Source organism: Arthrobacter sp. 05T410 (genome assembly GCF_056396505.1).
Genome location: NZ_JBFTLP010000007.1, coordinates 1 through 112,846, shown reverse-complemented (window position 1 = coordinate 112,846; position 112,846 = coordinate 1). Strand labels below are relative to the sequence as shown.

101 protein-coding genes and 2 pseudogenes (1 of these 103 cut by a window edge) are annotated in these 112,846 nt (G+C 67.0%); 51 read left to right on the top strand and 52 right to left on the bottom strand.

The genetic code is table 11. The annotated features are described in order from the left end of the window. The 3 genes from pdxR to AC1DFR_RS12170 all read right to left on the bottom strand — a co-directional run. On the bottom strand, positions 1-1,007 hold the 5' portion of the coding sequence (gene pdxR, locus AC1DFR_RS12180) for a MocR-like pyridoxine biosynthesis transcription factor PdxR (protein WP_476857603.1). The gene continues 484 nt to the left of window position 1, outside the view; only the first 1,007 of its 1,491 coding nucleotides appear in the window; it begins with the start codon at positions 1,005-1,007; its stop codon lies off the left edge, out of view. A 151-nt stretch (positions 1,008-1,158) separates the two neighbouring features. Beyond that, complete coding sequence (locus AC1DFR_RS12175) at positions 1,159-1,860, bottom strand: SCO1664 family protein (RefSeq protein WP_476873439.1); 702 nt, start codon at positions 1,858-1,860, stop codon at positions 1,159-1,161. Between the two features lie 43 nt (positions 1,861-1,903). Continuing rightward, positions 1,904-2,578, bottom strand: coding sequence for an MSMEG_4193 family putative phosphomutase (locus tag AC1DFR_RS12170; protein WP_476873438.1), 675 nt, complete (start codon positions 2,576-2,578; stop codon positions 1,904-1,906). 148 nt (positions 2,579-2,726) lie between these two features. Here AC1DFR_RS12170 and AC1DFR_RS12165 point away from each other — a divergent pair, with 148 nt between their 5' ends. Further along, a complete protein-coding gene (locus AC1DFR_RS12165) occupies positions 2,727-4,115 on the top strand; it encodes a sigma 54-interacting transcriptional regulator (RefSeq protein ID WP_476857600.1) in 1,389 nt (462 codons plus the stop codon). Between the two features lie 25 nt (positions 4,116-4,140). Beyond that, positions 4,141-6,144, top strand: a complete 2,004-nt coding sequence (locus tag AC1DFR_RS12160; protein WP_476873437.1) for a vWA domain-containing protein — start codon at positions 4,141-4,143, stop codon at positions 6,142-6,144. A gap of 69 nt (positions 6,145-6,213) precedes the next feature. On the opposite strand, the gene AC1DFR_RS12155 is transcribed toward AC1DFR_RS12160, so the two are convergent. The 4 genes and pseudogenes from AC1DFR_RS12155 to AC1DFR_RS12140 form a co-directional block, all read right to left on the bottom strand. Then, entirely contained in the window at positions 6,214-8,124 is a 1,911-nt protein-coding gene (locus tag AC1DFR_RS12155) for an ATP-binding cassette domain-containing protein (protein WP_476873471.1), read from the bottom strand. Positions 8,125-8,271: 147 nt separating this feature from the next. Beyond that, a pseudogene (locus tag AC1DFR_RS12150) lies at positions 8,272-8,478 on the bottom strand (FHA domain-containing protein); the annotation flags it as partial. An 11-nt stretch (positions 8,479-8,489) separates the two neighbouring features. Then, positions 8,490-10,139 (bottom strand): serine/threonine-protein kinase, encoded by a 1,650-nt coding sequence (locus tag AC1DFR_RS12145; protein ID WP_476873436.1) that lies wholly within the window; start codon positions 10,137-10,139, stop codon positions 8,490-8,492. A gap of 3 nt (positions 10,140-10,142) precedes the next feature. Then, positions 10,143-11,903, bottom strand: a complete 1,761-nt coding sequence (locus tag AC1DFR_RS12140) for a zinc ribbon domain-containing protein (RefSeq protein WP_476873435.1) — start codon at positions 11,901-11,903, stop codon at positions 10,143-10,145. A gap of 293 nt (positions 11,904-12,196) precedes the next feature. Here AC1DFR_RS12140 and AC1DFR_RS12135 point away from each other — a divergent pair, with 293 nt between their 5' ends. Continuing rightward, entirely contained in the window at positions 12,197-13,654 is a 1,458-nt protein-coding gene (locus AC1DFR_RS12135; protein ID WP_476849693.1) for an MFS transporter, read from the top strand. A 40-nt stretch (positions 13,655-13,694) separates the two neighbouring features. On the opposite strand, the gene AC1DFR_RS12130 is transcribed toward AC1DFR_RS12135, so the two are convergent. From AC1DFR_RS12130 to AC1DFR_RS12085, 10 genes are all read right to left on the bottom strand, one after another. Then, on the bottom strand, positions 13,695-14,300 hold the full coding sequence (locus AC1DFR_RS12130; RefSeq protein ID WP_476873434.1) for a hypothetical protein: 606 nt from the start codon (positions 14,298-14,300) through the stop codon (positions 13,695-13,697). Continuing rightward, positions 14,297-14,692, bottom strand: coding sequence for a PEP-utilizing enzyme (locus AC1DFR_RS12125; protein ID WP_476873433.1), 396 nt, complete (start codon positions 14,690-14,692; stop codon positions 14,297-14,299). The genes AC1DFR_RS12130 and AC1DFR_RS12125 overlap by 4 nt, the downstream gene beginning before the upstream one ends. Before the next feature lies 1 nt (position 14,693). Then, positions 14,694-15,107 (bottom strand): hypothetical protein, encoded by a 414-nt coding sequence (locus tag AC1DFR_RS12120; protein WP_476849690.1) that lies wholly within the window; start codon positions 15,105-15,107, stop codon positions 14,694-14,696. A 187-nt stretch (positions 15,108-15,294) separates the two neighbouring features. Further along, entirely contained in the window at positions 15,295-17,004 is a 1,710-nt protein-coding gene (locus AC1DFR_RS12115) for a phospholipase C (RefSeq protein WP_476873432.1), read from the bottom strand. A gap of 81 nt (positions 17,005-17,085) precedes the next feature. After that, complete coding sequence (locus AC1DFR_RS12110) at positions 17,086-18,093, bottom strand: DUF6454 family protein (RefSeq protein ID WP_476873431.1); 1,008 nt, start codon at positions 18,091-18,093, stop codon at positions 17,086-17,088. 174 nt (positions 18,094-18,267) lie between these two features. Next, complete coding sequence (locus tag AC1DFR_RS12105) at positions 18,268-19,815, bottom strand: glycoside hydrolase family 32 protein (protein WP_476873430.1); 1,548 nt, start codon at positions 19,813-19,815, stop codon at positions 18,268-18,270. 36 nt (positions 19,816-19,851) lie between these two features. Then, positions 19,852-20,739, bottom strand: a complete 888-nt coding sequence (locus AC1DFR_RS12100; RefSeq protein WP_439954127.1) for a carbohydrate ABC transporter permease — start codon at positions 20,737-20,739, stop codon at positions 19,852-19,854. 1 nt (position 20,740) lies between these two features. Continuing rightward, a complete protein-coding gene (locus tag AC1DFR_RS12095) occupies positions 20,741-21,700 on the bottom strand; it encodes a carbohydrate ABC transporter permease (protein ID WP_476849686.1) in 960 nt (319 codons plus the stop codon). 84 nt (positions 21,701-21,784) lie between these two features. Continuing rightward, positions 21,785-23,080, bottom strand: coding sequence for a sugar ABC transporter substrate-binding protein (locus AC1DFR_RS12090; protein ID WP_476873429.1), 1,296 nt, complete (start codon positions 23,078-23,080; stop codon positions 21,785-21,787). Positions 23,081-23,233: 153 nt separating this feature from the next. After that, a complete protein-coding gene (locus AC1DFR_RS12085) occupies positions 23,234-24,256 on the bottom strand; it encodes a LacI family DNA-binding transcriptional regulator (RefSeq protein WP_476873428.1) in 1,023 nt (340 codons plus the stop codon). 226 nt (positions 24,257-24,482) lie between these two features. Here AC1DFR_RS12085 and AC1DFR_RS12080 point away from each other — a divergent pair, with 226 nt between their 5' ends. From AC1DFR_RS12080 to AC1DFR_RS12070, 3 genes are read left to right on the top strand one after another with little or no spacing between them, the layout of a single operon-like run. Further along, on the top strand, positions 24,483-25,259 hold the full coding sequence (locus AC1DFR_RS12080; RefSeq protein WP_476857587.1) for an electron transfer flavoprotein subunit beta/FixA family protein: 777 nt from the start codon (positions 24,483-24,485) through the stop codon (positions 25,257-25,259). Positions 25,260-25,270: 11 nt separating this feature from the next. Next, positions 25,271-26,254 (top strand): electron transfer flavoprotein subunit alpha/FixB family protein, encoded by a 984-nt coding sequence (locus tag AC1DFR_RS12075; RefSeq protein WP_476873427.1) that lies wholly within the window; start codon positions 25,271-25,273, stop codon positions 26,252-26,254. A 2-nt stretch (positions 26,255-26,256) separates the two neighbouring features. After that, entirely contained in the window at positions 26,257-27,993 is a 1,737-nt protein-coding gene (locus AC1DFR_RS12070; RefSeq protein ID WP_476873426.1) for a cytochrome b/b6 domain-containing protein, read from the top strand. Between the two features lie 16 nt (positions 27,994-28,009). Here the strand turns inward: AC1DFR_RS12070 and AC1DFR_RS12065 are convergent, their stop codons facing one another. Then, positions 28,010-28,678 (bottom strand): alpha/beta fold hydrolase, encoded by a 669-nt coding sequence (locus AC1DFR_RS12065; RefSeq protein ID WP_476873425.1) that lies wholly within the window; start codon positions 28,676-28,678, stop codon positions 28,010-28,012. Between the two features lie 102 nt (positions 28,679-28,780). After that, the gene (locus AC1DFR_RS12060; RefSeq protein ID WP_476873424.1) at positions 28,781-29,395 is read right to left on the bottom strand and encodes a TetR family transcriptional regulator; all 615 of its coding nucleotides are present in this window, start codon (positions 29,393-29,395) and stop codon (positions 28,781-28,783) included. 83 nt (positions 29,396-29,478) lie between these two features. Between AC1DFR_RS12060 and AC1DFR_RS12055 the strand changes: the two genes are divergently transcribed. Both AC1DFR_RS12055 and AC1DFR_RS12050 read left to right on the top strand, forming a co-directional pair. Then, the gene (locus AC1DFR_RS12055) at positions 29,479-30,258 is read left to right on the top strand and encodes an SDR family NAD(P)-dependent oxidoreductase (protein ID WP_476873423.1); all 780 of its coding nucleotides are present in this window, start codon (positions 29,479-29,481) and stop codon (positions 30,256-30,258) included. A gap of 178 nt (positions 30,259-30,436) precedes the next feature. Next, positions 30,437-30,919 (top strand): hypothetical protein, encoded by a 483-nt coding sequence (locus AC1DFR_RS12050; RefSeq protein WP_476871405.1) that lies wholly within the window; start codon positions 30,437-30,439, stop codon positions 30,917-30,919. Between the two features lie 329 nt (positions 30,920-31,248). Here AC1DFR_RS12050 and AC1DFR_RS12045 read toward each other — a convergent pair whose 3' ends face one another. Further along, positions 31,249-32,592 carry an MFS transporter gene (locus AC1DFR_RS12045; protein WP_476871404.1) on the bottom strand — a complete coding sequence of 448 codons (1,344 nt, stop codon included), beginning with the start codon at positions 32,590-32,592 and terminating at the stop codon, positions 31,249-31,251. A gap of 267 nt (positions 32,593-32,859) precedes the next feature. Between AC1DFR_RS12045 and AC1DFR_RS12040 the strand changes: the two genes are divergently transcribed. The 3 genes from AC1DFR_RS12040 to AC1DFR_RS12030 all read left to right on the top strand — a co-directional run bounded on the left by AC1DFR_RS12040 (position 32,860) and on the right by AC1DFR_RS12030 (position 35,750). Further along, a complete protein-coding gene (locus AC1DFR_RS12040; RefSeq protein ID WP_476849676.1) occupies positions 32,860-33,441 on the top strand; it encodes a PadR family transcriptional regulator in 582 nt (193 codons plus the stop codon). A 171-nt stretch (positions 33,442-33,612) separates the two neighbouring features. After that, positions 33,613-34,710 carry an aromatic ring-hydroxylating oxygenase subunit alpha gene (locus AC1DFR_RS12035; RefSeq protein WP_028277775.1) on the top strand — a complete coding sequence of 366 codons (1,098 nt, stop codon included), beginning with the start codon at positions 33,613-33,615 and terminating at the stop codon, positions 34,708-34,710. 35 nt (positions 34,711-34,745) lie between these two features. Beyond that, complete coding sequence (locus tag AC1DFR_RS12030) at positions 34,746-35,750, top strand: PDR/VanB family oxidoreductase (protein ID WP_476871403.1); 1,005 nt, start codon at positions 34,746-34,748, stop codon at positions 35,748-35,750. Between the two features lie 68 nt (positions 35,751-35,818). Here the strand turns inward: AC1DFR_RS12030 and AC1DFR_RS12025 are convergent, their stop codons facing one another. Next, positions 35,819-36,295, bottom strand: a complete 477-nt coding sequence (locus tag AC1DFR_RS12025) for a hypothetical protein (protein ID WP_476873422.1) — start codon at positions 36,293-36,295, stop codon at positions 35,819-35,821. A gap of 128 nt (positions 36,296-36,423) precedes the next feature. Continuing rightward, positions 36,424-38,634 carry a hypothetical protein gene (locus tag AC1DFR_RS12020; protein ID WP_476871401.1) on the bottom strand — a complete coding sequence of 737 codons (2,211 nt, stop codon included), beginning with the start codon at positions 38,632-38,634 and terminating at the stop codon, positions 36,424-36,426. A 1,055-nt stretch (positions 38,635-39,689) separates the two neighbouring features. Here AC1DFR_RS12020 and AC1DFR_RS12015 point away from each other — a divergent pair. Beyond that, positions 39,690-40,865, top strand: coding sequence for a zinc-dependent alcohol dehydrogenase (locus tag AC1DFR_RS12015; RefSeq protein WP_476873421.1), 1,176 nt, complete (start codon positions 39,690-39,692; stop codon positions 40,863-40,865). Positions 40,866-41,018: 153 nt separating this feature from the next. On the opposite strand, the gene AC1DFR_RS12010 is transcribed toward AC1DFR_RS12015, so the two are convergent. Continuing rightward, positions 41,019-41,411, bottom strand: a complete 393-nt coding sequence (locus AC1DFR_RS12010; protein ID WP_476873420.1) for a VOC family protein — start codon at positions 41,409-41,411, stop codon at positions 41,019-41,021. A 103-nt stretch (positions 41,412-41,514) separates the two neighbouring features. After that, the gene (locus AC1DFR_RS12005; protein WP_476873419.1) at positions 41,515-42,774 is read right to left on the bottom strand and encodes an NYN domain-containing protein; all 1,260 of its coding nucleotides are present in this window, start codon (positions 42,772-42,774) and stop codon (positions 41,515-41,517) included. Positions 42,775-43,173: 399 nt separating this feature from the next. Between AC1DFR_RS12005 and AC1DFR_RS12000 the strand changes: the two genes are divergently transcribed. After that, positions 43,174-43,989: an alpha/beta fold hydrolase gene (locus AC1DFR_RS12000; protein WP_476873418.1), complete on the top strand. Its 816-nt coding sequence runs from the start codon at positions 43,174-43,176 to the stop codon at positions 43,987-43,989. Beyond that, on the top strand, positions 43,986-44,957 hold the full coding sequence (locus AC1DFR_RS11995; protein WP_476873417.1) for a PAS domain-containing protein: 972 nt from the start codon (positions 43,986-43,988) through the stop codon (positions 44,955-44,957). Before AC1DFR_RS12000 ends, AC1DFR_RS11995 begins: the two co-directional genes overlap by 4 nt. Before the next feature lie 83 nt (positions 44,958-45,040). On the opposite strand, the gene AC1DFR_RS11990 is transcribed toward AC1DFR_RS11995, so the two are convergent. The 3 genes from AC1DFR_RS11990 to AC1DFR_RS11980 all read right to left on the bottom strand — a co-directional run bounded on the left by AC1DFR_RS11990 (position 45,041) and on the right by AC1DFR_RS11980 (position 48,172). Beyond that, positions 45,041-45,220 (bottom strand): hypothetical protein, encoded by a 180-nt coding sequence (locus AC1DFR_RS11990; protein ID WP_018775517.1) that lies wholly within the window; start codon positions 45,218-45,220, stop codon positions 45,041-45,043. Between the two features lie 366 nt (positions 45,221-45,586). Continuing rightward, entirely contained in the window at positions 45,587-46,882 is a 1,296-nt protein-coding gene (locus AC1DFR_RS11985; RefSeq protein ID WP_476873416.1) for a cation:proton antiporter, read from the bottom strand. Between the two features lie 207 nt (positions 46,883-47,089). Next, on the bottom strand, positions 47,090-48,172 hold the full coding sequence (locus AC1DFR_RS11980) for a LacI family DNA-binding transcriptional regulator (RefSeq protein ID WP_476859935.1): 1,083 nt from the start codon (positions 48,170-48,172) through the stop codon (positions 47,090-47,092). Between the two features lie 205 nt (positions 48,173-48,377). Between AC1DFR_RS11980 and AC1DFR_RS11975 the strand changes: the two genes are divergently transcribed. The 5 genes from AC1DFR_RS11975 to AC1DFR_RS11955 all read left to right on the top strand — a co-directional run bounded on the left by AC1DFR_RS11975 (position 48,378) and on the right by AC1DFR_RS11955 (position 53,202). Beyond that, on the top strand, positions 48,378-49,223 hold the full coding sequence (locus AC1DFR_RS11975; RefSeq protein ID WP_476873470.1) for an ABC transporter substrate-binding protein: 846 nt from the start codon (positions 48,378-48,380) through the stop codon (positions 49,221-49,223). Between the two features lie 142 nt (positions 49,224-49,365). Beyond that, complete coding sequence (locus AC1DFR_RS11970; RefSeq protein ID WP_018775513.1) at positions 49,366-50,154, top strand: amino acid ABC transporter permease; 789 nt, start codon at positions 49,366-49,368, stop codon at positions 50,152-50,154. Continuing rightward, on the top strand, positions 50,151-50,957 hold the full coding sequence (locus AC1DFR_RS11965) for an amino acid ABC transporter ATP-binding protein (protein ID WP_290370353.1): 807 nt from the start codon (positions 50,151-50,153) through the stop codon (positions 50,955-50,957). The genes AC1DFR_RS11970 and AC1DFR_RS11965 overlap by 4 nt, the downstream gene beginning before the upstream one ends. Continuing rightward, positions 50,957-52,012, top strand: coding sequence for a Gfo/Idh/MocA family protein (locus AC1DFR_RS11960; RefSeq protein ID WP_476873415.1), 1,056 nt, complete (start codon positions 50,957-50,959; stop codon positions 52,010-52,012). The genes AC1DFR_RS11965 and AC1DFR_RS11960 overlap by 1 nt, the downstream gene beginning before the upstream one ends. 68 nt (positions 52,013-52,080) lie before the next feature. Continuing rightward, a complete protein-coding gene (locus AC1DFR_RS11955; RefSeq protein WP_476873414.1) occupies positions 52,081-53,202 on the top strand; it encodes an NAD(P)/FAD-dependent oxidoreductase in 1,122 nt (373 codons plus the stop codon). Between the two features lie 138 nt (positions 53,203-53,340). On the opposite strand, the gene AC1DFR_RS11950 is transcribed toward AC1DFR_RS11955, so the two are convergent. After that, positions 53,341-53,922 carry a hypothetical protein gene (locus AC1DFR_RS11950; RefSeq protein ID WP_476873413.1) on the bottom strand — a complete coding sequence of 194 codons (582 nt, stop codon included), beginning with the start codon at positions 53,920-53,922 and terminating at the stop codon, positions 53,341-53,343. Positions 53,923-54,184: 262 nt separating this feature from the next. Here AC1DFR_RS11950 and AC1DFR_RS11945 point away from each other — a divergent pair, with 262 nt between their 5' ends. From AC1DFR_RS11945 to AC1DFR_RS11925, 5 genes are all read left to right on the top strand, one after another. Beyond that, on the top strand, positions 54,185-54,595 hold the full coding sequence (locus tag AC1DFR_RS11945; RefSeq protein WP_476873412.1) for a TOBE domain-containing protein: 411 nt from the start codon (positions 54,185-54,187) through the stop codon (positions 54,593-54,595). After that, positions 54,592-55,410, top strand: coding sequence for a molybdate ABC transporter substrate-binding protein (gene modA, locus AC1DFR_RS11940; RefSeq protein ID WP_476873411.1), 819 nt, complete (start codon positions 54,592-54,594; stop codon positions 55,408-55,410). Before AC1DFR_RS11945 ends, modA begins: the two co-directional genes overlap by 4 nt. 5 nt (positions 55,411-55,415) lie before the next feature. Continuing rightward, positions 55,416-56,237 carry an ABC transporter permease gene (locus tag AC1DFR_RS11935; protein WP_476858115.1) on the top strand — a complete coding sequence of 274 codons (822 nt, stop codon included), beginning with the start codon at positions 55,416-55,418 and terminating at the stop codon, positions 56,235-56,237. Next, the gene (locus AC1DFR_RS11930; RefSeq protein WP_476873410.1) at positions 56,234-57,283 is read left to right on the top strand and encodes a sulfate/molybdate ABC transporter ATP-binding protein; all 1,050 of its coding nucleotides are present in this window, start codon (positions 56,234-56,236) and stop codon (positions 57,281-57,283) included. Before AC1DFR_RS11935 ends, AC1DFR_RS11930 begins: the two co-directional genes overlap by 4 nt. 84 nt (positions 57,284-57,367) lie before the next feature. Next, positions 57,368-57,829: an SRPBCC domain-containing protein gene (locus AC1DFR_RS11925; RefSeq protein WP_476873409.1), complete on the top strand. Its 462-nt coding sequence runs from the start codon at positions 57,368-57,370 to the stop codon at positions 57,827-57,829. Between the two features lie 34 nt (positions 57,830-57,863). On the opposite strand, the gene AC1DFR_RS11920 is transcribed toward AC1DFR_RS11925, so the two are convergent. The 6 genes from AC1DFR_RS11920 to AC1DFR_RS11895 all read right to left on the bottom strand — a co-directional run bounded on the left by AC1DFR_RS11920 (position 57,864) and on the right by AC1DFR_RS11895 (position 64,687). After that, positions 57,864-59,024, bottom strand: a complete 1,161-nt coding sequence (locus tag AC1DFR_RS11920) for a glycerate kinase (RefSeq protein ID WP_476873408.1) — start codon at positions 59,022-59,024, stop codon at positions 57,864-57,866. A 1-nt stretch (position 59,025) separates the two neighbouring features. After that, positions 59,026-60,489 carry a C4-dicarboxylate transporter DctA gene (gene dctA / locus AC1DFR_RS11915; protein ID WP_476871389.1) on the bottom strand — a complete coding sequence of 488 codons (1,464 nt, stop codon included), beginning with the start codon at positions 60,487-60,489 and terminating at the stop codon, positions 59,026-59,028. Positions 60,490-60,673: 184 nt separating this feature from the next. Beyond that, the gene (locus AC1DFR_RS11910) at positions 60,674-61,771 is read right to left on the bottom strand and encodes a tartrate dehydrogenase (protein ID WP_230009632.1); all 1,098 of its coding nucleotides are present in this window, start codon (positions 61,769-61,771) and stop codon (positions 60,674-60,676) included. A gap of 116 nt (positions 61,772-61,887) precedes the next feature. Further along, positions 61,888-62,820, bottom strand: a complete 933-nt coding sequence (locus AC1DFR_RS11905) for a LysR family transcriptional regulator (RefSeq protein ID WP_476871388.1) — start codon at positions 62,818-62,820, stop codon at positions 61,888-61,890. Between the two features lie 160 nt (positions 62,821-62,980). Beyond that, positions 62,981-63,553, bottom strand: a complete 573-nt coding sequence (locus tag AC1DFR_RS11900; RefSeq protein WP_476873407.1) for an MOSC domain-containing protein — start codon at positions 63,551-63,553, stop codon at positions 62,981-62,983. Positions 63,554-63,673: 120 nt separating this feature from the next. After that, complete coding sequence (locus tag AC1DFR_RS11895; RefSeq protein ID WP_476873406.1) at positions 63,674-64,687, bottom strand: medium chain dehydrogenase/reductase family protein; 1,014 nt, start codon at positions 64,685-64,687, stop codon at positions 63,674-63,676. 123 nt (positions 64,688-64,810) lie between these two features. Here AC1DFR_RS11895 and AC1DFR_RS11890 point away from each other — a divergent pair, with 123 nt between their 5' ends. From AC1DFR_RS11890 to AC1DFR_RS11880, 3 genes are all read left to right on the top strand, one after another. Beyond that, entirely contained in the window at positions 64,811-65,230 is a 420-nt protein-coding gene (locus AC1DFR_RS11890) for an ArsR/SmtB family transcription factor (protein WP_476873405.1), read from the top strand. A gap of 18 nt (positions 65,231-65,248) precedes the next feature. Continuing rightward, positions 65,249-65,746 carry an SRPBCC family protein gene (locus AC1DFR_RS11885; RefSeq protein WP_230009669.1) on the top strand — a complete coding sequence of 166 codons (498 nt, stop codon included), beginning with the start codon at positions 65,249-65,251 and terminating at the stop codon, positions 65,744-65,746. 89 nt (positions 65,747-65,835) lie between these two features. Beyond that, the gene (locus AC1DFR_RS11880) at positions 65,836-66,624 is read left to right on the top strand and encodes an alpha/beta fold hydrolase (protein ID WP_230009667.1); all 789 of its coding nucleotides are present in this window, start codon (positions 65,836-65,838) and stop codon (positions 66,622-66,624) included. A 7-nt stretch (positions 66,625-66,631) separates the two neighbouring features. Here AC1DFR_RS11880 and AC1DFR_RS11875 read toward each other — a convergent pair whose 3' ends face one another. Then, on the bottom strand, positions 66,632-67,384 hold the full coding sequence (locus AC1DFR_RS11875; RefSeq protein WP_476873404.1) for a TetR/AcrR family transcriptional regulator: 753 nt from the start codon (positions 67,382-67,384) through the stop codon (positions 66,632-66,634). 134 nt (positions 67,385-67,518) lie between these two features. On the opposite strand from AC1DFR_RS11875, the gene AC1DFR_RS11870 reads away from it, so the two are divergent. Both AC1DFR_RS11870 and AC1DFR_RS11865 read left to right on the top strand, forming a co-directional pair. Further along, positions 67,519-68,337 carry a DUF2306 domain-containing protein gene (locus AC1DFR_RS11870; protein WP_476873403.1) on the top strand — a complete coding sequence of 273 codons (819 nt, stop codon included), beginning with the start codon at positions 67,519-67,521 and terminating at the stop codon, positions 68,335-68,337. Continuing rightward, the gene (locus AC1DFR_RS11865) at positions 68,334-68,873 is read left to right on the top strand and encodes a DinB family protein (RefSeq protein WP_476859918.1); all 540 of its coding nucleotides are present in this window, start codon (positions 68,334-68,336) and stop codon (positions 68,871-68,873) included. Before AC1DFR_RS11870 ends, AC1DFR_RS11865 begins: the two co-directional genes overlap by 4 nt. Positions 68,874-68,998: 125 nt before the next feature. Here the strand turns inward: AC1DFR_RS11865 and AC1DFR_RS11860 are convergent, their stop codons facing one another. From AC1DFR_RS11860 to AC1DFR_RS11845, 4 genes are all read right to left on the bottom strand, one after another. Continuing rightward, positions 68,999-70,726, bottom strand: a complete 1,728-nt coding sequence (locus AC1DFR_RS11860; protein ID WP_476859917.1) for a thiamine pyrophosphate-dependent enzyme — start codon at positions 70,724-70,726, stop codon at positions 68,999-69,001. A gap of 293 nt (positions 70,727-71,019) precedes the next feature. Continuing rightward, positions 71,020-72,534, bottom strand: a complete 1,515-nt coding sequence (locus tag AC1DFR_RS11855) for an amino acid permease (protein ID WP_043435285.1) — start codon at positions 72,532-72,534, stop codon at positions 71,020-71,022. A gap of 74 nt (positions 72,535-72,608) precedes the next feature. After that, the gene (locus AC1DFR_RS11850; RefSeq protein ID WP_476873402.1) at positions 72,609-73,553 is read right to left on the bottom strand and encodes a glutaminase; all 945 of its coding nucleotides are present in this window, start codon (positions 73,551-73,553) and stop codon (positions 72,609-72,611) included. Continuing rightward, entirely contained in the window at positions 73,550-75,148 is a 1,599-nt protein-coding gene (locus AC1DFR_RS11845; protein ID WP_476873401.1) for a PucR family transcriptional regulator, read from the bottom strand. Before AC1DFR_RS11845 ends, AC1DFR_RS11850 begins: the two co-directional genes overlap by 4 nt. 328 nt (positions 75,149-75,476) lie before the next feature. Between AC1DFR_RS11845 and AC1DFR_RS11840 the strand changes: the two genes are divergently transcribed. Then, positions 75,477-76,397 carry an MBL fold metallo-hydrolase gene (locus AC1DFR_RS11840; protein ID WP_476873400.1) on the top strand — a complete coding sequence of 307 codons (921 nt, stop codon included), beginning with the start codon at positions 75,477-75,479 and terminating at the stop codon, positions 76,395-76,397. Positions 76,398-76,424: 27 nt separating this feature from the next. On the opposite strand, the gene AC1DFR_RS11835 is transcribed toward AC1DFR_RS11840, so the two are convergent. After that, positions 76,425-78,464, bottom strand: a complete 2,040-nt coding sequence (locus AC1DFR_RS11835; RefSeq protein ID WP_476871377.1) for a glycosyltransferase family 2 protein — start codon at positions 78,462-78,464, stop codon at positions 76,425-76,427. Between the two features lie 610 nt (positions 78,465-79,074). Here AC1DFR_RS11835 and AC1DFR_RS11830 point away from each other — a divergent pair. The 3 genes from AC1DFR_RS11830 (at position 79,075) to AC1DFR_RS11820 (ending at position 81,627) form a co-directional block, all read left to right on the top strand. Beyond that, complete coding sequence (locus AC1DFR_RS11830) at positions 79,075-79,695, top strand: DnaJ family domain-containing protein (protein ID WP_476873399.1); 621 nt, start codon at positions 79,075-79,077, stop codon at positions 79,693-79,695. A gap of 97 nt (positions 79,696-79,792) precedes the next feature. Next, positions 79,793-80,704 carry an SDR family oxidoreductase gene (locus AC1DFR_RS11825; RefSeq protein WP_476873398.1) on the top strand — a complete coding sequence of 304 codons (912 nt, stop codon included), beginning with the start codon at positions 79,793-79,795 and terminating at the stop codon, positions 80,702-80,704. Positions 80,705-80,865: 161 nt separating this feature from the next. Continuing rightward, positions 80,866-81,627, top strand: coding sequence for a DUF4386 family protein (locus AC1DFR_RS11820; RefSeq protein ID WP_476873397.1), 762 nt, complete (start codon positions 80,866-80,868; stop codon positions 81,625-81,627). Positions 81,628-81,918: 291 nt separating this feature from the next. Here the strand turns inward: AC1DFR_RS11820 and AC1DFR_RS11815 are convergent, their stop codons facing one another. The 3 genes from AC1DFR_RS11815 to AC1DFR_RS11805 all read right to left on the bottom strand — a co-directional run bounded on the left by AC1DFR_RS11815 (position 81,919) and on the right by AC1DFR_RS11805 (position 84,357). Then, a complete protein-coding gene (locus AC1DFR_RS11815) occupies positions 81,919-82,560 on the bottom strand; it encodes an NADPH-dependent F420 reductase (RefSeq protein WP_476873396.1) in 642 nt (213 codons plus the stop codon). 188 nt (positions 82,561-82,748) lie between these two features. Next, positions 82,749-82,898 (bottom strand): hypothetical protein, encoded by a 150-nt coding sequence (locus tag AC1DFR_RS11810; protein ID WP_164468554.1) that lies wholly within the window; start codon positions 82,896-82,898, stop codon positions 82,749-82,751. 97 nt (positions 82,899-82,995) lie between these two features. Continuing rightward, entirely contained in the window at positions 82,996-84,357 is a 1,362-nt protein-coding gene (locus AC1DFR_RS11805) for an LssY C-terminal domain-containing protein (protein ID WP_476873395.1), read from the bottom strand. A gap of 122 nt (positions 84,358-84,479) precedes the next feature. Here AC1DFR_RS11805 and AC1DFR_RS11800 point away from each other — a divergent pair, with 122 nt between their 5' ends. Further along, positions 84,480-85,820, top strand: coding sequence for a sensor histidine kinase (locus AC1DFR_RS11800; RefSeq protein WP_476873394.1), 1,341 nt, complete (start codon positions 84,480-84,482; stop codon positions 85,818-85,820). Next, positions 85,813-86,493 (top strand): response regulator, encoded by a 681-nt coding sequence (locus tag AC1DFR_RS11795; RefSeq protein WP_476873393.1) that lies wholly within the window; start codon positions 85,813-85,815, stop codon positions 86,491-86,493. Before AC1DFR_RS11800 ends, AC1DFR_RS11795 begins: the two co-directional genes overlap by 8 nt. 101 nt (positions 86,494-86,594) lie before the next feature. Here AC1DFR_RS11795 and AC1DFR_RS11790 read toward each other — a convergent pair whose 3' ends face one another. Together AC1DFR_RS11790 and AC1DFR_RS11785 are read right to left on the bottom strand one after the other, a co-directional pair. Next, positions 86,595-88,040 carry a S8 family peptidase gene (locus AC1DFR_RS11790; protein WP_476873392.1) on the bottom strand — a complete coding sequence of 482 codons (1,446 nt, stop codon included), beginning with the start codon at positions 88,038-88,040 and terminating at the stop codon, positions 86,595-86,597. Between the two features lie 119 nt (positions 88,041-88,159). After that, positions 88,160-89,500: an ammonium transporter gene (locus AC1DFR_RS11785; protein WP_476873469.1), complete on the bottom strand. Its 1,341-nt coding sequence runs from the start codon at positions 89,498-89,500 to the stop codon at positions 88,160-88,162. 281 nt (positions 89,501-89,781) lie between these two features. Here AC1DFR_RS11785 and AC1DFR_RS11780 point away from each other — a divergent pair, with 281 nt between their 5' ends. Continuing rightward, positions 89,782-90,858 carry an LLM class flavin-dependent oxidoreductase gene (locus AC1DFR_RS11780; RefSeq protein ID WP_476873391.1) on the top strand — a complete coding sequence of 359 codons (1,077 nt, stop codon included), beginning with the start codon at positions 89,782-89,784 and terminating at the stop codon, positions 90,856-90,858. A 33-nt stretch (positions 90,859-90,891) separates the two neighbouring features. Here the strand turns inward: AC1DFR_RS11780 and AC1DFR_RS11775 are convergent, their stop codons facing one another. From AC1DFR_RS11775 to AC1DFR_RS11765, 3 genes are all read right to left on the bottom strand, one after another. Then, positions 90,892-91,896, bottom strand: coding sequence for a CapA family protein (locus AC1DFR_RS11775; protein ID WP_476873390.1), 1,005 nt, complete (start codon positions 91,894-91,896; stop codon positions 90,892-90,894). A gap of 49 nt (positions 91,897-91,945) precedes the next feature. Then, entirely contained in the window at positions 91,946-92,191 is a 246-nt protein-coding gene (locus AC1DFR_RS11770; RefSeq protein ID WP_223913561.1) for a DUF2630 family protein, read from the bottom strand. A gap of 149 nt (positions 92,192-92,340) precedes the next feature. Beyond that, positions 92,341-94,212 (bottom strand): Na+/H+ antiporter, encoded by a 1,872-nt coding sequence (locus tag AC1DFR_RS11765; RefSeq protein WP_476851742.1) that lies wholly within the window; start codon positions 94,210-94,212, stop codon positions 92,341-92,343. A gap of 175 nt (positions 94,213-94,387) precedes the next feature. Here AC1DFR_RS11765 and AC1DFR_RS11760 point away from each other — a divergent pair, with 175 nt between their 5' ends. From AC1DFR_RS11760 to AC1DFR_RS11745, 4 genes are all read left to right on the top strand, one after another. Then, positions 94,388-94,954 carry a type 1 glutamine amidotransferase domain-containing protein gene (locus AC1DFR_RS11760; protein ID WP_476857985.1) on the top strand — a complete coding sequence of 189 codons (567 nt, stop codon included), beginning with the start codon at positions 94,388-94,390 and terminating at the stop codon, positions 94,952-94,954. A gap of 205 nt (positions 94,955-95,159) precedes the next feature. Next, the gene (locus tag AC1DFR_RS11755; RefSeq protein ID WP_476871365.1) at positions 95,160-95,573 is read left to right on the top strand and encodes a VOC family protein; all 414 of its coding nucleotides are present in this window, start codon (positions 95,160-95,162) and stop codon (positions 95,571-95,573) included. A 95-nt stretch (positions 95,574-95,668) separates the two neighbouring features. Beyond that, entirely contained in the window at positions 95,669-95,878 is a 210-nt protein-coding gene (locus AC1DFR_RS11750; RefSeq protein ID WP_028276113.1) for a hypothetical protein, read from the top strand. Between the two features lie 170 nt (positions 95,879-96,048). Further along, positions 96,049-96,843 carry an alpha/beta fold hydrolase gene (locus tag AC1DFR_RS11745; RefSeq protein ID WP_476873389.1) on the top strand — a complete coding sequence of 265 codons (795 nt, stop codon included), beginning with the start codon at positions 96,049-96,051 and terminating at the stop codon, positions 96,841-96,843. 25 nt (positions 96,844-96,868) lie between these two features. Here AC1DFR_RS11745 and AC1DFR_RS11740 read toward each other — a convergent pair whose 3' ends face one another. Next, positions 96,869-97,603, bottom strand: coding sequence for a GAF and ANTAR domain-containing protein (locus AC1DFR_RS11740; protein ID WP_476873388.1), 735 nt, complete (start codon positions 97,601-97,603; stop codon positions 96,869-96,871). 244 nt (positions 97,604-97,847) lie between these two features. Here AC1DFR_RS11740 and mgtA point away from each other — a divergent pair, with 244 nt between their 5' ends. Both mgtA and AC1DFR_RS11730 read left to right on the top strand, forming a co-directional pair. Then, complete coding sequence (gene mgtA / locus AC1DFR_RS11735; protein WP_476873387.1) at positions 97,848-100,583, top strand: magnesium-translocating P-type ATPase; 2,736 nt, start codon at positions 97,848-97,850, stop codon at positions 100,581-100,583. Positions 100,584-100,701: 118 nt separating this feature from the next. Next, positions 100,702-102,066 (top strand): phosphoribosyltransferase family protein, encoded by a 1,365-nt coding sequence (locus AC1DFR_RS11730; protein WP_476873386.1) that lies wholly within the window; start codon positions 100,702-100,704, stop codon positions 102,064-102,066. 63 nt (positions 102,067-102,129) lie between these two features. Here the strand turns inward: AC1DFR_RS11730 and AC1DFR_RS11725 are convergent, their stop codons facing one another. Together AC1DFR_RS11725 and AC1DFR_RS11720 are read right to left on the bottom strand one after the other, a co-directional pair. After that, entirely contained in the window at positions 102,130-102,816 is a 687-nt protein-coding gene (locus tag AC1DFR_RS11725) for an SRPBCC family protein (RefSeq protein ID WP_476851736.1), read from the bottom strand. 10 nt (positions 102,817-102,826) lie between these two features. Next, on the bottom strand, positions 102,827-103,297 hold the full coding sequence (locus tag AC1DFR_RS11720) for a universal stress protein (protein WP_476873385.1): 471 nt from the start codon (positions 103,295-103,297) through the stop codon (positions 102,827-102,829). Positions 103,298-103,471: 174 nt separating this feature from the next. Between AC1DFR_RS11720 and AC1DFR_RS11715 the strand changes: the two genes are divergently transcribed. Continuing rightward, positions 103,472-104,344, top strand: a complete 873-nt coding sequence (locus tag AC1DFR_RS11715) for an NAD-dependent epimerase/dehydratase family protein (protein ID WP_476859892.1) — start codon at positions 103,472-103,474, stop codon at positions 104,342-104,344. A gap of 19 nt (positions 104,345-104,363) precedes the next feature. Further along, positions 104,364-105,395 carry an aldo/keto reductase gene (locus AC1DFR_RS11710; protein ID WP_223913571.1) on the top strand — a complete coding sequence of 344 codons (1,032 nt, stop codon included), beginning with the start codon at positions 104,364-104,366 and terminating at the stop codon, positions 105,393-105,395. A gap of 84 nt (positions 105,396-105,479) precedes the next feature. On the opposite strand, the gene AC1DFR_RS11705 is transcribed toward AC1DFR_RS11710, so the two are convergent. Next, positions 105,480-106,244 carry a FadR/GntR family transcriptional regulator gene (locus AC1DFR_RS11705; protein ID WP_476851733.1) on the bottom strand — a complete coding sequence of 255 codons (765 nt, stop codon included), beginning with the start codon at positions 106,242-106,244 and terminating at the stop codon, positions 105,480-105,482. A 140-nt stretch (positions 106,245-106,384) separates the two neighbouring features. Here AC1DFR_RS11705 and AC1DFR_RS11700 point away from each other — a divergent pair, with 140 nt between their 5' ends. From AC1DFR_RS11700 to AC1DFR_RS11670, 7 genes and pseudogenes are all read left to right on the top strand, one after another. Beyond that, entirely contained in the window at positions 106,385-107,680 is a 1,296-nt protein-coding gene (locus tag AC1DFR_RS11700) for an ABC transporter substrate-binding protein (RefSeq protein ID WP_223913573.1), read from the top strand. A 133-nt stretch (positions 107,681-107,813) separates the two neighbouring features. Further along, entirely contained in the window at positions 107,814-108,782 is a 969-nt protein-coding gene (locus tag AC1DFR_RS11695) for a carbohydrate ABC transporter permease (protein WP_476851732.1), read from the top strand. Next, entirely contained in the window at positions 108,779-109,681 is a 903-nt protein-coding gene (locus tag AC1DFR_RS11690; protein ID WP_476857978.1) for a carbohydrate ABC transporter permease, read from the top strand. Before AC1DFR_RS11695 ends, AC1DFR_RS11690 begins: the two co-directional genes overlap by 4 nt. A 7-nt stretch (positions 109,682-109,688) precedes the next feature. Beyond that, complete coding sequence (dgoD, locus tag AC1DFR_RS11685) at positions 109,689-110,837, top strand: galactonate dehydratase (protein WP_056430100.1); 1,149 nt, start codon at positions 109,689-109,691, stop codon at positions 110,835-110,837. Between the two features lie 77 nt (positions 110,838-110,914). Beyond that, positions 110,915-111,586, top strand: a complete 672-nt coding sequence (locus tag AC1DFR_RS11680) for a bifunctional 4-hydroxy-2-oxoglutarate aldolase/2-dehydro-3-deoxy-phosphogluconate aldolase (protein ID WP_476873384.1) — start codon at positions 110,915-110,917, stop codon at positions 111,584-111,586. Continuing rightward, positions 111,586-112,617, top strand: coding sequence for a sugar kinase (locus tag AC1DFR_RS11675; RefSeq protein ID WP_476873383.1), 1,032 nt, complete (start codon positions 111,586-111,588; stop codon positions 112,615-112,617). Before AC1DFR_RS11680 ends, AC1DFR_RS11675 begins: the two co-directional genes overlap by 1 nt. An 89-nt stretch (positions 112,618-112,706) precedes the next feature. Then, positions 112,707-112,846, top strand: a pseudogene (locus AC1DFR_RS11670) (bifunctional D-altronate/D-mannonate dehydratase); the annotation flags it as partial.

Here is a 112,846-nt window from a genome sequence, read left to right as displayed (position 1 = left end):
GCGAGCACCTTGCTGAAGGAGCCCACAGTGATCACCTGCCTGCTCAAATCGAGCCCGAACAGGGTGGGGAGGAATTTCCCGCGGTAGCGCAGCTCGCTGTCGCAGTCGTCCTCGACGATCCAGCTCCCGTTCCGTTGCGCCCACGCGATCCACTCCGCCCTTCGCCCCGGGCTCATCGCAATGCCGAGCGGATGCTGCCGCGCGGGGGTCAGACAGGCCAGGCGTGCCGGAGCCGCGTCGTCGTCCGGGAGGACTGCTCCCTCGTCGTCGACTGGGACGCCTCGGACAGGACAGCCCTGGGACTGGAAGGCGAGCCGTCCGGAGATGTGCCCCGGGTCCTCGACGACGACGGGGTCGCCGGCGTCGAGCAGGAGAACCGCCAGCACGTTGAAGGCCTGCTGCGCACCGGAGGTGACGACCACCTGGTCCGCCGTGCACCCCAGGGCTCTCACGTCGTTGACGTATTCCGCGATCGCTTCCCGCAGTGGGCGGTAGCCGTGGGGATCGCTGTACCCGATCGCAAGCGGATCGGTGCGCCCGGCATGGCGCCCCAACAGGCGTTTCCAGGTCGCCGCGGGGAAAGCCGAGGACGCAACCTGGCTGGCAACGAACGATTCGGTCTCGGCGGGCGCCCACGTGTGCGGCGCCTCGCTGAACAGGTCGGTGCCCCGCGAAGAGGTGGCGGCTCCGCGTTCGGACAGCGGCGGCCGGGACATCGGCCGCTGCGGGGCGGCATCGCTCCACAGGGTGTCGACGTATGTGCCGTCACCCGCACGTGAGCGCAGGAAGCCCTCAGCAGTGAGTTGCTCGAACGCAGACACGACAGTGATCCGCGATACTCCCAGCTCGGTGACGAGTGTGCGGGTCGAGGGCAAGCGGGTTCCGCTCGGCATTGAACCCGTCAGGATCTGGGTGCGCAACTGCGCATACAGCTGCTGGTGCAAAGGCTCAGCCGCTGCGCGGTCGAGCTCAAGTCCGGCCAGCAGTCGGCCACCAGCGCTCTTCATCCCGCGAACCGCGGAGCGGATTTCACCATGGCCCCATTTTACGGGCCCGATTCTAGCTGGCCGTCCGTCCGGACGTTGCGCCAGATGGCGGGATCGTTGGACAGGCCGCGGTCCCCGGCGGCATATCCGAGCCACCCGGACGGGCGGGTGCCTAAACGAGCGGCCAGGGGTAGCGCATGCCGGTGCGGTCAACCGGCAGGACCCGGGCGTGCAGCAGGCGCTGGACGCGGCGCTGCAGGGCGGTGAACTCGTCGTCGTCGAGGAGCCCGGCCACCTCGGGAGGAGCGGCCTCGGCGAGCGGGGCGATGTCCTCGAGCAGGGCATCGGGGATAGGTTCGCCGGCGAAGTCCCAGATCACGGTGCGGAGTTTGAAAGCGGCGGAGAAGCACAGTCCGTGGTCGATGCCCCAGACCCGTCCGTCGTCGCCGCGCAGTACGTGCCCGCTCTTGCGGTCGGTGTTGTTGGCGACGTAGTCGAACAGGGCAATCCGCGCCAGGTCGCGGTGCGTCTCTGGGGCGTCCTCGAACAGAGTGAAGTAGTGCTCGCGGAAGTCGCACTCGATGAACCACTGCAGAGACCCGACCCCCAGCGGAGCTTCCTCGCGGATCACGGTCGGCGGGACGAAACCCCAGCCCAGAGATTCGCTGAGCAGGTAGGCGGCGCGTTCCCGCCGGTAGAGGCCGGGCTCGAAATCGGACAGCGGTCGTTCGCCGGCCTCGGGCTTGTAGACCGCATAGGCGGCGTCGTCCCCGCAGGAGACCTGGGCGAGGAACGTCTCGTTGCTGCTGCGCGGGATACGTCCGAGCAGCTCGACGCGGCCCCCGGCGAGCAGGGTCAGCTCCCGGCCGGACACCGGCTGTCCCGTATCACTGGCGGTCCCACAGTCTGTCCCGAATTCACGGCGTCCTCAGCCCGCTGAGGGGTTCCGACGTCGAATTCACCATGAGCACGGCGGGTCCCTGGCCGTCCACATAGGAGATGGCGGACACCGAGCCCGGGCTTATGACGATCCGCTGGAAGAGGTCCAGGGGCGTGCCCAGGGCGTGGGCGACGGCGGCCTTGATGGGGTCGGCGTGGGAGAAGCACACGACGACGCCGCCGGGGTGGGCTGTGCGCAGCACCTCAAGCGCTCCGACAATCCGCGCCTGCATTTCCGTGAAGCTCTCGCCCTTCGGGAAACGGAAGGTGGATGGGCTGTGCTGGACGGTCTGCCACGCCCGCAAGCGCGCCAGCTCGGCCAGCGAGGCGCCCGTCCACTCGCCGAAGTCGCATTCGAGCAGGCCGTCGTCGTGCGTCACTTCCAGTCCGGCGCGGGACGCCGCCGGCTCCGCCGTCTCGCGGGTGCGCTCCAGCGGCGAGGAGTAGATGCCGTCGACCCGAAGTCCCGCGAGCCGTTCCGCGACCCGGTCAGCCTGGTCCCGGCCCCGGTCGGACAGATGCAGCCCCGGTGCCCGGCCCGGCAGCAACCTGCCCGTCGTCGGCGTCTCCCCGTGGCGCACCAGCAGCAGGAGCGTGCCCTGCTGCTCGGGTGAGGGCCCGGCAGATGGTTTCGGCGCGGTTGATGCAGTCATCAAGAATCAGCCTAACGCTCACCGCCTGCCCCGTCCCTCGCAGGCTCGGACCGGGGACCCCGGGCGGCTCTCTTGCACCCCGCCCCAATGCGCAGGAATCTGCAAGAATCCCTCGATTCCCCGCACGGTAGAGGTCTACGGTGGAGGAGTGAGTGATCGCCCCGATATCTTCACTGTTGGTGAACTGCGTGCCTCCGGCCACGTCCACAAGGACCTGCGCCGCGAAATCCGCGACAACCTGCTCGCCGCGCTCGCCGCCGGCCGGGATCCCTGGCCCGGGATGTTCGGGTTCAGCCGGACCGTCCTGCCCCAGCTCGAGCGGGCCCTGCTCGCCGGGCATGACGTCGTCCTGCTGGGCGAACGGGGCCAGGGCAAGACGCGGCTCCTGCGCACCCTGGCCGGGCTGCTGGACGAGTGGTCGCCGGTGATCGAGGACTCGGAACTGAACGAACACCCTTACGAACCCATCACGGAGCACTCCCGCGCCCTGGCCCTCACCGAGGGGGACCGGCTGCGGGTGGCGTGGCGGCACCGCTCGGAACGGTACGTCGAAAAGCTCGCGACGCCGGACACCTCCGTCGCGGACCTGATCGGCGACGTCGACCCGATGCGGGTGGCCGAGGGACGCCGTCTCGGGGACCCGGAAACCATCCACTACGGCCTGGTCCCGCGCTCCAACCGCGGAATCATCGCCATCAACGAGCTGCCCGACCTGGCCGAGCGGATCCAGGTCTCGATGCTCAACGTGATGGAGGAACGCGATATCCAGATCCGCGGCTACGTGCTGCGGCTGCCGCTGGACGTCCTGGTGGTCGCGTCCGCCAACCCGGAGGACTACACGAACCGCGGCCGGATCATCACGCCCCTGCGGGACCGCTTCGGCGCCGAGATCCGCACCCACTACCCGATCGAGCTCGACGACGAGGTCGCCGTCATCCGGCAGGAGGGGCAGCTGGTGGCCGGCGTCCCGCCCGTCATCCTCGAGATCCTGGCCCGCTACACCCGGGCGCTGCGGCAGTCGCCGGCGGTCAACCAGACCTCCGGGGTTTCCGCGCGGTTCGCCATCGCCGGCGCCGAAACCGTTGCCGCGGCGGCCCTGCGCCGGGCCAGCGTGCGCGGCGAAGACGAGGCCGTCGCCCGGATCATCGACCTGGACGCCGCCGTGGACGTCCTCGCCGGAAAGATCGAGTTCGAATCCGGCGAGGAAGGCCGGGAACAGGACGTCCTGGACCACCTCCTGCGCATGGCCACCGCGGAAGCCGTCCGGGCCCACTTCCACGGCCTGGACATGGGCCCGCTCGTGGCCGCGCTCGACGGCCACGCCACGGTCACCACCGGGGAACTGGTCACCGCGCGGGAGTTCCTCCACAACCTGCCGTCCCTCAACGGATCCAGCCTCTACGACGACATCAGTGAGCGCCTGGGCGCGGAAAACGACGGGCAGCGCGCCGCCGCCGTCGAGCTTGCGCTGGAAGGGCTCTACCTCGCCCGGCGGATCTCCAAGGAGTCCGACGACGAGGAGACAATCTACGGGTAGGCAGCTTTACGGCTAAGGAGGCCTCATGACCGCTCACAACCGGTCCAGGTACGGCCGGTACACGGGAGGACCGGATCCGCTCGCCCCGCCGGTGGACCTGGCGGAGGCGCTGGACGCCGTCGCCGAGGACGTCATGGCCGGCTACTCGCCCCGGCACGCCCTCCGGGAGTTCCTGCGCCGCGGCGGCCGGAACCGGGAAGGCCTCGACGAGCTCGCCGGCCGCGTCCAGCAGCGGCGCAGTGAACTGCTGGGCCGGCACAACCTGGACGGCACCCTCAGCGAAGTCCAGAAGCTGCTTGAGACTGCGGTGCTGGAGGAGCGCAAGCAGCTCGCCCGCGACGCGATGATGGACAACACCGACCGCGCCTTCCGGGAGATGCAACTGCAGAACCTGCCGCGCTCCACGGCGGCGGCGGTCAACGAGCTCGCCTCCTATGACTGGCAGTCGAGCACCGCGCGGGAGGCCTACGAGCGGATCAAGGACTTGCTCGGCCGCGAACTCCTGGACCAGCGGTTCGCCGGTATGAAGGAGGCGCTCGAGGGCGCCACCGAGGAGGACCGGGCGGCCGTGGCCGAGATGCTGCAGGACCTCAACGGGCTCCTCGGCAAACACCGCCGCGGTGAGGACACCGACGCGGACTTCCAGGAATTCATGGCCAAGCACGGCCAGTTCTTCCCGGAGAACCCGCAGTCGGTCGAGGAGCTGGTGGACGCGCTCGCCCAGCGCGCGGCCGCCGCCCAGCGGCTCCTGCAATCCATGTCCGCCGAGCAGCGCGAGGAGCTGATGCGGCTCTCCGCCCAGGCGTTCGGCTCGCCCGAGCTTATGGCACAGCTGGGCCAACTCGATTCCAACCTGCAGGCTTTGCGCCCCGGCGAGGACTGGTCCGGCTCCGAACGCTTCGAGGGCGAGGAAGGACTCGGACTCGGCGACGGCACCGGCGTGCTCCAGGACATCGCCGAACTGGACGAGCTGGCCGAACAGCTCTCCCAGGCCTACAGCGGGTCACGCCTCGATGACCTGGACCTGGACGCCCTCGCCCGCCAGCTCGGACAGAATGCCGCCGTGACGGCCCGCACCCTCGCGGAGATCGAACGGGCCATGCAGGACGGCGGCTTCCTCCAGCGCGGCGCCGACGGCGATCTCCGGCTGTCCCCGCAGGCCATGCGGCGGCTCGGCAGGTCCCTGTTGCGGGACACCGCCAAGCAACTCTCCGGCCGGCAGGGCCGCCGGGACACGCGGGTTGCCGGGGCGGCCGGGGAGCAGACCGGCTCCAGCCGCCAATGGGAGTTCGGCGACGCCGAACCGTGGGACGTCACCCGCACCATCACCAACGCGATCCGCCGCACGATCGCCGACGGCGGTGACCCTGGCCGCGGACTGCGCCTCGCCGTGGGCGACATCGAAGTCACGGAGACGGAGGCGCGCACGCAGGCCGCCGTCGTCCTGCTTGCGGACGTGTCCTTCTCGATGGCCGCCGAGGGACGCTGGGTGCCCATGAAACGTACCGCCCTCGCCCTGCACCACCTCGTCTCAACCCGGTTCCGCGGCGACCGGCTGCAGCTGATCACGTTCGGCCGCTACGCGCAGACCATGGACATTGGCGAGCTCACGGCCCTGCCGGCCCTGCGGGAGCAGGGAACCAACCTGCACCACGGCCTGCTGCTGGCCGGCCGGTTCTTCCGTCAGCACCCGTCGATGCAGCCCGTCCTCCTCGTGGTGACCGACGGCGAACCCACCGCGCACCTGCTGGCCGACGGCGAGTCCTGGTTCTGCTGGCCGCCGGATCCGGAGACCATCCGCGTGACGGTCGCCGAACTGGACCGCCTGGCCCGCGCCGGCACGCAGGCCACGTTCTTCCGGCTCGGCGACGACCCTTCCCTGGAACGTTTCGTCCAGCGAATGGCCCGCCGCATCGACGGCCGCGTGGTGGCGCCCGAGGCCGGAGACCTGGGCGCTGCCGTGGTGGGGGAGTACCTCCGCGCCCACTTCCGCGGACGCCCCTACGACGACGCCGACTGGGCCCAATAGATCCGCGGCGACTCTCCACCACTGGCGGGGTAATTGGCCACGCCGTCGGGGTTTGACCGCAGTTCGATCTCACCGCCAAGGGTTTCGGTTGACAGAATGGTGCAACGCCCAATAGGCCAGTGCGAGGAACGCGACGGCCTGAATTCCGAGGAACCCGGTGTCTGTGAGCCATTGTCCGGCTGTCGGGTCGTAGAGCGTGTCCACTTCGGGTGCTGGCGGTTTCTGGAGCCCGACAGTGGCCGCCGCAGCCGCGTAGCCAAAACGTGCAGGGAGCAGCCACGACACCTCCTCGAGTCCGGCGCGGCCTTGGATAGCGAACAGCCCACCGCAAAGGACCAATTGCGCCATCACCAAGGCGACGAGCGCAGGCATGGTTTGTTCAGTCGATGTCGCGGCAGCCGAGATCACCAGCGCGGCGGCGGTCATGGCGACGCCAACCGCTGCCACAGCCACGGCAATCTCCAGGTGCCCATTGCCGAGTACCAAGGCATCGTCCGGTCCCGGCAGACCGAGGAGAGCCATCACGGTGAACAGGATGCACTGGATTGCGACCAAGGCGCCAAGCACCACAAACTTGCCGAGCAGGTAAGCCGTAGGGGAGAGGCCAACGGCCTGTTCCCGCCGGTAGATGGGCCGTTCCGCGACCAGTTCGCGCACCGTGAGGGCTGTTCCCATGAGCGCTGCTCCGACCACGAGGACAATGAGCCGCTGTTGGACCTGATACAGATCGCCCCCGGCCTCCCGCATGGACAGCCCGGCCTCGCCGGGGAAGGCGTGCGCCATCAGGGCGAGCAGCATCGGCATGCCGACAAGGAGGACCACGAAGAGGCGGTCTGCGGCGACGACGGCGGCGTTGCGCCGCATCAGCGTCCACAACTGGCGCAGCGGGGCCGCGCGGGGCGGAGGGGGCGCGTCGCCCACAGGTACGGGCACGTTGGCTGAAGCGGTCCTTCCTATGTACGCGTCACGAGCAGGCGATTGGGCGTATTTGCCCACCCACGTCGGGTCCTCGAGTGCCGCAAACGCCGCAGGGTAGTTGTCCACACCGAAGAATGGGAGTACTTCGGCCGGTGGTCCAAAGAACGCCACGCGTCCGCCGCGGGCGAGGACCAGCACACGGTCGCATTCGTCCAGGGCGAGGACGCTGTGGGTGACTACCAGCACGACGCGGCCGGCGTCGGCGAGAGAGCGCAAGCTGCCCATGACCTGCTTGTCCAGGCCGGGGTCGAGCCCGGAGGTAGGCTCGTCCAAAAAGAGCAGCTGGGGCGCTGTGAGCAGCTCGAGGGCGATCGAGGTCCGCTTTCGTTGCCCCCCGGAGAGGGAATCGATGCGCTGGTCGATTTGGTTGGTCAGATCGACCTCGGCGACGACTTGATTGACCCGTTCGTCGCGCTCTGCGGAGCTAGTGTCTGGGGGCAGTCGCAATTGAGCTGCGAAATGGAGCGCGCGGCGGACGGTGAGTTGCCGGTGGAGGATGTCCTCCTGGGGAACCAGGCCCACCAGGAACCGGAGCTGGGCGTACTCGGCGTAGAGGTCCCGCCCGTTCCAGCTGACGTGCCCGCGAGTGGCCGGGCGCAGCCCGGTAAGGGCGCCCAGGAGGGTGGATTTGCCAGCGCCGGAAGGCCCTATGACCGCCACGAGCGTCCCGGCCGGGACGGTGATGGACACATCGTCCATCAGGTGGGCGCCAGTCTTGGTGGTGACCTCCAGGTGCCGGGCGCTGAACGCGGGACGTTGCGGTGGCGGCATGGCCGCGGTGGCGCCGTCCCAGAGTAAAGTGCTCGATCCGATACCGATGAGGTCACCGATTGAGAGCAGGGCGTCACCGTGGACGCGTTCCCCGTTGAGGAATGTTCCATTGAAGCTGCCGGCGTCGCGCAGGACGGCGGCTTCGCCGACCTCGACCACGGCGTGACTCCGGGACGCGAGGGGGTCATCCACCACAACGTCGCACGAGTGCGACCGCCCGAGAGTGAGCACGCGTGGCCTCACCGGCTGTCCGGGCGGGTGGGGCATGAGGAGCACCTCGGGTCCGTCCATAGCGCCAAGACGGAGCCGAAGCCCGCCGGTGAGTAGCGGCACCGGGCCGTCCAGCACCCGGTCCGACTCCATGTCCCAGGTGCCGTTGCGGCTTGCCTGATCTGCCGCCCACCATCTGCCCTCGCTGTGCCAAAGCCGGACGTGTTCGCGGCTGACACGATCGTCATCGATAGAAACATCGGCGCCAGCATCCCGACCAACCTGAACTGTCTGCTGCGGCGGAAAGCTCCACTCACGGCCATTTGCGCGCACGAAAAGCGCAGTTCCGTCCGGGGGTGGCACTTGGTCCGGCATGGCGACCTTCCTTACTTCGTCCGGCGTAGAGAACCGACGACGTGATCGAAAGTTTCCGTGCGCTGCTCGAACAGCGACGAGGGGGCGAAAAAGACCAGGAGTTGGACCGGATCGGTCTCAACGACGAAGACCCGGACCTGCAGCGTGACGGCGGATGAGAGGGGAATCGTCCCCTCCATGGCCTGCCCCTTAACCTCCCCGACGGTAGCCGGCCCGCGGTCCACCAGATGCGCGTCCCGGCCGGGCAGGAGCGCTTCCGCCGTGCGGACGCGGGCGGTCGGGGATTGATTGGTCAGCCCGGCGGGCCGGTGGTAGATGGCGAGTCCGGCGACTTTCTCCGGTTCACTGGCCGTTCGGGCCGCGGCAGCCGGAGCGTCCGGCTCGTCGGCGAAAAGCGCCGTCAGGTCTGCGTCCGAGAGCACACTGACGGTGCTGTCGCCAGCTTCGTGAGTTCGGGCAGTCCAGCTCTGCGGGACATCGAGGGTGTACGGGACGCCATCCGCGCGAAAGGTTACGTACTTTTCTCCAGACAGCATCGGCGGGAGCAGCGCGCCGGCGAGGATGGCGAGGATTAGGAGGAGGAGCGCCCCGCCTAGCACAGCCAGCCGTGCGGCCCGGCCCGGCCGCCGCTCAGCACGCCTACCCCGGGACCCGGTGGATCGTCCGCCCAAGTGGGCGTTCGCGCCCGCGCGGACGAGGGTCCCTGCTTCCACCGGGGCGGCGCCGCCGTTGCCCTTGCCGGGTCTAGTGGCGCGGGGCGGGACCGCGTGTTTCCCCGCGCCTCGGGGCTGCGCTGGAACAACCTTGCCAGGCGGGCCGCCGGACATCATGGTAACGAGCGCGCCGCATGTTGGGGGCCGGTCCTCGGGTTGTTTCGCCATGCCCTTGACGATGGCAGCCTCCATTGCAGGAGGGACCTCCGGCCGTTCCAAGGTGAGGCGCGGCGGCTCCTCGGTCATGTGCGCCCACAGCTGGGCCGAGTCGTCGTCATGGTCGAACGGCGGGTGGCCTGCGAGCAGCGTGTAGGCCACGCACGCCAGCGCGTACACATCGGCCCGACTATCGATGTCCCCGCCGCGGATCTGCTCGGGTGCGACGTAGTCCAAGGTGCCGAGGAAGTGACCGGCCGTCGTCACGCCCGTGGCGGAGGTGGTGCGCTTTGTGAGACCGAAGTCCGTGAGGTAGACGAGCCGGTGGCCGTTTGCCGGGTCGTCAGAGAGCAGTATGTTGCCGGGCTTGACGTCCCGGTGGACAAGGCCCGCGCCGTGCGCGGCGTCCAGGGCCGCGGCCGTGTGGGAAAGAATGCCCAGGGCCTCGGTCAGCGGGAGAGGGCCGCGAGCGTCAAGTTCTGCCTTGAGATCAGTGCCGTGCACAAAGCGCATGGCGATGTAGAGCAGTCCCGACCATTCCCCGGCAGCGTAGATCGGCAAGATGTTGGGGTGGTCCACCGAGGCGGCGAGCCGGGACTCACGGACAAACCGCTGGCGGAACTTCTCGTTGGCTGCAAGTTCCGGGGCCAGGAGCTTGAGTGCGACGGGTCGGCCGAGCTGCACGTCCAGCGCCCGGTACACGACTCCCATGCCGCCGCGGGCGACCAGGGACTGGATCTGATAACCCGCGAATTCTGCCCCGGGATAGAGGTAATCCTGAACGGGCTCCACGGTTCACCCGACCGGGTAACCGCAGCTGGAGCAGAACCGCGCTCCGGGGCGCACTGATCTGCCGCACTGGGAACAAAACGTCCTGCCCTGTCTCTCCGCGGCGCGGGGTGCCAGCGGTCCGGCCGTGCGGGTTTCGCCACCATCTGGGCCCGTATTTACGTCCCCGGTCGCCCCCGAAGCCGGCTGACCTCGCCCGCCAGATGCCGGAGATTGCGAGGGAGGAGAACTCTTGTGCCCGGCTGCTTCGGTCCGCACGGGGCCCGTCCCGCCGTGTCCGGCCTGCTGTCGCAGGACCTGATCTTCATCAGCCCGCGCAGCCCGGGTCATTGCGGTCTGGCTCTCGCCGGTTTGGGGTTTCAGAGGGGCAACAGGTCTCCCTTCGGCACCCTTTGAGCTTGGACGGCCAGCGGGGCGAGGCGGGGCCCCGCCGACGCCCCGAGCGGCTGACGCCCTGCCGCGACGCAGGACCAGGACGGCCAGGATTCCGGCCAGGAGCAGGAATCCGGCGAATCCGGGCAGGAGGGCAGCCTGCAGGGGGCCGTCCTTGCCAGCGTCTGCGGCGGCGGTCGCCTGGTCTCCCATCGGGTGCTCGCTACTCATCTTTCGGGCCTGCTCAAGATAACTTGTCGCCAAGGCGGAATCGAAGTAGGTCAAGGACTCTTCGAGTGCGCTCTCGGCCGATCCGCCCATGCCCGATGAGAGGTGATCGATGCCCCGCCGGAATACAGCATCGAACTTCGATGGGGAGGCCTCAACGCCCGCCGCGGCCATAGCTGCTTGAATGGACGCGGCCGGCACCAGAGTGCCCTGGCCGTCCGGCTGGCGGGGCCCCATCAGGCCGAGGACCTGGCCGGTTGCCCCGTCGAGCACGGGGCCGCCGGACACGCCGGCGTCGAGTGGCCCGGCAAGGTCCTGACTAGAGCGGATTCGGCCCGCGGCGGTGTCCACCGCCACCGGAAACTGCGCCGGTCCCGCCTTAGGGCTCGGATCCTCGGTGAAGCCGACCAGTACGGGATTCGCACCTGGTGCTGCGGCCGGCGCGGCCAGCGTGGCTGTCGGCGCGCCACCGCCGCCACTGATCCTGAGCAACGCGATGTCTTTGGGCCCGGTCGGGTGGTTGAGCAGCTCGGCCATGACGGTCGCAGGCTCCGCCGTGTAAGTGTGCACTCGGTACTGGGGGACGCGAAAGACGATACAGTGCTCCACCTGGTCGTAGCAGTGCTGCAGGTGCGCCGCCCAGTATCGATCAGGCGTCGAGCCTCGCCGCAGCGGATTCCCGCCGTTTCCAACGATCGGCACTCCGATCACTTTGGCGAAGAGCTCGTTCGCGCTGTATGCGGCCACAGCGCCCTCGTCGACGGCAAGATTCTCCCAAGTGGTCGCCACAATCCCGTCTGCTGAAACGACCACGCCGGTAGCGGAACCGAGCGGCACTGTGGACCGGCCACGGGAGATCACTACCTCGCCTGTGCTGTGGTCAATATGGGCGATCTCCGCGATGGCAAGGAGGTCGATTCGCACGAGAGCAGCCTTGGACCCCTCGGCATCGCTCTTCAATGTGGCAGATGGAGTAGGCATAGGACTGGCCGCCGATGTCAGCGTCAGTGCAGCGGCGACGCCGACGAGAAAGACCAGGAAGCCGGAAATGCGCCTGTGCATCATCCAAAGCTTTGCCATGAACAGATACATGACGACGGCCATGCCCGTGTCGCGAGACGTGAGGCGGGAACAGAAGACGGTGGCGGCAATTCGCTTTTGGTTCATGGCGGATCCTCTGGTCGAATATGAGACCGTCACGCGGATACGCCTGTGGGTTTGATCAGCCCGTCCCCCGCCATAATGCTAAGCCTTCTGATCATTTGTGTCATCGGAGTTCTTCGGAATAGTTCACAGATCAGGAAGCCGCGGTGGAACGCCATTTGAAGGGACAAGCCGGTCAATCTCCCGTCCGCCCGGGCTGCAAGATCCTGGACCGGGACTAATTTGTCGAACGGGGAAGTTATGTTGTCGGGGCCGTAACCGGTTCACGCACCGCGCTTCGGGCGCCGATGGGAGTGATGCACGTGACCACCATGCCTGCCGAGGGAGTCGGTTTCCGCTCCAAACGCGGACCCGTCCTCATCGCCCTGATGCTCTCCACCGGCCTGGTGGCGATCGACGCGACCGTGGTGGCGACAGCCGTGCCCGCGATCGTGCACGACATAGGCGGGTTCAGCTCGTTCCCGTGGCTGTTCTCCGCCTATCTGCTGGCGCAGGCCGTGTCCGTCCCGGTCTACGCGAAGCTCTCGGACACCATCGGCCGCAAGCCGATCATGCTGATCGGAATCGGCCTGTTCCTGCTCGGCTCGATCCTGTGCGGAGTCGCCTGGAGCATGCCGGTCCTCATCGCGTTCCGCGTAGTGCAGGGCCTGGGCGCCGGCGCGGTCCAGCCGATGGCCATCACCATCGCCGGCGATATCTACACCCTCGCCGAGCGGGCAAAGGTGCAGGGCTACCTGGCGAGCGTGTGGGCTGTCTCCTCGGTGGTAGGCCCGACGCTCGGGGGAGTGTTTGCCTCGCTCGGGATCTGGCGCGGCATTTTCCTTGTGAACATCCCGCTGTGCCTGGTGGCCGGATGGATGCTGGTCCGGTCCTTCCACGAGAACATCGAGCCCGTAAAGCACCGGGTCGACTATCTCGGCGCGGGGCTGCTCACCGTGTCGCTCACCCTGCTCATTCTCGGGGCCCTCGAGGGCGGCCAGGCCTGGGCCTGGGACTCCGCCATCAGCGACGCAGTGTTCGCCGGCGGTGCCCTCCTGTTCGTCGCGTTTATTCTCGTCGAACGGAGGGCGGCGGAGCCGGTGCTGCCGCCGTGGGTGGTTTCCCGGCGGCTGCTGGCGACGACGGCGATGGTCGCCTTCGGGGTCGGAGCGGTCATGCTGGGCATCACTTCGTACGTTCCCACGTTCCTCGTGGGAGCCCTCTCGACCTCCCCGATCGTGGCCGGACTCGCCCTGGCAGCGCTGACCATCGGCTGGCCGATCAGTGCCTCCCAATCGGGCCGCCTGTATCTGCGCATCGGGTTCCGGAACACTGCCCTTATCGGCATCACGGTCACCGTCATCGGCACAGCAGTCCTGGCCGTCACGGCCTCCGTCCCCAACGTTGCGCTGGTCGCCGTCAGCTGCTTCATCGTCGGGCTCGGACTCGGCCTGGTCGCGACCCCAACCCTGATCGCCGCCCAGACGAGCGTCGAATGGAACGAGCGCGGCGTGGTCACGGGCACCAACCTTTTCGCCCGATCCATCGGCAGCTCCATCGGCGTCGCCGTTTTCGGTGCGATAGCGAACGCTGTCTACGCCGGCACCCCGCACGGCGACACGGATCCCCACACCATCGTGGCGGCCTCGTCCGCCGTGTTCCTGGCCGTCATGATCGCCGCCGTCCTCACCGTCATCGCCGTGCTCGGCATGCCCGCCACCAAACCCGTCACACAGGTCCAAGCCGCCGCGCGCGGGTCATCCAGCACCGGTTGACCGCGGTTCCGCTGTCACTTTTGGGGTCGTGCTGGGGCGTTCATCGCCGGATGCCGAGGGTGGCGATGAGATCTTCGTGCAATTCGAACCAGATGCGGTGGAAGGAGTCGCGGTCTGTGGCGGTGAGCCACGCTGGCTCCGTGGCTGCGTTTTCCACTGCCAGCTCGAGGCGTTCCGCGTATCCGCTGAACCGCGGCAACACAGCGGTCAGGCGGACTTCCAGATCGCTCAAGGACGCCAATGCCTGGGTGAAGGTTTGCTGTGTTGGCTCGTCGATCCCATCGTTGGACTGACTTCCCTCGGCGAGCCAGCGGAGTTGGAGTTTGCTGCAGGCGGCCACGACTCCTGCGTTCAGCGGTGCAAACTTCGCGTGCACGGCGGTGACTGCTGCCTGGCCGCCCACGCTGTCCAGCTCCTCGGCCAGGAGCCGTTCGTTTTCAGTCCTGCCGGCCACGGTCAGGGACCAGCCCCGGTTTCCGCCGAATGAGGAGCGCGACGCCCACCCGTTCGCGCCGGCGTCAATGAGGAGCCGTTCGACGTCGTGCGGATCCTGGCCAAACCGGGCGGCAACTGACTCAGTGTCAGCGAAGCCGAGCAGCCTCAGGGCGTGGAGGGTGAGCAGCATGGATGGCTGCTGCGGGCTCATGGACCCGCTCCGGGACCTGCTGGTTTCGCGTGGACGGTTCCGTGGGTTCCGTCGACCACGAGCGTCGTTCCGTTCGTGATGCGGGTCAGCGCGCCGGTTACCCCCAGAACGGCGGGGATGCCCTGTTCGCGGGCCACGATGGCGGCGTGCGAGAGCATCCCGCCCGTTTCTGTGATGACGGCAGCGGCGATCCCGAACAGTGGCGTCCAGGCGGGGTCAGTGGTGCGGCAGACCAAAACGTCGCCGGGGGCCACCGCGGAGAATTCGTCGACGCTGTGAACTGTCCGGGCCGTCCCGCAGGCGGTGCCCGGGCTGGCGCCGATGCCGGTGAGAACCGCGCCGGCGGGATCGCGGCCTTCCCTTCCGGCACTGGCCTGAGGAGTGAATTCCACGTCAGCCCACCACACCCGTCTCGGGCCTGCCGGACAGCCGATCCAGTCTCTGCTGCGCGGCCTGCGCCGAGCGGAGCCCAAGGCTCTGGGCAATCTGGGGCCAGGTCAGCCCCTCGGCCCGCGCCAGGAACAGGAGTGCCGTTTCCAGGCCATCCATCTCTGCCCGCGCGGCTGACACAAGGGTGAGGGCGGCCCGCACATCCAGCCCATCCACGGCCTCCCCGCGGCCGGTCCCGTTGGACCTCCACAGGACGTGCTGGATCAGGTCACTCGCTGAAGGGGGTTGCCGCTCACCCAGCCAGGGCCGGGGCGGCAGTTCGGAAGCGCCCCGGTCCAGCAACATCCGTGTGGCCTGGCTTTGGCGCTGAGCCTCCGCAGCGTCGCCGCCTTGACGGGTCCCGTCGGTCTCGTTCATTCCAGACTCCATTTTCCCGTCGGCTCGGCGTCGCTCAACACCACCAGCTTCTGACATCAACATCCTGTTGTCAACAAACTGTTGATGCTTCGGGGGGAGGACGAGTCGTTGAGGCAGCGCGGACAGGAACGCCACCCGGCCAACTGCCGGGTGGCGTTTCCGTCCAGGACCGTGCTGTTGCAGGTGTTTACTTTCCGGAGTTGTTGTGGGAGTTGTTGTTGCCGTGTTCGGTGGAGGCGACGGCGCCGGTCTGTTCGTTGAGCAGGACCTGGTCGTTGCGCTGTCTGCCGAAGTTGAACATGGCGTTCACCGACCCGGCGGTGGCGTCGGCGGAGGCGTCGCCGATCCGGCCGGTGTGCCAGTTGTCCTCGATGAAGCGCAGGATCGAGGCCTGGTCGGTCTGGGTGTGGTCCACAAAGTTCTTCTTCGCGTAGGGGGAAATGACTACCAGCGGCTGGCGCGGGCCGGGGCCGCAGCGGTCAGCGTAGCCGCCGGCCATCGGGACGCCGCTGGCTGCGGCGTGCTGGCACCAGGCGTCGTCGTCGGCGGTGTTGGAGGAGTTCTTTGCCTTGGCGGCGACGTGGTCGTACCAGCCGTCCGAGTCGTCGTAGGCAAGCACCACGGCAGTGTTGTCCCAGTTCCGGGATTTCTGGATCTGGTTCACGGTGCTGGTGATGAAGTTCTGCTCGTCGATCGGGTCAGAGTAGGCGGCGTGGCCGTCCTGGAACATTCCCGCTTTCAGGAAGGACACGGCGGGCATGTTGTCGGTGTTGACCACCTTGTTGAACGCGGTGAGGTCGTACTGGTGGTTCGCCTGTCCGTTGTGGCCGATTTCCGCGTCGGACGCCGGTGCCAGGTGGTGCGGGTTGGCGGTGGAGGCGTAGTACTGGAACGGCTGGTGGTGAGGGGAGTAGTCAACCACGCTGGCGCCGGCGGCGTTCGTGTGGCTGGACAGGCACGACGCCGGGGAGTCCGCGGTCGCGGCGGTGGTCGGCGTGAAACCGCCCTGGAACCAGCCCCAGGACGTGCCCTTGGCGTTGAGCAGGTCGCCGATGTTCCTGCCGCTCATGCCGGCCAGGTTGCCGGTTTTGGCGTGGCTGCTGTTCGAGCAGTCGTCGTGGACCGGGTCCGGGTCGTTGATGACGGTGCCGACGCCGTTCGCATCCGGCAGGCTGACAGCACTGCTGCCGGCCGCCGGGGTGGCCACAGGTTGTCCTGCGGCGGTGTACGCGGTGGCCCCGTGGGTCTGGCCGGATACCAGATTCAGCGCCCCGGGTGTGGAGGGTCCGAAGACAGTGCTGAAGTGGTTGTCGCTCATGGAGTAGTTCTGGGCGTAGTTCCAGATGCCGGTGACGGTGTTGCCGTCGTAGTAGTCCATGGTGAGGCCGGGGCGGCCGTACTGGTTGGTGCCGCAGGCGTCGCGGCTGGTGAACTCGACGAACTTGTCCATCGCCCCGCCGTTGTATGCCTTCTGCTCGGCGGTGTATCCGTGGTCCTGGTCGCAGGTGACGGCCTGCGCCGGCGAGAGCCGGGCAGGCTGCGCAGAGTTGGGGTTGTTCGGTGCCAGGAGGCCGGCGGTGGCCAGAGTGTTGATGTCTTTGGGGGTGTTTTTGGCGGCGGTGAAGGAGGCCGTCGCGGTGCCGGTGCCCTGCTGGGTTTCACCCGGGAGATTGGCGGCCTTGGGGTAGGTGGCGAAGTAGTGGTCGAAGGAAACGTTCTCCTGGAAGATCACCACCACGTGCTTGATTGGCGTCGCGGTACCGTTGTGGCTTTCACCGGCGGAGGCCGGACCTGCGCCGATACCGAACATTCCGGCTGTCAGTGCCGAGGCGGCCAGGGCTGCCGCGCCCGTGGCGGCGACCCGCTTCCGGGTGAATCGTTGTGCTGGATGAGGCATGGGGGTAGCCAATCGTTGGTGTTCAGGGATGCCGGCGGCTGATGGCAGGCATTCGTATGCTGCTTGGGTGACCGGCCTGCGTTACTTGGCCGGCGTGACCGTGGCCTCGTAGGTGAGGATTTCGGTGCCGTTGCCTTCCTCGCCGTTGTCGGGGGCCACCTTCATGGTGAGGTGCCCGCCGTCGGCCGTCATTTTGAACGGGTTGCGCGTGGCCACATGGCCTGCGGTGGACCACTGCTGGAAGGGGACATCGCGGATTACGCTGCGGGATTTGAGGTCGATCATCGCCATGCCGCCGAGTTCGTAGGTGGCGCCGGTACCGCCGGCCGCCGGGGTCTGCGGGAGGTTGGTGATCCCGCTGCAGAGCATCCGGGAGTTGGCCACGTACTGGCAGTCCTGGTAGTCGATGAAGTTATTCGGGTTCTGCCAGGTCGAGAGCTGCCTGCCCTGCAGATCCCATTCGGCGAAGCGGCGCGAGCCCCAGGTGTTGCCGACCAGGTGGCCGGTCTGCTTGTCCATCACGATGCCGCCGAAGTGGTCCTTCACCTCGAACTGCTTGTGCACTTCCAGGGTGGTCGCGTCGACTCGGTAGATGATGGCGCTGCTGTCCGGCCGGTACTGGGCCACGGGGATCCAGACGCTGGTGCCGTCGAAGTCGATGCCGCCGGGGTGGTACATGTCGCCCTCTCCCAGGACGATGTCCTTTTGCAGGGCGCCGGACTTGTCCATGACGAACAGGTGGCCGACGCCCTTGCCGGGGGTGCGGTCGAAGCCGTTTTGCGGGGTCGGGAACTTCACGGTCGGTTCGATGATCTGAACGGCCGAGAGGAAGATGTGGTCCTGGCTGTAGGCGATTCCCTCCGTGTGGTACGTCGGGAAATTCAGCTTCAGCTTCGACGTCTGCTGCCAGTTCGTGTTCCGGTCAACGCCGTTGAAGGCGTCGGCCAGGGCCGTGTTCCTGTCACCGTGGTTGCCGGCGCCGGTGGGATTGTCTGCGGCCTGGGCGGCCGCGGTGATGCTGATTGCGGACGCGGCCAGGACGATTGCTGCGGCGGCCGTGAGGATGCCTCGGGTGTGAGTCGTGCTCATTCGGGAGCCTCTCAAAGGTTGGATCTCAACAAGAGATCGCAACGTTACTTCCCGGTAATTAATCCCCGATACGGGCAGGTGAACGGCAGATGGCCGGCAGCGGTCCGGCGGACCGGCTAAGTTTCAACACGGATCTGCCCCCCGCCGTCGCTGGCTTTGGGCCCTTTCAGCCGCTCAGGCGAGGACGGCGAGGCCCGCCAGGGTGCCGCCCTCGCCTTCGGCCAGCAGCCCGACGGCGGTGCCGGAGTTCGCGGGAAAGACCAGATCGGTGATGGTGGCCAGGCCGTCCTGCGCGAAGACCTCGACCGAGCAGCGGTCCAGGAAGACCCGGAGCCTTAGCCGGCCGTCCTCCAAGGACACGGCAACGCGCTCCACCGACGGGAACGACTCGTGGAAGCCCACGTTGCCGGATTCGGTCCGGTCCAGGCTGAGCTCCGCCGTGCGGCAGTCGTAGGCCAGGACAGTGCGCGCTCCGGCTCCGGCTCCGGGCCCGGACCTGGAGCCGGATTCCCCGTCCGTTGCGCTGCCGGCCCGGAGCACCAGACCCACCCTGCCGGCGGTGCCGGGCTCGAAGTCCGCATCGATGCGCAGCACATCACCGCAGGCCTCGGCCGGAAGCCAGGTCACCCCGTCCGCCAACGGCTGCCGGTCCAGGGCGAACACCTCGGTACCGTGGGTGTGGAACGGGTCCACCGCCTCCTGCACCAGCACCGGGCGGCCGCCGCGGGACACCAGCCTGACCTCGCGGACCAGGGACATCGCGCTGCGCCAGCCGTCCGAGGGCGTTGAGGCGGCGTACTGCCAGTTGTTCATCCAGCCGATCATGAGCCGCCGTCCGTCCGGGACGTTGCTGAAGGACACGGCCGCGTAGTAGTCCCTGCCCCAGTCGAGCCACCCGTAGTCGGCCATCCGGCTGTCGTCGGCCTGCACGCCGTCGGTGACGGTGGTTTCGGAACGGAACGTCACGCCGTCGAAGGTTCCGATGAAGTACTGGCCGCCCGAGCCGCCGGCGATGCCGCCGGGGCTCAGGTTGACCACCAGTACCCACCGGGTGTTGGAGGCGTCGCCGTCCACCGGCAGTTCGAACAGGTCCGGGCATTCCCACACCCCTTCCGTGGCGTTTGCCGGGCCGAAGGTGCTCAGGTACTCCCAGGTCAACAGGTCCGCCGACTTGTAAAGGACCACCTCGTGGTGGACCGCCTCGACGGCGACCATCACCCAGTAGCTGCCGGCGGCGCCGTCGTGCCAAAAGACCTTGGGGTCGCGGAAGTCCGCGGAGGCGCGGTCCAGTACCGGGTTCCCGGCGTACTTGGTCCAGGTGGCGCCGTCGTCCGTGCTGAAGGCGAGGGACTGAGCCTGCCGTCCGGCTAGCGGTGAGGCGGGCGAGTACGCGCTGGTGTAGATGGCCACGAGCGGGGGCACGCCTCCGACGCCGAAGCCGCTGGTGTTGTGGACATCGACCACCGCGGAGCCGGAAAAGATGGCCTCCTGCTCATCGCATGCGATGGCCACGGGTTGTTCGTCCCAGTGCTGCAGGTCTGTGGAGGTGGCGTGGCCCCAGGACATGTTGCCCCACTCCTCGCCGTGCGGGTTGTGCTGGTAGAAGAGGTGGTAGATGCCGTTGGCGTAGACCAGCCCGTTGGGGTCGTTGAGCCAGTTGCGCTCCGCTGAGTAGTGCCACTTTGGCCGGTACTGGCAGTCGAGTTCTGTGAGTGTTTTCATGAGGGTTCTTTGCAGGCTTTCGCGTGAGGAGGCTGGTCAGCCCTTGACGCCGCTGGAGGCGATGCTGTTGATGAATGATCGCTGGAACGCGATGAAAAGGACCACCACGGGAATGGTGATGAGGGACGCGTAAGCCATCACCTCGCCCCAGGAGACGTTGAGCTGGAAGAAGTACTGGATGCCGATCATCACCGGGCGGAGTTCCTCGGACTGGACCACCATGAGCGGCCACAGGTAGGAGTTCCAGGCGGGCAGGAAGGTCAGGATGGCCACGGTGGCGGTCGCCGGTCCCGCGAGCGGCATCACCACCTTGCGGTAGATGGTGAACCAGCCCGCGCCGTCGATCCGGGCAGCCTCGTCCAGTTCCTTCGGGATGGACTCGAAGTACTGGTGGAACAGGTAGATGGAGAACGCGTTGGCGATGAACGGGATGATCTGGACCTGGTAGGTGTCCAGCCAGCCCTTCGAGATCTCGAGGCTGAACCCGTTGAGCTCAAAGTACGGCAGCTGGTTGACCCACCACACCAGCGGCAGCGCCAGCGTCTGGAAGGGCACGATGAGGGTGGCGAGGATCGCGGTGAACACCACGCGCTTGCCGCGGACCTCCATCCGGGACAGGGCAAACGCGCAGAGGCTGTTGATGAAGATGCCTAGCACCACCGTGACCGCGGAAATGCCGATGGAGTTCATCAGGAAGCGGGCGGCCGGCACCCGGTCGAACACGGCCGCGTAGTTGTCCAGCGAAATGTTGCCGACCGGCAGGAACGCCGCCACCGAGGACATGTCGCCGAAGATCTGCTGGTCCGGCTTGAGCGAGGACACCATCATGAACACGATGGGGAAGGCGGCGACGGCGGCGAACAGGAGGCGGACCGCCGTGGTCGCGGCATTGCCGAGACCCTTGGAAATGAGTGTCTGTTTCACGTCAGTCCTTCTCTCGGGTCAGGTAGCGCTGCACTGCGGAGATCAGCAGGACGAGCACGAAGAACACGAGCGAGATGGCCGAGGCGTAGGAGGTCTCCTGCTGCTTGAAGCCGGAGCGCACCGCCTCGTAGATGATGGTGGTGGTGGAATCGAGGGGCCCGCCCTGGGTCATGACGCTGACCTGGTCGAAGAGCCCGAGCGCCTGGATGGTGATGGTCACCAGGACCAGGGTGCGGGTGTGGGTGAGGCCGGGCCAGGTCACGAAGCGGAACTGGTGCCAGCGGCTGGCCCCGTCGAGTTGGGCGGCCTCGTAGAGTTCCCCGGAAATGCTTTGCAGGCCTGCGAGCCAGATGATCATGTGGAAGCCTGCGGCCTGCCAGATGGACAGGGCAATGATGGCCGGCATGGCGGTGGCGGGATCGTTGAGCCAGTCCGGGCCGTTGATGAGGCCGAAACTGGCCGCCGACAGCAACTCATTGATCAGGCCGTCCTTGCGGTACATGAACATCCACAGCAGGGACACCACCACCATGGACGTCACCACGGGAAGGAAGTAGATGGTGCGGAAGAAGTTCACGCCGCGGAACTTCTTGTTGATCAGGAGGGCCATCGCCAGGGCGAGTCCGGACTGGACGGGCACCACCACGACGGCGAAGTAGCTGACGTTCAGCAGTGAGCGCCAGAACACGGGATCCGCGAAGAGCCGCGCGAAGTTGTCCGTGCCGACAAACTCGACGGGCCGCGGGGAAACAAGCCTGGCGTTCGTGAATGCCAGGCCGAAGCCCAGGATCGCCGGGAGAAAGACGAAGGCGAGCAGGAGGACCGCGGCCGGGGCGATCATGCCCCACCCGCTGATCTGTTCGCGAAGGTGGCGCGGCCGGCGACGCGGTTTGCTGGGCGGTGCGGCCGGGGCCGGGTCCGCCAGACGGCGGCCGGGGGAGGGGAGTTGGGTGGTTGTCATGGTTTTCTCCGTCGACAGTCAGGGCCTGAGGTACGACGACGGCGGCGGTTGCGCACCGCCGTCGTCGTGCCTTCCGGCGGCCGGCTAGTTCTTGTAGCCGCCGTTGGACTTGATGTTGGCGTCAATGGCCTTGACCGACTTGTCCAGCGCCGTCTTGGGGTCGGCGCCGGCGAGGATGTCCTGAACAGCCTTGCCGTATTCGGTGGCGATGAAGGGATAGGCCGGGGTTTCGGGGCGCATCACCGCGTAGTTGCGGGAAAGATCCATGAAGATCCGGTTTGTGCCGCCCTTGGCGAACGCGGGGATCAGTGCGGCGGCCTCGTCGGTGGCCGGGATGGTGCCCGTTGCCTTCGCCACCGCTGCCAGGTTTTCCGGCTTCAGTGAGTAGGAGAGGTAGTCCATGGCTGCCGCGGAGTTGTTGCAGCCGCTGGTCACGCCCCACTGCCAGGAGGCGCCGCCGATCTTGGGGCCGGTCCCCAGGTCCACGGACGGCATGACCACAAGGTCCTTACCTACCGCTGCGCGTGCCTTGTCCGCGGCCCAGGAGCCGGTGTAGAGAAGGCCGCTCTTGTTGTTGAGGAAGTCCTGGGTGGAGTCCTTGCCGCTCTTCTTAGCCATGAAGCCCTGGTCGGCAAGGCCGCGGAACCACTGGGCCCACTCGATGGCCTTGTCGCCATTGAGGACGCCGTCTGCCGACTGGAACCCGTCGCGGTTGATCAGGTCCCCACCGAAGGACTGCAGGAACGGGGAGTAGGCGTAGGGCAGCCATTCGCCGGTTCCGGCGGTACCCATGTCCAGCGGGTATTCCCACTTGCCCAGCGCCTTGAGCTTGGTCAGCGCGTCCTGGAACTCGTCCTTGGTCCACGGCTTTTCGACCGTGGCGACGCGGATACCGGCTGCCTTGAGGTCAGAGGCGCGTGCGAGCATCGCCAGTGCGACGTCATAGGTGCCAACGGCGTAGGTCTCGCCCTCCCATTTGGCCACCGTGCTCGGCAGGTTCTTGGAAACATCCGCGTCGAGTTTCAGGGGTGTCAGGTACTTCGCCCAGGCCCAGTTGGGAACATTGGGGCCATCGATGTCAACAATGCAGGGGAGCTTCCCGGCGGCCGCGGCCGAGACCACGGAGTCGTTGTAGGAGTCCTGCGGGAACGCCTGGACCTTGATCTTGGCCTTGGCGCCGGCGCTCTTGTTGTAGGAATCGACGATGTTTTCAACCGCCTTGAGTTCTTCGGCGTTGCCCGCGTTGTGGGTCCACATGGTGATCTCATTGGAGCCGGCGGACGGGGCAGAGGCGCTGCCCTTGCCGCAGGCGCCCAGGGAGCCGACAAGTGCCGCCGCAGCTACACTGGTGGCGAGGATCCGGGTGAATCGCTTGTTCATGATGGTCAATCTTTCTGCTGAATTTGGCGTGGGAGATTGCCCCGGGTCCTTCGGGACGCGGCCGGTGCAACGGCTGCGTCCCTTCTTATTGCGGTCCCCGGGCAGTGGAGCAGTGGAACGGTGTGGTGGTGCCGGCTTGATGCCGGCAATCGGCTAACTTGGCGGCGGCCCGAGCGACCCCCGCTCAATCAGGGGGCAGTCCAGTTGCGTCTGGACTGCGGGTGCGCCGGGATTTTCGATGTCGTCCAGGATTCGGTGGACCGCCCAACTGCCCATTTCGTAGTGGGGAAGGGCGACGGTGGTGAGCCCCGGCCAAAGGGCGTCCGCGATGATTTCGAGATTGTCGATTCCCACAATGGACACGTCCTCCGGAATGCGCAGGCCCAATGCGGTGGCCGCCTGGTAGGCGCCCATGGCAACCCTGTCACTGAAGCAGAACAGGGCTGTGGGGCGGTCGGGCTGACCGAGCAGGCCCAGGGCGGCCTCGCGGCCTCCCGTGGTTTCGGGCTGGCCGATCACGAGGTGGCGGGGGTCGTGCTGCAGGCCGTGCCGCCGGAGAGCGTTGAGGAAGCCCTCCCTGCGGCCGTGCGTGGCGGGGATGTCGTCGATGTTGTTGATCATCCCGATCCGGATGTGGCCCGCCTGGATGATTGCTTCAACGGCCGTCTCGGCGGCCCCCACCTCGTCGGGGATAACCGAGGAAATGGACTTGTCGTCAGTGACGGAATCCAGCAGCACGGTGGGAAGTCCCTCCAGTTCCGCGGGGACCTGCACGCTTTGGTGGTACATCCTGGCGTAGACCACTCCGTCCACCTGGTGCTGCCGCAGCATGTTGATTTCACGGTTTTCCAGCTCGCTGTCCAGGCCGGAGTTGACCACCATCACCACGTAGCCGCGGTCGTAGGCGGCGTCCTGCGCCCCGCGGATCATGGCCCCGGCAAAGGGGGTGGTGGTGATTTCGTCACTGACCAGGCCAAGGATCTGGGAGCGCTGGTTGCGCAGTCCGCTGGCCATCTTGTTCGGGGCGTACCCAAGATCCCTGGCCACGTCCCGGACGAGTTGCTGCGTCGCTGCCTTCACCCGGAAGCTCGTGGCGTCGTTCAGGGCATGCGACACCGTGGTGACGGAGACCCCGGCGGCCTTGGCCACGTCGCGTATTCCCACTCTTGTCGTCATTGACTTCCTTTTGCAAAACGTTTTGTATCTGGTGTGAGACACGTTACACAAAACGTTTTGCAGTTGTCAACGGGACGTCCGGCTTTACCTTGATCCCGGTCCCATGGCGAGGCACTTCACGTCACGACACGGGCTCTGTCAGTCGGAAAGGGCACTAGTTTCGTAGACTCGATGGGTTCGACAATGTCTCCTCTCCAGGGACAAGCCGCCACAGGAAGAGCCATCGATGAAGATTATCGTCCTAGTAAAGGAGGTCCCCGACACGTACGGGGACCGAAAACTGAACCTTGAAACCGGCCTCGCCGATCGAGGAGTCAGCGAGGCAGTCATTGATGAGATCGGTGAGCGGGCCCTGGAGCTGGCACTGACGCACGCCGACGCGAACGAGGGCACCGAGGTCGCGATCCTCTCCCTCGCCCCCGAAGGTGCGACGGCAACCATCCGCAAGGGGCTTGCGATGGGCGCGGGAAGCGCCACCCACGTCTCTGACGAGGCGCTCCGGGGTGCGGATCTTGGACTTACCGCTGAAACCCTCGCCGCAGCGATCCGCCGCATGGGGTTTGACCTGGTGATCACCGGCAACGTCTCCACTGACGGATCCGGCGGCATGATTCCCGCGATGCTTGCAGAATTGCTTGACGTGCCGCATGCCACCGGCCTCAGCTCCGTCGAGATCAGCGACGGTGCGGTGTCTGGCTCCAGGGCCGTTGACTCCGGCGTGCAGAAGGTCTCAGCCAACCTGCCCGCGGTGATATCCATTACCGAGGCACTTCCCGAGGCGCGCTTCCCGAACTTCAAGGGCATTATGGCCGCGAAGAAGAAGCCCCTTGAGGTCCTGACCCTCGCGGACCTCGGGGTCACGGCCGACAATCCGGAGGCGGCGCGTTCGATCATGCTGACCGTTGCGGAGAGGCCCCCGCGCGCGGCGGGCGTGAAGATCATCGACGAGGGTGATGCCGGCGAGAAGCTCGCTGAGTTCCTGATCGAAAACCGACTGGCCTAAGGATCAACGACATGACTGAATTCCCTCGTGACGCAATCCTCGTTGTCGTGGAAGCCCGGGCATCCGGTGAACTCGAGAAGGCTGCGGCCGGGCTCTTCGGTGCCGCCGCTGCCGTTGGCACCCCGGTTGCATTGGTACTTGCCTCACCCGGCGCCGGGAGCGCCGCCGCCGCGGAGGCCGCGGCCCTTGGTGCCGCGCGCGCACTCATCGCGGAGAGTCCGGATCCTTCCGTGCTTGGGGTGCCGGGCGTTGACGCGCTTGCCGCCGCCGTGGAGCAGGTGCAGCCGGACGCCATCCTGATTTCGCATTCCCTGAACGGGCGCGACCTCGCCGGACGTTACGCTGCCCGTTCGCGTGCGGCGATTTCCTCCGATGCGGTCGATGTGTCCCGAGATGACGAGGGCGTCGTGGCACACCACTCCGTCTACGGCGGCGCCTACAACGTGACGTCGACGTCCACGTTTGGGGCGCCGGTGATTACGGTCCGCCAGGGCTCCATCGAGGCGCGGGCGGCGGCTCAGCCGCAAGAGTCCGAGACTTTGGCCGTGACAAGCTCCGCGAAGCCAGCCGCGCGGATCGACTCCTTCGAGGAGGCGCCTGCTGCCACTTCGAGGCCGGAGCTGCGTGGTGCCGCGAAGGTTGTCGCCGGTGGCCGCGGCCTCGGCTCGGAAGAACAGTTCGCACTCGTTGGACAGCTCGCCGATACCCTCGGTGCCGCCGTTGGTGCGTCGCGCGCCGCGGTGGATGCCGGCTACGTCCCGACGTCGCATCAGGTCGGCCAGACCGGGGTTTCCGTGTCACCACAGCTGTATGTCGCGCTGGGCATTTCCGGCGCGATCCAGCACCGGGCCGGCATGCAGACCGCAAAGATGATCGTCGCCATCAACAAGGACGGGGACGCGCCGATCTTCGAGGTCGCGGACTACGGTGTGGTCGGCGACGTCTTCAAGGTTGTTCCCCAGCTCATTAGCGCACTTGAGGCCCGGAAGAAGTAGCGATGGCAACTCTGTCTCGGTCCATCCGGCGGGGCCTGCCGCGCGTCGAAGGTGGCGAACCCTGGCCTCCAGCGGGCCAGGCGCCCGCACACATTGCCACAGCAGAAGCGGCCGAAGCAGCAGAAGCGGCAGAAGGGGCAGAAGCGGCCGATCTGTCGACGTCAGTTTCCGGGGTGGAATCGGCCGCTGCCGCCGCGCCCTCCGCCCCCGCTGCCGCCGCGCCCTCCGCCCCGGCTGCTGTCCAGGAAACGGCGCCGGGTGCGGCGCTGTCCGCGCCGGTCCCGGCGGTGATTCCAGGCGCCGCGGTGGCGCGGCAGCTTCGCCGCGGCCTGCCGCGCGTGCCGGGCGGTGAACCTTGGCCGCCAGCGGGAGAAGCTCCGGTACCGGTGGCGGCTCTGTCCGGGGCTCCGGCCATCGGCGCCACGGCGGCATCTGCCGTAGATGTGGCCGCAGATGCTGCCGTGGCTGGTGCTGCTGAGAAAGCAGCAATGCCGGCGGCGGCGGCGCCTGCAGCTGCTCCGGCAGCCGCGCCTGCCACACGGACGACCGGAACCGCCTCGCTGCGTCGCGGGCTTCCCCGTGTTCCCGGTGGCGAGCCGTGGCCGCCGGCTGGGCTTGCTCCGGCGGTCGCTGCCGCCCCTGCGGTGCAGACACATCCCGAACGCGTTGCCGACGCTGTCCCTGCCCCGGCTGGCAGCGAGGTGAAGGCCGACGTCGAGACGGAGCCCTCGGCGTCGAGTGCACCCGCACCCGCACCCGCACCCGCACCCGCGGCCCCGGCGCCCGCGGCACGGCCCGCCGCCGTCGAAAAGCCCGTGAAGCCCAAGGCCGAGGCAAGGCTCTACGGCTCACGTACCCTGGGCCAGTGGATCAAGCTCGTCGTGCTCTTCGGCATCGGCGGAGTGGCCGCCGCAGCGATTCTTGTGCTCGCCGCACGCGGCGTGACGACGCTGCCGGGCGTGCCCGAGTTCCTTGAGAGATACCCCGGCGCTTATGACCTGCCCGATACGGTGGAGCCCGGCTTCCCGTGGTGGGCACAGTGGGCGCACTTCCTGAACATCTTCCTGATGGTGCTCATCATTCGCTCCGGCTATCAGGTACGCACGCAGCAGAAGCCGCCGGCGTACTGGACGCCGAAGCGCGGTGGCAAGAAGATCAGCATCAACCTGTGGCTGCACCAGTCGCTCGACATTTTGTGGCTGGCCAACGGGCTCATCTTTGTGGTGCTGCTGTTTGCCTCGGGCCGCTGGATGAGGATCGTGCCGAGCAGTTGGGAGGCCGTCCCGAACGCGCTCTCCGCGCTCCTGCAGTACATGACACTCGACTGGCCCGTTGAGACCGGCTGGGTGAACTACAACAGCCTGCAACAGATCATGTACTTCGTCGTGGTCTTCATCGCAGCCCCCGTCGCTGCGATCACGGGTGCGCGCATGAGCGAGTTCTGGCCGAAGAACGCGAAAACGCTGAACAAGGTCTACCCGTTAGAGGTTGCGCGCGCGGTGCACTTCCCGACCATGCTGTTTTTCGTGCTGTTCATTCTCGTCCACGTGTTCCTCGTGTTCGCGACCGGTGCGCTGCGCAACCTGAACCACATGTTCGGCGGCACCGACGTGGTGAACTGGGTCGGGTTCTGGCTCTTCGCGGCCGCCATCGCCATCACGGCGGCCGGATGGTACGCCGCCCGCCCGCTGGTGCTCGCGCCCATCGCGAAACTGTTCGGCCAGGTGAGCAGCCGCTAGGCCGGAATTCCCACGTTCAGCGGCGCAGCAGGTAATCGGCCACACCGTCGGGATTTGCCAGGGCGAGGAGATGGCCGCCGGGCAGGACGTCGGGCTCTATGCCGAGGCGTTCGCGGGCGAGCCGCTGTTGGAAGTCCAGCGGAAAGAAGCGGTCTCCCTCTCCGGTCAGGACGCGGGTCGGGATCCCGGGCCAGGCCGTGAACGTGCAGACCGATTCGAACACCGCCTCTGCTTCGGGGCGTTGATGCGGTTCGCCTTCCGCGGCCACTTTCGGCGGAACGTCGTGCAGGAAATAGGTGTCCCTGTCGAACTCGGCACTGTACCCGTGGGCCTGGGCCGCGCTTTGCTGCGCCGCAGCCCAGCCGGTGTTTCCCCACCATGCGCCGGGGGTCTCGCCCGGTAAGGGGATCATCGCATTCACGAGGACAAGCCCGGCGACGGGGGCTTTTTCGCACACGAGCGGGGCGGTGAAGCCACCCAGCGACTGCGCAACGAGCACCACGTCCTGGCGTCCACCGACGGCTTCGAGCACCAGGCGCGCGTACTCGGGCAGCCCGGCGCTATCATCGTCGCCGGGCAGATCGACAGCGACGGCTTCGTGGCCGGCCCCCTGCAGCAGCGGAACGATGCGGCTCCAGTACCAGGCCGCGCCGCCCGCTCCGGGGATCAGGACGAATCTGCTCACCGCAGCACCAGCCAAACCACGACGGCGGGACCCCGGGTCCGGACCGGCAGGCGGCGGCCGTTCGGCCGTCTTCGGTTCGATGCGGATCTCATCTCCCCATTGTCACCCCGCCCGCGTCGACTCCGGCACCCGCAATACCCCCACCGCTGCCACCAGATACGGCACCGGGTCCGGGTCCGTCCCGGCGGCCCACTGCATCCAGGCCTCGAACGTCGCGCCGATCAACGCGGCACACAGATACCCCGCGACGTCCCCAGAGACGCCCGCTGACACCAGGTAGGCCCTGGTCCGCTCGCGCTGCGGCGCCAGGGACTCGTAGCTCCGGCTGGCCAGCTCGGGGTGCTCGGCGATCAGCCGCAGCCGGCCGCGCGTGAGTGCCAGGTCGGGCAGGACAGCAACGCCGGCGACCGCCGCGTAGCGCAGCCCCGCCAGGATGTCGCCGTCGGGACCTTCAACGCGGGCCGAATCCAGTACCAGGCCCGAGGCCTCGACCACCGGTTCCATGCCGCCCCAGACGAGCTCGGCCTTGCTGGAGAAGTACCGGTACAGGCTCTTGCGCCCGATTCCCGCCGCGCGGGCGATGTCCTCCATGGAGGTCTGCTCGTAGCCGCGCTCGGCGAACAGGCGCAGCGCGATGGCGGCCACTGCGTCGGGATCAATCGTCACCGGCCGCCCGGCGGAGCGCGGGACAGCGGTGGTCACAGCATCCGAAGGCATCCCACCAGTATTCACCCTTACATAATGACACGGAGTGTCATAAGCTGGGCGGCATCACCGTCAGCAACGTCTGGAAGGACATCATGGGCACCGAAGCTTCATGGCAGGAAGCCACCACCACCGGCCGGTTCGCCGGCAAGACCGTCATCGTCACCGGTGCCGCCTCCGGCATCGGCCAGGCCACCGCCCTGCGGATCGCCAGGGAAGGCGGCCGCGTCATCGCCGCCGACATCAGCAAGGAACGCCTGGATGACCTCGTGGCCGAGAACGCCGGCCTGGACCTGGTCCCGGTGGCCGGCGACATCTCCACCGAGGAGACCGTGGCCGCCGTCGTCGCTGCCGCCGGCGGACGCATCGACGCGCTGGCGAACGTTGCCGGGATCATGGACAACTTCGCCCCGATCCACGAGGTGGACGACGAGCTCTGGGACCGCGTCTTCCGGATCAACGTCACCGCCCTCATGCGCCTCACCCGCGCGGTGGTGCCGCTGATGCTGGACGCAGGCACCGGCTCCGTGGTCAACGTCGCCTCCGAGGCCGGCCTGCGCGGGTCCGCCGCCGGCGCCGCCTACACCGCGTCCAAGCACGCCGTCGTCGGCCTGACCAAGAACTCGGCCGTGATGTACGGGCCGAAGGGCCTGCGCTTCAACGCCGTGGCCCCCGGCCCCACCATCACCAACATCGTGGCCACCTGGGGATCCCAGCTCGCGGCCGAACGCCTCGGCCCGCTGATGCAGGCCACCGTCCCGACGCCCGCCACCGCCGCGCAGCTCGCCGCGTCCATCACGTTCCTGCTAAGCGACGACGGCACCAACATCAACGGCGCCATCCTCGCCTCCGACGGCGGCTGGTCCGCGCTGTAGGGGAGCGGCATCAAACACATACGGACGACGGCGGGAAGTCCCGCCGTCGTCCGCGTTCCTGTAGGAGGGGAGCGCACCGAGGAACCCGGGCGTTCGTATTGGCTGCGGCCGGAAGGGCCTGTTTCTACGGTGCCGACCGCCGTAGGCTATGGGCATCCACAACATCGAGGAGGCACTCATGCGCACGGCAGCACCCAAGAACCAGGCCGACCAGATCCGCCATCTTTCAGAGAATCTCATCTCTCAGCTCACCGAGGGGAGGGAGTGGGCCACTCCCGGAGTCGAGGCGGCATTGAAAAGAGTGGTGGCCGGGCTCGATGCCGGGATTGAATCTGCGTCTCCGAGGATCCAGACCGGACTACGGCGGCTCGCTGACGACCTCGCCGGTGGAGTGGAAACTTTGGCTCCCCGTGTTCAAGAGGGCCTGAAACGGGTTGCACCGAGTGTTGTCACGGCACCCGCGCGGGCTAAGTCGCGGCGGACGGCGTCCGGGAAGGCCTGGGTGATTGCCGGAGTGGCGGCCGTCGCGGTGAGCGCGGGAGTCGCGGCCTGGCTCTATTTTCACCGTGCGGATAACGAGCCGGTGCCGTCGGTGGATGCGCAGCGAACCAGGGGCGTGGACCCCGACCTGCGCGCCGTCTCCACAGAGGACCAGACCTGAGGGACCCTACGACACCTGGGAGCCATCCGCGTCCGACGCGGACAGGCCCGTCAATCCTCATGCGCTGGCAAATACCTATGGCGCTCTCCCCCCACCGGGTTAGCTACAAGACCGTCGACGCGTTCAAGGGATGGCGGGCCGCAGAGTCATGTGCTGTGGGTTCAGCAGGGAGGAGCGGACGACGGCGGGAAGTCCCGCCGTCGTCCGCTCTGTGTGGGTCTGGTTTCGTCGGCGTTGAGGCGCATAGCGTTGTGCTGCCGTCTGATTCGGCGGGAGCATCCGGAACAACATCGCCTACGGCCGCCTGAGCCTCGCTCGTTGACCCTGGATTATGCAGGCAGAGCTAGTTCCTTCTCTCCGTCGATTAGGGCGCCGTCATCTTGCTGGGATGGCCGCATTGCCGCAACTGCGCCGCCTGCCACCAGGACTACGACGCCGACGCCCATGTACAGCATGGACGCTGTCCAGTGCGCGTCGAGCAGGGCTCCCGTGATGAGCGGAGCGACGATGGCACCAACGCGGCCTATCCCGATGGCCCAGCCCACGCCGGTGCTCCGGACGGAAGCGCCATAGAGCGCCGGGGTAATTGTGTACATGCCCGCGATGCAGCCGTTGATGAGCATGCCGACAACGCCGCCCGCGACGAAGGCGAGGACGAGGATACCCGCGGTGGAAATGAACATCACCATGGTGGCCGCCGACAGGACGGCGAAAATGACCATCACCTTCCGGCTGTTCCAGCGGATGGTCAGCAGTCCATAGAGCAACGACCCGAAGGTGCCGCCTAAGGTCAGCATCAGCCCGCCGACGACTCCCTGGCTTTCGGTCATGCCGGCCGTGACGAGGAGCCGCGGGGTCCAGCTGTTCACGAAGTAGAAACCGAACATGGTGGCAAAGAAGGCAAGCCAGACGAGCCAGGTGGAGCGGCGGTTGCCGGCTGTGAACAGTTCGGAGACCTTGTTCCTGCGATCATTCTTGGCCGCCACTGCGGGCAGTTCGGTGACGGCGGGCTGTCCGATCTTGCGCGCGATCCTGTTCAGGCGGTCCAAGACATTGCGGGGACGCCGGTTAGCGAGGAAGTCCACAGACTCGGGCAGAAGGACAGCGAGCAGTACGAAGACGGCGGCAGTGCAGATGCCGCCGAATAGAAACACAGAACGCCAGCCGAAGCTGGCCTGCAGAGTCACCGCCGCTGCGCCGCCGAGCGTTGCCCCGATGCCATATCCCGCGGTGTAGATGCTGATGGCCAGACCGCGCCAGCGCTTGGACGAGTACTCGCTGGCGATGACATTTGTGCAGGCGAGTATCCCGCCGATACCGAGGCCCGTGACCACGCGCCAAATCCCGAGTTCCACGGCAGAGTGCGCTACGGAGGCCAGCAGCATCCCGGCAGTTGCGAGACCGACCGAAATCAGGACCATGGGCCGGCGCCCGATGACATCGGCAAAGGGCGCGAGGCCCAGCGAGCCGATGGCCATCCCGACCAGTCCGGCGCTTAGCAGGATACCCAGTTCGGCGCCGCTAAGGCCGAAGTCCCGGGTCACGCTGTTGGCGGTGAAGGCCATGGCCAGCACATCGAAGCCATCGAGGGCGTTGAGGACGATGCACAGGCCCACGATCAGCCATTGATACAGAGACATACGGGACGCGTCGATGCGTTCTTGAAGTTGCATGGGACTACTTTCTAGAGGCCACGGACGGTCCGGGCAGATGCTGAAACTGAGGTGCAGAAGATCTGGTGGCTCTTCTGGAGGCGGAGGCCGGGCCTCGTCGTTGAAGGCTGGCAGCCGGGAAACTATCTATACTGATAGGTAAATGTGGCGCGGGACACAGCATAACTATGAACGTAGTTAGTTGACAAGGGGTTTAATGGAGGCGGCGCCCGGCCCTGCCGCAAGGCATCGGCAGCAGGGCGCCCTGACGGAGAGGATCGGTTACGGGTGAGTTTGCGTTATGCCCTGCTTGCGCTGCTGACGTCTCAGCCCCTCACGGGCTATGACGTTTTCAAGCACTTTGAACAATCCGTCGGCTACGTCTGGCACGCACCGGACTCGCAGATCTATCCCGAACTCCGGCGAATGGAAAAGGATGGCCTGCTGAGCGGAGTGGAAGAGCCCTGGGGCAAGAAAGGCAAAAAGAAGCGCTATCACATCACTCCGGAAGGAGTCGAGGCTTTCCGGGCATGGATGAATACCACCCTGGACTACGCCCGGGAGCGTGACCCGATCCATCTTAAGGCGGCCTACCTTGAGTGGGCCGACCCCGAAGCCGCGCGAGCGCAGATGCGCGCCCATATTGCCTATCACTCCTCCCGCGCGCAGCAATGGCAGGACATGGTTGCCGCCTTGGAAGACCGGAGCAACCCCACGCTTGCGCGCCGCCTCGAGGCCGCGCCTGAGGAGGACCGGGCCAAGATTGCCGGCTACAAAATCTTCACCTATGAAGGCATGATCGAACGCGCCAAAGCGGAGATCGAGTGGGCCAGGCGCGGCCTGGAACTGATAGACAAGCTCGAGTCTTGAGTGCCGAAAGGCCCGGACGCCCGCCCGGGTGTCCGGGCCTTTTGCCGTCCCCTTCTGCGGTTCGCTTATGGGGGCAGCTGGGGGGCCTTGCCACTACCTATCAACATAGTTATGCTGTGATCCAAGCCACTACCTATGAGCATAGGTATACCGTGAGGGGAAGGATCGATCATGACCGCGCTGATGCAGTCCATGAGCTCTACAACGAACAAAGTGCTTGGTTATCCGCTTAACGCCTGGTATGTCGCCGCGTGGGACCACGAGGTAACCCGCAAGCCGATGTCGCGCCGGATTGCGGACCGCCCGCTCGCCCTGTACCGCACCGAGGATGGCAAGGCAGTGGCGCTGGCGGACGCCTGCTGGCACCGCCTAGCCCCGCTGTCCATGGGCAAGACCCTCGGCAAGGACCAAATCCAGTGCCCGTACCACGGCATTATCTACAACTCCGCCGGCCGCTGTGTCTCCATGCCCGCCCAGGAAACCATTAATCCCAGCGCCACCGTACCGTCTTTCCCCGTGATCGAGCGCTACCGCTATGTGTGGGTGTGGCTGGGGGATGCCACCCTCGCGGATCCGGCCCTTATCCCGGACATGCACCAAATGAGCTCGGATGATTGGGCCGGTGATGGCGAGACCATTTTGGCGCCGTGCAACTACCAGCTCGTTCTGGACAACCTGATGGACCTCACCCATGAGGAATTCGTCCACTCTTCCTCGATCGGCCAGGACGAGCTGAGTGAGTCCGATTTCGTCGTGACCCATGACGACAACACCGTCACGGTATCGCGCTGGATGCTCGACATCGAGGCTCCGCCGTTCTGGCTCAAAAACATGCGGGACAAGTTCCCGGGTTTCGAAGGGCGGGTTGACCGCTGGCAGATCATCACCTTCCAGTCGCCCTCGACCATCAACATCGACGTCGGAGTAGCCAAGGCGGGCACTGGCGCCCCCGAAGGCGACCGCAGCCAGGGCGTCAACGGCTTCGTGATGAACACGATTTCGCCGGAAAGCGCCAAAACATGCCACTACTTCTGGGCCTTCATGCGCAACTACCGGCTGGAAAGCCAGCTGATCACCACCCAGCTGCGCAACGGCGTACACGGCGTGTTCGGCGAGGACGAAGAAATGCTGGCGGCCCAGCAGAATGCTATCGACGCCAACCCGGACTACGAGTTCTACAACCTCAACATCGACGCGGGCGGCATGTGGGTGCGACGGCTGATAGAGCGACAACTCGCCGCCGAAGGCCGACTGATCCCCACCGCCTGACCCGATCGCCCGATCCCAGGAAGTTAGAAGAAGACATGGCTGCAACGAACATCGAAGTCTGGCAGATCGGCACTGTGGTCGAGGCGGAGGACATTACCGCAAAGACCCGGCGCCTGGTCCTGGAACAGTCCAGGCCCATGAAAGCCGAGCCGGGCTCGCACATTGACGTGATGGTCTCGATCAACGGCGAGCAGCACAGGCGCTCCTACTCCATCGTCGATTCGAGCGGGGACGGCCGACGTGTGGCGATCAGCGTCTTCAGGGCCCCTCAATCCCGGGGCGGCTCCCACTTCATGCAGGCCCTAGAGCAAGGCGACCGGGTGGAGATCACGCAGCCGCTGCAGAATTTCCCTCTGCGGATCGGCGCTCCGCGCTACGTCCTGCTGGCCGGCGGGATCGGCATCACCGCCATGATCAACATGGCCCGGGTGCTCCGAAACATCAAGGCCGACTACACCTTCGTGTACGCCGGCCGCAGCCGCCCCGCCATGGCCTACCTGGCGCAATTGGAGCAGCTGCATGGCGACGCGCTGCGAGTCCACGTGGACGATGAAGGCACAGCACTCAACGTAGATGAGCTGCTGGCCACGATTGAGCCGGACACTGAGTTGTACATGTGCGGCCCCATCCGGCTCATGGACGCCGTCAAACGGGGCTGGGATGCCCGGGCGCTCAACGTGACAAACCTCCGCTACGAGACCTTTGGCAACAGCGGCTGGTTCGACCCCGAGGAGTTCGTGGTGCGCGTGCCTCGCCTGGGCGTCGAGGCAACCGTCCCCGCCGGAAAGTCCATGCTGGAAGCGCTCGAGGACGCCGGCGTCGACATGATGTTCGACTGCCGCAAGGGCGAATGCGGACTGTGTGAAGTGCGTTTGCTCGGCCTGCGGGGCTCCATCGACCACCGCGATGTCTTCTACAGCGAACGCCAGCAGCATTCCGCAGCCAAGATGTGCTGCTGCGTCTCCCGGGCCGTCAGCTTAAAATCCGGCGCCCGTGCAGACTCGGCAGCCTCCTGTGCCATCGTCACAATCGACGTTTGAGTGCCCACAACTCCGCCGCTCGGGGTGGACCTGGAGTCCGCTGGCGAACCTGGATCACTCCCCGCTTTCTACACTTCGACGGCCCCGCCCGTGGACACTCCGCTCAGGGTGTCAATGTAATCGAGCGTTTTGGGACTGACATGCCGCACGGCCCCAAGAGCCTCCCGGAGAACGGCTCTGCTGGCGTCGTCACCAAGTGCTCCTCGGAGTTCGACTACAGTCTCGATGCCCTGGCTCTCGAACACGCGCGTCATGTCCTCTACCTGGGCGAGACGGCCAGGGGAAGGCCAGCTGATAACTTCGGAAAGCGTCCCGGTATCGAGGCGCCGCCGGAATCCACTGGTCGTGGCGGCATCAGGCCATGCCCCGACCAAAGCGACAACGCGCGGCCTAACGGTCGCGTGGTAGTTCTGTCGCCGCTGCAGGGTCGCATCGACAATGATGGCCCCGATGTGGTCCCAGCCACGGCTGACTTCGATCGAGTCGTCTGTGCCGCGAGAGTCCAATTGCGCCGGGAGGTTGGCAGCATCATTATCGATAGTCATAGGTGAATACTCCCATGCGACAGCAGTGAGCGTGCGGCTGCGGCAGCCCAGATCGGAGCGAAACCATTCCGCTATCAGCAGTCCTGGCTGCCGTCCGACTGCCGGTTATGTGCGTCCGCCGGCGGGATTCATCCGGGTGACTGTCGTCTGATGGAAGCTGAAATTCGATCCTCCATGGCTCGAACGCCGCCGACCGCCGCGGGCCCCATCTGCTGCCTTGCGCGGTTCACCGCGTCGCGGACTTCGCGACGCACTACCCGTTCATTCTGGCTCGACGACTTTTCTCGCGTTTCCCTGGCTAAATCGAGCAGAGCCTGCGGAGCGTAGTGATTGACGCTCATGTCCGTGAGCAGGGGTAGCTGCACTCTCAGATCCTGTTCGATGGCGGTGCGGAGCGGGCCCAACCGAAGCAATTGAGTGAGGAAATCCGGGCTCAACACCGGCGACGCAGGCGCTTGCGGGCCAAGGCGCTCCCGGAGGTGGTCCTTCATCTTCATGGCTGTTCTGTCGAACGTCAGCCACCATGCAAGGTAGCCCATGGGTGATGGTCCAATCGTCCGCCGATACTCGATGACGCCGACTGAGTTTTCGACGTCGTGGGCAACCAAACGAGACCGCGTCCCTTGCTCGGCTCCGTAGTCACCTCGTTGACGCCTTCTCTCGTGAGTCTCATTCCATAGTTCCTGAACTGCACCCCTGAGTTCGGTCGATGCGGCATTCGAGTGCTCAAGAAGACTCTTGGTCTCGATAGAGAATTCGTCGGCAAGGTAGTCGCTGACGTCCTGCAACGGCTGTTCTCGTCCACAGATGTTCCGTTGCCAGTCCAGGAATTCGGTCTCCGGTCGGCCCGAGAGCACGAAGGCCGAATAAAGAAAGGGCACTCTTCCTGACCAAGTCGACGTTCTGTTGTGACCATAAGCAACCGCCAGGTTGAGGTGTCTTTCAACTTCTTCAACGACTCCGTCCGTTACATATAGGAGCAACCCTGCGTCGACCGCTGCGCGCATCAGAATCGTAAAGTGGCGCTCTTCCGGATCGTCTACCAGGCTCTCTCCGATAAGGGGCAGGATCGCGGTGGTGTCCATCCATATGTCGCCTTCACTGAAGACGTTGAGCACGACTTTCTGGACGTCCGGGGTTTGTTTCAGGAACGCGAAAAGCGTGTATGCGTCGGCTAGTCGCCGAAGATGCGACTGTGTTTGCGGCGAAGGCTGTTCCAGTAGGTGCATTATGGCCGCGGCCGCGGCATCAGAACTGAGCTCACGGATGCCACCATTTGCTGTGATTCGGTCCGCTATGGCTACAGGGCTGAGTTGGAACGGTGCTCCTGTTTCCACGGCTTCGGCAAAAGACTCACCTCGTTCCAGGAGTGTTTCTTCCAAGACTGTTCGCAGTTCCCGAGAAATCTCGGTCAACTGTGCTTCGCTCAGTGCCTTCGGTGCTTCGACGGCTCGAACCGCCGCAATGAGTTTCGCATCGAGGGCAGCTTCATCAAGAAGGAACTTGGCCGTCTGATCATTTATCCTCTTGGCCTCCTCAAAACTGAGATGGTACGTGTCCTCGGCCCCGGACGCTGATTTGTGTTGCTTGATGGGGCCCTTCCGAGACAGGCGGTTCAATGCGCTCAGGGTCAGAGCATCGACCTGCCCTCGCTTCCCCACGGGCATGCGGAGGGCGACGCCATCTTTGATTTCGCTAAGGCTGAGCCTGTTGTATGTGTTCGAATCGTGAAGCGCCGCCAAGACCAATGACTCGAAGCAGCTCTTGGTAAGACTCTGATCGGTTGCCTGATCTTCGCCGTCGAGAGCCAAGTGCAGCACCGCGACCTTGCTCTCATCGGCGGTCAAGGTCGATATTCTTTCGAGGACCCCTCGTTTGGACAGGAGCGGATCCACAAATCGCTGAGCCAGCTCTTCACTGGCCACTCGTCGTTGCGGATAGGACTTCTCGCGGTCCACAAACCACGACCGGTCCCGGATGTCTACGGTTATATTCCGATCACGTCGAGACTCTTCCCTGAGTTCATCGGCAGCCGGACCAATCACCTGGTTAGTCAGGTAGATCATGGTGCTGACCGAAGGAAAATTCTTCTTGAGGGTGTCCAGCGTGCTCGCAATTTTCGACTTCCAACCTGCCGTGACAGAGTACTGAAATGCAACTTTTGGCACCCCATCAATCGTGAATATTTCGGCGTCTCTACCCTTGTCTCCGTTCGGAGCTGCCATCGTCCGCAGGGTCGGATATTCGACGGCTAAGAACTCCGACGCGAACGATTCGAATATCTCCCAGTCTCCAGGGCCAATCCGTTCTAGGGCGAGAGACAATCGCGGGTTCGGCATGACCGAATCATAACCACCACAAACCTCCCTTGAACATCGCCCCAAAGATCGATAGCCGATTGATTTTCGGGGGAGCGGCGGCCCGGTTCCGGTGCTTTGCCTCGCGAGTTGCTTTGGTTAAAACTTCCGCGCGGAATCACGTGTAAACAGCCCGTTGACTTTCGCGTCTCCTGCGAGGACCATGACGAGTGAAAGTCAATGATGGGGGGATAACTCAAAGTTCTGACCTGCCGAAAATATGTATGTGTGCCGATTATTCCCGCGCCAAATTTTAGGCTGCTGCGGAATATCACTTACGCCGAAGCTCGTGTTTCCGCGTCTGTTAGACAGCTCCGAATCTGGGGATCAACGGAGAGAAAATGATTAGCAATTCCTTAAAGCCGGTTGCAGACGCGCCCGGTGTTTTTACATCTGAACCTCTAGCGTCCGGCCAGAGCGATCGAATTCGTGCAATGGTGCACGGTCGGGCAGCACTGTTAACAGCCGAATGCGATGCAGAACGCAAGACGCCAGATCTCGTGGTCTCAAGGACAGCGAGCCCTGGGTTTGACGCAGCTGCGTTCAGTCTGTCGGGTATATGGGACGCGGCTAAGGACCTCACCGGTCGCGCTTGGGACGCAATTAACGATGTTCTGACTAACGAGGGCGGCGGCGGCGGTGGCGGTGGCAGTGGCGGCGGTGCTCGCATAATAGCGAGCACGGACGCAGCCGAAATCGTCACAACCACTCGAGCGCCGGCATTGTAGGTAAACGAGACCAAACGCAACGGACGACGGCCGGGAGTCCCGCCGTCGTCCGCTTTGTGCGAAGGTGCCGCTGAGCCGCCGGGCGGCTATTTGGGGCGGGCGGCCAGGGCGGATGCCAGGCCGTGACCGCACCCTGCCCTCAGCCGCGGGCACCCGCCCTTCGAACGAGCTCATCGCCAGCCGGTCCGACCATCTAAGTCGCCGTCCTCGTAGGACTCAGCCCGACGCTCCTTCCCATCCGGGCGCGAACAAGGAATGATCTTATTGATCAGTAGACTTACTAAATTGGTTGCGACTGAAGGAGCGAATATGAGGGCACTTACCTGGCAGGGAAAGCGGTCGGTCAGCGTGGAGATGGTTCCGGATCCGGTCATTGAGAAGGGGACGGACGCCATCGTCAGGATCACCTCATCGGCCATATGCGGCTCGGACCTCCACCTGTACGAGGTCCTTGGCCCCTATATGAAGGCCGGCGACATCCTGGGGCACGAACCCATGGGCGTCGTTGACGAGGTCGGCTCCGAGGTCAGGAACCTCAAGCCGGGCGACAGGGTGGTCATCCCCTTCAACATCTCCTGCGGCCATTGCTGGATGTGCAAACAGGGGCTGCAGTCCCAGTGTGAAACCACCCAGGTCCATGCACACAACAGCGGGGCGAGCCTGTTCGGGTTCTCCGAGCTCTACGGTTCGGTCCCCGGTGGGCAGGCGGAATACCTGCGCGTGCCCCACGCCGACTACGGGCCGATAAAGGTCGGGCACGAACTGCCTGATGAGCGGTACCTCTACCTCTCCGATATTCTTCCCACCGCCTGGCAGGGAGTGAAATACGCCGACGTCCCCGCCGGCGGCACCCTGGCGGTCTTTGGTCTCGGCCCGGTGGGGCAGTTCGCCAGCCGCGTCGGTCGACACCTGGGTCAGCGCGTCATCGCCATCGAGCCGGTTCCGGAACGCCGCCGCATGGCCGAGCGGCACGGGGTGGAAACGATCGATTTCACAAAGGACGTCAGCGACCAGCTTCGCGATATGACGGATGGAAGGGGCCCCGACGCGGTCGTCGACGCCGTCGGCATGGAAGCGCACAATTCGCCCGTCGGCGCCTTTGCGCAGAATGCGGTGGGGCTCTTGCCGGATGCCTTGGCAAAGAAGGCCATGGAGACTGCGGGTGTAGACCGCATGACGGTTCTCCATGCAGCGATCGACTCCGTGCGCCGGGGAGGCACCGTTTCGCTAAGCGGGGTGTACGGGGGTACAGCGAGCCCCATGCCCCTGCTGAGCATGTTCGACAAGCAGATCCAACTCCGGATGGGCCAGTGCAACGTCCGCCGGTGGACGGACGAGCTGCTCCCGCTCGTGGAAGATTCCGCAGACCCGCTCGGCGTCATGGACCTGAAGACTCACGAGGTCGACCTCGACGGTGCCGCGGCCGCCTACGAGATCTTCCAGAAAAAGGAAGACGGCTGCATCAAGGTGGTCCTGAAGCCGTAGCGAAGATGTCCCCGCTCCGGGAGATCTCCTCAGATCTTCCGTCAGCCGGACCCAAGCGCAGCTGGGCTCCCCATTAGACAGGAACGGGAGCCCAGCTAGGCGACCTCGGTGAAAAGAAATCCCGCCGTCGTCCGCTTGCGTGTTAAACGGCCGCTATTCGCCGGCGGGCTGGAACAACTCGACAACGTTCCCGGACGGGTCCTCCAGCAGGATCTGCTGTCCGCCCGGGCCCTTGACAATGTCGTTCCGGAACGAGACGCCCGTGGCGCGCAACCGCTCCACTTCGGCCGCGATATCGCCCACGATGAGGTGAATGCGGTTCCAGCCTCCCGGGACGGGCACCGTGCCGTCCGGCATGGGACGGCCTGCCGAGCTGGCCGGCCCGCTCAGGAGGAGCCGCAACCGGCCGCGGGTGACGTCTGCGAACGCCGGCGCGGCGCTCATCCTGACGGTGAATCCGAGATGCGTTGTATAGAAGTCGACCGCGGCATCGACGTCGGCCACCATGTACCGGACGCTGACCAGCTCCGTAAGGTCGTTGGGCATTTCCAGCTCCTTTCCGAATTCGTTTGGTTAGTACCCGTTGTAGATAGATCACACTGTTGATCGGTTTGGCACCCAGCGCAAGCCCACGACGGCGGGAGGTTCGCTACGCCCGGGAGCCGCCGGCGCCGGACTCCAGCAGCCCGCCGCCGGCCCAGCGCCTGAGCGCGAGCTTTTCGGCGTCGTCGAACTCCATGAGGGCCAGCCGGCACAGCTCTTCCACGTTTCTGGTCCACGCGGCAGCGAGTTCCGGCGCTGACATCTCCGCTGCGAGGGAGCCGCCGGCGTACACCACGCCCTGGATCACGAAGTTGACGGCCGAGCGGGACACCGGCTGCCCGGCTGCCACGCAGTCGTCCCGGACGGACCGTGCCAATTCGCTGCGGTTGCCCGAGTGGTCGCGCAGCTTCGCCGCCAGGGACAGGAAGACCTGTCTGAACTGTTCTGCCGACAGCGCCGGAACGTCCGTGACCCGGGTGACCTGCTCCTCGATCGCGGGCCGGGCGTCGGAGGCCAGCGAGGAGGGCTCCGGGGAAAACCGCTTCGCGTCCCACACCCAGCCAGGCGACGGCGTGGACGAGTATTGGACGCCCTGGCCGATCTGGGCGATCCAGGCCCCGAACTTGCCGTGCCCGCCCCAATCGGTCTTCAGCGACGGGTCCGCGGTCAGGGCCCGGTGCGCCGCGACCGCTCCCGTGACCGGACCCGGCGCGGCCTGCACCAGGGCCCGGACCTCGTCGGCGGCCGACGTCGCGGACCCGGGAGTGCCCTGGGCGGTGCGGAGCGGTGTGCCAAGTCCGGCGGACGGGACCAGGCGGGGGATGCCGGCCGCGGTCCCGTTGAGGATTGCCACGAAGTCGTGGGACTCCACCACGCTGTCCGCCATCTCCCGGTATGCGAACGCCACGGCGCCGGCAGCGATGACGGTGGTCATGCGGTCGGCCGCCCGGAACCGCTGGACCAGCGAGGTGAAGTCGGCGTCGGCAGACGCGACGAAGAACTCCTCAATATGTGCCGCGCCGGCCAGGGCATCCATTGCGTCCAGCACCAGGTTGATGTCGGTGCTGGACTTGCCCCGTTGCGTCAGGGAGGGGCAGTCGATCACGCGGAAGCCCGCGCGGGTCCAGTACGGCCGGTACTTGGAGTAGATCACCGGATTGAGGTAGCAGTTGCGGATCAGGAAGCGCCGGGATTCTTCGCCCGCGCCGCCGGCGGCCAGCGCCTCCGTCCAGTGCTTGGGGTCCTCGGCGAATCTCTTCGCGGCCGCCGGGTCCAAGGCCATCAGGCCGGTATAGACGTTGTCGAAGTCCACGAACATCGCGGCACGGATGCCAGGCCGCCGGGACTGGGGGAGGGGATCACTCATCGGCTCAGTGTGCCAGCAGGAGGGCGGCGCGGGCCAGAGGTGCCCGCTTCGTTGCCCAGTTGCCGTCGTGTGCCGGACCGCCTGGCGGGAACAGGAGGTCCATACGTGTGTCCGGGATCGGCCGCGCGCGCAGTAACAGCTTGCTACGGCCAGTTTTCGACTGTAAGCATCCCCGCCAGAAACCCCGCGTGACCTGCGAAGACGCGGGTCCGGGCCCGCGGCCCACCGGACTAAGATGGATCCACGTCGTCGAAATACATCCTTGTAATATGGGAATTTTCGTGGGGCGGCGCCTGCAGGCGCCGGACGGATCTTTCTGGGCCCGAGGCCCGGACGAATTGTGCAGCCGTCGGTCTCGATAGGTGGGTCCATGTGTGAATTGGAAGAGCAGGTTGGCCGATGATGTCCGGTGCGGCAGCGCGCAACAACGTCCAGGTGCATGGGCCAGAAGACGGCCCGGCGCTGGTGTTCGCCCACGGGTTCGGCACCGACCAGAGCATGTGGGGCAAGATTCTGCCCCGGTTCACCGACCGCTACCGGGTGGTTCTGCTGGACCATGTGGGCTCCGGCGGCTCCGACCAGTCCGCCTACGATTCGGCCACCTACTCCACCCTTGACGCCTACGTCGATGACCTGGTGGAAGTCTGCGGCGAACTCGACCTGCAGGACGTGACCCTCATCGGCCACAGCGTCGGGTCCATGATGGCCGTCAGCGCGGCCGCCCGGGACGCAGGGCGCAGGTTCGGCCGGCTCGTGCTGGTCACGGCCTCGCCGAGCTATCTTGACCACCCCGAGGACGGCTACGTGGGAGGGTTCACCCGGCAGGACATCGACGACGTCTTCGAATCCCTGGATGCCAACTATGTGGTCTGGGCCGAGTCGATGGCCCCGGTCTACATGAATACGCCGCACGCTCCCGAACTCGAGCATGAGATCCAGGGCAGCTTCGGGCGGATCAGCCCCCGGGTTGCCCGTGACTTTGCCCGGGTGGCGTTCCTTTCCGATGTCCGGCACCTGCTCGGCGAGGTCACCATCCCGGTGCTGGTATTGCAAAGCACCGACGACGTCGTCACGCCGGACCACGTGGGAACGTACCTGCAACACGCGCTCCCGAACAGCACCCTGGTCCGGCTTGCGGCCACAGGCCACTTCCCGCAAAGCAGCGCGCCGGAGGAAACGTCTGCCGCCATCCTCGAATTCCTGAAGCCGGCATGACCCGGACCAGCACCACGGCCGTCGATTACGGGCAGCTCTTCCACCAGGCGCCCGCCGGCTACATCGTTGCCGGTACCGACGGGACCATCCTGGCCGCGAACGCCACCTTGTGCGCCTGGACCGGAATCCCCGAAGGCGGCCTCGACGGCACCCGCCTCCTGGACCTCATGCCGGCCGGGGACAGGCTGATGTACCGGACGCACGCCGGGCCGAAGCTGGAACGCGACGGGCACCTCGCCGAACTCTCGATCGAGCTGTTGGGACAGGACGGGCAGCGCAGGCCCGTCCTGCTGTCCGTCACCCGGACCGTGGACGGGGCAGAACCGAGGGATTTGATGATCTTTTTCGCTGCCCCCGAGCGGCGGCGGTATGAGCGCGAACTGGCCAGCGCTCACCGGCAACTCGAGGATGCCGAGGCGGACCGCGCCGCGCTCCTGCGGGAAGCCCACCATCGGGCGCTGCATGACCCGCTGACCGGCCTACCGAACCGGCGGCACCTCGAGGAAAACCTGCTGGGGGCCCTGGCCAGCGCCGGCGAACAGCGGAACCGCGTCGGCGTGCTCTTTTGCGACGTCAATAAGTTCAAGCAGGTCAACGACACCCTGGGCCACGCGGCCGGCGACCAGGTCCTGGAACACGTGGCGCTGATGCTCTCCCAGGCCGTGCGCGGCGCGGACACCGTCACACGCTACAGCGGGGACGAGTTCGTTGTCCTGATCCCTCGGCTGGAGCACGCGGCGGAGCTCGAGGCGGTTGCGGAGCGCGTCCGGAGCTGCCTGGCCGGCGCCATCACCATCGCGGGGAGCGAGCTCAGGCTGGGCATGTCCGTTGGCCAGGCGGAAACGGCTGTCCCGGCGGACGCTGATCCGGCCGCGCACAAAGAACTGGCCACGGCCCTGCTGCTGGCCGCAGATCAGGACATGTACCGGGTCAAGACGGAAATGCGCGGGGCCGTGGGCGCCGGTTGATCCGCGGGCTTAAACGCCGAACGACGACGGCGGGACGTGGGTCCCGCCGTCGTCGTTCGGCCTTGCTGCCTGGAACCCGGGCTTTAGGCGCCGTGGTTCAGGCTGAGGGTGAAGGTGTTCGGGCCGCTGGCGTGGACCGCGATGTTGCTCTTGGCGGTGTTGTGGCGCTCGGAGAGCTCGTGGACCAGTGCGTCCAGCTCGTGGTGCATGGTGGAGCGGTCCCAGAGCTTGTGGGTTACAGAGTTGGCAGTTTCAAACGTCATTGTTCAGTGCTTCCATTTCATGAATCCGGATGTCCGGCTGCCGCACCGATGCGGAGCCGCCGTAGGGGCCAAACCAGGAACGCCTGAGACCGTGGGCAGCTCTGCGAGCTCACCGGTTTGGCCTCATTGCGTCCACCAGGATGGGTGCCCGGCGTTTACTGCGGACGCGGAACGTCGCGGGAAATCGTCAGGCTGCACCGGCAGGAACGTCGCAGTCCCTGCCTTGCCTTTCCATAGTGCACAGCGCCGCGCTGGCTGCTCAAGCCAGATGGCGAAATTTACGCGTGAGACTCATCACAGCCCGCTGCGGCGGAACGTGAACGGCGACGACGGCACCCGAGTCCAGCGCGGACGGTTCAGTGCGGTCTAGGGACGGGACCGCTTCGACCGAAAATGCGGAGGGTGGATGTGCATGCGACTCAGCCCCCGGGCGGGGGCCGGAGAGACCGGCACCGGTCCGCCGGGCTCCGGTCCCGCTGCGGCAGCGGCCCGTCCGTAGCGGGCAGCCAGCGGTGCGGCGCTGAAGCCGTGGGCCAGGACGCTGAGCAGTACGGTGGCGGCGATGACGGCCACAGCCTGATCGGACACTGGTCCAAGGGCTTCCAGCGCCAGCAGCGCGAACACCAGGGACGCCAGTCCGCGCGGGCCGAACCAGCCCACGAACAGGACGGTATTCCGGTCGAGGCCGGCGCCAATTGAGGCCAGCGCTACCGGCAGCATCCGCACCACCGTGAGGCTGAGCACGGCATAGGCGACGGTCAGGGGGAGGGAGTGCTCCAGCATGATCGGCACGGTGATGGCTCCGAAGGCCAGCCACACGAGCAGGGACACCAGGCCGCTCATCTGCTCAACGAAGGCCAGTTCGGCCGGCCCCCGTTCCCCGGCGCAGGTGCCGAACGCCAGCCCGGCGCAGAACGCGGCGACGAAGCCGTTGCCGCCCACCGCGAGTGCGGCGCTGTAGGAGAGCAGGCTCAGGGCCAGGACGCCGATGCCGGCGAAGTCCTCGGTTGCGGTCCCGCGCCGGCGGGCCAGCTGGAGCAGCCACCCGCCCGCGGCGCCGGCCGCTGCGCCGACGCCGGCGCCGATGAGCAGCTCCATGGCCGCGCTGCCTGGGCCTTCGGCGCTCTCCAGGCCTGCTGCGGCAGCCGCGCCGGCGATGGCGAGCATGACGACCGGGGTGGCGATGCCGTCGTTGAGGCCGCTTTCGACCGTGATCAGCTGGCGGATCCGCGACGGCACCGCCGGATTCGTCACCACGGGTATTCCGAGTGCGGCGTCGGTAGGGGCAAGCGCAGCGCCGACGAGGAGGGCCAGCCAGAACCCGAACTGGGGAAAGAACCAGGCGGCCAGGGCCCACCCGAACACAATCGTCAGCGGCAGGCCGACTCCCAGCAGCCGCACGTAGCGGCTCACGTCCCGGCGCAATTGCTGGAGCGGCAAGCGGGCGGCGTCGGAGAAGAGCACCCACACCAGGGTGACCTCGACAACCGGGGTGATACTCGCCAGGGGCGACGGGCCGCTGACCAGCCCGGACCAGGCCAGGGCTGCGCCGACAGCGGTGAACACAATGGGAGCGGTCAGGTCCGCCTGCTGCAGCCGCGCCGACACCAGCGCCCACGCGAACAGGAGGGCGGTGATGAGGACAATGACCGTCAGCTCCATGACGGATCGGCGCCCGTTTCCGTGGGCGCCGCGTGAGGGTGGCCCGATTCCAGCAGCCGGGTGGGTCCGCCCACAGGGATCACGCTCCCTCCGCCGATTGCACTAAACGTTCCCCTGCAGTTCAAGTTAATCCGCCGGCCCGGGACCGCGCCAGAGAACTAAGCCCTGTCCTTTGGGTCGAGGCGCCCAATGGCGCCCGCAAGCGGACTAAGTGTGCTCGCGGGCCGCCCGCGGGGCCGCGACCGAGCCGCGGCGGATCAGTGCGGCCGTGAATGTCGGTGCGGCCGCCGGTGCCTTGCGGCCTTCGATCTGCCGGATCAGGGCTGACGCGGCCGCTACGCCCATGTCGTAGACAGGCTGGGCGATAACCGTGAGCGGGGGCGTGGTCAGGCGCGTCCAGGCGAAGTCGTCATACATGAGGAAGGAGACATCACCCGGAATGGAGAGGCCGAGCTCGTGGATCGCTTCCACCACGCTGAGGCCGATCAGCCCGTCGGAGGCGATGATCGCCGTCGCCGGGTCAGGGCGCTGCACCAGCTCGCGGGTGATCTTCTTGATGGACTCGTCGTCGCCGGCGTTGAGGCGGATCAGATCGACGGGCAGGTCCAGCCCCGCCTCCTCGAATGCGCGTTTCATGCCGTCGCGCCGGTCCGAGATCTGGGACGAGTCCAGCTGCATGCCGTCGTGGTACGGCCCGGCTGTTTTCAGCGTGGAGACGAAGGCGATCCTCCGGTGGCCGGACTTGAGCAAATAGCTGGTGGATTCATGGGAGATGTCCTCCATGTCCACCGCCACGGTGTCGACGTCGAGCCCTGGCGCCTTGCGGTCCAAAAGGACCAGCGGACGGCCGGATTCGTAAACGCGCCGTAAATGTTGCGTTTCCACGGAAGACGCGGGTGCCACGATCAGGCCGTCAACGCGCTTGTCGAGGAGCACCCTGACGGCGTCGATTTCCGCCTCGGTATCCTCGTCCGTATTGATCAGGATGACATTGAATCCACTCCGCTTGGCGGTATCCGTAATGCCCCGCGTGGCCAGGCCGAAATGGGGGTTTTCGATGTCGCCGACCACCACCCCGATGGTGTGCGATTTCCCGGTGTTCATGCTGCGGGCGAGCTCGTTGGGCCGGTACTCCAGTTCCTCGGCGGCAGCCAGCACCCGCTCACGCACGTCGTCGCTCACGGCCCCGTAGTTGCCCAGGGCGCGGGCGGCCTGGGCCTTGGAAACCTGGGCTGCTTTGGCGACGTCGGCGACAGTGACATCGCGGCGCCGGGAAGCATCACTATTCATTACGGCCTTTCGTAGCGGACCCTTGACGCCTGATGTGGCTTCGATTACATTTCTAGCAATCGATGTGAGTCCGGTCTCAATCCTAGGGACTGAGACCGGACTCAGCAAGACTTCCATCGATAAAGTGCCACTCCACGGGGCCCACTGCCTGCCTGCCCCGCTGCTCATCCCCACGATTGGAAACGCTGTGAACACAGGAAACAAAATGCGCCCCGGGGCGCTCATCGCCGCTGCTGTTGCCGCGGTCCTGGCACTCTCCGGCTGCGGAGGCAGCTCATCCGCCTCGTCCTCGCCGGCGGACAACCCCTACGGCCTGATTGAAGCCGGCACCATCCGCGTTGCCAGCCTGGGTGATTCGAAGCCCTATACCTTTGCCGACGCCCAGGGTAACTTCACCGGCTTCGACGTCGAGCTCTTCAAAGACGTCGCCCACCGCGCCGGAGTGGACAAGGTCGTCTTCACCGGACAGGACTTCTCCGGGCTGCTCGCGGCCGTCTCCAACGGCCAGTTCGACGCCGGCGTTGCGGCGATCGGCATCACTGACAAGCGCAAACAAACCGTCGACTTCTCCGATGGCTACCTGGCCGGCTACTTGACCGTCATCACCACGAAAACCTCGGGCATCACCGGCGCCGACGGCCTCGGCGGAAAGCGTCTCGGCGTCGTGCAGGGAACGCTGCAGGAGGCTTACGCGGTCAAGAACTTCACCTCCGCGAGCCTGGTGCGCTTCCCGGACAACAACACCGCGATCGCCGCCGTCAACAGTGGATCCGTTGATGCACACTTCCTGGACTACGAGGCCGCCAAGGCCTATGAAACGCAGTACGGGCTGATCAGCGCCGCGGACATCCCGTCCTTCGACGCTCCCGCCGGCTTCGCCGTGGCCAAGGGCAAGACCGCTTTCAAGGACGCCCTCAATAAGGGCCTTGCCGCAGCCATGGAGGACGGCACCTGGAAGAAGCTCTACCAGAAGTGGTTCCCGGGCTCCCCGATGCCCGAGCAGTACCTGCCGAAAGCTGAGCCGACGGCAACGCCTGCGCCGAGCAAGTAAACGGCCCAGCAAGTAAGCGGCCGGCAACCAACAGGCACCGAACCATCGGCACGTCGGCACATAGCCCGGCTGCCACCTGACCGGGCGGGCCGCACTGCGCGGCCCGCCGGGTTCCACAAGCTATCTACGTCTGAGAGCAACCATGGACTGGTTAAGCACCATCACCCGCACCTTCTTCGACTTCGGCGCAATGGCCGAGGTCCTGCCCCAGCTTCTGGGAGTCGGTCTCCTCAATACCCTCATCATCTCCGTTGCGGCGACCATCATCGGCGTTGCCCTCGGCATGGTCGTCGCCGTGATGGGGATATCTCCCTCGCGGTGGCTTCGGGTTCCGGCCCGGATTTACACGGACCTCTTCCGCGGACTCCCCGCCATCCTGACCATCCTGCTGATCGGCCAGGGTTTCGCCCGCTTCAGCCAATCGATCTTCGGTCCCTCGCCCTACCCCCTGGGGATCATCGCCCTGAGCCTGATCGCCAGCGCCTACATCGGGGAGATCTTCCGCGCCGGTATCCAGAGCGTGGACAAAGGCCAGGGTGAGGCCTGCCGCGCGCTGGGCATGAGCTACGCGAAGTCCATGGCCCTGGTGGTGGTTCCGCAAGGAGTCCGCCGGGTCCTGCCAGCGCTGGTGAACCAGTTCATCGCGATCGTCAAGGACTCCTCGCTGGTTTATTTCCTGGGCCTGCTGGTCACGGAACGCGAGCTCTTCCGCGTGGGCCAGGACGCCGCCGTGCTTTCCGGCAACCTCTCGCCCCTGGTCATGGCCGGCATCTTCTACCTGCTGATCACGGTTCCGCTGACCCATCTGGTCAATTACTTCGATAACCGCTTCCGCACCGGCCGACGCCGCCCCGCCGCACCCAGCAGCGGTCTCAAGGAAGTCAAAGAACTCGCCGCGGCTTCACCGCTGACCACCGGGAGCAACACATGAGCCTCGCCAGCAACACCGCAAGCAGCACCAACACCGCCAGCAATGCCAAAGAATCAGTCCCGGACATCGAGACGTTCCACGGCTCCAGCCTGGAACTGCAGAACCTGACCATGGCCTACGGCGACGTCGAGGTGCTCCGCAATGTCAGCCTCAACGTCGCCCCGGGCACCACCACCTGCATCATCGGGCCCTCCGGCTCCGGCAAATCCACTCTCCTGCGCGGCGTCAACCGGCTTCACGAACCCAAGAGCGGGGACGTGCTCCTGGCCGGCGAGAGCGCCCTGCAGGTCAAACCGGACCTCCTGCGCAGCCGCATCGGCATGGTGTTCCAGCACTTCAACCTCTTCCCGGACCACACCGCCCTCGAGAACGTGGCGCTGGCCCTCTGGAGCGTCAAGGGCATGCCCAAGGCCGAAGCCAGGGAACGCGCCCGGCGCCGCCTAGCCGAGGTCGGTCTTGCCGAACGCGCCGACCACCGCCCCCGCGACCTCTCCGGCGGACAGCAGCAGCGCGTCGCGATTGCCCGAGCCCTGGCCATGGAACCGGAAGTCATGCTCTTCGACGAGGCCACCAGCGCCCTGGACCCGGAACTGGTCAAGGGCGTGCTGAACCTCATGGCAGGCCTGGGCCGCCGCGGCATGACCATGCTGGTGGTCACGCACGAGATGGGTTTTGCCCGCAAAGTCGCCGACCAGGTTGTCTTCATGGACGAAGGCGAGGTCGTCGAGTCCGGCACGCCCGCCGACCTCTTCGACAACCCGCAAAGCGAACGCCTCCAGCGATTCCTCTCGGAAGTGCTCTGATGGAGACCCTGAAGGGAAACACCGCGGCAGCACCCATCCGCACCGCCGTCGTGGGGTTCGGCATCTCGGGCAAAGTCTTCCACGCACCGCTGATCGCGGCGGATGCCAACTACTCGCTGGACGTGATCGTCACGGCGGATCAGGACCGCGCCTCGGAGGCGGCAAGGCTCTACCCGGACACCCGGATCGTCCCGACGCCGGAGGACCTGTTTGCGCTGTCCGGTGACCTCGATCTGGTGGTCCTCGGAACGCCACCGCTGACCCACTTCGACCTCGCCGCAACGGCCATCGCCCATGGCCTCCACGTGGTGGTGGACAAACCGTTCGTCACCACACCGGGCCAGGGGCAGGAGCTCATCTCCCGAGCGGCCGACGCCGGCGTGCAGCTCACGGTATTTCAGAACCGGCGCTGGGACGCCGATTTCCTGACGCTTCAGAAGCTTATCGGGGAAGGAGCGCTGGGCGAGGTCCGCAGCTTCGAGTCGCGCTTCGAATGGTGGCGGCCGGAGGGCTTCGGAAACTGGCGGGACACCGCCGCCGTGCCCGATGGCGGCGGCATCCTCAACGACCTCGGTGCCCACCTGATCGACCAGGCCGTCCAGCTCTTTGGCCCGGTGACCGAAAGCTACGGCGAAACGGCGAACCGCGGCCCGGATCCGGCCGGTGCCGACACCGAGGCCTTCGTGTCCCTGCTCCACGAATCCGGGGTCCGCTCACGGTTGTGGATGAACGGCATGACGGCGCAGGTCGGCCCACGCTTCCACGTCCTGGGCTCCCAGTCCGGCTACACGAAGTGGGGCCTGGACGGCCAGGAACCGGCCCTCGCGGCCGGAACGATACCCACGGACCCGGGCTACGGCGTCGAACCCCAAACCCATTGGGGGACCGTGGGTGTCGACGGAGACCTGCGGCCAGTCGCATCTGAACCCGGCGCCTATCCGCTGTTCTATGCAGAGCTCGCGACTGCCCTCCGTGGCAAGGGCCCACTTCCGGTCGACCCCGAAGAGTCCCTCGACGTCCTGAGCGTCATCCAAAATATCCGCGCCTTCGCATAGCCCGCACACCGGCTCCCAGTGCCCCTCACGGACACCCCAGATACCTCTACTTTAGGAAAGGCAGACCCATGTCCTCCACGCCCTCAACCAAGCGCATCGCCATCATCGGCGGTGGCATCCTCGGCGTCTCCACGGCCGTCCACCTGCTCCGCGACGGCGCCTCCGTCATCCTCCTGACCGAACACGGCCTCGCCAGCGAGGCCACCGGCCGCTCGCTCTCCTGGCTGAACTCCGCCGGAGAACGGTCCACACCGTACCACCAGCTCCGGGTCGCCGGCGTGGACCGCTACCGCACGCTCTTCGCCGCGGACCCCGGCCGGGACTGGCTGCAGTTCGGCGGTGGCCTCATGTGGAATCCCGCCGGCCAGGAAGCCGCCACGGAAGCCCGCCACTACTACGAGAAATCCATCGGCTATGACTCGAAGCTTCTGACACCCGCACAGGTTTCCTCGGCCACCCCCGGCATCGAACCGGATGCCGTTCCGGAGAACGCCATCTTCAACCCCGGTGAGGGCTGGGTCAGCCTGCCCGATCTGGTGGACTTCCTGATGGAGGAGTTCCACGCCCTGGGCGGTGAACTCGTACTCAACGCCGGCAAAGTGTCCGTGACGGTCGACGGCGGCCGGGCCACCGGCATCGAGACGGCCGCAGGCGAAACCCACGAGTCAGACGCTGTCCTCGTGGCATGCGGTGCCGCAACTCCCGCCGTCGTCGCCTCCCTCGGCGTCAAGATCCCCAACGGATCCCCGGTCTCCATGCTGGTGCTGACCAAACCCGTCGAGCACGAGCTGAAGGCCGTGCTGAACACCCCCCGGGCCGCCGTCCGGCCCAACCCCGGAAACACCCTTGCCCTGGACCACGACTGGTATGAAGGGCACATCGCCGAACACCCTGACGGCTCCTTCAGCATCCCCGATGACGTGGTCCAGGAACTCGCCGATGAAGCATCCAAGCTCATCGGCGGCAACCCCGACCTCAAACCGGCCTCCTGGAAGATCGGCTACAAGCCCATCCCGGGCGACGGCGAACCGGTCCTCGGCGAACTCGGCCAAGTGCCCGGCTGCTTCGTGGCCTTCACTCACTCGGGGGCCACGCTGGGCCTCATCGCAGGAGAACTTCTCGCGGGCGAGATCATGACCGGCACGAAGCACCCGATGCTGGCCACCTTCCGGCCGGGACGCTTCTCCTAGCCAGAGCCGCGGCTGCCAGACAGGCAGGGACGGCGTTCACCGGCCCTGCCTGCCTATGACCTGTCCTGCTCCTGCGCCGGCGGTGCCACCTTTGGGGCCAGATCCGTTGTTGTCTGGCGCCTGGGGCCGGGCTTCGGGCTACGGACTGGGGGAGGGGCTGGGGGACCCGGTCCCGGATGGGGTGGTGGTGTTCCCGGGCAGCGTGGGTGACGGGCTGCCGGAGGCAGCCCCGGATCCGGGCGTCGCGGGCATGTACGACTGGTATTCGGGCAGCGTGGAGTCGAGGACCGGAAGCTGCAGCTCGGCCGACGTACCTGTGGAGTCCTCGCTCACCCGGACCGTGACCAGGGACCCGGGGGATCCCGTGGTGGGGTCCAGCATCATGGCCGGAGGCTGGACCAAAGACGTTTCGCCGTTGGCCTTGACCGGAATCGATACCGTCGATCCGGAAGCGCCGGAGATGGTGACAACCGCGTCTTTGGCGGACGTGTTGAAAACCGTGCCCATGATCCGTCCGGGCTGGTCCGCTCCGTGGGAGAGGATGAGCATGTCCGCCAGCTTCATCGGACCGACCACGGTGTTGATCCCGTTGGTCGCCGGCGTGATCTTCGTGGTTTCCGCGGGGTTGTCGGAGGAGCAGCCGGTTCCGGTCAGCAGCACCCCCAGCGTGAGGGCGGCGATCGCAGATCTGAATCCTGCCAGCAGGGTGGTGGGGGCCACGGCCGGCTCCTCTCGGCAGAAGCTGTCCGGTCACCTCCGATTATCGTCCCGGGCGGCGGGAAAATCGACCCGCCGTCGCTCCTGGTGACCAGCCAGCGGGCGGCGCCCGGCGGCGGCGCCACCGGCGGGCCCGAAATGCGGCTTGAGTTCGAGGATCTTGGTGCCGGACCCGGCTGCGCCCCGGATGACACCAAACGAGGATTCTTTACTGATTTGCGGATAGGAATGCCCATAATTGCCGCAAATAGGTGATTATGGAGTCATGCCGAAAATCCGCATCTCCGAAGCAGCACGTTTTCTCGGGGTCAGTGACGACACCGTCCGGCGCTGGACCGAGAATGGGATCCTGACCCCGGTCAAGGATGACTCCGGCCGGCTGGCCGTGGAGGGCCTGGAACTTGCCCACCTGGCCCGCGACCAGGCACAGCTTCCCGATGACCCCACCAAGGTGGGCCGCTCCGCCCGCAACCGGTTCGTCGGCCTGGTCACGGGCATCACCGCTGACAAAGTCATGGCACAGGTTGAGCTGCAGTGCGGGCCCTTCCGCGTCGTGTCCCTGATGAGCAGCGAAGCCGTCCGGGAACTGGGCTTGGAGCTTGGCTCCGTGGCGACCGCCGTGGTCAAAGCCACCACCGTCATCATCGAAACGCCCCACGGAAAGAGCATCATATGAGGACTGCCCGCAAGCACGTCACCGCACTGCTGGCGGCCGGCGCCCTGGCCGCGGGCGTGGCGGGCTGTGCCGCCGGCACGCCCGGGGCAGCCGGAACCGGCTCCAACTCCAGCGCCGGGGCCCGTGAGACCCCCACGCTGTCCGGAGCGATCACCGTTTACGCCGCGGCCTCGCTGAAATCGACCTTCACCAAGCTGGCCAGCGACTTCGAGGCGAAGAACCCCGGCACCAAAATCACTTTGAACTTTGCCGGTTCCTCGGACCTGGTCACGCAGATCACCCAGGGCGCCCCGGCCGACGTCTTTGCCGCCGCCGACACCAAGAACATGACCAAGCTGACCGATGCGGAACTGATCGACGGCGCCCCGGCCAACTTCGCCACGAACGTCCTGGAGATCGCGGTTCCGCCGTCCAACCCGGCATCGATCAGCTCCTTCGCCGACCTCGCCAAACCGGGCGTGAAGGTGGTGGTCTGCGCACCGCAGGTTCCCTGCGGCGCCGCTGCCGAGACCGTCGAAAAAGCCACCGGCACCACCCTGGCGCCGGTCAGCGAGGAATCGTCCGTCACGGATGTCCTGGGCAAGGTCACCTCGGGTGAGGCCGACGCCGGGCTGGTCTATGTCACGGATGTCAGGAACGCCGGAGACAAGGTCAAAGGCATCCCCTTCGCCGAGTCGGACCAGGCCGTAAACACCTACCCGATCGCCACGGTCGGCACGAGCAAGAACAAGGAGCTCGCCGCTGCCTTCATCGCCGCGGTCACCGGCGGCGAGGGCAAGACGGTGCTGAGCGACGCCGGATTCGGCACCCCGTAAACGGCATGCACAGGCGCAGCGGCACCGGGTACACAGGCATCCCGGCATGGATTTACGCCATCGCGGCAGCAGGGGCACTCTTCGTCCTGCTGCCGCTGGTTGCAATGGTCGCCAAGGTCAACTGGTCCCAGTTCATCCCGCTGATCACCTCCGAATCCTCACTCACCGCGCTCGGCCTGAGCCTGCGTACCTCCGCGGCGAGCACCGCCTCCTGCATCGTCCTCGGCGTGCCGCTCGCACTCATCCTGGCCCGGAGCCCGTTCCCGGGCCAGCGCCTGCTCCGGGCCTTCGTCCTGCTGCCGCTGGTCCTGCCCCCCGTGGTGGGAGGCATCGCCCTGCTCTACACCTTCGGCCGCCAGGGACTGCTGGGCAAAAGCCTGGAACTGGCCGGAATCCAGATCGCCTTCTCCACCACCGCCGTCGTCCTCGCCCAGACGTACGTTGCCCTGCCGTTCCTGGTGGTCAGCCTCGAAGGCGCCCTGCGCACCGCCGGCAACAAGTACGAGGCGGTCGCCGCGACCCTCGGGGCGCGCCCGGGCACGGTGCTGCGCCGGGTGACCATCCCGCTGGTGCTCCCCGGCCTGGCCTCCGGCGCCGTTCTGTCCTTCGCCCGCAGCCTGGGCGAATTCGGTGCCACCCTGACCTTCGCCGGCAGCCTGCAGGGCGTCACCCGCACCCTGCCGCTGGAGATCTATCTGCAACGCGAAACCGACGCCGACGCCGCCGTCGCGCTCTCCCTCCTGCTGGTCGCCGTGGCGGTGGCCGTCGTCGGGCTCTCCTACCGGCGCCCGCGCCTTGGCGTGGCACCGGAAGGAGCACTCCGGTGACCTTTCAGCTGGACGCAACCCTTGCCGCACGGGGCTTCGAGGTCTCCTTCAGCCTCGGACCGGCCGAGACAATCGCCATCCTCGGGCCCAACGGGGCCGGTAAATCGACGCTCCTCTCGATCATCTCGGGCCTGCTGCGCCCCGATGCCGGCAAAGCCACGATCGGCGAAAAAGTCCTCTTCGACCTGAGCGCGGACACCAACATCTGGCGCGCCCCGCACACCCGGGGCACGGCGCTGCTGGCCCAGGAAGCCCTCCTGTTTCCGCACCTCAGCGCACTGGACAACGTCGCGTTCGGGCCACGCAGCGCCGGCGCCTCCAGCGCAGCGGCCCGCGAAACGGCCATGCACTGGCTCAGTGAAGTCGACGCCGACTCCCTCGCCTCGCGGCGCCCCGGACAGCTCTCCGGCGGACAGGCCCAGCGGGTGGCCGTGGCCCGCGCCCTCGCCGCCGACCCCGACCTGCTACTCCTGGACGAGCCCATGGCCGCGCTCGACATCCATGCCGCCCCGCTGCTCCGCCGGCTCCTCAAGCGCGTCCTCGCCGGCCGCCGGGCCATCATCATCACCCACGACATCCTCGACGCCCTCATGCTGGCCGACAGGGTGATCGTCCTCGAGGACGGCCGGATCACCGAACAGGGCCCCACCCGCGAAGTCCTGGAAAAACCGCGCAGCCGGTTCGCCGCCGGACTGGCCGGGCTGAACCTGGTGGCGGGGACTGTCAGCGACGCCGGGGTGACCACCGCCGAGGGCATGGTCGTCGCGGGCCACCGGGACGAGACCATCGAGCCCGGGCAGGACGGAGTAGCGGTCTTTCCGCCCTCGGCGGTATCGGTGTTCCTCACCGAAGAGCACGGCAGTCCGCGAAACTCATTCCAAGTGATCATCACGGACCTGGAGCCCCACGGCGATCAGATCCGTGTCCGTGCCGGTCGACTCTCCGCCGACATCACCCCGGCCGCGTCAGCCGACCTCGGCCTCATCCCCGGAATGAGCGTCTACTTCGTCATCAAGGCCGCCGCCATCGCGATCTACCCGGCCTAGGGAGCTTCCGCACGTTCCGCCCGGCGGAGTAGTCTCGGTGCCGGGCGCTGCCGGCGCCGAGCGACTCCGCGAGGAAAGGAAGCTATGCCTGGAATGTATGTGGCGACCTCGACCATCACCATCGGGGCGCCCGCGAGCCGCGTATGGTCCGTGATCACCGATCCCGATGCCGCCAAGGAGTTCATGTTCGGCACCGAACTCGTGACCGACTGGACGGTAGGCGGACCCATCCTGTGGCGGGGCACCTGGGACGGCAAGGAGTACGAGGACAGGGGCAGCATCCTCGAGTTTGAACCCGGACGGCGGCTTGTTGTCACGCACTTCAGCCCGTTGAGCGGCCAGGCGGATGCGCCGGAGAACTACCACACGCTGACCTGGACGCTCGAGGACCAAGCCGGTGCCACGCAACTGACGCTCGCCCAGGACAACAACGCCAGCGCCGAGGACGCCGACCACTCCAAGGGCATGTGGGACAGCCTGGTGAAGAGCGTGAAGGCGATCGCCGAGCGGGAAGAGTCAGGGCGGGACGAGCCAGAGCGCGATTAGGCAGTACGACCGCGGGGCCAGATTCCGCTAGCGCCTACAGCAGGCTTGCCGCGATGTCCCTCCCGATCCTCTGCAGCAGGGCGGCGGAAAGTCCGGGGTCTTTGGCGGAGTCCTGGTCGGTGTACTCGGCCAGGGTGTAGACCCGGGTGAGCGCCAGTTCGGACCACCTTTCCCGGGGGAGGAGGGAACGGCCGGCCACCGCGATGATCGGGCGGGTTCCCGACCTCCGGGCGACGGCGGCGGGAAGCTTGCCGGCGAGGGTCTGTTCGTCGATGCTGCCTTCGCCGGTGATGACGATGTCGCAACTGTCCCTGCGGTTGTTGAAATCGAGCAGGTCCAGGAAGTAGTCGGCGCCCGAGACCTGCTTGGCGCCCAGCAGCATGCACGCGAAGCCGATCCCGCCGGCGCTTCCGGCGCCCTCGCGCTGCGTCAGTTCGGCGGCGTCCTCAAACCCGGCGTCCGTCAACGTGGCGACGAGGTGCGCCAGCCCGTGCTCCAGTGCCGCAATGTCCTGCGGTCCGGCGCCCTTTTGGGGTCCGAAGACCGCCGGCGCGCCGTCGGGCCCGAGCAGTGGATTGTGGACGTCGCTGGCGACCACGAGTTCCGTGCTGTCCAGTTCGGGGAACCTGGTCCGGCGGATGGTGTGGATCTGCGCCAGTGACTCTCCGCTGCCGTGGAGCTGCCGGCCGCGGCCGTCGTGGAAGCGGTAGCCCAGGGCGGTGAGCATTCCCATGCCGCCGTCGGTGCTGGCACTTCCGCCCAGCGCCAGGACGATCCTGGCCGGGTTGAGACTGAGGGCGAACAGGATCGCTTCCCCAAAGCCCCGGCTGGAGGCCGCCAAGGGTTCCAGCTGGCCCGCCGGCAGGTGCGCCAGGCCGCAGGTGTTGGCGACCTCGACGACGGCGGTGGTGCCGTCGAACGCGATGCCGGCCGGGACGGGCCGGCCGGTGGGCCCGGTGACAGTGTGGCGGTGCCGGGTGAAGCCGGCGGCGACGGCGGCGTCCACACTGCCGTCCCCGCCGTCGGCCAGGGGAAGCAGCTCGCAGTGGACCGCTCCGGCCCCGCCGGTGGAGCCGGCTCCGGCGCGGAGCCCTGCGGCCAGGGCGTCGGCCACCTCGCCGGCCGTGAGGCTGCCTTTGAACTTGTCCGGTGCGATGAGGGTCCGCACGGTTTTCGGGGCGGTGGTGTTGAACATGTCAGATGGTTTCTGAGTAGGCAGGGCGGCGGGTGTCCTTGGCCGTCGAATCGGCATCGGCGGCTTCTGTGCGCTCCGGGTGCGTGTGGTGGCCGTATTCGATCAGGTCATCGTCGATGTCGCCGTAGCCGTCCGGGAGGACCGGGTCCTCGCTGGGCAGCGGCTCAACAGTTTCGCCGTTGAAGACGCGGCGGACGCGGTCCGCGTCCAGGGTGCGGTCCCACCAGGCGATGAACAAGGTGGCGACGGCATTACCGGTGAAGTTCACCAGGGCCCGGCACTCGGACATGAACTTGTCGATGCCGAAGATAAGCATGATGCCGGCGGCAGGGATGGTGCCGAGCGTGGACAGGGTGGCGGTCAGGGCGATGAAGCCGCCGCCGGCGACGCCTGCCGCGCCCTTGGAGGTGAGCAGCATGACCGCGATGAGGCCCAGTTGCTGGCCGATGGTCAGGTTCGTGTTGGTTGCCTGGGCGATGTAGACGGCGGCCAGCGAAAGGTAGATGGCGGCGCCGTCGAGGTTGAAGCTGTAGCCCGTGGGGACCACGAGCCCGACCGTTTCCTTCTTCACACCGGCGTGCTCGAGCTTGCGCATCAGGCCCGGGAGGGCCGGTTCGGCAGTGGAGGTGCCCAGAATGAGCAGGTACTCCTCTTTGAGGTGGCGGATCATCTTGAAGATGTTCAGCTTCAGGAAAGCCATGACGGAGCCGAGGACCACGACGACGAAGAGGATCGAGGTGGCGTAGAAGAGGGCGATCAGCCCGCCCATGCTGGAGAGGGAAGAGACGCCGTACTTGCCGACGGCGAAGGCCATCGCGCCGAACGCGCCCAGCGGGGCGGCCTTCATGATGAAGCCCAGGATTTTGAACATGACCCCGGTGAGGCGCTGGACACCGTCCAGGACGGGCGCCCCGACCTTGCCCATGGCGTTCAGCGCGACGCCGAAGATCACGGCGATGAAGATAATCTGGAGGATGTCGCCTTCCACGAAGGGCGCGACAACGCTGGTGGGGATGATGTGGGTCAGGAACTGCCACCATTCCTGGTGGGCGCCGGCGTCGATGAGTTTGGCCGCGGAGTCCGTCGTCTTGATCGCGCTGGCGTCTGCGTTGACGCCGTCGCCGAGGCGGAAGACGTTGATGGCGACCAGGCCAAAGAGCAGGGCAAAGATCGTGCCGATCTGGAAATACGTCAAGGCCTTCAGCCCGGTCATGCCGACCTTCTTCAGATCCGCGACGCTGGCGATGCCGCCGACGATGGTCAGGAACACGATCGGGCCGATCAGCATTCTCATGGCGTTGACGAAGGTGGTGCCGATCGGTTCCATGGCGATGCCCGCGGCCGGGGCCAGCCAGCCCACCAGAATGCCGAGGACGATGCCGGTCAATACCCAGAAGTACAGCTGCCTGTACCAGCGTTTCTTGGGGGCCGGGATTTCCGTGCCCGCGGTGGTGATGTGTCCCATGATTCCTACCTCATTGTGGAATGTCTCTGGAGATGCTTTAAGTGTGGGGGTTTGCACGGGGCGGGTGCCAGTTCGGCGCAGCCGCCCCGTGCAGTGTGTAGCGTTCGACGCCGGCCGCGCGGCCGGCGTCGTCCGTTTCAGTGCCGTCGTCCGTTTCAGTGCGCCGCAGCGGCAGACGGAAGCGTTAGACGGCCGCCAGGGTGCGGGCCAGGGCCTCGATGATGGCGTCGGTGACGTCCGCGGTGGTGGCGTCGCCACCGACGTCGCGGGTCAGGTGGCCGGCGCCGGTTGCCTCTTCGATGGCGGCCTCGACGCGGCGGGCTTCCTCGTGCAGGCCGAAGTGGTCCAGCATCAGGGCTGCGCTGGCGATCGCGCCGATCGGGTTGCTGATGCCCTTGCCCGCGATGTCCGGGGCCGAGCCGTGCACCGGCTCGAACATGGACGGGAAGCGGCGCTCCGGGTTCAGGTTTGCGCTGGCCGCCAGGCCGAGGCTGCCGGCCAGGGCCGAGCCGAGGTCGGAGAGGATGTCGGCGTTCAGGTTGGAGGCGACGACCACGGAGAGGTCTTCCGGGTGGAGGATGAACTTGGCGCTCATCGCGTCGACCAGGACGCTCTCGGTGGCGACATCGGGGTAGTCCAGGGCAACACGCTGGAAGGTTTCGTCCCAGAGGACCATGCCGTACTGCTGGGCGTTGGACTTGGTGACGGAGGAGACCTTCTTCACCGTGCGGGTCCGGGCCAGATCGAACGCGAAGCGCATGATGCGCTCGCAGCCCTTCTCGGTGAACAGTGCGGTCTGCAGGGCGACCTCGTTGCCCGGACCGCGGCCGCTGAGGTTCCGCCCGCCGAGGCCGGCGTACTCGCCTTCGCTGTTTTCGCGGACCACAATCCAGTCGAGCTCGGTGGTGTCGGCCTTGCGCAGCGGGGACTGGACGCCCGGGAGGAACTTCACCGGACGGATGTTCGCCCACTGGTCAAAGTTCTGCGTGATATTCAGGCGCAGGCCCCAGAGGCTGATGTGGTCCGGGACGTTTTCCCAGCCGACAGCGCCGAAGTAGATGGCGTCGAAGTCCTTGAGGGTGTCCAGTCCGTCGGGATCCATCATCTGGCCGGTCTTGGCGTAGTACTCGCAGCCCCATGGGAACTCGGTCCATTCGAAGGCGAACTTGCCGCCGGAATTCTGCGCCAGGGCGTCCAGGACCCGGCGTCCGGCGGAGACGACCTCTTTGCCGACTCCGTCTGCGGGGATTGAAGCGATGCTGAATGTCTGGGTGGCGCTCATGTGCCTACCTCCTCGTTGAGTGTGTTAGCAGCGTCACACTGCCTTCCTCTTCAAGTAGACGGGCCGGCACCACATGCCGTCCAAGACCAAGATCCGATCCGCTAGATAGGTTCAGCCTATTGATGATGCGCCGGGGGAGGCGTTTCTGTCCCTCCTTGCGGTTGCGGGGCCGCGTGCAGCCGCGCCACCGCCAGGAAGGACCGGGCTGCGGGGGTCAGGTCGTCCCTCCGGCTGAGAACGGCAACATCCAGGTAGGACACGGGTTCGATCAGCAGCGTCCGCAGCCCCGATTTGTGGGCCAGGGGCGCCCACGACGACGGCATCACGGCGTGGCCGACCCCGGCCAGGACCAACGGCAGGATCGAGGTCCGGTGGGCGACCTCGACGACGATTTCGGCGTCGATCCCCCGCGCCAGTGCGTCGTCCACAAGCCAGCGCATCAGCGAACCGCGCTGGCTCGCGACCAGGCGGTGGCCGGCCAGCTCCTCGCGTTGGATCGTTGTTGCGGCGCCAAACGTATCGGACTGGGGATTGACGAGAAGGATCAGCGGCTGGCGATCGAGCTCCAACACCTCAACGCCGGGAACCTTGATGGGCGTGGGGGAGCCTGCCAGCCCGATCTCCGTGCTGCCGCTTCGGACAGACTCGATGACGTCCTCCGGGGTGAAGGCGGCGCTGACATTGAGCCTGACCAGGGGATGCGCCCGGGTGAAGGCGGCGATCATCGAGGACAGGGGCTCGATCCCGGGTGAGGGCATCGTGACGATGTCCAGCCGTCCGCTGCGCAACCCACGCACCGACTGCACCGCGGACTGCGCAGCATCGAGGTTGCGCATCACGAGCCGGGCCGGCCCGATCAGCTCCTTGCCCGCCTCGGTGAGCACCGCCCGCCGCCCGATCCGGTGGAAGAGCGGCACGCCCAGCTCCTTCTCGAGGGCGGCGATGGTCTGCGAGAGCGATGGCTGGGCGATGAGCAGGTGCTCCGCGGCCCGGCTGAACCCGTCGTGGTCAACAACAGCCAGAAAATACTTCAGCTTTCGGGTGTCCACCCTGGCTCCTTCACCGGTTTTGCGCTTGACGGTTGCCGTGCGGCCGCCTGATCGATGAGTCCGAGCCTATTTCCTGCCGACGATTCGGATGAGCATTTGTTCCACATCCGCGGCAAAGAACATGATCGCCGTCGTCCGTGCCGCTCGCGTCTCCGCCGCGCTACGGCAGCCGGGAGGGGCGCAGCAGCGTGGGGACGCCGGCCTGCCCGGGGTCGAGCGGGAGGGGGCTGACCAGCACGGCCGGGCCGCGGCTCAGGAGGCCGGTCGAAAGCGGCTGGCAGCGCACGCCTCCCCGGCCGCGCATGGCGGCGTGCGCGCCGGGGGCAAGCATCCGGTCCATCCAGGCGCAGGGGTGGGCTGGCCGTCCGGCCCGGAGCCGGACCACGTTGCCCTTCGATTCGAGCGCGAACTCTTCGCCGAGCAGGGGAGCGAGCTGGGCGCCCCGGAGGACCACATTGCGCCGGGTCAGGAGCGGGTCAAAGGGGCCGGCTGCCAGTTCCTTGGCCATCGCCTCGAGGGCCTCGATCGAGAGGAGGGTGACGGCGGCGTCCATGTGCGCGGCCTTGCCGAAGAACCGGTCGCCGACGATGCCCTTGCCGGCCACCAGCTCCACTTGGTCCGCGTCCGTCGTGGGGACCTGCGCCGCACCATCGCGGGCGCGGCCGAAGTAGGCGTGTGCCGGCGAGACAAGGAGGTGCAGAATCTCGACGTCGTACCTGTAGCTTGCCGTCATGCCCTAAAACTATCCTCCCTCGCAGCGCCGGCGCGCCAAGTCGCCGGAAACGTGCGGACACGCCGTAACATTGCGGCGACCTCGCAGGCTTCCCGCGAACTCGGCGGCGACCATGCCGGATCAGGGTACGAGCACGATCTTCCCTTTCGACGCGGTGCTCCCCAGTAGCTCATGGGCGCGGCGAACGTCGGAAAGCGGCAGGCGCTCGGCCACCACCGGGTGAATCTCGCCGCGGCGAAGCAACTCGAGCAGCGCGAAGAAGTCTGCCCTGAACCAGTCCTGGTGGTGGATGCGCAGCTTCTGGATCCGGTAGGACAACACTTTTCGACGGGGTGACAGCCAGCCCCAGAGGGCGACGCTCCCCGTTGCCGCGTACCAGGCGATCACGCCCGGCCAGTTCTTGCGCCCCTGCGCGATGGTGGCGTAGCGGCCAAACACGACGAGCCGACCGCCGGGCCGCAGCGCACGGAAGGAGCGCAGAGACAACGGCCCACCGATCCCGTCGAGGGCAATGTCTACGCCGTCGCCGGTGAACCCGCGCACCCGGGCCAGGAAATCCTCCTTCTGATAGTCGATAGCCACCGCGCCCAGCCGCTCCACTGCGGCGCGGTCCCGGCCGGCGGCGGTCCCGTAGAGGCGGAGGCGGGCCAATGCTCCGAGCTCGAGGATGGCGGCCCCTACCCTGCCTGCCGCGCCGTGAACCAGAACACTCTCCCCGGGCTTCGCCTGGGCCGTCCGGTGCAGCAGCTGGTAAGCGGTCATGTAGGGGAAGACGAGGCTTACGACCTCGGCCGGGTCGAGGTCCTCAGGCACATCCACCGCGTATGCCTCTGGCACACAGACGCGCTCGGCGTTGGCGCCCCACACCGTCAGCGCGCCGATGCGGTCCCCGACCCGTACCCGCGAGCAACCGGGCCCGAGCTCATCAACGATGCCGACGAGCTCATAGCCGGGCGTGAAAGGCGGCTTCGGTCCGCCGAGGTAGGTGCCGGCGCGCAGCTGGGCATCGGTGAAAGAGACCCCCGAAGCCAGGACCCTGACGCGGACTTCGCCCGGGCCGGGCCGTGGATCGTCGACCTCCACCACCTGCAGGACCTCGGGGCCGCCGAAGCGGTCGATCACCACACGCTTCATGGGCTCACTCTACGCTCGGCACACGCTCCGCACACCGGCCTCTTGCCGCCCGGTCCTTGTCTCCACCGGCGTCGTTTCGTGGCCCATTGACACCCCCGAGCGGTCGGACTATCATACAACCAAATGGTTGTAGATCAGCTCAGAACCCAGCTCAACGACGACGAACTCGACCGCCTTTTCCACGCGTTCGCCGACGCGACCCGCAGGGACATCGTGCGCCGGGTGACAGTGGGCGAGTACTCGGTCTCCGGGCTCGCCGCCCTCTACGCCATGAGTTTCGCGGCCGTCCAGAAGCATGTGGCGGTGCTGGAACGCGCTTCCCTTGTCTCGAAGGAGAAGCGGGGAAGGGAGCAGATCGTGCGGGCCAACCATGACGGCCTGCAGCGGGCCCGCCGCCTGCTGGACGACTACGAGGTCATTTGGCGCCAGCGCGCCGACCGGATTGCGGACCTGCTTGCCGAAGCGGCCGCCCCGGAACCTGACGAGACGCAGGCAGGCGCCAGACCAATCAAGAAATCGCAAGGCCAAGCTGAAGGAAACTGAAGGATAGGAGAGTTCGTCATGACGGTTGTCAGTTCAGTCAAGAATCTTGAGGCGCTGAGCCTCACCGTGGTCGCCGAGTTCGATGCCGGAGTGGGGCGCGTCTGGCAAATCTGGGAAGACCCGCGCCAGCTCGAGCGCTGGTGGGGGCCGCCCACGTGGCCGGCCACCTTCGAGAAGCACGAGTTCGTCCCGGGCGGCGAGGCCAGCTACTACATGACGGGACCCGAGGGGGAGAAGGCCCGCGGCTGGTGGCGGTTCGTGACCATCAACGCTCCGCACCGGCTGGAGTTCGATGATGGCTTCGCGGACGACAACGGCGACCCCGTGGCCGACATGGGCACGATCCACGGAGTTGTGACACTGGAGCCAATCGGCGACCGTACCCGAATGACCATCCTGTCCACCTTCGAGGCGGAGGAGCAGATGGAGAAGATCGTCGCCATGGGCATGGAAGAAGGCATGAGGGAGGCGCTGGGCCAGGTCGACGCGATCATCGCCGAGTCCGTCAACGCCTGACCTGCAACGCAACACGACGACGGCGGGAATCTCCCGCCGTCGTCCGCAAGGCCCTGTTCAGCCCGGTATTAGCGGCGGTAACATGCCATGTGACTTTCACCCACGGTTACGCGGCCAACGGCGACCTCCGCATGTACTACGAGGTCCACGGCCACCCGCGGGTCGGCGAGCCCCCGCTGTTGCTGATTCCCGGCGGAGGCTCGAGCATCGAGACCAATTTCGCCGGCCTCATCCCCGCGCTGCTGGCCGAGAGCCTGCAGGTGATCGCCGTCGAAGAGGAAGGCCACGGCCGGACCGCGGCTACCGCCCGGCCGCTCACCGCCGAAGGATCGGCAGGGGACATCAAGGCCGTGCTCGATGAGCTCAACGTGGACTCCGTGGACGTGCTCGGGTTCAGCGCCGGGGGCCACACCGCGCTCGCGCTGGCCATGAGGCATCCGTCCATGGTGCGGTGCCTGATTGCCGCCTCCACCTTCGCCAGCCGCGACGCTGTGGGCGATGAATTCTGGGAGGGGATGGAAAAGGCAACCCTCGATGACATGCCGGAGGTGTACCAGGACGCGGACCGCCGGCTGAACCCGGACCCCGGACACCTCGAGCGGATGTTCGAACTGGACCGCCAGCGGATACTGAGCTTCCCCGGCTGGTCGGACGAGGACCTGCGCCGCATCACGGCCCGGACCCTGGTGCTGAGCGCCGACCGCGACGTCGTCAGCGCTGACCACGCCGTGCGGATGTCACGGGTCATTCCCGGGGCGCGCCTGATGATCGTGCCGGGTACCCACGGCGATTATTTGGGCGAGCTGGCCGCGAGCGGGGGCGACCTGCGGGCCATGCGGACCACTCTCCCGTACCTGCTGCGGTTCCTGGAGGAGTAGGGCCCGGTCAGGGCCTCGCCGGCGTCGAGGTCTGTGCCGGACTGGTCTGCGCCGGGCTGGAGGTCCAGTGCTGCCGGTGCAGCCGCTCGAAGCCGTCCAGGAGCAGATCCAGGGCGAACTCGAACTCGAACTGGTCATCGCACCCCTGGCCCACCACGGAGTCCTGGTGCGCGGAGGCGGTGGCGACCTTCAGGATGTTCGGATACCTCTCGGCCATCTCCTGGAACATGGCCGCCTGCGCCTCCGGCGGAAGGGTGGCCAGCCCTGAGGCGTTCCCGCCGGCGGAGTCGTCGAACAGCTCCTGGGTAAACCCCCACATGCGGCTGCCGAGGGCGTGCATGACGTGATGGGTCAGGTCCACGGAGAAGCCTCCGGCCAGGAACATGCCGATGAACGAGTCCATGTAGCCAAGGACCGCTGGAGTTTTATTCGTGCGCGATTCCAGCACTTGCCGGGCCCACGGATGCCGCAGCAGCGCCCCCCGCGCCGAGAGCACCCTCAGGCGCACGGCGTCCTTCCAGCCGGCATCGCGGACGGGAGGATCGATCTCGCTGACAAGGGCGTCCACCATGCCGTCAAGGAGTTCCTCCTTGTTGGCCACGTGCTTGTAAAGCGCCATCGGAACGACGCCGAGTTCCTGCGCCAGCCGGCGCATGCTCAGCGCCTCGATCCCCACCTGATCGGCCAGCACGACGGCGGCAGCCAGGACGCGGTCCCGGCTCAACGGAATCCGGCGCGTTCGCTCCGCTTGCTGGGTCATCCGGCCACCCTTCCCTAACGGTTCCCTATTGACAAGTGTACGCCGTACACCTAACGTGGCCGCATCAGGTGTACGCCGTACACCTCGCGTCTCATGTACCGCCGCCGCCAGCCATCCCAGCCAAGGACCACGCCGTGACAACACACGCCAGCAGCGCCCCCGTCCCCCGAGTCCGCCGCCGCCCCCAGTGGCCAGTGCCCGCCGGATTGATCCTTCTCAGCCTCATCCCGGTGATCGCCGGTGCGGCGCGGCTGACGGAACTGACCGGCGGTGCCGCCATCACCGCCCAGAACGCCCGGTTCTTCGCCTCACCCGTGCCCGTGGTGACCCACATCCTCAGTGTCACCACCTACAGCCTGCTCGGTGCGTTCCAGTTCCTCCCCGCGCTGCGGGGCCGCCGGGGCTGGCACCGCATCGCCGGCCGCATCCTCGCGCCGGCGGGCCTGCTGGCCGCCCTGTCCGGCCTGTGGATGGCCGTCTTCTATCCGCTGCCGCCCGGGGACGGACCGGCGCTGTTGGTGCTGCGGCTGGTCTTCGGCTCGGCCATGGCGGCGAGCATTGTCCTGGGAGTCGTGGCGGTTGTGCGCCGGGATTTTGTGCGGCACGGCGCGTGGATGACGCGCGGCTACGGGATCGGCGTTGCCGCGGGAACGCAGGCGCTGACGGGGCTGCCGTGGATGCTGCTGGTGGGCCCGCCCGACGAGCCGACCCGGGCGGTGCTCCTGGGGGCAGCCTGGGTGATCAACCTTGCGGTGGCCGAGTACGTCATCCACCGGCGCGCCAGGCGGACCGTGCGCTCCAGGCGGACCGTGCCCGAACCTGCCGCCGTCGTCCCCATGCCTGCTGCCGCCGTCGTCGAAGTCGCCGGAAGCGTGCCGGCACGCCGTACTTTTCCGGCGAAGCGGACGGTTTCCGGCGACGTGGAGGCCGGGCGGCTAGACTCACGCGCATGACAATTGTGGACGATCAGGGCCGCCCGGAGCCTCCCCTCGCCTCCGACGAAACCGCGACCCTCCTGGGATTCCTGGACTACCAGCGGGCCACGCTGGCGTGGAAATGCGCCGGGCTGGACGCGGCCGGCCTTGTGGCTACTACCGCTGCCTCATCGATGACACTGGGCGGGCTCCTGAAGCACATGGCCTATGTGGAGAGCGAATGGTTCTCCCGTTCCCTGCACGCCCGGGACCGGGAGGCCCCGTTTGCCGCCGTGGACTGGAAGGCCGACCCGGACTGGGAGTGGCATTCCGCCGCCGGGGACACCCCGGACCAGCTGCGCACCCTGTGGCAGGACGCCGTGGACCGGTCCCGGGCCAGCGTCACGGAGGCCCTGGCCGCCGGCGGCCTGGACCAATTGGCCCGTCGCCCGTGGCCGGACGGTTCGGCACCGAGCCTGCGCTGGATCCTGTGCCACATGATCGAGGAGTATGCCCGGCACAACGGCCACGCCGACCTCCTCCGCGAGGCCCTAGACGGCGAGACGGGGGAATAGACGGCGAAACGGGGGAGTAGCCTCGAGGCACCCCTCCAACCACCCGTTGCGCTATCAGTCTTGGCGGTTATGGACGCCGAATGACGACCAGGACTGATAGCGCAACCAGGTTGGGCAGGGTGTATTTAGTAGGCCTTGACCCGCTGTTCGACGATGAGGTGGACCAGGGCGAACACACCGTCCCGGTCGATGGCGGCCAGCGCCGCCTCGAGGGCGGCCGGCACATCCTTATCCTCGGTGACGGTGATGCCGAAACCGCCGAACGCCCGGGCCATCATGCCGAAGTCGGGGTTCTTCAGCTGCGTGCCCGACACCCGGGACGGGTAGTGGCGTTCCTGATGGGTGCGGATGGTGCCGTACTCCTGGTTGTCCATCACGATGATCAGCGGCGTGGCTCCGTACTGGGCGGCCGTGGCGAGCTCCTGGCCGTTCATCAGGAATTCCCCGTCGCCGGCGATGGTGACCACCCGGCGCTCCGGGCTGGCCAGTGAGGCGGCGATGGCCGAAGGCACCGAGTACCCCATGGAACCGTTCCGGGCACTGATCATCGAGGCGTAGCCCCGGGTGGGGAAGTACCGGTGCGCCCAGTTGGTGTGCTCGCCTGCCCCGAATGTCACCAGGGCGTCCTGCGGCAGCAGCGGGACGAGGTTGGCCATCAGGGTGTCCATCTTCGCGGGACCGGCGCCGGGTGTCGACGGCGGCAGGCTGGCGAACGACTGCTGCTCGGCGCGCATCCGGGCCGTCCACGCCTTCCACTCCTGCCTGACGGGCAGGTCGATGTTGACCAAGTCCCGGACGAAGGCGTCCGGCTTGGCCAGGATCTGGCGGGAGACCGGACCGGAGCGGCCGCGCAGCGAGGGATCGATGCTGACGAGGAAGTTGTTCTTGTTCCAGTCCTGCCGGCAGACGAAACCGTCCGTGATCACGTCCCCCGGGACCGTCCCGACGAAAACGAGCAGGTCGGTTTCCTCCAGGAGGTCATAGGTGGGGCGGGGCCGGCCGTAGCCGATCGGCCCCACGTAGCTGGGCGAATCAAAGGAGACGGTCCCCTGTGTACGCCACTCCGCCGCGGCCGGGATGTGGTGCTTTTCGAGCCAACGGGTTAGTTCCGAGGCGGCTTCCTGGGTCCAGTCGTTCCCGCCGGTGACAAAGAGCGGCTTCTTCGACTGTGCCAGCGCCTCAGCCAGCGCACCGGCATCGGTGCTGCTCATGCCGCCCGCGGCAACGGGGATGGCCGGGTGCAGGGCCGGATCAATGGGGACCCGGATGATGTCCTCCGGCAGGCCCACCACCACGGGCCCGGGACGGCCGCTCATGGCCGCGAACATTGCCTCCGCGACAATTTCGGAGGCCCGCTCGGGGTGGTCGAGGACCATCACGCGTTTGGCGCCGGTGTCGAACCACGCCTTGATGTCGAACTCCTGGAACGCCTCGCGGTCCCGGTGCGCGAACGGAATCAGTCCGACGAAGAGCAGCATCGGGGTGGAGTCCTGCCACGCGGTGTGCAGGCCCACATGGGCGTTCGCTGCCCCGGGGCCGCGGGTGACCATGGCGACGCCGGGGCGCTGGTTCATCTTGCCGTCGGCCTCGGCCATGTAGGCGGCGCCGCCCTCGTGCCGGCAGACCACGGTCTCGATCTCAGAGCCGTGCAGCCCGTCGAGGACGTCCAGGAAGCTTTCCCCCGGGACAACAAACGTGCGTTCCACCCCGTGCGCTGCGAGCGAATCAACAATCACGTGGCCGGCGGACTTGAGGGTGCTGGCGCCGTTGCGGTTATCCAGGACAGCCCCTGGGGCCGTCTGCAGGGGTTTGATGGTGTCGCCTTCAACTGGGTGCGTGTCGGTTGCGGTCATTGTGGATGCAGACTCGGTTTTCATCACTACTTGTCTTCTTGGGTTGGGTTGGCGGGCATGGCATGTCCACTGAATCCAGCGGAACGGTGGCTAGTCTGTTTCCGGTCCGGTGCAGAAGAAGCAGCCGTCCTCGCAACTGTCGTTCGACGCCGGCGGCTTGTCTTTGTGCGTGTCTGGCGGGTGGCGCTCCTGCAGAGCGCTAGGGCGGCCGGGACTCAGCGGGTTTCGTGGCTGCATGAAGGCTTTCGCGTTGGGTGCCGGGTTGTGGGATTGGTCGGCACTGGGATGTTCGATTAGCGGATTGGAGTCCGGTTGGCCAGCACGGGCGCGGCGCCCGTGAAGCCGTCGCGGGTTTCGGCGATGTCGTGGATTTGTTTCCGGCAGGCGTACCAGCCGCCTACCATCAGCGCGCAGGCCACCAGGGTCACCAGCAATGTGAGCGGGGAATCGATGAAGACCATGACGAGGACGCCGAGCAGGAATACCAGGGAGAGGTAACCGGTGTAGGGGGCGCCGAACATCCGGAAACTGGGGCGCTCAAGCCAGCCTTTGTCTGCCCACCGTTTGAGCTGGATCTGGCAGAGCACAATGGTGGCCCAAGTGACGACGATGCCTACGGCGGCGACGTTCAGGACGATCTCGAAAGCCTGGCCGGGGACCAGGTAGTTCAGTGGGACCCCGAGGAGGGAGACGCCGGCGGTGATAGCGATACCGCCGTAGGGGACACCGGCCTTGTTCATCCGCTGGGCGAACTTCGGGGCCGATCCGGCCACTGACATGGAACGCAGGATGCGGCCGGTGGAGTATAGGCCGGCGTTCAGCGAGGACAGTGCGGCCGTGAGGACCACGAGGTTCATGATGACGTCCACGCCCTGGATACCGATGGATCCGAAGAACGTCACAAACGGGCTGACGCCTTTTTCATACGAGGTGTAGGGCAGCAGCAGGGCGAGCAGAATGACCGAGCCGACGTAGAAGACGGCGATCCGGAAGACCACGGAGTTGATGGCCTTGGGCATGATTCTTTCGGGGTTTTCGGTTTCGCCGGCGGCGGTACCGATCAGTTCGATCGAGGCGTAGGCGAACAGCACGCCCTGCATAAGGATGATCATGGGCAGCAGACCGTTGGGGAAGAGGCCGCCATTGTCGGTGATGAGGCTGAATCCGACTTCCTGGCCTTCCACGGGCGTGCCGAACATGACGAAGTAGGTGCCGACCAACAGGAATGCGACCAGGGCCGCGACCTTGATCAGGGCGAACCAGAACTCGAGCTCGCCGAACACCTTGACGGAGACGAGGTTGAGGCAAAGGACCACGACGAGGGCGATCAGCGCCCACGCCCACTGCGGTACTGCCCCCATCCAGGGGATGTATTTGCCGAAGAAGTTCATGTAGAGGGCCGCGGCGGTGATGTCCACGATGGTGGTGGTGGCCCAGTTGATCCAATAGAACCAGCCGGAGATGAACGCGGCTTTCTCTCCGTAGAATTCGCGGGCGTAGGACACGAACGATCCTGACGAGGGCCGGTGCAGCACCAGTTCACCCAGGGCGCGCAGGATCAGGAATGCGAAGAAGCCGCAGACTGCGTAGGCGATGACCAGTGACGGGCCTGCCGCGTTGAGCCGGCCGCCGGCACCCAGGAACAGGCCGGTCCCGATGGCCCCGCCGATCGCGATCATCTGGATCTGCCGGGGCTTCAGGCTCTTGTGATAGCCCGAGTCCTCCGCGTGGATCAGGGCATCCGAAGCGTGGGCGTGGCCGCCATCGGCCTGGTACAAGCCAACCTCGTCATTGGGGTTGTTGGGCATGGGTGTTCCTTTCGATCTGTCAGAGATCTAAATGGGGTTCTGGAGGGAGATTGTGGGGACAGCCGGGCGTCAGATCAGAAAATCGACCACCCGGTCCGGTCGGACAGGTCAGCGAGAGCCGCCGTGCCTGCCAGGGAATTTCCTTTGGAATCCAGCCGCGGGCTCCAGACGCAGATGGCGCACTGGCCGGGGACAATCGCCAGGATGCCGCCGCCTACACCGCTTTTCCCGGGAAGTCCCACGCGGTAGGCGAACTCGCCGGCTGCGTCATACATGCCGCAGGTCAGCATGATGGAACCGATGCGCTTAGCCTCGCTCCTGGAGATCACCGCGCCTTGAACTCCACGACCATCCTGCGCGAGGAATAGAGCCGCCTTGGCCACCTCCGCGCAGGTCATCATGATTGAGCACTGCCTGACGTAGTTCTCCACCACTGCCTCTGCGGGCTGCCGCAGGTTGCCGAATTCCTTCAGGAAGTGGGCGAGGGCCAGGTTGCGGCTGCTGCTGGAGAGTTCACTCTTTGCGGCGATCTCGTCGATGAAAGGGCTCTGGCTTCCATTCTGGTGTCCCACCTGGCCGGTGAGGAAACGCAGGACCTGGGCGGCGGCGTCGGGAGTTCTTTCCATCAGATGGTCGGTGACCACCAGGGCGCCCGAATTGATGAAGGGGTTCCGTGGGATCCCGTGCTCGACTTCAAGCTGGACCAAAGAGTTGAAGGGCGTCCCTGAAGGCTCGCGAAGGACCCTGGACCACAACGAGCCGGAGTCATCGGCGCTGAGCGCCATCGCCAGGGTGAAGACCTTGGAGATGCTCTGGATCGAGAACGGAAGATCGGCGTCGCCGGAACTGAATAGTTCCCCGGACGTCGTGGCAACCGCGATGCCGAAACGGTCGAACGGCGGGGACTGCAGGTGGGGAATGTTTGCGGGGACTGACCCCGCTTCCGTCCGGGGCCGGTGGCCGCGGACAATGTCATCCAGTAATAAGGCAAGCGGCGGCGAATCAAGTGTTGTCATCATTTCTTGCCCACATGCTCCTTCTGCGTGCCGGACCACTCCTGAACATGCAGCAGCGCGACCAGTGCATGGCGGGGATTGCCGAAGTCCAGGCCGGTGACCCGGCTGACCTTGCCGATCCGGTAGTAGACGGTGTTCTTATGCAGCTGCATCCGCTTCGCGCACTCGGCCACGTCGAGTGAGGCGTCGAAGAAGGCACGCAGGGTTACGGCCAGTTCCGCGTCGTCGCGGAGGAGGGCCCAGAGGCTGCGGTGCCGAAAGGCCGCCGTCGTAAAGTTCTCCGCGGCGTCGTGGAAGAGGATCTCGGCTTCGAAGTCGTCCACCGTGGCAACCGAAACTTCGCCGGAGCGGCGCATGCAGCCCAGCAGCGCTTCGCATATTCCGGTCACGGAATGGATTGATAGCAGATCGGGAACAGCGGGGCCGACGGCGGCAAAGGGGCTGATGCCGAGGTGCTTGTTGGCGTCCTTGACGATTGCCTCGGCCAGACTCCGCAGACCGGCCCCCGCGTTGGCGGACTGCAGCCCGGGAAGGATCACGGCGGTGTCGCCGTGAAACTGTCCCACGATGGCTGAGGGCTTGTAGGCGGCTGCATGGATTGAAGCGAGGTTGGCCAGCTCGCCGTGTTTGAGTGCGGCGTCGTTCTCCTGGGCTTCGGACGCCGAGAGGCCAATCAGGATCAGGGCCGCGGGGCGGTCCGCAGGGATTTTCTCGCTGTGCGCGCTCGCCGCAGCCTCCGCGGGACCCGAAAGTAGGCGCACGATCCGGTCCTCGCGCATGTGCACGGATTGCTGGTTACGGTACCGGATCAGCTCGGCGGAGGCCCGCGCGGCCGAGCCGGTGAGCACATAGTCGACGTCGTCGCCGAAGCCCGCACCGGTTTCCTGAAGCCAGATGTAGCCCATGATGCGGTCGCCGGCGAACAGGCTGATGGCGACGCGCTCCCGCAGGCCGTCCTGGGGCCGGGCGGGAACCCGGACCGGCAGGCGCGTCCGGTGCAGCTCGCGGTAGGCGCCGAGGTCCTTGAGGAGGAGTTCGTATTTGCGCGGGCCGCGCCGGGCCAGAATCGAGGCCTTTCGCAGTTCGTCAATGGCGTTGGTGACCGTGGAGTAGGCCAGGACCTTGTTGGCGGCGTCCTCGATCACCACGTGGCTGGAGGTCAGGCGGGCCGTGGTCTGGGCGATGGCGAAGAGGTCTTCTTCGAGCAGGGTCAGCACTTCGCGCTGGTAGCTGGGCGGCTGGATTCGGTCCTTGGCGATGGACAGCAATCGGTCCCAGTCTGCCGCCGGGTCCACCAGCAGCAGGCCGGTTCCGGCGGCGCGGAGCAGCTCTTCGGCTTCCGCCAGTTCGTCGGGGCTGCCCTTGACGGCCAGGACCAGGGGCGGGCGTTTCAAGAGGCGCCGCACTGCGGGCAACGCGGAGCGTCCGCGAACGCCGATCAGAAGGACGAACGCAGTCGCGCCGTCGGCGGTCTCGTCGTCGGCGTCGACGATCAGAAAGCGTTCGATCGCAGCATCCGTGCGGGACGGCCGAAGCATCAGGCTGGCGAAACCCAACGGAAGATCCGCGAGGATGTCGTCCACTGTAGCTGCGGCCATGGGCTTCTTTCTGACATCGGCACCCGCCCGGACGGCTTTGTCCGGACACCTCAGCCTATCCAGCAGACATCGCCGAAAGTATGGAAAAGCTCCTAAATTACGCGGCCCGTTTTAGGTCTACGGACCAAGGCGAGGTCTGCAGAGCTGCGTGGCCCCATCGATTGCTCCGTAAGTGCCGTAATCACTCGTCAAAAGGGCAACTACGGAGCAACCGACCGGGTTTGAGGACCTGAAGGGGACCGGTCATCATGGAGTGTTGGTGCGTCATTGCGGAACCCGACGTCCGCCGCACCCGCCGCCACTGGCGCTGACGCCCCTAGGAGAACCCATGGAGACGCCCCCGGACCTGATCGACTTCACCGCAGGCCGCGCCCGGTCGGGAGACCTGGAGGCGGCCTGGATCCACGGCTCGGAATCGGCGAAGCACAATACGGACCCGGACATCCAGGTCCACGCCTACGACGGGCACACGTTCATCCTGCGCCAGAACATGGCGGTCAACTACGAGGCGCCGTTCATGTTCCTGCTGTTCGGCAACGCGCGGGCCGTCCTCATCGATACCGGCGCGACCGCATCCGCGGACTTCTTCCCGCTGCGCCGCGTTGTCGACGGACTTGTGGAGGCCTGGCTTGCCGCCCATCCCCGCGACGGCTACGGTCTCCTTGTCCTCCACACCCACCCGCATGGCGATCATGTCGCGGGCGATGCCCAGTTCGCGGGCCGTCCCGACACCGTTCTGGTGGACGCGGCCCGGGACAATGCCTGGGAATTTTTCGGATTCACTGCCGCGGGTGCCCTGGACGCCGGCGACCCGGACGCCGGCGGCGACGCCGTTCAGCCGGCGCAGGTGGACCTCGGCGGGCGCGTCCTGGCATGCTGGCCCAGCCCGGGGCACCACAACGCGGCCGTGACGTTCTACGATCCCCACACCGGGTTCCTGCTCACCGGTGACACGGTCTATCCCGGCCGGCTCTACATCCAGGACTGGCCAGCGTTTGTGAGCACCATCGACCGGCTGATCGGGTTCTGCGCCACCCACCCCGTCACCCATGTCCTGGGCTGCCACATCGAAATGTCGCAGCAGCCCGGCGTCGACTATCCGATCTTCACCACCTACCAGCCCGACGAACCACCGCTGCAGATGACCGTCGAGCAGCTCCGGCAGATCCGCCGGGCCATCGACGAGGTGGGCGGACGCCCCGGCCGGCATGTGTTTCCCTGGTTCATCCTCTGCCTCGAGGGGGAATGAGCGGGCGGGACCACCGGCCTCCAGCCCTCAGCGCCCCCGCAGCGACGCCGCGGCCGGGACGCCGGGCGGGAAATCGGGCAGCGCCCCTGCGGGCGTGTGGAAGATCCACAACGAGAGCGCACGGTAGGTGGCCCAGTCGTCGTCGGCCGCCCGCAGGGACGCGATCTCGGTGCCGTCGGGTTGCCCGGTGGTGCGGATGACCTGCAGCCGGACCGGCGCGGCCTCCGGCAACCGGAGCATGACGGACCCCGAAGCCGGCAGCGTGCCGTGCGGGAAGCGGACTGCGGCGCCGCCGACCGAAATGTCCAGCAGCTCTCCGCTGGTGCCCTCGGCCTCGACCGGCGAGGACACCTCCATCCGGTAGGCGTTGCGGCGGGATGTGGCGAATTCGGCGGCCCGGATCCTGCGCGTCCCGAGCACCAGGACCGCGCCGGCGAGCACCAGCCAGGCACCGGACGCCACCGTGGAACCGGGCGTCGTGCGCCAGGGCACCAGCCCGGCCAACCCGGCCGCCGCATACAGAATCACCGCGGTGATCAGGACAACCATCACGATCAGGATGCGCGGCGTCCGGCCCCGGAGCCGGAGGTCGGCGGCGCCCTTGGGCGTCACCTGGAACTCCAGGATGTTCCGGGACATGAGCCACCAGAGGCACGCCAGGCCGACCGGGACGCGGAAAATCCGCAGGGCGAAGGCCGTGGGCCAGTGGATTTCGTTGCGCATCAGCTGCTTGGACCCCCACAGGCGCACGGTGAACATGACCAGGAAGACCCCGGTGAAAAGCAGCGGCCCGGCAGTGGAGGTCTGCGCCCCGGACAGCATGATCACCACCGGAATCAGGAAGGCCACCAGCGTGGCGATGCCCTCCAGCCACCACAGCGTGCCGTTGAGGTACTCGTGGTAATTCCGCCACGACAGCCACCCCTTCGCCGCCCACAGCTTCTCGTGGACGAGGATCTGCATGGCTCCCATGCCCCAGCGCCGGCGCTGCAGCAGGTACTGGTCCGGCGTCGCCGGCGCGAGCCCGACGGCGAGCGTCTGGTGGTGGTAGACGGTCCGCCAGCCGCGCCGGATGAGTTTGAGCGTGGTGTGCATGTCCTCGGTGATGGTCTCGGTCGCCACGCCGCCCACCTCCTGCAGGGCGCTCAGACGCAACAACGACGTCGACCCGCACCAGAAGGGTCCGGCGCCGGGTACGTTGCGGGACGCCATGAGGACGTTGAAGAAGGTGCCCTGCTCACCCGTGATGCCGTCGTCGTCGAACGCGCCGCCGTTGTAGAACGACTGCGGACCCTGGATCAGTGCGATCCCGGGGTCTTCGAACCAGCCCAGGGTGGCGCTGAGGAACGTGGGCAGCGGGACGTGGTCGCAGTCCAGGACGGCGATGATGTCGATGCCGGGGCCGCCGGCGGCCTTCTCCGAGGCCATCAGGCCCAGGGCGTGGTTCATGTTGCCGGCCTTGGCGTGGTCGTGGACGGCCCGTCGGACATACCGGGCGCCGTAGGCGACGCACATTTCTTTGACCCAAGGCCGGTCGCCGTCGTCGAGGACCCACGTCTCATGCGCCGGGGCCAGCTCGCAGGCCGCCGCGACCGTGGGCGTCAGAACCTCGATGGGCTCGTTGTACGTGGGGATCAGCACCGCCACCCGCATGCCGTTCGGGGCCTCCGTCACGGGCGCCGGCGGATGGCTGTCAATGTTCCACACGGACCACGCCTTCAGGATGAGGCCGGCCAGCGGCAAGGCCTCGAAGGTAACCAGGATCCAGGCGATGGCCAGGTTCCATTCCCCCGACGGCATCGTGAACAGGACGCGCCACGTCACGTAGAGGACCAGGGCGGCGATGGCCGCGATACCGCCCACATGGGCCAGCCTCCGGGACCGGGGTGCTTCCGCTCCGGGAGGTCCGAGCCGGGCGGCCCAGCCGGCAATGCCGGCCCGGGTCAGGGCTGTGGCGTCCAGTGGTACGGGCCGCGGCGCGGCGGATGTGGTTCCGGCGGACAGCCCTTGAGCCGATACGTTCTCGGCGCGCTGCCGCAGATCTTCACGCAGGTTCTCTCGAGGCACGTGATCTCCCTCAGCTAGATCCGGTGCTCAATGTCCGATCAGCGTAGCCGCGGCATGGCACCAGTGACCGGAGCCGCCGGAATCCTTGCGCAAAACTGCGGAGGGCGTGCGCTTCGTCCTACTGCTTTGATCTATTGCTTTGCAACGTGCTCCGCGTCCTCGGGCCCGACGAAATTGCACGAGCCGGGGTGGCGTTTGGGCAACGTGCACGTGCGCCCGGTGGGCAGGTGGACGTTGGCGCACCGGCCCGCCATGGCCACGTCTTCGCGGACATGCGTGACGTGCGTGCTGCTCTGATCCTCTGGCGCTTCCTCGCGGCTGGTTTGTAGGGGGCTTCCGGACGCGCTCTGGTTTTGGCTGTTCACGGCTGCAACTCCTCGGGATCTGCTGTGCAGAAAAGATGGGAAGGATGCTTAGTTTTATCCGAAGTCCCCAGCTTCGCACGGGTGGGTTAACGCCGGGTTACGGGAGTGTAAGGATCCCGTCTCGGCGAGGGGGCGGGTTGCCATCGTCGCGGTTCGCCGCCGCGCGGACCTTTTGCCGCCGCCCCGCTGTTCCTCATACTGGAAGGCAGATCCGCGATTCCGACAGGCGAGGACGGTGGTGACTGATGAGCAGCGGGGTCAGTGGTTCCAATAGCGCTTTCCGGCGCCGGGTGGAGCGTGCCGCGGAACTCCGGGCCGTGCGGGCCTCGGGCAGCACGGCGCAGGAGAACGACGAGCTCAACGCCGCCGAGGAGGAACTCCGGCAAAAGCGCGCCAAGATCGACGACGCCGCCAAGGCTGAGTACCTGATCCGGGATGCCATGGCGCAGGGCAAGTTCGACAACCTCAAGTACGCCGGCAAACCCATTCCCGGGCTGGGCGAGGCGTACGACCCCGACTGGTGGGTCAAGGGCCTGATCCAGCGGGAGAACATCTCCGGTCTGGGCCCGAAGGCGATCCTGCTCCGCACCGAGGACGCCGAGCTCGACGCGCGGCTCGATGCCCAGTTCAGCGAAAAGCAGGTCCGCGAGATCGTGGAGGACTTCAATGCCCGGGTCATCGATGCCCGGCGGCAGCTCCAGGGCGGGCCGCCCGTGATCACCAAAACGCGGGACGTCGACGCCGAACTGGACCGCTGGCGGGGTCGCCGGGCTGCCGCGGCCGCCATCGCCCCTCCGGAGCCGGAGCCGAAGCGGCCCTGGTGGCGGCGGCTGTGGAGCGGGGCGGGCGAGGCGCCGCCGAACTAAACACTCACAGGCTACGGGCGCCGTCGAACTCCTTCGACTCATTACCCGGGGGCTGGCCCTTCGCAGCTGCCGCAGAGAAAACATTTAGGAGATAACAATGTCTGAACAGGAACCCGTGCTGGTGGTCGGTGCAACGGGATCGCTCGGTGGGCAGGTCGTCGACCGGCTTCTTGACCGGGGCAAGAAGGTGCGGGCGCTTGTCCGCCCGAGCTCGGACGCGGGCAAACTCGAGGCCAAGGGCGTCGAGATAGCCCGCGGCGACATGCTCGACCTCGATTCGCTCGTCACCGCGATGACCGGCGCCGCCGCTGTGATCACGACGGCGGCCGGGTACACCGGGAAGAACAAGAACGCCCGCGAGATCGACACGCGTGGCAACGCCAATCTCGCTATCGCCGCCAGCAAATCCGGGGTGCCGCGGTTCGTGCTCACCAGCATCCTCACGAGTGACCAGACACCCGGTGTGCCGCATTTCTGGCACAAGAAGCTCGCCGAGGACAAGCTCGAAGAACTCAACGTCCCGTTCGTCGCGCTGCGCCCCGGAGCATTTTTCGACCAGATTGCCCGGCTCGGCGGTGACCCGTTCGAGAAGGGCCGCATCATCTGGCTCGGCTCAAAGAGCGTCCCCCTGACGTTCGTTCTGACCAGCGACCTCGCAACCTACCTCGCCGAAGCCGTCGACGCCGACATCGCCGACGGCGAACGCATCGAAATCGGCTGGACGCGCCCCATCAGCATGCGGGAAGGCGCTGAACTGGCGTCGCGGCTGGCGAACAAGAAAATTAGGGTGCTTTCCCTTCCCACCGGACTGCTCCTCAGGATAGGCAAGATTTCGGGAAAGTCCGGCTCGCGCATGAGCGACATGGGAGCCATGGCGGCGTGGTTCGAAACCGGCCGCTACGTGGCCAACACGAGCCGCCAGGCAGAACTCTTCGGCCCCGCGCCAACTCCGGAAGACGCGGTCGCGCGCTTCGCTGCGCGGTTGGGCCACGGACGAGCGCAGTCCTAGTGGGTGCGGCGGGGTCCAGATTAACCTGCGGTCCCGCCGGGTCACACGTGCCGCCGCCACATGCCGGTCAAAGGCCCGTGGCTCCGGGGACGCAATCGGCGTAGCCTGCGCTTAGGCGCGCACTTCGCGCACCCGCGCGTCGGCACGAAACGGGCGATGCCATGAAGAAATACGGCACTGATCATAATCCGCGGCCGGCGGCTTCGGCCGGGTCTGGGCGCCCGGCATCAGACCGTGCACCGCTTCGCCTCGCCGCCACCCTGGCGTTTGCCGGCTTCGCGCTGTCCGTGGTCGCCGGGTTGCTCCATGCCGATACGGCCAGCGCAAATGACCACCCGGCGACGTTCGCGGAGTACGCCCGCAGCGGTATTTGGACGGCGGCCCACCTCGGCCAGTTCGCCGGCATGGCGCTTCTCATCTCCGGGCTGCTGGTCCTGCTGGTGATCTTGAAAGCACCGGACGGGGCCATGGCCTGGACGGCCCGCTTCGGCGCTGTCGCTGCGGTCGCCGCGCTGGCACTTTACGCCGCGCTCCAGGCCGTGGACGGCGTTGCCCTCAAGCACGCAGTGGACGCCTGGGTTGCGGCTCCGGAGCCGGAGAAAGCTGCGCGGTTTGCGACGGCCGAGGGTATCCGTTGGCTGGAGTGGGGCATGCGCAGTTACCAGAGCTTTGTGCTGGGCGTGGCCCTGGTCCTGACCGGTGTCGTGGTTGTCGGGGCGCGCCGCGTCTCCCGGCTGATCGGCTACCTTATGGCGCTGTCCGGGCTCGCCTACCTCGCGCAGGGCTGGATCGTCGGCGCCGAAGGCTTCTCTCCGGCCAACTCCATTCCTACACTCGCTGGGATTGTCTTCATCCTCGTGTGGTCCGTGTGGCTGCTGGTCAGTGCATGGTTCGGGAAGGTCGCGACCGCCCGCGACAGGTGACGCGGGCTAGCGGACCCCGACGGCGGGAGGTTCAGCCGCCGTCGTCGTCGTCGCGTCCGTCAGAGTTCCGGGACGCAGGGTCCGGAGCCCAGCAAAGCGCATAGGGGAATGACCATCCGGGAGTCGTCCCCCTTCAGGGCTTCCCGGGTCCTGCGGTGGCGTAGCCGCGCGCTGCCGCCCGGATTCGCCGGAAGGCTGCGAGCCCGCCGGAAAAGTCCGGCGACCTCGCAAGCTTCCGGCGAATTCGCACGCCCGGGCCAGGTCGGGTCAGATGGTGCGGGGCAGGACGGGTCAGATGGTGCGCGGAGCCTTGGCCAGGTTCTCTGTGAGCTCGGCCGCGTTCTGCCGGATCACGTAGGCCGGGCGGTCCCGTTCCGTGCGCCAGCTTTCGGCGAGCGGGCCCATGTTGACGGTGTCGAAGCCGAATTCGTCGTAGAGCCTGGTCGCCAGCTCTGCCGCCTCCGGGAAATCGCTCGCCGTGGCCAGGGCCCGGCGGTTCGGGGTGCCGGCCGGCGTCCCGTCCGTGGTGATCTGGGAGTACATGATGTGGTTGAAGGCTTTGGCCACCTTCGACTGGGGAAGGTGCTCCTGCAACAGGCCGGACGTGGTGGCCTCGCCGGCATCCAGGGCCGGGATATGCCCGTCGCGTTCCCAGTAGTAGTTGTTGGTGTCGAGGACGATCTTGCCGGCCAGCGGTTCCACGGGGACGTCCGGGAGGCTCCTGAGCGGCACGGTGACGACGGCGAAGTCGCCGGCTGCGGCCGCCTCGGCCGGCGTTGCGGCCCGGGCCCTGGGCCCCAGCTCCGCGACGAGGTCCGCCAGGGTTTCCGGCCCGCGCGAGTTGCTGATCACGACGTCGTAGCCGAGCTCCACGGACTTGCGGGCGATCTGGCCGCCAATGTGTCCTGCACCGATGATTCCGATTGTTGTCATGCCGGAGAAACACCCGTGCGAGCGAAGATATTTCGCCTGTTAAGGACTGTGTGCGCCGGGGAAAGACAGGACACCGGTCGGGGCAGACCAGTCCAAATCGCCGGAAGCCTCCCCGCTCGCCGGAAAGTTCCGGCGAGCCCGCAGGGTTCCGGCGAATTCGCGCGTAGAGAGGCTAGCGCGTGGGGAGGCTAGGCCGTGGGGCCCGGTTCGTCGTCGGTGTCCGGGCCTTCTGCCGCGTCCTGGGAATGGGCGCGGTCGTCGAAGGGTTCAGCCGTTGCATCACCTTCGGCGGGGGTCTCGCTGTGGTGACGCTCCGGCGCCTGTGAGTCGTCGCTCATGTCCGCTCCTTAGCTGCTCCTGCGGTGGATTGCTGGCTATTTGAACATCTAGCTCCCGCAGCGAGAGAGCTGTCAAGGGCCCCTGGATCCTGCGGATTCAGACGGGCGTCCGGCCGCCGGGACGGCTGGAATCCCGTTTGATTTCCTTGCGGGGGCGCAGGGCATAGTCGCGGGACCGCTTGCTGGAGAGCGCCAGAAGCAACAGGATGTCCAGGGTCAGGCCGGGGAGATTGGACTTCAGGGTGATGTCCGGGCCGCCGTGGAAAACATCGACGGCCTGGAAGCAGATGGCGGCCGTGCTCAGCGCCATGGCCACCGTCCGGGCCCAGTTTCGGCCGAGGAACACGAACCACGCCAGCAGGATCTCGGCCACGGCAAAGAGCAGGACAACCACCGTTGCGGCGCTGACGGCCAATTCCGCCTGGGCTTCCGTGACCGCCGGGCCGGCTACGGGCTGCACCAGTGAGCTGACGTGCGCGTCCTTGAAGAGCACCAGGGACAGTGCCAGCAGCGCGGCCGCCGCCGCGCGGGCACCGACGAAGACCGCCCCGACAATCGTGGTCGAAGGACGCCTGGCGCGGCCCTCGCCCGGGGGCGTGTCGCTCCCAAGCGAGCCCGCAGCGGTCGGCTCCGCGACGGTCTGCCTGAGATCGACGATGGGGAGATTGCCATCGGTGGTGATGGTGTCGCCCCCGCCGTTGCGCGCGTGATAGCCGGTGGAAAAATCACGGATCACCCTGAGCCCGGCCGCGGGATCGGCCCCGGTAATGGCGCCGACCACATGGTCGCGTTCGGCGTCGGTGTTCTCATCGATTTTGTGGGTGATCTGCAGGGTAAACAGGGACAGCCCGACGCTGCGGTCATACGTGCCGGCCGCCAACCAGTCGACGGCCAGCCCGCCCGGCAGCAGCCAGCCGGGCGGGCAACGCCAGAAGCGGACGTGGTGCCGTTTGCCCGGGGTGCCGTCGACTTCCTGCTGGTAGGCAAAATCCTGCTGGCGGCCGAACAGGAACAGCGGACTGACCGGGGCCTCGAGATAGCTGCGGCGCAGGAGGGTGGAAGAGACGATCCGCCGGCTGCTGGCCAGGGTCACGTCATCGGCCCTTGTCCAGCCCGCGGACCGCATCACGCCATGGATCTGCGGTTCCGATCCCAGCAGGGCTATGTTCACGGGATCGCCCAGCAGCCCGTCGCTGGTGCGCGCCCGGCCGATGAAGTAGTCCGGAACGTAGAGCCGGGTCAGGATCCGGTGCAGACGGGGAAGCACCAGATAGGCGAGCAGGGCCCAGAAGATGAAGAGGAACCAGACCTGCGCCCAGCCCCATTCGAAGCTCAACTGCACCAGCAGCGCGGTCAGCCACACAGCCGCAACGCCGCCCACCACGAAGAACACGCTGTCCAGCACGGAGTACGGCACCGCTTCGGCGGGAGCTGTGACCTCAACCGCTGCCTTGGTCATGGCCGCCATACTACGCCCGCTATCGACGGAGGGCTGGCTCGAAAGATGAATCTTCTGGCCCCAAGGTGGAGTGCGGCCGGATGTGACCTGCCTGTGACAGCCGCCGTGGATAGGGTGACAGCATGGAACCACTACTGAAAGTTTTGCGGCATTGGGGCGCCCCCGCGGCGGCCGTTCTCTTCTTCACGCTGTGGTGCGTGGCCGAGGCCGGGCGGATGGGCCCCGGCCTCCACACCTGGGAGGGGACGTGGCCGCTGATCCTCATGACGGCAGCGATTGCCTGCGCTGCCTGGAAGCCCTACGCGTCGCTCGGATTCACGGCAGGGCTGCTCGCGGGCCAACTGGGGTACGCCATTCCCGCGATGCACGCCAACCACTGGGCCATTTACCTCGGGGCGTTCGTGGCCCTGGCTTTCATCCAATGGACGGCCCGGCGAAGGACACGCTTCATCGCCGCGGCCGCCAACGTGGCGTTCGCCGCCGCCATGACCTTCCTGATGCTGTCCTGGCGCTACGGCAACGGCGTTGGCTGGCTCCTTCCGCTGTACATGGGCGACCGGTGGACCTTTCAAGCCTACGGCTGGCAACTCTTTTCGCTGCTGCTGGTGATCGCGGCAGCCTGCGCCGCCGTCGGACTTCTGCTGGCGATGTACCAGGAACGCGGCAGCCTGTTCCAGGCCAGGACCATCGCCCAGACCAGCCTCAGGGAAGCCGAAGTGGACCTGATCGTGGAGCAGGAACGGACCCGGATCGGCCGGGACCTGCACGACGTCCTGGCCCACTCACTCGCCGTGATCGCGGCGCAGGCGGATGGCACCCGCTACCTGAGCAAGGACCAGCCGAGGGCAGTGCTAAACGCCCTGGAGAACATCGGGACGTCGGCCCGGAGCGCCCTGGTGGACGCGCAGCGCGTCATCGAGGGGGTGCACGACGACGGCATGGTCACGCCCCAGCCCCGGCTCAGCGACGTCGGGCCCCTCGTGGCGCGCATGCAGGGCAGCCTCGAGATCGAACAGAGCGAGTCCGGCGTACCCGCCGAGCTCTCCGCGGGGCAGCAGCTCGCCGTATTCCGGATCATCCAGGAATGCCTGACCAACGCACTGAAACACGGCGGCCGCGGCACCGCGGTGCGGCTGCACCTGGACTGGAGCGGCCCGGGGCTGACCCTGCATGCGGCGTCCGGGATCCCGGAGACCACAGGCAGGGACAGCCCGGACCCCGCCGCCGAAACGCGGGTGGGCCGCGGCCTCGCCGGGATGCGGGAACGCGCCCACCTCGCAGGAGGTTGGATGACGTCCGGCCCGGATGGCGAGCAGTACCGGGTGACAGTCTTTATCCCCTACGGCACAAGGACGGCCGACGCCGATGCTGCCGCCGCCAGCGCGGAGCCGGACCTGGTTCCCGCGGGAAGCCCTGCAGCGCGCCCGGGAATGCAGCTGGCCGAAGCCGGCGACCGTGGCTGATGCCGGGGCGGCCATTACCGTGGCGATTGTCGATGACCAGGCCCTGTTCCGTGCGGGAATCCGGATGCTGGTGGAGAGCCAGCCGGACATGGCGATGGCCTGGGAAGCCGGCGACGGCGCGCAGGCGGCGGCATTCGCCGTCGAACGGTGCCCGGACGTGATGCTCATGGACCTGCGCATGCCGGTCCTTGACGGCGTCGGCGCCACACGGCGGATCGTGCGGCAGGCGGAGGCCGCAGGCACCGGCGCGCCGAAGATCATCGCCCTGACCACCTTCAACCGGGACCAGGCGGTGGTTGACGCCGTGCACGCCGGTGCCAGCGGCTACCTGCTCAAGAGCGCCGAACCGGAGTTCCTGCTCGCCGCGATCCGGACCGTGTACGCCGGGTACTCCGTGATTGCGCCGGGATCAGTGCAGGATTTGTTCCAGCATGCCGCCCGGACCGTGCCGGCCGGGGGACCGGACCTGTCCGCGCTGGAGGTGCTGTCTGTCCGGGAACGGGACGTCTTCCTGCTCGCGGCCAAGGGGCTGGCCAACGGTGAGATCGCCGGAAGCCTGTTCGTATCCGAGGCGACAGTCAAGACACACCTCAGGAGCGTGCTGGGCAAGCTGGGCCTCGGGACCCGGCTCCAACTGGTGGCCTTCGCCTATGAGCGCCGGCTGCTGGGCTGAAACCAGCTGTTGGGCTGAGACGCGGCTGGGCCCCCGGCTGAGACTCGCCGAGGGCCGCTGGCGCGGCGACTTGCGCCGCCGGATTCCTCACCGCCGCAGCGTCAGAAGCTCACCGTCTGGGTCAGGTATCCGTAGTACTGTCCCCCGATCGGGTGGATGGGATCGCCGCCGAAGCCGTAGTCGTGGTGCCGCTTCGAGTACGACTTTGTCAGGTCCAGGTACTGCTCCATGACGTGCTCGGCTGAGCCCGTGCAGGCCTTCTGGCTGATGCAGAGGGCCACGGACCCGGCCACGGCCGGGCTGGCGAAGCTGGTGCCGTTGCTTACGTTGTAGCCGCCGGGCCAGGTGGAGAGCATGCACACGCCGGGGCCGGAGACGGTGTGGGCCTTGTCGTCACTCGTGGTGGCGAAGTTGGAGAAGAACGCCGGCTGGTCATCCTTTTGCCCGTACTTCGAAAAGTCGTCGGGGCCGCAGATCGGGGCGGCATCCCCGCCGGACTTTCCGTCGAAATCGCCCATGGCGGTGGCGGTCAGTACTTGGTCGTACGTGGCCGGCACTGTGTTGGCGAAGTCCTCACCGGCGTTGCCGGCCGCGACAGCATAGGTGACACCGGCCCGGACCGAGCGGCAGATGGCGTAATGCATTGCGTCCGTGCCCTTGCCGCAGTTGGGCGTGTCCGCGGCGCCGCCGGCGATGCTGATGTTGGCCACGGCGATGTCGTTGCTGTCGTCATGGTCCTTGCGCGTCGAGGTCACCCAGTCAATCGCGCAGATCAGGCTCTGCTCGGAGATCAGGCCGTTGTCGTCAACCACCCGGACAGACCACAGCGGAGTGCCCGGGGCGGTCCCGATGACGCCCAGGCGGTTGTTCCGGGCGCCGATCACGCCAGCAACGAATGTCCCGTGCCCCAGGACGTCAACGGGGGTCACATCGACGGGCGAGCCGGACTGGCAGTCGACGCCGCCCTTGACGTTCAGGTCCGGGTGGGTCGCATCGATGCCGCTGTCGATCACCGCTACGTTGACGTTGATCCGGCTTGGCCCCCGGTCGAGGGCCTTCCGGACGTCTGAGCTGGTTCCGGCGATCCGCTTGCGCCAAAACGGCGTCTCCTGGGTGGCCGCGGTTCCAAGATCCCGCGGTTGCTGGAAGGTCCGGCCTGCCGTGACGAAGTCGACGTTGGGGTCGGCCTTGACGCGTTGCGCCTGGGCCGCCGTCAGGGTGGCAGAGTAGCCGTTCACAGCGTTGCGGTAGACCTTCGATGCCGTGAATCCGTAGGCGCTTTGCTGGGCGGCCGCCGCCGCTCCGGCGTCCACGACGCCGTCCTTGAGCACCACGATGTAGTTTTGTGCCGGGTTGGCGGCGTTCGAAGGAGCTGCCGCCACCAGGCCGCCGCCCGCCGCCAGGGCAAAGGCCGCCAGCGAGGCCAGCCCGCGCCCGAACCAAAATGTGTCCGGTCTGGGAAGGGAGCTGCGCCGGTGTCTGCGCGGGGTCCGCGCCACCGATGTTAGCTTCGGTTTTGATGCCTTGCGGCTGGCTTGGCTGAACATCGTGGCCTCCCATTAAGCGAGTTCGCTAATTCGAGTGCCCCCCGCCCATATCTTAAGCCTCCGACCGCGTCTTACACCCGGGCCCTTTGGAAAAACTTGAGCCGGCCCCAGCGGCCGGCTCAGACGAAGCTGTCTTCCTTTGCGCGCGCGGAGGCATTTTCCGGTGCCCGGCCGGCCGCGTGGGCGGACGTCGCGGCGTGGGAAGGCGTCGCGGCGTGGGCCGCGCCGGTGTGGTGGCCGAACGGGTTGAACCGGCTGAAACCGAGCTCGGCAAAGGCATACGCGGTCTCGGCGTGTTCGGACCGGTCGACTCCGGCGAGTTCGTCCTCGCGGCTGACCCGGAAACCCAGCGTCTTGTGGATGGCGAGTCCGATCACCGCGGTCCCGAGGCCGGACACGGCCACCGTGATGAGGACGGCCACGGCCTGCGCGATGACCTGGTGGAGCCCGCCGCCGTAGAACAGCCCGCCGCCGGCACCGTCCACCGGGAGCGCAATGAAACCGAGGGCGAGCGTGCCGATCAGGCCGCCGCCGAGGTGGACGCCGACGACGTCGAGCGAGTCATCGAAGCCAAACTTGAATTTCAGGTCCACGAACACGGCGCAGGCCGCACCGGCCACGAAGCCAAGGCCCAGCGCGGCGAGCGGGCTGATGTTGGCGCACGACGGCGTGATCGCCACCAGGCCGGCGACGGCGCCGGACGCCGCGCCCAAGGAGGTGTGGTGGCCGTGGCGGACCTTCTCCGTCACCAGCCAGCTGATCATGGCTGCGGCAGGGGCGGCCAGGGTGTTCACCCAGATCAGGCCGGCCTGCTCCACTGTGGTGGCGGCGCCGGCGTTGAAGCCGAACCAGCCGAACCACAGGATGCCCGCGCCGAGCATAATGAAGGGGATGTTGTGGGGGCGGTGGCCGGGGTCCTTGCCGAAACCGTGCCGGTTGCCCAGGATCAGGACCAGGACCAGCGCCGCGGTTCCGGACGCGATTTCCACTACGGTGCCGCCGGCGAAGTCGATGACCTGGCCGAAGACGGCACTTACCGCGCCGCCGGCACTCATGAGGCCTCCGCCCCAGACCATGAAGGCCAGGGGGCAGTACACGAGGGTGATCCAGATGGGGACGAAGAGGGCCCAGGAGGTGAACTTCGCGCGGTCCGCGATGGCGCCGCTGATAAGGGCCACGGTGAGGATGGCAAAAGTGGCGCTGTAGCCGGCCTTGATCAGGTCCGGCGAACCGATGAGGCTGCTCAGGCCGAAGCTCGCGAACGGGTTGCCGAACACGCCGAGGACACCTTGCCCGGTGCTCATGGAGTAGCCCCAGAGGACCCACACCACGCCGACGATCCCCACCGAGACGAAGCTCATCATCATCATGTTGAGCGAGGCCTTGGCCCGGGTCATCCCGCCGTAAAACAGGCCCAGGGCCGGGGTCATCAGCAGAACCATCGCTGCCGACACAATCATCCAGACGCTTCCAGCAGTGAGCTCCACCGGCGGGTCCCTTCTCGTCAGTCTTCCGTACCGGGACACGTCGCCGCCGGCCCCCCGATCCGGATTTAATCCTCGCGGAGCCATGTTTCCGGCAGTGAGGCGAAAAGTTGCGGGCACGTTACGGGAATCGCGACGGCGTGAAGTTCGCGTGACCGGCATGTTTCAGGAATGTAAACGCGGCCTCATATGCCCGCCGGTTTTGATGCTGCCGGGTAGGCCAGGAATGAATCCAAATGATTGAATGTTCAATAAATATGGACTTTGGTATCTTCACTTTCGGCGAGCTCACCCGCGATAGCAGCACCGGCATCGCGCTGTCCCCGCAGCAGCGGCTAAAAGAGATCATCGAACTCGCCAAGCTGGCCGATCAGGCGGGCCTCGGATTCCTGGGGTTGGGGGAGCAGCATCGGCGCGACTTCGCCCTCTCGGCCCCGGAAGTCGTCCTCGCCGCGATCGCCCGGGAAACATCCAATCTCCGGCTGGGCACGGCCGTGACGGTGCTCTCCACCCAGGACCCCGTGCGGCTCTTTGAACAGTTCGCCACTCTGGACCTGATCTCCGACGGCCGGGCCGAGATCATTGCGGGCCGCGGCGCGTTCGTGGAGTCGTATCCATTGTTCGGCCACAAGCTCGACGACTACGACGCCCTGTTTGATGAGAAGCTGCGCCTGCTGCTGGAACTGCGGGACAACGCCCGGGACAACTCCACAGTGCAGTGGGCCGGAAGACTGACTCAGAGCATCCCGGACATGGACATCGCCCCGCGCCCGGTGCAGGCGAAGCTGCCAGTCTGGGTGGGCGTCGGTGGCACCCCGGCCAGTTTTTCCCGGGCGGGCAGGCTCGGGCTTCCTCTTTTCATCGCCCTGCTGTCAGGGCCGGCCCGCTTCCGCCGCCTTGTTGAGCTCTACCGCGAGAGCGCTGCCGAGGCCGGCCACGATGCCGGCGCGCTGCCGGTGGGGGCCGGCGGTCACTTCTACGCGGCGCCGACGTCACAGCAGGCGCGCGACACGTTCTACCCCTACTACCGGGCCTACTTCGAACAAAACATGCCGCGACCCGTAGACCACTTCCCCCGATCCACCTTCGATTCCTGGACCGAGCCCGGCGGCGGATTGCTGGTGGGGAGCCCGCAGCAGATCACCGAGAAGCTCCTGGAGATCCACCAGACTCTGGGGAACTCGCGATACCTGGCCCAGATCGGACTGGGCGGCCTACCCTTTGCCGAGACGGCCCGGTCGATTGAACTGCTGGCCACGGAGATCATGCCCGCCGTCAACAGGGAGGTCTCGGCCGCCCTGGTAAGCAGCCGGACCGGCAAGCAACCAGTCTGACAATCAGCCCGCCGGCTGGCCCACTACAGCGATTCAGTTTTGGTGCAGCGGAATCTCCAGGCAGCGGCCGGAGGCGTTCCAGTAGCCCAGCGTGCCCAGCTGACCGCTCAGCCGCTGCATCCGGGCGGCAATGCCGGGTGCCGATCCGCGGGCCAGGCGCGCCTGGAATCCGGCGATGATGGTCGGATGCAGCCGAAGCGTTCGGGGTGCGCCGGCGTCGGTGTCGAGCATGAACACGAAAGACTGGTCATTGCGCTCGACCGGGTCCACAGCGTAGTCGTCAATGAAGTCCCCGGCGCTGAAGATGATGGGACGGTTCCGGTGGATGCCGACGCCGCGAAATATGTGCGGCGAGTGGCCGAACACGACGTCGGCCCCGGCCTCGATGAGGTCCCGGGCAAGGTCCTGGTGCCCGGCCGGGACGTCGTAGCCCCAGTTGCCGCCCCAATGGGCTGACACGATGAGGACCTGGACGCGGGCCTTGGTCCTGGCGACCAGTTCCAAGAGTCCGTCCAATCGTGTCCCGCCGCGCCGGCCGGCGTCATCGACGGGGACATCCGCCACCGGGACGTAGTAGACCCCGGGAGCCGCGGTGCCCGCCTCCCAGCCGGGCTCGTTGTCCGTGAAGGCAATGAATCCGACGGCGACGGCGCCCACGCGCCACACGGCCGGGCGGCGGGCGGCCTCCAGGTCGGGGCCGGCCCCGGCATGGAGGATGCCGCAGCCGTCCAGCGCCGGCAGCATCTCCCCGAACGCGTCCTGGCCGAAATCCAGGACGTGGTTGTTGGCGAGCGAGACGACGTCGATCCCGGCCGCGAGGAGGCTGGCCACATTCTTCGGGTCCGAGCGGAAATGGAAGATCTTGCCGGGTTCGGGCTCGCCGCCGGCCGCCAGGACACACTCGAGGTTGGCGACGCGGACGTCCGCCTGCTCCAGGACCGCCAGCGTGTCGCCCCACGGATAGGCAGGCCTGGCCGCTGCCAGGTGCCGGTTCACCAGCCGGCCCAGCATGACGTCTCCCAGCAGCGCGATCAGCATGGACTGCCTGCCTGCCTGCCTGCCTGCCTGCCAGGTCAGGGCCAGGGGGCTAGCTTTGGTAGCCTTCGACCTCGCTGACCGGCCGCACTTCCGCCTCGTCGGGGTTCTCGCCATAGTCTTTTTTCGCGCGCCGCTGGCGGAGCAGGTCCCAGCACTGATCCAGCTGTTCTTCCACCTGCTGCAGCCGGAGGATGTCCGGGCCTCCGGTCCCGCCAGACTGGGTTGAGCCTTCGCGGAGGCCGTGTTCCTCCTCCACCAGGGCCTTGATGCGCTCCAGGATGTCTTGATTGTCCATGGTGTCCTCTTTTCGTCCGACGGCGGCAGGCAGCCTTCTCTTCGCAGGGTCCACTTCCAGCAGGTCCCCTTCCAGCCTACGGAGGGGATGGTGCGGTGAACAGGGGCGCCCGGGACCGACGCCGGACGGCACTGGCCGGCGCCTGCGGCCTAGCCAAGGAGCTCGTCCGGGTAGCACCAGCGCCAGTCCTCGCCCGGCTCGACGCTGCGCATGACGGGGTGGCCGCTGAGCTGGAAGTGTTTGTACGCGTGGGTTCCCGGCGAGGAATCGCAGCAGGCCACGTTGCCGCACTGCAGGCACATCCGCAGATGCACCGTCGTCGTCCCCTCCCGTTCGCACGCCTCGCAGAAGGGACCAGACGGGACGGTGAGATCCGGGGCGGACTCCAGGTGCGGACAAACGCCGCGGGGCCGGGCGATTCCCTCGCCGCCGCTGCCGTCCGCGTCCGGTTCCTCCAGTGCGGCGTCCAGCATGGACTCTTCGACGTCGAGGCGGTCAAGGACGTTGACCAGGACCTCGTGCGCGTATCCGCCGCCGCGCCGCAGCTCGAGGACCTTGGTGCGCTCGGCGTCCAGCATCGCCAGCCGGAGTTGGGCGTACCGCTGGCTGGGGGTGGCGGCTTCGGCGGACGGCCGGCCCAGCCGCTCCCATGCGGCCAGCCCGCGCTCCTGGGTGCGCCGTTTGAGCATCGCCACGACTTCGGGGGGGTCGGCGTCCGAACGCAGTTCCTGGAGCCGCTGCACGCCAGCCGCCGTCGCCATCTGCATCAGCGACGCCTCGTTGAGCGCGTCCTCGCGCGGGTCCGGTCCCTTCACGCGCAGCAACCGGACCAGCGCCGGGAGCGTGAAACCCTGCAGGGTCAGCGTGCCGGCCACCACCACGAGGGCCATCAGGATCAGGACCGACCGGTGCTCCAGCTCCGCCGGCAGGACCAGGACGGCGGCAAGCGTCACCACGCCGCGCATGCCGGCCCAGGAGACGATCGCCGGAAATTGCCAGGGCGGCGCGGGATCCTTGCGCCGGACCGCGGGAATGAGCCGCGGCAGGTACGTTGCGGGGAAGACCCAGACGGGGCGCAGGACCAGCACGGCCAGCAGCACGGCGGCACAGCCGAACCAGATCCGTTCCGGCCCCAGCGAGTCATCCCGGACGCCCTCGATGATGGTCCGGACCTGCAGCCCGATCAGCAGGAAAACGGAGTTCTCCAGCAGGAACTGGACCGTGTGCCAATTGCTGCGCTGGCTCAGCCGGGCCGCCCCGTTTGGCATGGACGGCGCCTTGGTCCCCATGATCAGCCCGGTGACGACGACGGCCAGGACGCCGGAGGCGTGGATCGCTTCCGCCGGGAGGTAGGCGACAAGCGGGGCGATCAGGGAAGTGGAAGTGTTGATGGCCACGTTGCGGATCCGCTTGCGGAGCGCTGTGAGCACGAAGGCCGCGGCAACGCCCACCGCCACGCCCCCGCCAACCGCCAGGACGAAGCCGCCGGCAATCTCCGCGGCGGAGACAACTCCGGCGATCGCGGCGATGGCAGCACGCAGGCAGACCAGCGCCGTGGCGTCGTTGACCAGCGATTCGCCCTCCAGGATGGTGACAACCCGGCGGGGCATGCCCACCTTTCGCGCAATCGCCGTCGCCGCCACGGCGTCAGGGGGCGCGACGACGGCGCCCAGGGCCATGGCGGCCGCCAGCGGGATCTCGGGAAACAGCCAGGCGACCACCAGCCCGACGCTGACGGTGCCGAAAATGACGTAGCCGACCGACAACAGGCCGATGGAGCGGCGGTTGGAACGGAAATCGAACAGCGAGGTCTGCAGCGCCGCCGCATAGAGCAGCGGCGGCAACAGCCCGACCAGAACGATTTCGGGGTTCAGTTCGATGGTCGGAACGAACGGCAGGAACGAGCACACCACGCCGGCCAGCACCAGCAGCAGGGGGACGGAGATGTTGATCCTTTGGCCCAGTGCGCTGCAGGCACAGACGATGGCGACGAGGGCCAGCAGCCCGAAAGCGACTTCCATGGGCCCATTCTCTCAGCTTCCCGTCCTGTGCCGGCGGGAGCCCTGCAATGCATCATCAGCTTGCTTACGACTTGGCGGCTTTCTAGAGTTAACACTGCAAACCAAGTGGGACACTGCGCGTGGCGCCGGCACTGAACGAATGTTGCCCGGCCCGCGCCCGGCACGAGGAGGACACATGTCAGAGCACAATCTTTCCGGCAAGAAAGTCGCGTTCCTGCTGACGGACGGTGTGGAGCAAGTGGAGCTGACCAGCCCGTGGGATGCCGTCAAGGAAGCCGGCGGCGTGCCCACCCTGGTCTCGCCGAAGAGCGGAGAGCTGCAGGGCTATGACGGCACCGAAAAGGGACAGCGGTTCGCCGTCGACCTCGCCGTGGGGCGGGCCGACGCCGCCGATTTCCACGCCCTGGTCATCCCCGGCGGCGTGGTCAACGCCGATCACCTCAGGGTCGACAAGGAGGCCCAGGCGTTCACGCGTGCCTTCTTCGAGCAGCACAAGCCCGTCGCCGCCATCTGCCACGGCCCGTGGCTGCTCATCGACGCCGGCGTGGTCAGCGGCAGGAACCTGACTTCCTACCACACGCTGCAGACGGACCTGAGGAATGCCGGCGCGATCTGGACTGACGAACAGGTCGTGGTGGACCAGGGCCTGGTGACCAGCCGCAGCCCGCGTGACCTTCCGGCCTTCAACGCCAAACTCCTTGAGGAAATCGCCGAAGGCGAGCACGCAGGCCAGACGCCGTAGCCGCAATCCCGCCGCAGCGTCCGACGGCGGCACCGGCCGCCGTCGGACGCATTCGGCCGGCCGTTCACCTGCTTAGTCGCCGGCTGCCCGGTTCCGCGGCCGAACACCTACCCACGCTGTTGGTTTTGCGGCAGGATATGCCCTGTACCGTGCACCGTCGTCGTTGCCGCCCGGCCGGCGCCCCCAACAGCAAGGAGTTTCGGACATGACTACGCTCAATCCCTACCTCGGCTTCCGCAACAACGCGAAAGACGCCATGACCTTCTACCAGTCGGTGTTCGGCGGGGAACTGACCATGAGTACCTTCGCCGAATACCACGCCAGCGAAGACCCGGCGGAGCAGGAGAAAATCATGCATGCCCAGCTCAGGACGGACGCCGGCATGGTGCTGATGGGCGCGGACACGCCCAACAGCATGGACTACACCGCGGGCAACAACTTTTCCGTGTCCCTGAGCGGTGCCAACGAAGCTGAGCTCCGCGGCTACTTCGACAAGCTGGCCGATGGCGGCACAGTCGCCATGCCGCTGGAGAAGGCACCCTGGGGCGACGTCTTCGGCATGTGCAAGGACCGGTTTGGTGTGGACTGGCTGGTAAACGTAGGCTCCGAGCCCGCCTAAAACGGGCCCTCGGCCGCGCCGGCAGTAAGGGCTATCCTGAATGCAGCCAGGACAGTGCAAGCGCGAGTCCATCCCCTGGCCAAGGGAGCCATGCAATGACCGAGAAGCTGCACCTCAGCCCGGAAGATGACTTCCCGGAGGATCTCAGCAAGTTGCCGGACAAGGATCTTCAGGTCCTCGACAGCCAAGTCGAGCGCCAATTGGACTATGAGTACGTGGTGGAGGGCGAGCCGAATCCGGAGACGGAATTCCGGCACTATGACCTCGATGAGGAGTTCGAGGAGCGGGACAAACGGGACAACTGATCCGCCCGATCATCCTGAAGGGCCGGCCGCCCCGCACGGCGTCAGGGTTCTAGCCAGCAGGCTTACTAGAATGGGCTGACCACCCGGCGACGAAACGAGCCCTTCATGACCCCGGCAGCTGCCACGCGGTCCCTCCTGTACCCGTGCTCCCCGCCGCGGTCGTTTACAGCATGACCGGTCCGGTCCGCCTGGAGATTTCAGCCGCGGGCCACGCCGGCCACGTCTTCGCCTCGCGCGAAATGGCCGGCGGGTCCGCGCCCGCCGTCGTGCTCATCCACGGAATCGGCGCGTCACACCGCTACCTGCGCCGGCTGCACCGGCTCCTGGCCGGGTCGAGGGAGACCTACTCCATCGACCTGCCGGGATTCGGTGCCACCCCCAAGCCCGCGTACCAGCTGTCCATTGCCGACCACGCCCGTTACATCCTCGGCGCCATGGAACAGCTTGGCGTGGCGGAAATAGTGCTGGTGGGGCACTCAATGGGAACACAGATGGCTCTGGAAGCGGCCCTTCAGCAGCCGGAACAGATCTCGAATGTGGTGCTGATGGGTCCCGTGGTGGACCCCAGGCACGGATCCGTGGCACAGATGGGCCTGGCGCTGGGCCGTGACTGCCTGTTCTACGAGAGTCCCTCCTCGAACGCCTTGGTTTTCACCGACTACCTGCGTTGCGGCCCGTCCTGGTACTTCAAGACCCTGCAGGTCATGATGGAGTACCCGATGGAACAGAAGATCGCCGGCGTCAGCGCACCGGTCCTCGTGGTGCGCGGCGCCAACGACCCCATCGCGGATGCAGACTGGTGCCGCCGGCTGGCCGGGCTCGCCAGCCGCGGGCGGCTGCTGGAAGTGCAGGGAACCGGGCATGTCGTCCAGCACAACCGGGCCCTCGAAGTGCGGGACGGCATTCTGGCATTCACGGCCCTTGGCGCGGCGGCGGGCGAGCCGCTGCCCGGAAGCCCGGCCTGACCGCACTGGCTGCTCGGGGCCGGGGTTAGACGTCGAAGTGGGTCCGGGTGGGGCCCTGCCCGAGTGACTCGACCACCCCGGCCGCGACGGCGTGGAGCTTGATGTTCCGGGCGCTCGAGGCCGACTTCAGGAGCTCGAACGCCTCGTCCTGGCTGCAGCGGTTCTGCGCCATGATGATGCCGACGGCGACGTCGATCACGGTCCGCGTCTCCAGGGTGGCCTTGAGGTTGGCGGCTGTATCGCTGCTGTGCGCGAACCGGACGGCGAGGCGCAGCGCCATGGACGTCTGGTGGACGAAGTCACGGGCCAGCTCCGTGGCGCGGTGATCGAACCGGCCCGGCCGGTGCGAATAGAGGTTCAGGGCGGCCCGGGTCTCGCCTTCCAGCAGGAACGGCAGCGCCAGGATCGACCGGAAGCCGTGCCCCCGCACCGCCGCGGCGTACTGCGGCCAACGGCTATCGAGTTCAAGGTCCCCAACGTGGACGGTTACCTGTTCCCGGGAAGCCGTCATGCAAGGGCCGTCACCGAAGGTGTACTGGATTTCGTCCATGGCCTGCGCGGCGGGGCTGCTGCTCGCGACGGTGGCCGCCTTCTTTTCCCGAAGAAGCGTGATGCCGCACAGGATCTCGTCCCCGGGCTCGGACAGGCTGCGCGCGGATACGCGGGCCAGCTCCCCGAGGAAGTCCTCGACGTCGGAGCTGCTGAGCACCAGTTCATGCAGCTGCTGGTTTATTGAATTTGCGGTTGACTCGCTGACCACTTATCTGTTGTGCCGTTTCACTCAGGTCAAGACGACCCGGCCGAGCTTCCCACCGCGGCAAGGGGCGGATACGGCAGCGGCCGGATCGAAGAACAATCCAACGGCTCGCTGCAAAACCGTACCGGGAGAGTATATACATCCGGGAAACGCAGGTTCCACACAGGGCTCCGGGCCGGACGGCTCCTGAACCGTTCGTCCCGGGCATAAGCTGTGCCTTAGGCGAAATGTCGCGAACGGATTCCGTATGCCAGAGCTGGACGTCAAGGACTTACCCTCCGCCCCGCTGGCGATCGCCCGCGCCGCGGGCCGGCCTGTTGCCGCCGTGTTGGCCGAGCTGGGCTCGGGCGGGAACGGACTGACGGGTGCCGAAGCGGGCAGGCGCCTGACGGAAATAGGGCCGAATGCGGTGCGGACCCACATGGCCAGCGGGTGGTCGGTGCTGGGCCGGCAGCTGGCAAGCCCCATCCTGCTCCTCCTGCTCATCACCGCCGGGCTTTCACTGTTTCTCGGGGACGCCACGAACGCGATCGTCATCGGCGTGATCCTGCTGGTCAGCGTCGGGCTGGGGTTCAGCAACGAATACCGGGCCGAACGCGCTGCGGAGGCCTTGCATTCCCGCGTCACGCACCGCGCCGTCGTCGTCCGCGACGGAAGTTCGGGCGAAATCGACGTCACCGCGCTGGTGCCCGGCGACGTCGTCCACCTGGGGATCGGCGCGATCATTCCGGCGGACATGCGGGTGCTGACGGCCAAGGACCTCCTGTGTGATGAAAGCATCCTGACCGGGGAATCGCTGCCGGTCGCCAAGGATCCTGCGCCCGTGCCGCAGGATGCCCCGCTGGCGGACCTGACCAGCTGCGTCTTCATGGGGACCGTGCTCCAGTCCGGCAGCTGCACGGCAGTGGTGGTAGCCACCGGAGGCCGGGCGGAATTCGGCCGGATTGCACTGGGCCTGGGCGAACGGCAGCCGCAGACCGAGTTCCAGCTGGGCCTCAAGCGGTTCTCCTTCCTGCTGCTGCAGGTGGCCATCGGACTGAGCTCGCTCATCTTCGTCGCGAACCTGCTGCTGCACCGGCCCGTGATCGAATCCCTGCTGTTCTCCCTGGCGATCGCGGTCGGCATCACTCCGCAGCTGCTGCCCGCGGTGGTCAGCACCAGCCTGGCCACGGGCACCCGGCAGCTGGCCCGGCGCAAGGTCTTGGTGAAGCGCCTGGTCTGCATCGAGGACCTGGGCGACATGGACATCCTGGTCACGGACAAGACCGGGACGCTGACCGAGGGCCGGATCAGCTTCACCGCCGCGCTGCCCGTCGGCGCGGGCATCGAGCCCGCTGAGCTGCTCACGCTCGGACTGCTGGCGACAGAGGCCGAATACGCCGAGGCGAGGCTCTCTACGGTCGGCCTGAACCCCTTGGATGCCGCCCTCTGGGAATCACCCGACGCGGCGGGCTTCCGGCCGGAGCGCTACGAACGCCTGGACGTCATAGACTTCGACCACCAGCGCCGCCGGACCAGCGTGCTGGTGCGCGAAGCGAACGGACCTGCCCGCATCATCACAAAGGGCTCGCCGGAAGACGTCCTGGCCCTCTGCGTGGGCACGCCGGCGGACGTGCAGGCGGTGCTGGACAAGCAGTTCGACGCCGGATCCCGGGTGGTGGCTGTCGGAACGCGACCCGCTGGCGGCCTGGAGGACCTGACGCCGCCCGACGAGAAGGATCTGGTCCTTGCCGGTTTCCTCATCTTCCTGGACCGGCCCAAAGCCAATGCACGGGCCTCCCTTGACCAGCTCGAGGCGCTCGGCATTACGGTCAAGATCGCCACCGGCGACAACGCCAGGGTCGCCGAAAAGGTCTGTGACGAACTCGGCGTGCTCTCCGGCGGGACGCTCAGCGGCGCCGCCGTGGAGGCCATGTCCGATCCGGAGCTGGCCGCCGCCGCACGGGAGGCGAGCATCTTCGCCCGCGTGTCGCCCGAACAGAAGGCGCGGATCATCCGGCTGCTGCGGCTAAGCGGCGGCGCCGTCGGGTTMATGGGCGACGGCGTCAACGACGCCCTCGCACTGCATGCCGCGGACATCGGCATCTCGGTCGACAGCGCCACCGACGTCGCCAAGGACGCCGCCGACGTCGTGCTGCTGGACAAGGACCTGGGGGTGTTGGCCGAGGGCGTCATGGAAGGCCGGCGGATCTTCGCCAACACCATCAAGTACGTTCTCATGGGCACGTCCAGCAACTTCGGCAACATGTTCAGCGCGGCCACGGCCTCCGTGGTGTTGAGTTTCCTGCCCATGCTGCCGGGCCAGATTCTGCTCAACAACCTGCTCTACGATGCCGGCCAGCTGGCCATTCCGGGCGACCGGGTGGACAAGGAACAGCTGGTGGCCCCATCGCATTGGGACATCGGCTTCATCCGGCGTTTCATGTTCCTGTTTGGCCCCATCAGCTCCATCTTCGACTTCGCGACCTTCGCCCTCATGCTTTTCGTCTTCGACGCGGTTCCGGGCGAATTCCGGGCCGGCTGGTTCATCGAGTCCATCGTGACGCAGACGCTGATCATCTTCGTCATCAGGACCCGGCGCGTGCCCTTTTTCCGGAGCAGGCCGTCGCTGGGCCTGGTCGGGGCCTCCCTGGGCGTGGTGGCCCTCGGGGTGTACCTGCCGTTCTCGCCCCTGGCCGGCGTGCTGGGCTTCGATCCGCTGCCTGTGCCGTTCTTCCTCGCCCTGCTCGGGATGGCAGTGGTGTACCTGGTGCTGGTGGAAATGGCGAAAGTCTGGTTCTACTCCCGGGCCGCCCAGCAGCCTGTCTCACGCGAGCCGGCGGCGCTCCGGCACCGCGGCCAGACCCACCGCATCGCCCGCCGGGCCGCCCGCTTCAGCATCCCGGCGGCCAGGCCGCTGCTCGTCCACCGTGGCCCGGGCTGGCGCCGCCGACGCAAACTCGGGCATAAAGGCCCTCACAGGGTTTCGGGCGCGGGCGGATAGTTGGAGTCAGCGGCCACCTGGTCCTGTTCGGGTTAGGGGAACCCGTAGGAGCGCACCAGTTTCAGCAGCACACGACTGATGGCCGATGGCCCACGCTTCGACTTGAAAGCCATAGCCCATGAGCATTTTTGAAGACAGGGTCGACGCCGGCAGGCAGCTCGGCAGGCGTCTGGCGGAATTGCGTGGCCAGGACATTGTGGTCTTGGGCCTGCCGCGCGGCGGCGTGCCTGTGGCCTTCGAAGTCGCCGCAGCCCTGGATGCTCCCCTGGATGTGATTGTGGTGCGGAAACTTGGGCTTCCCTACCAGCCCGAGCTCGCCATGGGGGCTATCGGTGAAGGCGGCGCCAAAGTCCTGGACGAGGAGGTCCTGGCCCATGCGCGGATCAGCGGTGCGGAACTCCAGGCTGTTGAAGAACGCGAACGCGGCGTGCTGGAAAACCGGGTGGTCCTGTTCCGGAAGGGCCGGACCCGGCACGACCTGACCGGACGCATCGCGGTGATCGTCGACGACGGGATCGCCACCGGCTCCACCGCCCGCGTGGCCTGCCGGGTCGCCCGCAAACAGGGTGCGGCCCGCGTGATCCTGGCCGTTCCGGTTGCCCCCGCCGAGACCCTCGCCGACCTGACGGAACCGGACGAAGTGGTCTGCCTGGCGACGCCGCGCCAGTTCACCGCCGTCGGATACCACTACCGGGACTTCTCGCCGACTGACGACGACGAGGTGTTGCGCCTGCTCGATCTTGCGGCCAAACGCGTCGAGGCCGCACCGCCGCCCTTCTGGACCTCGACGGCGACCCGCGCCGGCACTGCCGCCGACGTCGACGAGGAAGTGGAGATCCCGTCCCGCGCGGTGCGGCTCCAGGCCCAGCTGCACCTTCCGGTGCCGGCCAGCGCCGTGGTGCTGTTCGCCCATGGCAGCGGCAGCAGCCGCCACAGCCCCCGGAACCGGTACGTGGCCGGCGTCCTGCAGCAGGCCGGTCTCGGCACGCTGCTGCTGGACCTGCTGACGCCGGCGGAGGAGCGCCACCGCGCCAACGTCTTTGACATCGAACTCCTGGCCCGCAGGCTGTCCTCGGCAACGGACTGGCTTTCCACCCGGGCGGACACGGCCTCCTGCGCTCTGGGGTACTTCGGTGCGAGCACGGGAGCCGGGGCTGCGCTGTGGGCGGCGTCGGAGCCGTCGGCGCGGATCGCGGCTGTCGTGTCCCGCGGCGGCCGCCCCGACCTCGCCGGCCCGCGGTTGTCCGCCGTCAAGGCGCCCACGCTCCTGATTGTGGGGAGCCTGGACCACGAGGTCCTGGAACTGAACCGCCGGGCGAAGGCGATGATGCGCAGTCCCAGCCAGCTCGCCGTCGTGCAGGGGGCAACGCACTTGTTTGAAGAGCCGGGCACGCTCGCGGCGGCGGCCATCCTGGCGCGGGACTGGTTTGTCGACTACCTGCTGCCCCCGAACGGTGCCGGCGCGCGGGCCGCGGGCGTCTGAGGGGCCGCGGGCGTCTGAGGTGGCCAGAACCGGGGAGGGCCGGGACCACGAATCCCGCGGACCCTAGCGCCGGCGGCCCTCTGCCCTGGACCGGATCCCCAGGAGCATCCGCCGTTCCATCAGGAACTGCACCGGTTCCAGCAGTGCACGCAGGGCCAGACCCTCCGCCAGGGGCGAAAAGTCGTACCGGGTGCGGGACAGCAGCCTGGTGGCCTGGGGCCCAGCAGGTCGCAACACGAACGTCCAGCCGACGTCCAGCCGGCGCCCGATGGGACGGACCCCTGCCGGCGACATCCTCCCCGTGCGCAGATCGATGGTTCCGCCCAGCCCCAGCGCCGCCCCGGACTGGATGAGCCGGACCGGAAGGCCGCCGTCGGGGGACAGCGGAACGACGTCGCCAACTTTCAGGCGTTGCAGCTCCGGGAGAATCCGGTCCGCACTCCGGATGCCCAGACCCGCGCCGCGTTCGAGCCAGTCGTAGGAGTAGAAGCCGCCCCGCCCGGCGCCCATCTGGACAAGCCACGGCCAGACCTCTGCCACCGGGGCCGCAATAGTGATCGCGCGGGTGCTTTGCATGCGCGGGGCGGGCACGATCTCGTCCCCGGCGAGCGGGCCGGCGGCCTCCTGGGTGGTAGCCCCCCAGCGCAGGAGCCGCGGCCGGACGGCCAGGACGTAGGCTGCGCCCGCCGATGCCGCAGCCAGCGCCGCGAGCGGTCCGCGCAACCGGCCGGGGACGTGCTGACCGCTCACGCGAGGGACCTCATGCGCTGGTCCGGCCCCTGGGGTCGTGCGATTCCGGCCCGACCACCACCACCGGGCAGTGGGAGTGGGCCGCTACGGCCGCGCTCACCGAGCCCATGACCTGATGGAGGAAGCCGCCCTTGCCGCGCCGGCCCACCACGAGCATTTCGGCGTGCTGGCTTTCCTCGACGAGGACCTTGGCGGGCGCCCCGAACTTGACCGAGCGGGTAAGTCCTTCCGGACGCGATTCGCCGAAGGCCCGCTCCAGTGCCTGGTCCACGAGGCGTTCGGCGGTCTCCTCCAGCTCATCGAGGGTGGGCGTTCTGTCCTCGGGCAGGTGGGAGGCCAGGAAGAAATCGGAAGTTCCCAGGCATGTGATGACTTCCAACGGGATGTTCAGAGCGGTGGACATGCGCCCGGCGAGGCGGAGCGCCGTCGTCGAAAACTCGGAACCGTCCACACCCACGACAATGCGCTGATCACCGTTCATGGTCCCCAGCCTTGCCCCTGCCCCCGGGACTGCCTAGGGCCGAAAGTCACGCGGGGCTGGGCACCGTGGCCGCCTCCGCTTAGGGTGGAACGGTGACCGCCGGCACCGGAGCAGGTGCCGGCCCCCCGGCCTGACCATGACGGTCAGCCGAGCCTGCCACCCGAGGAGTTCCTGATGAAAGTTGCTGTTACCGGAGGAAGCGGAAAGCTGGGCCGAAACGTCGTGCGGCGGCTCAGCGATGACGGGCACGAGGTGACCAACCTTGACCGCACCGGTGTGCGCGGCCCGGGCTTCACGGAGGTGGACCTGCGCAACTACGGCCAGGTGGTGGACGTGTTCCTCGGCCTGGAGGACCGCCATGCCGGCTTTGACGCCGTGGTGCACCTGGCCGCGATTCCCGCACCGGGACATGCCCCGGATGCCGCCACCTTCGAGAACAACATGCAGTCCACCTACAACGTGTTCCAGGCTGCCCGGCGGGCCGGGATCAAGAAAATCGTCTACGCGTCCAGTGAGACGGTGCTGGGGCTGCCTTTCGACGTGGACCCTCCCTACATCCCGGTGGACGAGGACTACCCCGCCCGGCCGGAAAGCACGTACTCCCTGGTCAAACACCTTGAGGAGCAGATGGCCATCCAGCTGACCCGCTGGGACCCGGCCCTGAGCATCACCGGCCTGCGGTTCTCCAATGTGATGGACCCGGAGGACTATGAGGAATTCCCCTCCTTCGACCACGACGCGCGGGCGCGCAAGTGGAATCTCTGGGGCTACATTGACGGCCGGGACGGCGCCCAGGCCGTGGCCCGAGCCCTGGAGCACGGCAAGCCCGGGTTCGAGGCGTTCATCATCGCCAACGAGGACACGGTGATGAGCCGCTCCAGCGCCAGCCTGGCCGCCGAGGTGTTCCCGAACGTCAAAGTGGTCAAGGACCTGGCCGAGCACGAGACCATGCTCTCGATCGACAAGGCCAAACGGCTGCTGGGTTACGCGCCGGAGCACACCTGGCGGAACTACCACCCGCTGCGCACCACCCCCACTGAAGACTGACCCCAACTTGAGGAGCTCCATGCAATACCGCACCCTGGGCAACAGCGGCGCCGTCGTCTCCAACTATGCGCTGGGCACCATGACTTTTGGCGCCGAGGCCACCGAGGAGCAATCCCGCGCGATTCTGGATGACTACTTCGCGGCGGGCGGCAACTTCATCGACACCGCCGACGTCTACAGCTCGGGGGTGTCGGAGGAAATCATCGGCCGGTGGCTGGCGGACCGGGCCGAGGTCCGGGACCGGGCGGTGGTGGCCACGAAGGGCCGCTTCCCGATGGGCCAGGCCCCCAACGACGTCGGAACCTCCCGCCGGCACCTTGTCCGGGCACTCGATGACTCGCTGCGCCGGCTCGGCGTAGAACAGATCGATCTCTACCAGCTGCACGCGTGGGACCCTGTTACGCCCCTCGAGGAGACACTCCGTTTCCTGCACGACGCCGTCACCAGCGGCAAAATCGCCTACTACGGCTTCTCCAACTTCCTGGGCTGGCAGTTGACCAAGGCGGTCCATGTGGCGAAGGCACATGGCTGGAATGCCCCGGTGACGCTGCAGCCGCAGTACAGCCTGCTGGTCCGTGAGATCGAGTCGGAAATTGTGCCGGCCGCACTCGACGCCGGGATCGGGCTGCTGCCGTGGTCGCCGCTCGGCGGCGGGTGGCTGTCCGGCAAGTACAAGCGCGACCAGCCGCCGGCCGGGGCCACCCGTCTGGGCGAAAACCCGAAACGGGGGATGGAGGCCTGGGAGGCCCGCAACGCCGATCCGCGCACCTGGGACGTGATTGCCGAGGTGGAGCAGACCGCCGGGCGCCACGGCGTGAGCCCTTCCCAGGTGGCGCTGGCCTGGCTGGCGGACCGGCCGGCGGTCACCTCGGTGATCCTGGGCGCCCGCACCACCGCGCAGCTGGCGGACAATCTCGCGGCCGCGGATCTGCGGCTCACCGCGGGGGAGACGGAGCGGCTGACCGAGGCCAGCCGGCCGCGCGTCGGAGTCTATCCGTACGGGCCGATGGCCCAGGAACAGCGCAGCCGGAAGCTCGAGGGCGGCCGCTAACAAGGCAACGGGCTAACAAGGCAACGCGGGGTCACGTAGCGCCGGTCCGGGGGGTGGCGATGGGCCGGAGGTGACCCCGCGCTGTCATTCGGGGGAGTGCTGCCCTTCCGGGGAGGCGGGGCCGCCGGCATGATAGCTGGACCAGATGTCGCCCATTTCCTCCGTGGACTGCTCCACGATCCTGCTCATGGCGGCGTGCGCGGCGTCCGCCTCGCCGCGCTGAATGGCGCTGGCCACATCGACGTGCAGCTGCAGGGCCTCGTGGTGTGGCAAGTGCGGCATGAGGCCGTGCTGGGTGCGCCCGGTCAGGACCTCGGTGACCAGGTTATGCAGCTGGGCGAACATGGCGTTGCCGGAGGCCCGGAGTACTGACGCGTGGAATTCGATGTCGAGCCGCAGGAACTCGTCCCGGTCTCCGCGCTGGCCGGATGCCCACAGCCGAGCGGCCAGCGAGACGAGGTCGCTCCCGGCATCCCAGGAAGCCCTCCCGGCGGCGAGGCGGGCGGCCGCCGGTTCGATTGCCCCGCGGAGCTCGTTCAGGGCCTGCAGCTGCGCCAGCCGCTTTGACGAGGCCAGCCGCCAGCGGATTACCTGCGGGTCGTACGCATTCCACGATTCCTCCGGCTGCACCACCGTCCCCAGCCGCCGCCGCGACTCCAGCATCCCCTTGGAGGACAGCACGCGGGTGGCTTCCCGCACCACGGACCGGGAGACGTTGTGCCGGGCCTCAATCTCGTCCAGGCGCAGGATCGAGTGCGGTGCCAGCGTCCCTTCGGCGATGGCAAGCCCCAGGTTCTGGAGCAGCACGGCGTGCAGGTCTGCTGTTGGCTCCGCCTTTGGAGTTTTCATAAATAAATCATACTGGGAGCCCCCAAGGTCTTGTATAAATCTGCTTTATTTACCTAAGATCACTTCCAGAGCAGATGTAAAGATGCATTTGCAGCCGGCTGGACAGAGACGCCCAGCCCTGAAAACCAAAGGAAGTCGTAATGAAGCGACGTTCAATTGCGAAGTACGCGGCCGTCGCCGCCGTCCTTTCCCTGGGCCTGACTGCCTGCGGCGGGGCCAGCGGCAGCGCCGACGCCAAGACCTCCGGCACCGTACGGGTCACCCTCGCCAACCACGTCTGGACCGAGGGCATCAAGGCAGCCATTCCGGAATTCGAGAAGTCCAGCGGGCTCAAGGTCGAACTGACCCAGCTGGGCGAAGACCAGCTCTCGGACCAGTACAACGTCAAGCTCAACGCCGGCAGCGACGAGATCGACGTCATGATGTACCGCCCGCTCCAGGAAGGAAAGGCGTTCGCGAAGAACGGCTACCTCGCGGACCTGACGTCCAAGGTCTCCTCGGACGCCGCGTGGGACTGGAAGGACTACCAGGAGGGCCCGGTCAAGGCCACCACCGCTGACGGCAAGGTGGTCGGCGTCCCGATCATCACCGAGCGCGAAGTCCTCTACTACCGCAAGGACCTGCTGAAGGCCGCCGGCCTGGAGGTTCCCAAGACCATGGACGAGCTCGAAGCCGCGGCCAAGGCCATCAAGGCTTCCTCCCCGGGCACGGCCGGCTTCGTGGCCCGCACCGGCAAGTCCGCCGCCGTCACCCAGTTCTCCAGCTTCCTGTACAGCTTCGGCGGCGACTTCACCGACGCCAGCGGCAAGTCCGCCGTCAACTCCGACGCTGCGAAGAAGGCCTACGCGTTCTACGGCGGCCTGATCAAGAACTACGGCCCCGCCAACGTCAGCACCGACATGAGCTGGCCCGAGGCAATGGCGATCTTCACCCAGGGCAAGGCCGCCTTCTACACGGAGGCCGACTCGCTCTACAAGAACGCCACCGACCCGGCCAAGTCCAAGGTCGCCGACACCGTCGGCTTCGCCGCACTGCCCGCCGGCCCCGCCGGCTCCAAGCCGTACAACATCCCGTCCTGGGGCCTCGCCATCAACCAGGCATCCAGCAACCAGGACAACGCCTGGAAGTTCATCCAGTGGGCCACCAGCAAGGAACGCACCCTCGAGGCACAGAAGGCCGGAGTCCCCGGACCCCGCGCCTCGGTCTGGGCGGACCAGGCCGGCACCTCCACCTACCCGAAGGACCTCGCCGAGGCCATCTCCGCCAGCGCCAAGAACGGCGTCGGGCACGACCGTCCCGAGGTTGTCACCGTAGGCAAGGCCCGCGAAATCGTGGGCGGCCCGATCGTCGCCACCATCACCGGCTCTGACTCGTCCGCCGCAGCCGACACGGCGCACGACGCCTTCCAGAAGTTCCTGGACAGCGAAAAGAAGTAGCGCCCCCGGCGCGCCAGCCAGGCTTCGCGCCTGAGCACTGCGCCTGGGCACCAAACAGCCCGGCGGGACGGCGGTCCGATGCCGTCCCGCCGCGGCCAGCTTTTCACTTCACCCCCAACTCCTTAGGTGAACCATGTCTGTATTGACCACTCCCCGCAGCGCCCAGACCCAGCCGCCGTCCGGCCGCAAGGGCGCCCGCACCCCCGGTGCACGCGAGAACTTCTCCGGCTGGGCCAACCGGCACCGCAAATGGCTCTTCGCCGCCCCCGCCATGATCTTCGTCGGCGTCCTGATCGTTTTCCCCCTCGGCTGGACCCTGTACCTGAGCCTGACCGATTCGCAGGGCTCGGTCCGGGCGGCCTCCGATTTTGTCGGCGTGCAGAACTACCTCACGGTCCTCTCCGACGTCGAACGCTTCTGGCCCGCCGTCGGCCGCACGCTGAGCTTCACCGGCGTTGCCCTTGTCTGCGAAGTGGTCCTCGGCATGTGCATTGCGCTGCTGCTGTGGCGCCCGTTCCGCGGCGAAAAATGGGTCCGCGTGGCCATCCTGCTCCCGCTCGTCGCCACTCCCGTGGCCGTCGGCATGATGTGGCGGCTGATCTTCGATCCCAACATCGGCTTCGTCAACCAGCTGCTCGGCATGGTCGGGATTCCCGCCCAGCCCTGGCTCTCCGGCCAGGACACGGCGCTCGGCACCACCATCTTCATGGACGTGTGGCAGTGGACCCCCATGGTGGTCCTGATCCTCCTGGCCGGACTGACCTCGCTCTCCGAGGAACCCGACGAGGCGGCCCGGATGGACGGCGCCAACGCCTTCCAGCGCTTCTTCTTCATCACGCTGCCCCTCATGATGCCGACCGTGATCGTCGCCATCCTGCTCCGGGGCATCGACGCCTTGAAGACCTTCGACATCCTCTACGCCACCAAGGGCAAGGGCGGCGGGTCCTTCCACGAAGTGGAAACGCTCAACGTCTACGCCTACGGGCTGAGCTTCGACTACAACCAGTACGGGCTGTCCTCCGCGGTGCTGATCCTGTTCTTCATGATCATCATAGGCTCCATGTGGCTGCTGACCATGCGCAAGAAAGCGGTAAGCAAATGACCGTACTGACAGAAAACACAGAAAACACCGAACCCCGGACCGCGGACCCCGCCCGGCCCACACCGGCGCCGCGCCCCCGGAAGCCGCTGGGCACCCGCGCGTACAAGGTGTTCCGCGTGGCGGCACTGGTGGCGGTGGTGCTGTTCCTGATCGCCCCGCTGTTCTGGATGCTGCTGGCCTCCCTCAAGACCAACGTGGACATCTACGACACCGGCAAGTCGTTCCTGTTCACCCCCACGTTCGAGAACTACGCCAATGTGCTGCAGCGGAACAACTACTTCGTCTTCATCTTCAACAGCTTCTGGGTGGCCTTCGTCTCCACTGCCCTGTCGCTGGTCCTGGGCGTGCCCGCCGCCTACGCCATGAGCCGGTTCACGATGCACCGCTCGGCCCTTGTGGTCCTGATGGCCCGCGTCATCCCCGGCGTCTCCCTGCTGGTGCCCTGGTACTACGTCTTCTCCAACCTGAAGATGGTGGGCGGCTTCGAGGTGCTGATCCTCAGCCACATGTTCGTCGCGCTGCCGCTGATCGTGTACATCATGATGAGCTACTTCGATTCCCTGCCGCTGGAGCTGGAGGAGTCGGCCCAGGTGGACGGCCTCACCCCGATCGGCGCCTTCCGCCGCATCACCCTGCCGCTCTCCGTCGCCGGCATGGCCACCGCCGGCATCCTGTCCTTCATCTTCTCGTGGAACAACTTCATGTTCGCCCTGGTGCTCTCCGGCTCCAAGACCAAGACCCTGCCGGTCGCGATCTTCGACTTCGTCTCCTACGCCAGTATCGACTGGGGCGGACTCATGGCGGCCGCCACCGTGGTCACCATTCCGATCATGATCATTGCGCTCTTCACGCAGAAGTACATCGTCTCCGGCATGACCGCCGGCGCGACCAAGGGCTAGGCAACAGATGACACTCATCAGCAGGATTGAAACGTTCCTCGTCGCTCCGCGCTGGCTCTTCGTCCGGATCGAGACGGACAGCGGGATCGTCGGCTGGGGCGAGGCGAGCTGCGAAGGCCGCAGCGAAACCGTGCGCACCGCCGTCGACCAGCTCTCCGAGCTGCTCATCGGCAACGACGCGCTCCGGATCGAGGACCACTGGCAGGTCATGACCAAAGGGTCCTTCTACCGCGGCGGGCCCATCCTGGCCAGCGCCGTGTCCGGCCTGGACCAGGCCCTCTGGGACATCGCCGGCAAGCACTTCAACACCCCCGTGCACCAGCTTCTCGGCGGCCATGTCCGGGACCGGATCCGGATGTACGGCTGGGTGGGCGGGGATGAGCCCAATGAGGTGGCGGACCAGATCAGCGCGCAGCTGGAGGTCGGGCTGACGGCGGTCAAGATGAACGCCAGCGGCCGGATGAGCCCCATCGCCTCCGTGGCCGAGCTCGACGGCGTCGTCCGCCGCGTCGCCGCCGCCCGCGAGGTCCTCGGCGACCACCGCGACGTCGCCGTGGACTTCCACGGCCGCTTCAGCCTCGCCAACGCCCGCCGGGTGGCGCCGCTGCTGGAACCGTACCGGCCCTTCTTCCTCGAAGAGCCGGTGGTCCCGGAAAACACGCACCTGCTGCGCGAGTTCACGTCCTCCACGACGACGCCGGTCTCCACCGGTGAGCGGCTCTACAGCCGGCAGGAATTCCTGCCCGCGCTGCAGGCCGGCATCGCCGTGGCCCAACCGGACCTCTCCCACGCCGGCGGCATCACCGAGGTCCGCAAAATCGCCTCGCTCGCCGAAATCTACGAGGTCCAGCTCGCCCCGCACTGCCCGCTGGGCCCGCTGGCGCTCGCCGCCTGCCTGCAGGTGGGCTTCGCGACGCCCAACTTCCTGATCCAGGAGCAAAGCATCGGCATCCACTACAACCAGGGCGCCGAAGTCCTGGACTACGTGGTGGACAAGTCCCCGCTGAAGTTCGTGGACGGACACATCGAACGGCTCACCGGCCCGGGCCTGGGCATCGAGATTGACGAGGCCGTGGTCCGGGCCGCGGACAAGCGCGGGCATGCCTGGCGCGGTCCCGTCTGGCGGCACCCCGACGGCGCCTTCGCCGAGTGGTGAACGCCGGAACGCTGGGACCGGACCTGTCGCCCCGGCGTATTTGCCCTGACGTATTTGCCCCGAAGGAGAAGCCTGACATGGAGAACACCCTGACGCCCGAACTGCTGCTGGCCGGGATCCAGGAAAGCCGGCTGGTGGCCATTGTGCGCGGCACGGACGGCGCGGCCGCCGCGAAGGCAGCCCTCGCGGCGATGGAGGAGGGCTTCCGGTATGTCGAAATAGCGCTCACCACGCCGCGGGCCCTTGAAGCCATCCGTGAAGTCCGCGCGGCCGCCCCCGGGGGCTGCTTCGTCGGTGCCGGAACGGTGCTGACGGCCCAGGACGTTGCCCGCGTCGCCGATGCGGGCGGCCAGTTCATGGTGACCCCGTCGCTGGCAGAGTCGATTGCCGAGTCGGCCCGGCTGGCACTGCCTGTGCTCGCCGGTGCGCTGACACCCAGCGAAGCCCACGAAGCCATGAACCGCGGCGCCACGGCCGTCAAGCTCTTCCCCGCTTCCATCGGCGGTCCGGGCTACCTCAAGGCGCTCCGCGACCCGTTCCCCGGGATCCCGTTCATCGCCGTCGGCGGCGTCGGGCTGGATGAAGCCGAGGGCTACTGGGAAGCCGGCGCCATTGCCGTGGGGCTCGGCGGACCGCTGTTCGGCGATGCCGGCTCCGGCGGCGACCTCGCCCCGATGCGGGAGCGGGCCCGCGGTTTCCTGACCCTGGCCGCCGGGTTCGGCCGCCCACGCGCGGAGAGCCTGCGGTGATGGCCGCCGTCGGCCCGGCTTTGGCTGGGGAGGGCGTCGACCTGCTGACGTTTGGTGAGTCCATGGTCTCGCTGCGGTCCACCGGCCCGCTGTCCGCCGGCGGCAGCCTCGGCATGCACGTGGCCGGGGCCGAATCGAACGTGGCCGTCGGGGTCGCCCGGCTCGGGCACAGCGTCACCTGGGCCGGGGTTGTCGGCGCCGACCCGCACGGGGAGTACATTCTGCGGCAGCTGCGCGCCGAGGGGATCGGGCTGCGGCACCGGATTGACGCGGCAAGGAACACCGGGGTGATGTTCCTTGAACAGCGCACCGCGGATGTCACCCGGGCCTTCTACTACCGCGCCGGATCCGCCGGGTCCACCCTCGGCCGGGAGGACCTGGACCGTGCCCTGGCGGCCGGGGCGCGGATCCTGCACCTGACCGGCGTCACCGCCGCCCTCAGCCCCGACGCCCGCAAGGCCGTGGAGTACGCGGCCGAGCGCGCCGCCGCCGAAGGCATGGAGGTCTCCCTCGACGTCAATTACCGCAGCAAGCTCTGGACCCGGGAGGAGGCCCGCGCCGCGCTCTCGCCGCTCGCCCGGCACGCCAGCATCGTGATCGCCTCCGACGATGAGCTCGGGCTGGTCGCTGCCCCGGTGGGAGCTGGCCCGGAGGGATCACCGCACCCCGGCGATGCCGATACAGATGCAGATGCCGCCGAAACAGCCATGGCCGCCGAACTGCTGGAGCGCGGCGTCCGCGAAGTTGTGGTCAAGCGCGGCGCCGCCGGCGCCGGTGTCCACACCGCCGACGGGCGATGGGAAGTGCCCGCCGTGCCTGTGACCAGCATCGATACCGTGGGCGCCGGGGATGCCTTCACCGCCGGCTACCTGTCCGCCCTGCTCGACGGCGCCGACGTCGCCGGCCGCCTGCAGCGCGGCGCCCTGGCGGGAGCCTTCGCCGTCAGCACCGCGGGGGACTGGGAAGGCCTGCCCGGCCGTGCGGAGCTGGCACTGCTCGGGACCACGCCGGGCGGAACCACCCAGCGCTAAGCCCCCCGCGCTGAACCACCCGCGCTGAACCACACTGGCGGCTATCCGGCGCGCCCGACATTCACCGACCAAGAAAGCCTGGACCTGTTGTGAAAATCATTGCCGCTGAAGTGTTCGTCACCAGCCCCTCCCGGAACTTCGTGACCCTGCGGATCACCACCGAGGACGGCGTGACCGGGATCGGGGACGCGACCCTGAACGGGCGCGAGCTCGCCGTGGCCGCCTATTT

What these genes read in the sequence shown, in the direction of transcription:
- AC1DFR_RS12070 (WP_476873426.1), top strand. Translation starts at nt 26,257, where the DNA reads ATGGCAACTCTGTCTCGGTCCATCCGGCGGGGCCTGCCGCGCGTCGAA.
- AC1DFR_RS11900 (WP_476873407.1), bottom strand. Translation starts at nt 63,553, where the DNA reads ATGACGGCAAGCTACAGGTACGACGTCGAGATTCTGCACCTCCTTGTC.
- AC1DFR_RS11925 (WP_476873409.1), top strand. Translation starts at nt 57,368, where the DNA reads ATGCCTGGAATGTATGTGGCGACCTCGACCATCACCATCGGGGCGCCC.
- AC1DFR_RS11855 (WP_043435285.1), bottom strand. Translation starts at nt 72,534, where the DNA reads ATGCCCAACAACCCCAATGACGAGGTTGGCTTGTACCAGGCCGATGGC.
- AC1DFR_RS11680 (WP_476873384.1), top strand. Translation starts at nt 110,915, where the DNA reads ATGGAGAACACCCTGACGCCCGAACTGCTGCTGGCCGGGATCCAGGAA.
- AC1DFR_RS12080 (WP_476857587.1), top strand. Translation starts at nt 24,483, where the DNA reads ATGAAGATTATCGTCCTAGTAAAGGAGGTCCCCGACACGTACGGGGAC.
- AC1DFR_RS11875 (WP_476873404.1), bottom strand. Translation starts at nt 67,384, where the DNA reads ATGACCCAGCAAGCGGAGCGAACGCGCCGGATTCCGTTGAGCCGGGAC.
- AC1DFR_RS12025 (WP_476873422.1), bottom strand. Translation starts at nt 36,295, where the DNA reads ATGACTATCGATAATGATGCTGCCAACCTCCCGGCGCAATTGGACTCT.
- AC1DFR_RS11960 (WP_476873415.1), top strand. Translation starts at nt 50,957, where the DNA reads ATGGAGACCCTGAAGGGAAACACCGCGGCAGCACCCATCCGCACCGCC.
- AC1DFR_RS12005 (WP_476873419.1), bottom strand. Translation starts at nt 42,774, where the DNA reads ATGAGTGATCCCCTCCCCCAGTCCCGGCGGCCTGGCATCCGTGCCGCG.
- AC1DFR_RS11730 (WP_476873386.1), top strand. Translation starts at nt 100,702, where the DNA reads ATGAGCATTTTTGAAGACAGGGTCGACGCCGGCAGGCAGCTCGGCAGG.
- AC1DFR_RS11975 (WP_476873470.1), top strand. Translation starts at nt 48,378, where the DNA reads ATGCGCCCCGGGGCGCTCATCGCCGCTGCTGTTGCCGCGGTCCTGGCA.
- AC1DFR_RS12010 (WP_476873420.1), bottom strand. Translation starts at nt 41,411, where the DNA reads ATGCCCAACGACCTTACGGAGCTGGTCAGCGTCCGGTACATGGTGGCC.
- AC1DFR_RS11945 (WP_476873412.1), top strand. Translation starts at nt 54,185, where the DNA reads ATGCCGAAAATCCGCATCTCCGAAGCAGCACGTTTTCTCGGGGTCAGT.
- AC1DFR_RS11825 (WP_476873398.1), top strand. Translation starts at nt 79,793, where the DNA reads ATGTCTGAACAGGAACCCGTGCTGGTGGTCGGTGCAACGGGATCGCTC.
- AC1DFR_RS11990 (WP_018775517.1), bottom strand. Translation starts at nt 45,220, where the DNA reads ATGACGTTTGAAACTGCCAACTCTGTAACCCACAAGCTCTGGGACCGC.
- dgoD (WP_056430100.1), top strand. Translation starts at nt 109,689, where the DNA reads ATGACACTCATCAGCAGGATTGAAACGTTCCTCGTCGCTCCGCGCTGG.
- AC1DFR_RS11965 (WP_290370353.1), top strand. Translation starts at nt 50,151, where the DNA reads ATGAGCCTCGCCAGCAACACCGCAAGCAGCACCAACACCGCCAGCAAT.
- AC1DFR_RS12075 (WP_476873427.1), top strand. Translation starts at nt 25,271, where the DNA reads ATGACTGAATTCCCTCGTGACGCAATCCTCGTTGTCGTGGAAGCCCGG.
- AC1DFR_RS11760 (WP_476857985.1), top strand. Translation starts at nt 94,388, where the DNA reads ATGTCAGAGCACAATCTTTCCGGCAAGAAAGTCGCGTTCCTGCTGACG.
- AC1DFR_RS12120 (WP_476849690.1), bottom strand. Translation starts at nt 15,107, where the DNA reads ATGAACGAGACCGACGGGACCCGTCAAGGCGGCGACGCTGCGGAGGCT.
- AC1DFR_RS11780 (WP_476873391.1), top strand. Translation starts at nt 89,782, where the DNA reads ATGGACTTTGGTATCTTCACTTTCGGCGAGCTCACCCGCGATAGCAGC.
- AC1DFR_RS11860 (WP_476859917.1), bottom strand. Translation starts at nt 70,726, where the DNA reads ATGACCGCAACCGACACGCACCCAGTTGAAGGCGACACCATCAAACCC.
- AC1DFR_RS11850 (WP_476873402.1), bottom strand. Translation starts at nt 73,553, where the DNA reads ATGATGACAACACTTGATTCGCCGCCGCTTGCCTTATTACTGGATGAC.
- AC1DFR_RS11865 (WP_476859918.1), top strand. Translation starts at nt 68,334, where the DNA reads ATGACAATTGTGGACGATCAGGGCCGCCCGGAGCCTCCCCTCGCCTCC.
- AC1DFR_RS11770 (WP_223913561.1), bottom strand. Translation starts at nt 92,191, where the DNA reads ATGGACAATCAAGACATCCTGGAGCGCATCAAGGCCCTGGTGGAGGAG.
- AC1DFR_RS11690 (WP_476857978.1), top strand. Translation starts at nt 108,779, where the DNA reads ATGACCGTACTGACAGAAAACACAGAAAACACCGAACCCCGGACCGCG.
- AC1DFR_RS11845 (WP_476873401.1), bottom strand. Translation starts at nt 75,148, where the DNA reads ATGGCCGCAGCTACAGTGGACGACATCCTCGCGGATCTTCCGTTGGGT.
- modA (WP_476873411.1), top strand. Translation starts at nt 54,592, where the DNA reads ATGAGGACTGCCCGCAAGCACGTCACCGCACTGCTGGCGGCCGGCGCC.
- AC1DFR_RS12160 (WP_476873437.1), top strand. Translation starts at nt 4,141, where the DNA reads ATGACCGCTCACAACCGGTCCAGGTACGGCCGGTACACGGGAGGACCG.
- AC1DFR_RS11920 (WP_476873408.1), bottom strand. Translation starts at nt 59,024, where the DNA reads ATGTTCAACACCACCGCCCCGAAAACCGTGCGGACCCTCATCGCACCG.
- AC1DFR_RS11715 (WP_476859892.1), top strand. Translation starts at nt 103,472, where the DNA reads ATGAAAGTTGCTGTTACCGGAGGAAGCGGAAAGCTGGGCCGAAACGTC.
- AC1DFR_RS11700 (WP_223913573.1), top strand. Translation starts at nt 106,385, where the DNA reads ATGAAGCGACGTTCAATTGCGAAGTACGCGGCCGTCGCCGCCGTCCTT.
- AC1DFR_RS11910 (WP_230009632.1), bottom strand. Translation starts at nt 61,771, where the DNA reads ATGAGCGCCACCCAGACATTCAGCATCGCTTCAATCCCCGCAGACGGA.
- AC1DFR_RS11820 (WP_476873397.1), top strand. Translation starts at nt 80,866, where the DNA reads ATGAAGAAATACGGCACTGATCATAATCCGCGGCCGGCGGCTTCGGCC.
- AC1DFR_RS12000 (WP_476873418.1), top strand. Translation starts at nt 43,174, where the DNA reads ATGATGTCCGGTGCGGCAGCGCGCAACAACGTCCAGGTGCATGGGCCA.
- AC1DFR_RS11765 (WP_476851742.1), bottom strand. Translation starts at nt 94,212, where the DNA reads ATGGAAGTCGCTTTCGGGCTGCTGGCCCTCGTCGCCATCGTCTGTGCC.
- AC1DFR_RS12020 (WP_476871401.1), bottom strand. Translation starts at nt 38,634, where the DNA reads ATGCCGAACCCGCGATTGTCTCTCGCCCTAGAACGGATTGGCCCTGGA.
- AC1DFR_RS11710 (WP_223913571.1), top strand. Translation starts at nt 104,364, where the DNA reads ATGCAATACCGCACCCTGGGCAACAGCGGCGCCGTCGTCTCCAACTAT.
- AC1DFR_RS12085 (WP_476873428.1), bottom strand. Translation starts at nt 24,256, where the DNA reads ATGACGACAAGAGTGGGAATACGCGACGTGGCCAAGGCCGCCGGGGTC.
- AC1DFR_RS11800 (WP_476873394.1), top strand. Translation starts at nt 84,480, where the DNA reads ATGGAACCACTACTGAAAGTTTTGCGGCATTGGGGCGCCCCCGCGGCG.
- AC1DFR_RS12045 (WP_476871404.1), bottom strand. Translation starts at nt 32,592, where the DNA reads ATGCAACTTCAAGAACGCATCGACGCGTCCCGTATGTCTCTGTATCAA.
- AC1DFR_RS11840 (WP_476873400.1), top strand. Translation starts at nt 75,477, where the DNA reads ATGGAGACGCCCCCGGACCTGATCGACTTCACCGCAGGCCGCGCCCGG.
- AC1DFR_RS11955 (WP_476873414.1), top strand. Translation starts at nt 52,081, where the DNA reads ATGTCCTCCACGCCCTCAACCAAGCGCATCGCCATCATCGGCGGTGGC.
- AC1DFR_RS12035 (WP_028277775.1), top strand. Translation starts at nt 33,613, where the DNA reads ATGACCGCGCTGATGCAGTCCATGAGCTCTACAACGAACAAAGTGCTT.
- AC1DFR_RS11755 (WP_476871365.1), top strand. Translation starts at nt 95,160, where the DNA reads ATGACTACGCTCAATCCCTACCTCGGCTTCCGCAACAACGCGAAAGAC.
- AC1DFR_RS12090 (WP_476873429.1), bottom strand. Translation starts at nt 23,080, where the DNA reads ATGAACAAGCGATTCACCCGGATCCTCGCCACCAGTGTAGCTGCGGCG.
- AC1DFR_RS12110 (WP_476873431.1), bottom strand. Translation starts at nt 18,093, where the DNA reads ATGAGCACGACTCACACCCGAGGCATCCTCACGGCCGCCGCAGCAATC.
- AC1DFR_RS11830 (WP_476873399.1), top strand. Translation starts at nt 79,075, where the DNA reads ATGAGCAGCGGGGTCAGTGGTTCCAATAGCGCTTTCCGGCGCCGGGTG.
- AC1DFR_RS11675 (WP_476873383.1), top strand. Translation starts at nt 111,586, where the DNA reads ATGGCCGCCGTCGGCCCGGCTTTGGCTGGGGAGGGCGTCGACCTGCTG.
- AC1DFR_RS11810 (WP_164468554.1), bottom strand. Translation starts at nt 82,898, where the DNA reads ATGAGCGACGACTCACAGGCGCCGGAGCGTCACCACAGCGAGACCCCC.
- AC1DFR_RS11750 (WP_028276113.1), top strand. Translation starts at nt 95,669, where the DNA reads ATGACCGAGAAGCTGCACCTCAGCCCGGAAGATGACTTCCCGGAGGAT.
- dctA (WP_476871389.1), bottom strand. Translation starts at nt 60,489, where the DNA reads ATGGGACACATCACCACCGCGGGCACGGAAATCCCGGCCCCCAAGAAA.
- AC1DFR_RS11980 (WP_476859935.1), bottom strand. Translation starts at nt 48,172, where the DNA reads ATGAATAGTGATGCTTCCCGGCGCCGCGATGTCACTGTCGCCGACGTC.
- AC1DFR_RS11890 (WP_476873405.1), top strand. Translation starts at nt 64,811, where the DNA reads ATGGTTGTAGATCAGCTCAGAACCCAGCTCAACGACGACGAACTCGAC.
- AC1DFR_RS12095 (WP_476849686.1), bottom strand. Translation starts at nt 21,700, where the DNA reads ATGACAACCACCCAACTCCCCTCCCCCGGCCGCCGTCTGGCGGACCCG.
- AC1DFR_RS11815 (WP_476873396.1), bottom strand. Translation starts at nt 82,560, where the DNA reads ATGACAACAATCGGAATCATCGGTGCAGGACACATTGGCGGCCAGATC.
- AC1DFR_RS12140 (WP_476873435.1), bottom strand. Translation starts at nt 11,903, where the DNA reads ATGAACCAAAAGCGAATTGCCGCCACCGTCTTCTGTTCCCGCCTCACG.
- AC1DFR_RS11705 (WP_476851733.1), bottom strand. Translation starts at nt 106,244, where the DNA reads ATGAAAACTCCAAAGGCGGAGCCAACAGCAGACCTGCACGCCGTGCTG.
- AC1DFR_RS11745 (WP_476873389.1), top strand. Translation starts at nt 96,049, where the DNA reads ATGACCGGTCCGGTCCGCCTGGAGATTTCAGCCGCGGGCCACGCCGGC.
- AC1DFR_RS12030 (WP_476871403.1), top strand. Translation starts at nt 34,746, where the DNA reads ATGGCTGCAACGAACATCGAAGTCTGGCAGATCGGCACTGTGGTCGAG.
- AC1DFR_RS11895 (WP_476873406.1), bottom strand. Translation starts at nt 64,687, where the DNA reads ATGAAGCGTGTGGTGATCGACCGCTTCGGCGGCCCCGAGGTCCTGCAG.
- AC1DFR_RS11885 (WP_230009669.1), top strand. Translation starts at nt 65,249, where the DNA reads ATGACGGTTGTCAGTTCAGTCAAGAATCTTGAGGCGCTGAGCCTCACC.
- AC1DFR_RS12135 (WP_476849693.1), top strand. Translation starts at nt 12,197, where the DNA reads ATGCACGTGACCACCATGCCTGCCGAGGGAGTCGGTTTCCGCTCCAAA.
- AC1DFR_RS11995 (WP_476873417.1), top strand. Translation starts at nt 43,986, where the DNA reads ATGACCCGGACCAGCACCACGGCCGTCGATTACGGGCAGCTCTTCCAC.
- AC1DFR_RS12055 (WP_476873423.1), top strand. Translation starts at nt 29,479, where the DNA reads ATGGGCACCGAAGCTTCATGGCAGGAAGCCACCACCACCGGCCGGTTC.
- AC1DFR_RS11805 (WP_476873395.1), bottom strand. Translation starts at nt 84,357, where the DNA reads ATGACCAAGGCAGCGGTTGAGGTCACAGCTCCCGCCGAAGCGGTGCCG.
- AC1DFR_RS11985 (WP_476873416.1), bottom strand. Translation starts at nt 46,882, where the DNA reads ATGGAGCTGACGGTCATTGTCCTCATCACCGCCCTCCTGTTCGCGTGG.
- AC1DFR_RS12060 (WP_476873424.1), bottom strand. Translation starts at nt 29,395, where the DNA reads ATGCCTTCGGATGCTGTGACCACCGCTGTCCCGCGCTCCGCCGGGCGG.
- AC1DFR_RS11775 (WP_476873390.1), bottom strand. Translation starts at nt 91,896, where the DNA reads ATGCTGATCGCGCTGCTGGGAGACGTCATGCTGGGCCGGCTGGTGAAC.
- AC1DFR_RS12130 (WP_476873434.1), bottom strand. Translation starts at nt 14,300, where the DNA reads ATGAGCCCGCAGCAGCCATCCATGCTGCTCACCCTCCACGCCCTGAGG.
- AC1DFR_RS12115 (WP_476873432.1), bottom strand. Translation starts at nt 17,004, where the DNA reads ATGCCTCATCCAGCACAACGATTCACCCGGAAGCGGGTCGCCGCCACG.
- AC1DFR_RS11935 (WP_476858115.1), top strand. Translation starts at nt 55,416, where the DNA reads ATGCACAGGCGCAGCGGCACCGGGTACACAGGCATCCCGGCATGGATT.
- AC1DFR_RS11785 (WP_476873469.1), bottom strand. Translation starts at nt 89,500, where the DNA reads ATGATTGTGTCGGCAGCGATGGTTCTGCTGATGACCCCGGCCCTGGGC.
- AC1DFR_RS12170 (WP_476873438.1), bottom strand. Translation starts at nt 2,578, where the DNA reads ATGACTGCATCAACCGCGCCGAAACCATCTGCCGGGCCCTCACCCGAG.
- AC1DFR_RS11720 (WP_476873385.1), bottom strand. Translation starts at nt 103,297, where the DNA reads ATGAACGGTGATCAGCGCATTGTCGTGGGTGTGGACGGTTCCGAGTTT.
- AC1DFR_RS11695 (WP_476851732.1), top strand. Translation starts at nt 107,814, where the DNA reads ATGTCTGTATTGACCACTCCCCGCAGCGCCCAGACCCAGCCGCCGTCC.
- AC1DFR_RS12050 (WP_476871405.1), top strand. Translation starts at nt 30,437, where the DNA reads ATGCGCACGGCAGCACCCAAGAACCAGGCCGACCAGATCCGCCATCTT.
- AC1DFR_RS11970 (WP_018775513.1), top strand. Translation starts at nt 49,366, where the DNA reads ATGGACTGGTTAAGCACCATCACCCGCACCTTCTTCGACTTCGGCGCA.
- AC1DFR_RS12105 (WP_476873430.1), bottom strand. Translation starts at nt 19,815, where the DNA reads ATGAAAACACTCACAGAACTCGACTGCCAGTACCGGCCAAAGTGGCAC.
- AC1DFR_RS11790 (WP_476873392.1), bottom strand. Translation starts at nt 88,040, where the DNA reads ATGTTCAGCCAAGCCAGCCGCAAGGCATCAAAACCGAAGCTAACATCG.
- AC1DFR_RS12015 (WP_476873421.1), top strand. Translation starts at nt 39,690, where the DNA reads ATGAGGGCACTTACCTGGCAGGGAAAGCGGTCGGTCAGCGTGGAGATG.